85 protein-coding genes and 4 pseudogenes (2 of these 89 only partly in view) are annotated in these 115,343 nt (G+C 72.5%); 41 read left to right on the forward strand and 48 right to left on the reverse strand.

The window, feature by feature from the left end:
- Nucleotides 1–842 carry the 3' portion of an SGNH/GDSL hydrolase family protein gene (locus OHB41_RS34985; protein ID WP_266702697.1) on the forward strand. The gene continues 403 nt to the left of window position 1, outside the view, so the window shows 842 of its 1,245 coding nt (coding positions 404–1,245); its start codon lies off the left edge, out of view; it ends in the stop codon at nt 840–842.
- 153 nt (nt 843–995) lie between these two features.
- Here OHB41_RS34985 and OHB41_RS34990 read toward each other — a convergent pair whose 3' ends face one another.
- Nucleotides 996–1,478, reverse strand: coding sequence for a DUF456 domain-containing protein (locus OHB41_RS34990; RefSeq protein ID WP_266702699.1), 483 nt, complete (start codon nt 1,476–1,478; stop codon nt 996–998).
- Nucleotides 1,479–1,514: 36 nt separating this feature from the next.
- Nucleotides 1,515–2,495 (reverse strand): helix-turn-helix transcriptional regulator, encoded by a 981-nt coding sequence (locus tag OHB41_RS34995; RefSeq protein WP_266702701.1) that lies wholly within the window; start codon nt 2,493–2,495, stop codon nt 1,515–1,517.
- A gap of 1,037 nt (nt 2,496–3,532) precedes the next feature.
- Here OHB41_RS34995 and OHB41_RS35000 point away from each other — a divergent pair.
- From OHB41_RS35000 to OHB41_RS35015, 4 genes are all read left to right on the forward strand, one after another.
- The gene (locus OHB41_RS35000; RefSeq protein WP_266702703.1) at nt 3,533–3,772 is read left to right on the forward strand and encodes a hypothetical protein; all 240 of its coding nucleotides are present in this window, start codon (nt 3,533–3,535) and stop codon (nt 3,770–3,772) included.
- 43 nt (nt 3,773–3,815) lie between these two features.
- Complete coding sequence (locus tag OHB41_RS35005) at nt 3,816–5,579, forward strand: protein phosphatase 2C domain-containing protein (RefSeq protein WP_526024997.1); 1,764 nt, start codon at nt 3,816–3,818, stop codon at nt 5,577–5,579.
- A gap of 75 nt (nt 5,580–5,654) precedes the next feature.
- Nucleotides 5,655–7,397 (forward strand): pyruvate dehydrogenase, encoded by a 1,743-nt coding sequence (locus tag OHB41_RS35010; protein ID WP_266702707.1) that lies wholly within the window; start codon nt 5,655–5,657, stop codon nt 7,395–7,397.
- 821 nt (nt 7,398–8,218) lie between these two features.
- Nucleotides 8,219–8,641 carry an ATP-binding protein gene (locus OHB41_RS35015; protein WP_266706368.1) on the forward strand — a complete coding sequence of 141 codons (423 nt, stop codon included), beginning with the start codon at nt 8,219–8,221 and terminating at the stop codon, nt 8,639–8,641.
- A 155-nt stretch (nt 8,642–8,796) separates the two neighbouring features.
- Here the strand turns inward: OHB41_RS35015 and OHB41_RS35020 are convergent, their stop codons facing one another.
- Together OHB41_RS35020 and OHB41_RS35025 are read right to left on the reverse strand one after the other, a co-directional pair.
- Nucleotides 8,797–9,843 (reverse strand): DUF2637 domain-containing protein, encoded by a 1,047-nt coding sequence (locus OHB41_RS35020; RefSeq protein ID WP_266702709.1) that lies wholly within the window; start codon nt 9,841–9,843, stop codon nt 8,797–8,799.
- 301 nt (nt 9,844–10,144) lie between these two features.
- Nucleotides 10,145–11,023 (reverse strand): (2Fe-2S)-binding protein, encoded by an 879-nt coding sequence (locus OHB41_RS35025; protein WP_266702711.1) that lies wholly within the window; start codon nt 11,021–11,023, stop codon nt 10,145–10,147.
- Between the two features lie 156 nt (nt 11,024–11,179).
- Between OHB41_RS35025 and OHB41_RS35030 the strand changes: the two genes are divergently transcribed.
- Together OHB41_RS35030 and OHB41_RS35035 are read left to right on the forward strand one after the other, a co-directional pair.
- Nucleotides 11,180–12,061, forward strand: a complete 882-nt coding sequence (locus OHB41_RS35030; protein ID WP_266702713.1) for a GntR family transcriptional regulator — start codon at nt 11,180–11,182, stop codon at nt 12,059–12,061.
- 184 nt (nt 12,062–12,245) lie between these two features.
- Nucleotides 12,246–12,545 (forward strand): hypothetical protein, encoded by a 300-nt coding sequence (locus OHB41_RS35035; RefSeq protein ID WP_266702715.1) that lies wholly within the window; start codon nt 12,246–12,248, stop codon nt 12,543–12,545.
- Nucleotides 12,546–12,680: 135 nt separating this feature from the next.
- Here the strand turns inward: OHB41_RS35035 and OHB41_RS35040 are convergent, their stop codons facing one another.
- Nucleotides 12,681–13,454 (reverse strand): hypothetical protein, encoded by a 774-nt coding sequence (locus tag OHB41_RS35040; RefSeq protein WP_266702717.1) that lies wholly within the window; start codon nt 13,452–13,454, stop codon nt 12,681–12,683.
- A gap of 149 nt (nt 13,455–13,603) precedes the next feature.
- Nucleotides 13,604–15,277, reverse strand: coding sequence for a helix-turn-helix domain-containing protein (locus OHB41_RS35045; protein ID WP_266702719.1), 1,674 nt, complete (start codon nt 15,275–15,277; stop codon nt 13,604–13,606).
- 333 nt (nt 15,278–15,610) lie between these two features.
- Between OHB41_RS35045 and OHB41_RS35050 the strand changes: the two genes are divergently transcribed.
- The 5 genes from OHB41_RS35050 to OHB41_RS35070 all read left to right on the forward strand — a co-directional run bounded on the left by OHB41_RS35050 (nt 15,611) and on the right by OHB41_RS35070 (nt 22,442).
- Nucleotides 15,611–16,498 carry an FAD binding domain-containing protein gene (locus OHB41_RS35050; protein WP_266702721.1) on the forward strand — a complete coding sequence of 296 codons (888 nt, stop codon included), beginning with the start codon at nt 15,611–15,613 and terminating at the stop codon, nt 16,496–16,498.
- Nucleotides 16,498–17,070 (forward strand): (2Fe-2S)-binding protein, encoded by a 573-nt coding sequence (locus OHB41_RS35055; RefSeq protein WP_266702723.1) that lies wholly within the window; start codon nt 16,498–16,500, stop codon nt 17,068–17,070. Before OHB41_RS35050 ends, OHB41_RS35055 begins: the two co-directional genes overlap by 1 nt.
- A 2-nt stretch (nt 17,071–17,072) precedes the next feature.
- On the forward strand, nt 17,073–19,454 hold the full coding sequence (locus OHB41_RS35060; RefSeq protein ID WP_266702725.1) for a xanthine dehydrogenase family protein molybdopterin-binding subunit: 2,382 nt from the start codon (nt 17,073–17,075) through the stop codon (nt 19,452–19,454).
- Between the two features lie 166 nt (nt 19,455–19,620).
- Complete coding sequence (locus tag OHB41_RS35065) at nt 19,621–21,078, forward strand: NCS2 family permease (RefSeq protein WP_266702727.1); 1,458 nt, start codon at nt 19,621–19,623, stop codon at nt 21,076–21,078.
- Between the two features lie 212 nt (nt 21,079–21,290).
- On the forward strand, nt 21,291–22,442 hold the full coding sequence (locus OHB41_RS35070; RefSeq protein WP_266702729.1) for an XdhC family protein: 1,152 nt from the start codon (nt 21,291–21,293) through the stop codon (nt 22,440–22,442).
- Nucleotides 22,443–22,463: 21 nt separating this feature from the next.
- On the opposite strand, the gene OHB41_RS35075 is transcribed toward OHB41_RS35070, so the two are convergent.
- Complete coding sequence (locus OHB41_RS35075) at nt 22,464–22,937, reverse strand: SRPBCC family protein (protein ID WP_266702731.1); 474 nt, start codon at nt 22,935–22,937, stop codon at nt 22,464–22,466.
- 124 nt (nt 22,938–23,061) lie between these two features.
- Here OHB41_RS35075 and OHB41_RS35080 point away from each other — a divergent pair, with 124 nt between their 5' ends.
- Nucleotides 23,062–24,069: a DUF2278 family protein gene (locus tag OHB41_RS35080; RefSeq protein WP_266702733.1), complete on the forward strand. Its 1,008-nt coding sequence runs from the start codon at nt 23,062–23,064 to the stop codon at nt 24,067–24,069.
- Between the two features lie 45 nt (nt 24,070–24,114).
- On the opposite strand, the gene OHB41_RS35085 is transcribed toward OHB41_RS35080, so the two are convergent.
- The 12 genes from OHB41_RS35085 to OHB41_RS35140 all read right to left on the reverse strand — a co-directional run bounded on the left by OHB41_RS35085 (nt 24,115) and on the right by OHB41_RS35140 (nt 50,904).
- Nucleotides 24,115–24,909 (reverse strand): polysaccharide deacetylase family protein, encoded by a 795-nt coding sequence (locus OHB41_RS35085; protein WP_266702735.1) that lies wholly within the window; start codon nt 24,907–24,909, stop codon nt 24,115–24,117.
- Nucleotides 24,910–24,994: 85 nt separating this feature from the next.
- On the reverse strand, nt 24,995–26,800 hold the full coding sequence (locus OHB41_RS35090; RefSeq protein WP_266702743.1) for an ABC transporter ATP-binding protein: 1,806 nt from the start codon (nt 26,798–26,800) through the stop codon (nt 24,995–24,997).
- Nucleotides 26,797–28,110, reverse strand: a complete 1,314-nt coding sequence (locus OHB41_RS35095; RefSeq protein WP_266702745.1) for a glycosyltransferase — start codon at nt 28,108–28,110, stop codon at nt 26,797–26,799. Before OHB41_RS35095 ends, OHB41_RS35090 begins: the two co-directional genes overlap by 4 nt.
- Nucleotides 28,111–28,914: an alpha/beta fold hydrolase gene (locus OHB41_RS35100; protein WP_266702747.1), complete on the reverse strand. Its 804-nt coding sequence runs from the start codon at nt 28,912–28,914 to the stop codon at nt 28,111–28,113. It lies immediately after the preceding gene.
- Nucleotides 28,911–29,264: an acyl carrier protein gene (locus OHB41_RS35105; protein ID WP_266702749.1), complete on the reverse strand. Its 354-nt coding sequence runs from the start codon at nt 29,262–29,264 to the stop codon at nt 28,911–28,913. Before OHB41_RS35105 ends, OHB41_RS35100 begins: the two co-directional genes overlap by 4 nt.
- Entirely contained in the window at nt 29,254–33,888 is a 4,635-nt protein-coding gene (locus OHB41_RS35110) for a beta-ketoacyl synthase N-terminal-like domain-containing protein (RefSeq protein ID WP_526025075.1), read from the reverse strand. Before OHB41_RS35110 ends, OHB41_RS35105 begins: the two co-directional genes overlap by 11 nt.
- Before the next feature lie 44 nt (nt 33,889–33,932).
- Nucleotides 33,933–41,249: a type I polyketide synthase gene (locus OHB41_RS35115; RefSeq protein ID WP_266702753.1), complete on the reverse strand. Its 7,317-nt coding sequence runs from the start codon at nt 41,247–41,249 to the stop codon at nt 33,933–33,935.
- 1,598 nt (nt 41,250–42,847) lie between these two features.
- The gene (locus tag OHB41_RS35120) at nt 42,848–43,570 is read right to left on the reverse strand and encodes an alpha/beta fold hydrolase (protein ID WP_266702755.1); all 723 of its coding nucleotides are present in this window, start codon (nt 43,568–43,570) and stop codon (nt 42,848–42,850) included.
- Between the two features lie 16 nt (nt 43,571–43,586).
- Nucleotides 43,587–44,558 carry an alpha/beta hydrolase gene (locus OHB41_RS35125; RefSeq protein WP_266702757.1) on the reverse strand — a complete coding sequence of 324 codons (972 nt, stop codon included), beginning with the start codon at nt 44,556–44,558 and terminating at the stop codon, nt 43,587–43,589.
- Nucleotides 44,559–44,763: 205 nt separating this feature from the next.
- Entirely contained in the window at nt 44,764–45,681 is a 918-nt protein-coding gene (locus tag OHB41_RS35130) for an AraC family transcriptional regulator (protein WP_266702759.1), read from the reverse strand.
- 141 nt (nt 45,682–45,822) lie between these two features.
- Nucleotides 45,823–47,709: an AfsR/SARP family transcriptional regulator gene (locus OHB41_RS35135; RefSeq protein WP_266702761.1), complete on the reverse strand. Its 1,887-nt coding sequence runs from the start codon at nt 47,707–47,709 to the stop codon at nt 45,823–45,825.
- Nucleotides 47,710–48,015: 306 nt separating this feature from the next.
- A complete protein-coding gene (locus OHB41_RS35140; protein ID WP_266702764.1) occupies nt 48,016–50,904 on the reverse strand; it encodes an AfsR/SARP family transcriptional regulator in 2,889 nt (962 codons plus the stop codon).
- Nucleotides 50,905–51,283: 379 nt separating this feature from the next.
- Here OHB41_RS35140 and OHB41_RS35145 point away from each other — a divergent pair, with 379 nt between their 5' ends.
- Nucleotides 51,284–52,324 (forward strand): cation diffusion facilitator family transporter, encoded by a 1,041-nt coding sequence (locus tag OHB41_RS35145; protein ID WP_266702766.1) that lies wholly within the window; start codon nt 51,284–51,286, stop codon nt 52,322–52,324.
- A gap of 312 nt (nt 52,325–52,636) precedes the next feature.
- Here the strand turns inward: OHB41_RS35145 and OHB41_RS35150 are convergent.
- Nucleotides 52,637–53,764: pseudogene (locus tag OHB41_RS35150) on the reverse strand (cation diffusion facilitator family transporter); the annotation flags it as partial.
- A 92-nt stretch (nt 53,765–53,856) separates the two neighbouring features.
- Here OHB41_RS35150 and OHB41_RS35155 point away from each other — a divergent pair.
- From OHB41_RS35155 to OHB41_RS35165, 3 genes are all read left to right on the forward strand, one after another.
- Nucleotides 53,857–54,216, forward strand: a complete 360-nt coding sequence (locus OHB41_RS35155; protein ID WP_266702768.1) for an ArsR/SmtB family transcription factor — start codon at nt 53,857–53,859, stop codon at nt 54,214–54,216.
- Nucleotides 54,217–54,369: 153 nt separating this feature from the next.
- Complete coding sequence (locus OHB41_RS35160) at nt 54,370–55,233, forward strand: alpha/beta hydrolase (RefSeq protein ID WP_266702770.1); 864 nt, start codon at nt 54,370–54,372, stop codon at nt 55,231–55,233.
- 253 nt (nt 55,234–55,486) lie between these two features.
- Nucleotides 55,487–56,206 carry a CDP-alcohol phosphatidyltransferase family protein gene (locus tag OHB41_RS35165; protein ID WP_266702772.1) on the forward strand — a complete coding sequence of 240 codons (720 nt, stop codon included), beginning with the start codon at nt 55,487–55,489 and terminating at the stop codon, nt 56,204–56,206.
- Here OHB41_RS35165 and OHB41_RS35170 read toward each other — a convergent pair.
- A complete protein-coding gene (locus tag OHB41_RS35170; RefSeq protein WP_266702774.1) occupies nt 56,166–56,645 on the reverse strand; it encodes an FAD synthase family protein in 480 nt (159 codons plus the stop codon). The genes OHB41_RS35165 and OHB41_RS35170 overlap by 41 nt on opposite strands.
- A 365-nt stretch (nt 56,646–57,010) precedes the next feature.
- On the opposite strand from OHB41_RS35170, the gene OHB41_RS35175 reads away from it, so the two are divergent.
- The 3 genes from OHB41_RS35175 to OHB41_RS35185 are packed head-to-tail and all read left to right on the forward strand — an operon-like array spanning nt 57,011 to nt 61,208.
- Nucleotides 57,011–58,216, forward strand: a complete 1,206-nt coding sequence (locus OHB41_RS35175; RefSeq protein WP_266706370.1) for a glycosyltransferase — start codon at nt 57,011–57,013, stop codon at nt 58,214–58,216.
- On the forward strand, nt 58,213–59,907 hold the full coding sequence (locus OHB41_RS35180) for a lipopolysaccharide biosynthesis protein (RefSeq protein ID WP_266702776.1): 1,695 nt from the start codon (nt 58,213–58,215) through the stop codon (nt 59,905–59,907). The genes OHB41_RS35175 and OHB41_RS35180 overlap by 4 nt, the downstream gene beginning before the upstream one ends.
- A complete protein-coding gene (locus OHB41_RS35185) occupies nt 59,904–61,208 on the forward strand; it encodes an MATE family efflux transporter (protein WP_266702778.1) in 1,305 nt (434 codons plus the stop codon). The genes OHB41_RS35180 and OHB41_RS35185 overlap by 4 nt, the downstream gene beginning before the upstream one ends.
- 25 nt (nt 61,209–61,233) lie before the next feature.
- Here OHB41_RS35185 and OHB41_RS35190 read toward each other — a convergent pair whose 3' ends face one another.
- Entirely contained in the window at nt 61,234–62,742 is a 1,509-nt protein-coding gene (locus OHB41_RS35190; RefSeq protein WP_266702780.1) for a hypothetical protein, read from the reverse strand.
- Between the two features lie 123 nt (nt 62,743–62,865).
- On the opposite strand from OHB41_RS35190, the gene OHB41_RS35195 reads away from it, so the two are divergent.
- Both OHB41_RS35195 and OHB41_RS35200 read left to right on the forward strand, forming a co-directional pair.
- Complete coding sequence (locus tag OHB41_RS35195; protein ID WP_266702782.1) at nt 62,866–63,405, forward strand: WcaF family extracellular polysaccharide biosynthesis acetyltransferase; 540 nt, start codon at nt 62,866–62,868, stop codon at nt 63,403–63,405.
- The gene (locus OHB41_RS35200; protein WP_266702784.1) at nt 63,402–64,529 is read left to right on the forward strand and encodes a glycosyltransferase; all 1,128 of its coding nucleotides are present in this window, start codon (nt 63,402–63,404) and stop codon (nt 64,527–64,529) included. The genes OHB41_RS35195 and OHB41_RS35200 overlap by 4 nt, the downstream gene beginning before the upstream one ends.
- Here the strand turns inward: OHB41_RS35200 and OHB41_RS35205 are convergent.
- The 3 genes from OHB41_RS35205 to gmd all read right to left on the reverse strand — a co-directional run bounded on the left by OHB41_RS35205 (nt 64,508) and on the right by gmd (nt 69,289).
- Complete coding sequence (locus OHB41_RS35205) at nt 64,508–65,197, reverse strand: hypothetical protein (protein WP_266702786.1); 690 nt, start codon at nt 65,195–65,197, stop codon at nt 64,508–64,510. The genes OHB41_RS35200 and OHB41_RS35205 overlap by 22 nt on opposite strands.
- A gap of 120 nt (nt 65,198–65,317) precedes the next feature.
- Nucleotides 65,318–68,041, reverse strand: a complete 2,724-nt coding sequence (locus OHB41_RS35210; protein WP_266702788.1) for a LamG-like jellyroll fold domain-containing protein — start codon at nt 68,039–68,041, stop codon at nt 65,318–65,320.
- A 234-nt stretch (nt 68,042–68,275) separates the two neighbouring features.
- On the reverse strand, nt 68,276–69,289 hold the full coding sequence (gene gmd / locus OHB41_RS35215) for a GDP-mannose 4,6-dehydratase (protein WP_266702790.1): 1,014 nt from the start codon (nt 69,287–69,289) through the stop codon (nt 68,276–68,278).
- 152 nt (nt 69,290–69,441) lie between these two features.
- Here gmd and OHB41_RS35220 point away from each other — a divergent pair, with 152 nt between their 5' ends.
- Nucleotides 69,442–70,386: a GDP-L-fucose synthase family protein gene (locus tag OHB41_RS35220; protein WP_266702792.1), complete on the forward strand. Its 945-nt coding sequence runs from the start codon at nt 69,442–69,444 to the stop codon at nt 70,384–70,386.
- Between the two features lie 71 nt (nt 70,387–70,457).
- On the opposite strand, the gene OHB41_RS35225 is transcribed toward OHB41_RS35220, so the two are convergent.
- Nucleotides 70,458–71,861: an exopolysaccharide biosynthesis polyprenyl glycosylphosphotransferase gene (locus tag OHB41_RS35225; protein ID WP_266702794.1), complete on the reverse strand. Its 1,404-nt coding sequence runs from the start codon at nt 71,859–71,861 to the stop codon at nt 70,458–70,460.
- 294 nt (nt 71,862–72,155) lie between these two features.
- Here OHB41_RS35225 and OHB41_RS35230 point away from each other — a divergent pair, with 294 nt between their 5' ends.
- The gene (locus OHB41_RS35230; RefSeq protein ID WP_266702797.1) at nt 72,156–73,385 is read left to right on the forward strand and encodes an LCP family protein; all 1,230 of its coding nucleotides are present in this window, start codon (nt 72,156–72,158) and stop codon (nt 73,383–73,385) included.
- 113 nt (nt 73,386–73,498) lie between these two features.
- On the forward strand, nt 73,499–75,010 hold the full coding sequence (locus OHB41_RS35235; RefSeq protein ID WP_266702799.1) for a glycoside hydrolase family 71 protein: 1,512 nt from the start codon (nt 73,499–73,501) through the stop codon (nt 75,008–75,010).
- 293 nt (nt 75,011–75,303) lie between these two features.
- On the opposite strand, the gene OHB41_RS35240 is transcribed toward OHB41_RS35235, so the two are convergent.
- A complete protein-coding gene (locus OHB41_RS35240) occupies nt 75,304–76,464 on the reverse strand; it encodes a magnesium and cobalt transport protein CorA (RefSeq protein WP_266702801.1) in 1,161 nt (386 codons plus the stop codon).
- 157 nt (nt 76,465–76,621) lie between these two features.
- Between OHB41_RS35240 and OHB41_RS35245 the strand changes: the two genes are divergently transcribed.
- Nucleotides 76,622–77,911, forward strand: a complete 1,290-nt coding sequence (locus OHB41_RS35245; RefSeq protein WP_266702803.1) for a winged helix DNA-binding domain-containing protein — start codon at nt 76,622–76,624, stop codon at nt 77,909–77,911.
- Between the two features lie 148 nt (nt 77,912–78,059).
- Here the strand turns inward: OHB41_RS35245 and OHB41_RS35250 are convergent, their stop codons facing one another.
- The 3 genes from OHB41_RS35250 to OHB41_RS35260 form a co-directional block, all read right to left on the reverse strand.
- Nucleotides 78,060–78,848: a S1 family peptidase gene (locus OHB41_RS35250; protein WP_266702805.1), complete on the reverse strand. Its 789-nt coding sequence runs from the start codon at nt 78,846–78,848 to the stop codon at nt 78,060–78,062.
- 362 nt (nt 78,849–79,210) lie between these two features.
- Nucleotides 79,211–82,075, reverse strand: a complete 2,865-nt coding sequence (locus OHB41_RS35255; RefSeq protein ID WP_526024998.1) for a helix-turn-helix transcriptional regulator — start codon at nt 82,073–82,075, stop codon at nt 79,211–79,213.
- 197 nt (nt 82,076–82,272) lie between these two features.
- Complete coding sequence (locus OHB41_RS35260) at nt 82,273–83,112, reverse strand: helix-turn-helix transcriptional regulator (protein WP_266702807.1); 840 nt, start codon at nt 83,110–83,112, stop codon at nt 82,273–82,275.
- A gap of 101 nt (nt 83,113–83,213) precedes the next feature.
- On the opposite strand from OHB41_RS35260, the gene OHB41_RS35265 reads away from it, so the two are divergent.
- The gene (locus OHB41_RS35265; RefSeq protein ID WP_266702809.1) at nt 83,214–84,893 is read left to right on the forward strand and encodes an AMP-binding protein; all 1,680 of its coding nucleotides are present in this window, start codon (nt 83,214–83,216) and stop codon (nt 84,891–84,893) included.
- Nucleotides 84,890–86,503, forward strand: coding sequence for an AMP-binding protein (locus OHB41_RS35270; RefSeq protein ID WP_266702811.1), 1,614 nt, complete (start codon nt 84,890–84,892; stop codon nt 86,501–86,503). Before OHB41_RS35265 ends, OHB41_RS35270 begins: the two co-directional genes overlap by 4 nt.
- Nucleotides 86,504–86,537: 34 nt before the next feature.
- On the opposite strand, the gene OHB41_RS35275 is transcribed toward OHB41_RS35270, so the two are convergent.
- The gene (locus tag OHB41_RS35275; RefSeq protein ID WP_526025076.1) at nt 86,538–87,371 is read right to left on the reverse strand and encodes a hypothetical protein; all 834 of its coding nucleotides are present in this window, start codon (nt 87,369–87,371) and stop codon (nt 86,538–86,540) included.
- Nucleotides 87,372–87,877: 506 nt separating this feature from the next.
- Here OHB41_RS35275 and gcl point away from each other — a divergent pair.
- Nucleotides 87,878–89,662, forward strand: coding sequence for a glyoxylate carboligase (gene gcl / locus OHB41_RS35280; protein WP_266702813.1), 1,785 nt, complete (start codon nt 87,878–87,880; stop codon nt 89,660–89,662).
- 284 nt (nt 89,663–89,946) lie between these two features.
- Here gcl and OHB41_RS35285 read toward each other — a convergent pair whose 3' ends face one another.
- Together OHB41_RS35285 and OHB41_RS35290 are read right to left on the reverse strand one after the other, a co-directional pair.
- The gene (locus tag OHB41_RS35285) at nt 89,947–90,615 is read right to left on the reverse strand and encodes a TIGR04222 domain-containing membrane protein (protein ID WP_266702815.1); all 669 of its coding nucleotides are present in this window, start codon (nt 90,613–90,615) and stop codon (nt 89,947–89,949) included.
- A 161-nt stretch (nt 90,616–90,776) separates the two neighbouring features.
- Entirely contained in the window at nt 90,777–91,001 is a 225-nt protein-coding gene (locus OHB41_RS35290) for a hypothetical protein (RefSeq protein ID WP_266702817.1), read from the reverse strand.
- Nucleotides 91,002–92,198: 1,197 nt separating this feature from the next.
- Between OHB41_RS35290 and OHB41_RS35295 the strand changes: the two genes are divergently transcribed.
- On the forward strand, nt 92,199–92,396 hold the full coding sequence (locus OHB41_RS35295) for a hypothetical protein (RefSeq protein ID WP_266702819.1): 198 nt from the start codon (nt 92,199–92,201) through the stop codon (nt 92,394–92,396).
- A 295-nt stretch (nt 92,397–92,691) separates the two neighbouring features.
- Here the strand turns inward: OHB41_RS35295 and OHB41_RS35300 are convergent, their stop codons facing one another.
- The 4 genes from OHB41_RS35300 to OHB41_RS35315 all read right to left on the reverse strand — a co-directional run bounded on the left by OHB41_RS35300 (nt 92,692) and on the right by OHB41_RS35315 (nt 96,641).
- Entirely contained in the window at nt 92,692–92,868 is a 177-nt protein-coding gene (locus OHB41_RS35300) for a hypothetical protein (protein WP_266702821.1), read from the reverse strand.
- Between the two features lie 342 nt (nt 92,869–93,210).
- The gene (locus OHB41_RS35305) at nt 93,211–94,668 is read right to left on the reverse strand and encodes a catalase (RefSeq protein WP_266702823.1); all 1,458 of its coding nucleotides are present in this window, start codon (nt 94,666–94,668) and stop codon (nt 93,211–93,213) included.
- 186 nt (nt 94,669–94,854) lie between these two features.
- Nucleotides 94,855–95,745, reverse strand: a complete 891-nt coding sequence (locus tag OHB41_RS35310) for a 2-hydroxy-3-oxopropionate reductase (RefSeq protein WP_266702825.1) — start codon at nt 95,743–95,745, stop codon at nt 94,855–94,857.
- Between the two features lie 38 nt (nt 95,746–95,783).
- Complete coding sequence (locus OHB41_RS35315; protein ID WP_266702827.1) at nt 95,784–96,641, reverse strand: TIM barrel protein; 858 nt, start codon at nt 96,639–96,641, stop codon at nt 95,784–95,786.
- 168 nt (nt 96,642–96,809) lie between these two features.
- Here OHB41_RS35315 and OHB41_RS35320 point away from each other — a divergent pair, with 168 nt between their 5' ends.
- From OHB41_RS35320 to OHB41_RS35350, 7 genes are all read left to right on the forward strand, one after another.
- Entirely contained in the window at nt 96,810–97,061 is a 252-nt protein-coding gene (locus tag OHB41_RS35320) for a YkoF family thiamine-binding protein (RefSeq protein WP_266702829.1), read from the forward strand.
- Nucleotides 97,058–97,426, forward strand: coding sequence for a helix-turn-helix domain-containing protein (locus OHB41_RS35325; RefSeq protein ID WP_266702831.1), 369 nt, complete (start codon nt 97,058–97,060; stop codon nt 97,424–97,426). The genes OHB41_RS35320 and OHB41_RS35325 overlap by 4 nt, the downstream gene beginning before the upstream one ends.
- 264 nt (nt 97,427–97,690) lie before the next feature.
- The gene (gene uraD, locus OHB41_RS35330; protein ID WP_266702834.1) at nt 97,691–98,206 is read left to right on the forward strand and encodes a 2-oxo-4-hydroxy-4-carboxy-5-ureidoimidazoline decarboxylase; all 516 of its coding nucleotides are present in this window, start codon (nt 97,691–97,693) and stop codon (nt 98,204–98,206) included.
- A complete protein-coding gene (gene uraH / locus OHB41_RS35335; protein ID WP_266702837.1) occupies nt 98,203–98,601 on the forward strand; it encodes a hydroxyisourate hydrolase in 399 nt (132 codons plus the stop codon). Before uraD ends, uraH begins: the two co-directional genes overlap by 4 nt.
- Before the next feature lie 7 nt (nt 98,602–98,608).
- Nucleotides 98,609–99,556: a factor-independent urate hydroxylase gene (pucL, locus tag OHB41_RS35340; protein WP_266702839.1), complete on the forward strand. Its 948-nt coding sequence runs from the start codon at nt 98,609–98,611 to the stop codon at nt 99,554–99,556.
- Between the two features lie 126 nt (nt 99,557–99,682).
- Nucleotides 99,683–101,062, forward strand: a complete 1,380-nt coding sequence (locus OHB41_RS35345; protein ID WP_266702841.1) for an 8-oxoguanine deaminase — start codon at nt 99,683–99,685, stop codon at nt 101,060–101,062.
- 356 nt (nt 101,063–101,418) lie between these two features.
- Nucleotides 101,419–102,750 (forward strand): nucleobase:cation symporter-2 family protein, encoded by a 1,332-nt coding sequence (locus tag OHB41_RS35350; RefSeq protein WP_266706376.1) that lies wholly within the window; start codon nt 101,419–101,421, stop codon nt 102,748–102,750.
- 100 nt (nt 102,751–102,850) lie between these two features.
- Here OHB41_RS35350 and OHB41_RS35355 read toward each other — a convergent pair whose 3' ends face one another.
- Together OHB41_RS35355 and OHB41_RS35360 are read right to left on the reverse strand one after the other, a co-directional pair.
- The gene (locus OHB41_RS35355) at nt 102,851–103,669 is read right to left on the reverse strand and encodes a chitosanase (RefSeq protein ID WP_266702843.1); all 819 of its coding nucleotides are present in this window, start codon (nt 103,667–103,669) and stop codon (nt 102,851–102,853) included.
- A 217-nt stretch (nt 103,670–103,886) separates the two neighbouring features.
- Nucleotides 103,887–104,866 (reverse strand): annotated as a pseudogene (locus OHB41_RS35360) (MFS transporter); the annotation flags it as partial.
- On the opposite strand from OHB41_RS35360, the pseudogene OHB41_RS35365 reads away from it, so the two are divergent.
- A pseudogene (locus OHB41_RS35365) lies at nt 104,867–105,052 on the forward strand (winged helix-turn-helix transcriptional regulator); the annotation flags it as partial.
- Between the two features lie 18 nt (nt 105,053–105,070).
- Here the strand turns inward: OHB41_RS35365 and OHB41_RS35370 are convergent.
- The 5 genes from OHB41_RS35370 to OHB41_RS35390 all read right to left on the reverse strand — a co-directional run bounded on the left by OHB41_RS35370 (nt 105,071) and on the right by OHB41_RS35390 (nt 108,059).
- Nucleotides 105,071–105,493, reverse strand: a complete 423-nt coding sequence (locus OHB41_RS35370) for an acyl-CoA thioesterase (protein WP_266702845.1) — start codon at nt 105,491–105,493, stop codon at nt 105,071–105,073.
- 69 nt (nt 105,494–105,562) lie between these two features.
- Nucleotides 105,563–106,216, reverse strand: a complete 654-nt coding sequence (locus OHB41_RS35375; RefSeq protein WP_266702847.1) for a hypothetical protein — start codon at nt 106,214–106,216, stop codon at nt 105,563–105,565.
- Nucleotides 106,217–106,263: 47 nt separating this feature from the next.
- Entirely contained in the window at nt 106,264–106,863 is a 600-nt protein-coding gene (locus OHB41_RS35380; protein WP_266702849.1) for a histidine phosphatase family protein, read from the reverse strand.
- A gap of 150 nt (nt 106,864–107,013) precedes the next feature.
- On the reverse strand, nt 107,014–107,214 hold the full coding sequence (locus OHB41_RS35385) for a DUF397 domain-containing protein (RefSeq protein WP_266702851.1): 201 nt from the start codon (nt 107,212–107,214) through the stop codon (nt 107,014–107,016).
- On the reverse strand, nt 107,211–108,059 hold the full coding sequence (locus tag OHB41_RS35390) for a helix-turn-helix domain-containing protein (RefSeq protein WP_266702853.1): 849 nt from the start codon (nt 108,057–108,059) through the stop codon (nt 107,211–107,213). Before OHB41_RS35390 ends, OHB41_RS35385 begins: the two co-directional genes overlap by 4 nt.
- 115 nt (nt 108,060–108,174) lie before the next feature.
- On the opposite strand from OHB41_RS35390, the pseudogene OHB41_RS35395 reads away from it, so the two are divergent.
- Nucleotides 108,175–108,610, forward strand: a pseudogene (locus tag OHB41_RS35395) (ATP-binding protein).
- Nucleotides 108,611–108,633: 23 nt separating this feature from the next.
- Here OHB41_RS35395 and OHB41_RS35400 read toward each other — a convergent pair.
- The gene (locus tag OHB41_RS35400; RefSeq protein ID WP_266702855.1) at nt 108,634–109,842 is read right to left on the reverse strand and encodes a pyridoxal phosphate-dependent aminotransferase; all 1,209 of its coding nucleotides are present in this window, start codon (nt 109,840–109,842) and stop codon (nt 108,634–108,636) included.
- 85 nt (nt 109,843–109,927) lie between these two features.
- Between OHB41_RS35400 and OHB41_RS35405 the strand changes: the two genes are divergently transcribed.
- Nucleotides 109,928–110,560, forward strand: coding sequence for a winged helix-turn-helix transcriptional regulator (locus OHB41_RS35405; protein ID WP_266702857.1), 633 nt, complete (start codon nt 109,928–109,930; stop codon nt 110,558–110,560).
- A gap of 502 nt (nt 110,561–111,062) precedes the next feature.
- Here the strand turns inward: OHB41_RS35405 and OHB41_RS35410 are convergent.
- Genes OHB41_RS35410 through OHB41_RS35420 form a run of 3 tightly spaced genes read right to left on the reverse strand, consistent with a single transcriptional unit; the run spans nt 111,063 to nt 114,690 of the window.
- On the reverse strand, nt 111,063–111,878 hold the full coding sequence (locus OHB41_RS35410) for a hypothetical protein (RefSeq protein ID WP_266702859.1): 816 nt from the start codon (nt 111,876–111,878) through the stop codon (nt 111,063–111,065).
- Nucleotides 111,878–113,143 (reverse strand): VWA domain-containing protein, encoded by a 1,266-nt coding sequence (locus OHB41_RS35415; RefSeq protein ID WP_266702861.1) that lies wholly within the window; start codon nt 113,141–113,143, stop codon nt 111,878–111,880. The genes OHB41_RS35410 and OHB41_RS35415 overlap by 1 nt, the downstream gene beginning before the upstream one ends.
- 44 nt (nt 113,144–113,187) lie before the next feature.
- A complete protein-coding gene (locus tag OHB41_RS35420) occupies nt 113,188–114,690 on the reverse strand; it encodes an IucA/IucC family protein (RefSeq protein ID WP_266702863.1) in 1,503 nt (500 codons plus the stop codon).
- A gap of 84 nt (nt 114,691–114,774) precedes the next feature.
- On the opposite strand from OHB41_RS35420, the gene OHB41_RS35425 reads away from it, so the two are divergent.
- On the forward strand, nt 114,775–115,343 hold the 5' end (the start) of the coding sequence (locus OHB41_RS35425) for an IucA/IucC family protein (protein ID WP_526024999.1). 1,096 nt of this gene lie beyond the right edge of the window; the window shows 569 of its 1,665 coding nt (coding positions 1–569); its start codon is at nt 114,775–114,777; its stop codon lies off the right edge, out of view.

Raw genomic sequence — 115,343 nt, forward strand, 5'->3', positions numbered from 1 at the left:
TGCTCGGCGACCCCGTCCGCCTGCGGATCCCCGCCGACGCCAACCTCCTGATCTCCGTCCACACCCCGGCCGACTCCGGCCCGGCGACGTACCACCGCTCGGCTCACCAGACCAACTTCCTGGCCCCTGACGGTGATCGGACCGCGGACGAGCGCGGTACCCGGTACACGGTCGGCCTCGGCAACTGGTTCTACGTGACCGGCGTCGACGTCCTGGGCGCCGGCGCCGTGGGCAGCGTGGTCGCGCTCGGGGACTCCATCACCGACGGGAACGGTTCGACCCCCGACACCAACCGCCGCTGGCCCGACCGGCTCGCCGCCCGGCTGCGCGACCTCCCGCCGTACCGCCGGCTCGGTGTCCTCAACGCGGGGATCTCCGGGAACCGGCTGCTGCTCGCGGGCAGCGGTCCCAGTGCTCTGGACCGGCTCGACGCCGACGTGCTCTCCCGCGCCGGGGTGCGGGCGGTGATCGTGATGGAGGGCATCAACGACATCAAGGGCACGCCCGAACAGCGGGACCCCCTCGCCCTGGAAGACGCGTACCGCCGGATCGTGGCGCGTGCCCACGCCCTCGGGATCCGGGTCGTCGGCGCCACGATCACGCCGTACGGCGGCCATCCGGCGTGGACCGAGCCGCGCGAGGCCGTCCGGCAGGAGGTCAACGCCTTCCTCCGCGCGGGCGGCCTCTTCGACGCGGTGGCGGACTTCGACGCCGCCGTCCGCGACCCGGCCGACCCGTACCGCATCCGCCCCGCCTACGATCCCGGCGACCACCTCCACTTCAACGACGCGGGCATGCGGGCGATGGCCGACACGGTGGATCTGGGAACGCTTGTTCCCTAGGGGAGGTTCAGGGAGCTTCAGAGAGGCCCAGGGGGGACAGGAGGTCCAGGGGGGAGACAGGAGGCCCAGGCGGCTCCAGGGGCCCAGGCGGCCGGGGAGGACCGGGCAGATCCAGGGAGCCCGGGCAGGCCGGGGAGGAGGCCCGGGGGTGCGTCAGCCCCAGACCACCGCGCCCAGCCACGCGCCCGCGATCAGCAGACAGGCGAACAGCTCCGTCAGGATGCTCCAGCCGCCGGACCGCATCAGGGTCCGCACCGTCGACCAGGCCCGCTCGTGCCCGCCCACGGCCAGCCGCTCATGGAGATAGATCCCGCCGAGGAAACCCGGCACCGCGCCGATCACCGGCAGCAGACAGAAGCCGAGCAGCGCCCCGGTCCCCGCGTACAGCCCCGTACGCGGGGTGGCGCCGCCCTCGCGGAGCCGCCGGGGAGGCAGCGCCCAGCGGATCGCCTGGGCCAGCAGCAGGACCAGGGTCGCGCCCACGAGCACGGCCCAGGCCAGCGCCTGCGGGGCGCCCAGCGCCCACCACAGGACCGCGGCCCAGACGAGCCACGACCCCGGCACGCCGGGCACCAGCACTCCGCACACGCCGAGCGCGATCACCACGCCGACCAGGAGGAGTTCCCACGCTCCCATCTGTCAAGGGTGCCGGAGCGGACGGGAGGGCGCAGGTCAGTCCCGGGCCACCCAGCCCTTCTCGTAGGCGTGCCAGCCCAGCTGCAGCCGGGTCGTCACGTCCGTCAGCTCCATCAGCCGCTTCACCCGGCGCTGCACGGTCCGCAGGCCCAGGTCGAGCTGCTTGGCCACGCTCGCGTCGGTCAGCCCGGCCAGCAGCAGCGAGAGGATCTCCAGATCGGTGCCGTCCGGGCCGTCCGGCCCCTGTTCCACGAAGCCCCGGCTGCCCAGCCGCAGCGGCAGCGCGTCCCGCCACACCGACTCGAACAGGCCCGACAGCAGCTCCAGCAGCCCGCTGGCGTGCACGACCAGCGCGGCGGGCTGGGCGGTGTGGGAGGTGAGCGGCACCATGGCGAGCGTCCGGTCGGCGATCACGAGTTTGGTCGGCACCTCGTCCACCACCCGCACCTGCTCCTCGCGGCTCAGCGCGGCGGACAGCTCGGTGACGCCGGTGGGCTGGTCGAGTACGGCGCGTTCGAGGACCACGCGGTACCGGACGCCGCGCCCTGCCGCCTGCTCCTCCGCGTCGTTGTCCATCCCGGAGACCGCTATCGGGGTCCCCGTGACCAGTGCGCACACCTCCTCGCTCGCGCCGAGCTGGAGCTGCAGGAACCGCTGGGTGACCGCCGCCGCGCCGATCACCACCTCGACCAGGTCGTGCACGGCGGGTTCGGTGGCCTGGGCGCGGTACTCCTCGGCGAGCAGCGCGGCCGCCAGCTCCGCCTTGTCCAGCTCGTGGCGCTGCTGGGTGAGCAGCGCGCCGAGGGCGACCCCCGGGGGCGCCGCGACCCAGCGGCCCGGCCGCGCCGACGACTGGGCCGCGAGACCGTGCCGTTCGAGCCGGCGCAGGGCGCGTTCGGTGTCGTACTCGCCGAGCGTGAGCCGGCGTGCGAGATCGGGCACGTCGGCGGCGCCCACGGACACCAGTGCCCGGTACGCCGACTCGTGCGTCTCGTCCAGACCTATCGCTCCCAGCATGCGGCGATGCCCTCCCCAGGTTTCGTTCCGGCCGGGCCGTGGCGGAAACCGGCCACGGCGCAAACCCGCCTCGGCACATCATCGCCGCAGCACCCGCAACTCTGCCAAGCTCACGGCACCGGGGCACCGGTCACCGCCGGTGCAGGCCCGCCGGGCATCCTGGGGAAATTTCGGGGAAGTCCCGGGGACGTCCCAGGGAAGCGGGTCGCGCTCAGGGGTGAATCGGCCGACGTGGACGGCGCGTCGGCGGCCCGGACCGTGGCGCGGGCCCGCGCGGCGCGCGAGGTGCGCGCGTGCGCGAGGCCCGGTCACCGAGGCGCCGCCGGGCGGTTCTCCCGTGGGGGGTGGGATCGTCCGGCGGCTTCTCCCGAACCTCCTTTGTCCGCGGCGTTGTTCGACATGTCGGAGGCCGGGCGTTCAGCGGACCGGTCCGGGTGGCCGGATTTCCGGATGCCCCGTTTTCAACCGGCTCCCGCGGTGACAATTAGGGGCATGAGCCAGCAGGGGGAGAGCCACACCGGTCACGAGGACGATTGGTGGGGGCAGTTGTACGACGACTCCACCCAGGACACCGGGCCGGCCGCCGCGCCCGATTCCCTCGACGACCGGTTCGCGTCGGCCGCGGGGACGGTCGGGGCGGACACGGCCGGGGCGGAACCGGCCGGGGCGGAACCGGCCGGGCCGGGGTCCGCCGGCCGGTCGCAGGCGCCGGAGCGCGACGCCCCGGCGCCACCGGGGGAGCCTCCCGCGCCGCCGGAGCAGCGCGTCGGCGGCCCGGGGCCGTGGCACGGCGCCTCCCGCCGCGGCATGGCCCCCGAGCCGCTCCCGACCCCGCCGCGCCGGGACGACCCCGTCCGCCGGCGGGCCCCCTGGGAGCCGCCGCCGGCCGATCCGCCGACACCTTTCGCACCGCCCGCGCCCGCCGGGCCATGGACGCCCGCGAACTCGTCCGCGCCCGCTGATCCGCCGAGGCCGGCCGCTCCGCCGACCTCTGCCGGGCTGTCCGCGCCCGCTGCCCCGCCTGTGTCCCCCGGGCCGTGGGCACCCGCCGATTCGCCGGCCCCCGCCGGTCCACCGGCACCGCCCCCTCCACCGACCCCCACCGCTCCACCGACCCCCACCGCCCCGCCGTCGCCCACCGCCCCGCCGTCGCCCACCGCCCCGCCGTCGCCCACCGCCCCGCCGGCGTCTGCCGGCCCGTGGGCAGGTGCCGGTTCGCCTGCGGCCACCGGTTCGCCTGCGGCCACCGGGTCATCTGCGTCCGCCGGGTCCGCTGATCCGGCCGCGGCCGCTGGTCCGTCCGGGCCCGCCGGTCCGCCGGTGCAGGCCGGTCCGCCGAGGCCCGCTGATCGGCCTGCGTCCGCTGGGCCGTGGGCGGGGGCCGAATCGTCGGCGCCCGCCGGTCCCTCGGCCTCCGCCGGCCCGTCCGCGCCCGCTGATCCGCCGGTGCAGGCCGGTCCGCCGAGGCCCGCTGATCGACCTGCGTCCGCTGGGCCGTGGGCGGGGGCCGAATCGTCGGCGCCCGCCGGTCCCTCGGCCTCCGCCGGCCCGTCCGCGCCCGCTGATCCGCCGGTGCAGGCCGGTCCGCCGAGGCCCGCTGATCGGCCGACGTCCGCCGGGCCGTGGGCAGGGGCCGAATCGTCGGCCCCCGCCGGTTCCACGGCTCCCGCCGGTCCGTTCGCGCCGAACGATCCACCGGTGCCGGACGATCCGCCGGTGCCCGCCGATCCACCGAGGCCCGCCGCCGCACCGACCCCCGCCGGTCCGTCCGTGCCCGCGGCCTACCCGCCCGGGCCGACGCCTCCGGGGTACCGCGCCGAGGTTCCGCGGAGCTCCGTGGCCCCGCCCGCACCCCCGCCCCCCACGGCGTCGCCCGCGTCGGCCGTCCCGGCCGGTGCTCCGCCGCGGCCCCCCGGGGCCCCGCTGGACAGCCCTGCCGCGCTCCCGCCACCCAAGGTCGCCCCGGCTTCCCCGGCCACCCCGGGCGCCGCACGGCCCGACACGTGGGCCCCGCACGCCCCGGCCCCTGGGACCCCGGACGCCGCTCCGCCGCCCACCCGCCCCGACCTGTCCGTCCTCGCGCCGTACGAACCCCTGCCCGCGGCTCCCCAGGAGCGGCCCTCCGTGGCCCACGTGGGCTCGGGCCCGCCCACCTACGACGCCGAACCCACCGCGCTTCCGCCCGCCGACCCGGACGGCCTCGACGACCTGGTCTCCGACACCGTGCTGGACGGGGCGCGCTACGGGACCAGCACCCTGCGGGCGGTCTCCGTGCGCGGGGACTCCGCGCGCTACCGGGGTGAGCCGCGCCGCGACGCCCTGTTGACCGCCCGCTTCGGGACGGCCGAGGAGGCGCTGGTGCTGGTGGCGATGGCGACCGGTGCCCGTGCCACCCCCGGCGCGCACCGGGCGGCCGCCGAGGCCTGCCGGTGGATCGGGCGGGCCGTCGGCCGCAGTCACGCACGGCTGGCCGAGGACATCCGAGCCGCCCGGCGCGGCGACCTGAAGTCGGGACTGCACCGGCTCACCGACCGCAGCCTCGGCAAGCTGCGCGCGAGCGCGGCCGAGCAGGGCGTCGAGCCCGAGGACTACACCGCGAGCCTGCGCTGCCTGCTGCTCACCGCGGATCCCGAGTGCCGTACACGTGTCTTCTTCGGCGTCGGTGACGGCGGTCTGTTCCGGCTGCGGGACGGCGAGTGGCAGGACATCGAGCCACGGACCGGCGACACCACCGGAGAGCCGGTGGTCGGCTTCGGATCGCTGCCCCACGAGACCCCCGAGGGCGACCGGCTCACCATGGACCTGGGCATCGCGACGCCCCCGAGCCCGTACGAGCCCGCCCCCGCACCGCCGCGTGCCCCCTTCCGCTTCCGTGCCTCCATCGCCCGGCCGGGTGACACGCTCCTGCTGTGCACGGGCGGCCTCGCCGATCCCCTGCGCGGCGAACCGGGGCTCTGCGAGCACCTGACGACCCGCTGGTCCACGGGCGGCCCGCCGGGGCTGGCCGCGTTCCTCGCCGACACCCAGGTGAGGGTCAAGGGCTACGCGGACGACCGGACCGCGGCGGCCGTTTGGGAGGCGTAACCGCGTTCCCTGTGAATTCATGGACCCCAGAGGACGGACTCAAGGGTTCCAGGACCACTAAGGGGTGCGTGCAGCATGGCCAAGCAGAACGTCGCCGAACAGTTCGTCGACATCCTCGCCCGCGCGGGGGTCAAGCGCCTGTACGGCGTCGTCGGTGACAGCCTCAACCCCGTCGTGGACGCGATCCGGCGCAATTCCGCGATCGACTGGATCCACGTCCGGCACGAGGAGACCGCCGCCTTCGCCGCGGGCGCGGAGGCCCAGATCACGGGCAGGCTCACCGCCTGCGCGGGCTCCTGCGGCCCGGGCAACCTCCATCTCATCAACGGTCTGTACGACGCCCACCGCTCCATGGCTCCGGTGCTCGCCCTCGCCTCGCAGATCCCCTCCAGCGAGATCGGCCTCGGCTACTTCCAGGAGACCCACCCCGACCGGCTCTTCAGCGAGTGCAGCCACTACAGCGAGCTGATCTCCAACCCGAAGCAGATGCCCAGGCTGCTGCAGACCGCCATCCAGCACGCGATCGGCCAGTCGGGCGTCAGCGTCGTCTCCCTTCCCGGTGACATCGCCGCCGCGCCCGCCCCGGACAAGACCGTCGAGACCGCCCTCGTCACCTCCCGGCCGAGCGTCCGCCCCGGCGACGCCGAGATCGACAAGCTCGTCGCGCTCATCGACGCGGCCGACCGGGTCACCCTCTTCTGCGGCAGCGGAACGGCGGGGGCGCACGCCGAGGTCATGGAGTTCGCGGAGAAGATCAAGTCACCGGTGGGACACGCGCTGCGCGGCAAGGAGTGGATTCAGTACGACAACCCGTTCGACGTCGGCATGAGCGGTCTGCTCGGCTACGGCGCGGCCTACGAGGCCACGCACGAGTGCGACCTGCTCATCCTCCTCGGCACCGACTTCCCCTACAACGCCTTCCTCCCCGACGACGTGAAGATCGCTCAGGTCGACGTCCGCCCCGAACACCTCGGCCGGCGCTCGAAGCTGGACCTGGCGGTCTGGGGCGACGTCAAGGAGACCCTGCGCTGTCTCACCCCGCGGGTGCGGTCCAAGGGGGACCGCCGTTTCCTGGACAAGATGCTGAAGAAGCACGCGGACGCGCTCGAGGGTGTGGTGAAGGCGTACACCCGGAAGGTCGAGAAGCACGTGCCGATCCACCCCGAGTACGTGGCCTCGGTGGTGGACGAACTCGCCGACGAGGACGCGGTGTTCACCGTCGACACCGGGATGTGCAACGTGTGGGCGGCACGCTACATCTCGCCCAACGGCCGCCGCCGCATCATCGGTTCGTTCTCGCACGGCTCGATGGCCAACGCGCTGCCGATGGCGATCGGCGCCCAGTTCAGCGACCTCGGACGCCAGGTCGTGTCGATGTCCGGCGACGGCGGCTTCTCCATGCTGATGGGCGACTTCCTCACCCTCGTCCAGTACGACCTGCCCGTGAAGGTGGTCCTCTTCAACAACTCCTCCCTCGGCATGGTCGAGTTGGAGATGCTGGTCGCCGGGCTTCCGTCGTACGGGACCACCAACAAGAACCCCGACTTCGCGGCCGTGGCCCGGGCCTGCGGCGCCTACGGGATCCGCGTGGAGAAGCCCCGGCAACTGGCCGGCGCCCTGAAGGAGGCCTTCAAGCACAAGGGCCCCGCCCTCGTCGACATCGTCACGGACCCCAACGCCCTGTCCATCCCGCCGAAGATCAGCGCGGACATGGTGACCGGGTTCGCACTGTCGGCGTCGAAGATCGTCCTCGACGGCGGAGTCGGCCGCATGCTCCAGATGGCCCGCTCGAACATCAGGAACGTGCCGAGGCCCTAGCCCTACCGACCACGAGCGCTGTCGACACCCGGTGCTGTCGCGGCCGGACCGGGTGCCCCCGTCGAGTACGGCCGGACACGCAGCCGAGAGTCGGTAGATGGACCGAGCGCCCGCGCGCGGTACGCCGTTCCGCACAGGAGGCTCCGGGTGGTGTGCCATCGTCGGACGCGCCGCCGTCGCGAGCCGCCCGCGCTCCGGCTCACCTCCCCCACGCGCTCCACGGGGGTGGCGCGCGGCGGGGGTGCGCGGCGGTGGGGGAGAGCGGAAACCGGGGTGCCCGGGGCCTGTTCCTGAACGGGCAGCACGTTCCCTAACGAGGGACAGGGCGGCGCACCCGAGCGGGCGGGCCGTCCGTCCCGTGGCGGATTCCCGCCCGCCCACCAGGGCTTTCGCGCCGGATCAGGCACGACCGCGACGACCGCGGCGGGCTCGTACGCGGCCCGGAGCGCGCGCTTCACCGGTCATCGGAGCCGGGAGCGGCCGCCGTCCGTACGGCACCGACGGCGTCCGGTCCGGGTCCCGCGCCGGCCGGCCGGATCGCCCTGGCGGGTGTGCGCCTCACGCGGGCGGCCGCCGGTCCCCGGAGCGTGGGCGGACGCCTTCCGGGGGCACCGGGCCTGTCACGCCGCCGCGCCTTCGCTCCCGCATGGCGGAGGGTTGACGAATCGACATGACTGCCGTCTCGCGTAGGAGGGCATGGATTCCCGTGAACATGTTCGATCACGAGGGGAATCGGCATCGGCATGCAGGCGGGGGTCATGAGAAGGCAGGTTCGAGGGCGCGGTCCCGTGGCGATCGGGGCCTCCACGGCAAAGGCGATGATGGAGGAGACGTCCGGGAGTGCGGCGGATCAACCCACCACCGCGCAGCTCAGGCGCAGGCTGGCAAGGGCGGACCTGCGGGCGGTGCCCGAGGCCCGCAGAGCGCTGAGGGAACTCTTACGGCACTGGGGGAGGCCGGGAAAGTCCGAGGTGGCCGAGCTGTTGACCAGCGAGCTCGTCACCAACGCCCTCATCCACACCGATCACGACGCGATCCTGACGGCCACCGTCCGGCCCTCCGGACTCCGTGTGGAGGTGCGGGACTTCGTGGGACGCAGGCCGAGGCCGCGGGTACCGGACGCCGACGACGGTACGCACGGCAGAGGACTCGTCCTCGTCCAGTCCCTCGCGGACGCGTGGGGTGTTCGGGCCCACGGCGTCGGCAAGTCGGTCTGGTTCGAACTGGACGGCGGCGCGGTGTAGTCACCGCGCCGCCGTAATTCCTGTCCGGACGGAATTCCCGTCCGGGCGTCACCGTGGTCCGGGCAGAACTCCCGTCCGGGCGTCATTCATGTCCGGGTCCGGCCGGATTCCGGCCGGACCAGCCGGACTTCACTCCCGTCCCGTCCGACGGGACGTCAGCCGAACTGCTGCTCCAGGTCCTTGAGCTTGCGCTCCAGGGAGTCGAGCCGCGGCAGGGCCATGGTGTCGTCCTCCGCGGTGAGATCGACGGTAATCGGGTCAGCGCTCTTGCGGACCGGCTGAAGGGAGGGCCGCGAACGTGCGGGCAGGGGCTCCGGCCCCGATAGAGCAGGCTCCGTAGAGGCCTGAGCGGGAGCACGCTCCACGGTCGTCTCGAGCTGTGCCCGTGCGCTCGCGCGGCCCGGCAGGCCCCGGTGACCGCGGCTGAGCGCCTTCAGGTGCGCGCGCTCGACCCGCTCCTCGTTGCGGCGGCGCAGACGCGTCTGCTCCTTCTGACGCTTGTCCTCGCGGACCTCGTCCACGGCCTCGTCCAGCGTGCGGACGTTCTCCAGGAGCATCAGCGACCAGGCGCTGTACGTCTCACGGGGAGCGCGCAGCCAGCGGACTATCCGGATCTGCGGCAGCGGGCGCGGGACCAGGCCCTGCTCGCGCAGCGCGGCACGGCGGGTCTGCTTCAGCGCCCGGTCGAACAGCACGGCGGCCGACAGGGACATGCCCGCGAAGAACTGGGGAGCGCCCGAGTGGTCCACGCCCCGCGGCGCGTGCACCCAGTTGAACCAGGCCGCGGCACCGGCGAAGGTCCACACGAGTATGCGCGAGCCGAGCGCCGCGTCGCCGTGGCTGGCCTCGCGCACGGCGAGTACGGAACAGAACATGGCCGCGCCGTCCAGGCCGAACGGGACGAGGTACTCCCAGCCGTCGGTCAGACCGAGGTTCTGCTGGCCGAAGCCGACCAGGCCGTGGAAGGACAGCGCGGCGGCAACCGCGGCACAGCAGAACAGCAGCACGTAGGAAGCCGTGCCGTAGACGGCCTCCTTGCGCCGGCGGCGCTCCTCGCTGCGCTCCCACGATTCGTCGTTACTGCTGCCCGCGCCGTCCCCGGACCGCTTGCCGCGCGCGAGCACCGCCACCGCCGCCAGCAGTCCCAGGAGCAAAACGGCGCCCGGAAGCAGCCAATTCAGCGATATGTCGGTCAGTCTCATCTGGGGTCCCTTGCATTGGGATAGGGCGTAACGCCCGCCATATTGGCCCAAGCCCGTCGCCCCTCAAGGGATTTCGCGGCAAGAGGCCGCCAAGGGAGTGCCAAGGGATGCGCAGGGCGACATTCTGCTCGAACTGCCGCGCGAGGGACGGGAGCTGAGTGCGAATGAGATTACCCGTACGGATGGTTCAACGGAAAGTTCCTGCGCCAAGTGAGGAAGTTGTGAAGCACCTGTAACCCGAGGGGTGTCCCAGTCGCAGTTGATCTTAGAGCACCCGGAACCCCCCTTGCCGCGGGGGGCCTCAACCGGTGGGGCCGGCCGTCGACTTGGCGACCCGCTCGGCGTCGCAGACGCGTGGGCAGGTGGGGCAGGCGTCGTCGGGGCGCAGTGTGTAGAAGAGACAGCAGCTCGCGCGGTCGCGGGTGGTCAGGGTTCGGCCGTCCGGGCCGGTCAGGTCGCGGAACGCTGCGGACCCGACGTAGGGCCGCGTCGCCCCCGGCAGCAGTAGCTCCAGTTCGCGCAGCGCGCGCTCCTCCTCGCCGAGGAGGCCGGCGACGTACCAGAGGCTCTCGACGATCTCGTCGGTGGCCATGCCCCACAGGGCGCGGCCACGGCGTCGCATGCGGGGCCCGAAGCCGCTTAGGACCGGCTCCAGGTGCTCGGCCACCGCGGCCCGCACCTCGGCCCGCAGGGCCTCCTCGTCCGGTACGACGCGGGCGCCGGCCAGGGTGGCCGCCGGGTCGTCCGGCAGACAGGCGAACTCGCCGGTCCGCACGGCCATCCGGCCGAGGGTGCGCTGGAATGTGACGTGCTCCACAGGAAAGCGGGGCACGCGGCGCTCCAGGAACCACGGGACGGTGATCAGGAGACAGGCCGGCCAGGCGTACCGGTGCAGCCCGAACGTGGCGACGACGTCCGGGCGTGCCTGCTGTCCGTAGTCCCGGGTGATCTGCGCCTCGTCCCAGGCGAGGAAGGTGTCGAGCTCCGGGCCGCCCGCCGCGAGCCGGGCCGCGCCGACCCAGCCGATACCCTGGGGGGCCGCCTCGCCCGGGTGCAGCTCCGTGACGCTCAGCCCGGGAAAGGCCTTGGCCAGCCGGGTGTAGGCAGTCGTGACGGCCGAGGGTGCCGGGAGGGCGCCGGGGCGGGCCGGGACGCCTGCGGTCAGGGCAGGAGCGGACATCCGGTGACCACCGCTTCACGATCGTTGACAGGTAAGCCTTACCTTACCCGTAATGCCGGATGTTTGAACTGGGGCCGTGTGCGCCTATGGTGCTTGACGGACGGGTGACAACCGCCGCATTGACCCCCAAGTACCACCAAGCCCGGAGGAGGCCCCGTGGAGCAGGCCGGTTCGCTGGGCACGCACGGCTCCACCGGGCACGGCGCCCCGGACATGCGCACGGCGGCGGTCCGGGTGCCCGCCCAGTCCCGGGTGCCGGAACGGCCCCGGGAGGGGGAGCGGCGCCGGGAGCGGGACGTCGCCGTGGACGCGTCCACGGTCGGTGCCGCGGCCCGCGGTGAGCACACGCACAGTGAGGTGCCCCTCCCGTGTCCTCCCGTGGAGAACCCGCCGCCTCGCGCGGAGGCCGCGCGTCCGGTGGTCCAGCGCGCCTCGGTCCGCGGGCAGATCCTCGCCGCCCTGCGCACCGCTCTCGTCGAGGGAGAGCTCGCCCCCGGCGAGGTGTACTCGGCGCCCGTGCTCGGCGAACGGTTCGGGGTGTCCGCCACGCCGGTACGGGAGGCGATGCAGCAGCTGGCCCTGGAGGGCGCCGTCGAGGTCGTGCCGAACAGGGGTTTCCGGGTCGTCCGGCGCGGGACGCGCGAGCTGGCCGAACTCGCCGAGATCCGCGCGCTCATCGAGATCCCGGTGATGCTGCGCCTCGCGCGCACGGTGGCCGCCGCGCGCTGGGCCGAGCTGCGCCCGCTCGCCGAGGCCTCGGTGCGGGCCGCGTCCACCGGCTGCCGCGCCACCTACGCCGAGTGCGACCGGGCCTTCCACCGTGCCGTCCTCGCCCTCGCGGGCAACGACCAGCTCGTACAGATCGCCGAGGACCTGCACCGCCGCGCCCAGTGGCCGCTGGTCGGCGGCCCCGTCTCCCGCGGCCGTGCCGACCTGGTGGCCGACGCCGCCGAGCACACCGCCCTCCTCGAGGCCCTGATCGTCCAGGACCTGCCGGTCGTGCAGTCCCTCGTACGGGAGCACTTCGCGGGCGCCTGAGGGCTGTGTGCGCCGACTTGGAAGGCCGGTGGCCCGGGTCGGCCGGTATGTGGCGTTCCCGCCCTGGAGGTAACGGCTTCGTACGGGGCCGGCCGCGGGACCGGGTCGACGGGAACCCGGGCGGCCGGGTCCGCGTGCCCACCGGTACACGGCGCGAGCCGACCGAAACCGGGGGGAGACACCGATGCCCGACCCGTCCTGGCAGGCGATGCAACTGGCCCAGCGGGCCCAGCAGATCCATCGGAACCACGTACGGCACCACCGCGACCTGCACCACATGGCGCACGCCCGCCACACGGGCGCGCCGCATCCGCACCGCCCCGTGTCCCGCGGCTCCGTCCGGGGCCGCGGTCTGGTCGGTTTCCTGCTCCTGCTCCTGCTCGTGGCCGTGGCCGCGGTCGTCCACGTGGCCCACGACCCCGAACTCCGCACCACCGTCGAGACGTTCGCCCGCGACCTGCTGTCGAAGGCGCAGAGCGGCTAGCGGGAGCGCCGGCGTCGATCGACGGCGTGCGACGCATCCGACGGCATCCGGAAACCGGCAACCGGCAACCGGAAACCGGCAACCGGCAACCGGTGGACGCGGGGAGCGGCCGTGGCCCCGCGTCCGCGGGCCGTCTCAGGCGGTGGCGGCGGGCGGGGACAACTGCCGGGCCAGCCAGGTCGGTACACCCCCGAGGAGCCGGAACAGCCGTCCCGCCTCCGCCCGCAGCCGGGAGGCCTCCGGCTCGGTCTCGGCGTCGGCGAGGGACGCCAGCGCCGGCGCCGTGCCCACCAGATAGCCCAACTCCTCGCGAATCCGGAGGGATTCCCCGAACCCGTGCCGGGCCTCCGCCAACTCGCCGTCCCGCAGGGCGAGTCCGGCCAGGTGCCGCCAGGTGAAGGACAGCAGCAGCGGGTCGCCCTGGGCGGACGCGCCCGCGTGGGCCCGGCGGTAGGCGGCACGGGCGGCCTGCGGGGACTGCGCGAGGTTCTCGGCGAGCAGCCCGCGCCGGAAGTCCAGTAGCGCGCGCCCCGGCGCCCCGGGTGCGATCAGGGCGGCGGCCCGGCCGAGTGCGGCCCGCGCCTCGTCCGCGCGGTCACGTACCCCGAGCAGGGTGGCCGCGTAGGCGAGTTGTCCGCGCTCACAGGCCGCGGCGCCCCGCTCGTCGTCGCTGCGGGCCACCGCCTCCGCCGTGCGGAGCGCGTCCTCGGCCTCCGCCCAGCCCTGCTCGGTGTACAGACACCGCTCGACGAGGAGCGATGCTCTCTGCAGCGACGCCTGTGCCGTCCGGGGCTGGATCAGCGCGGCCGCGTCGGCCCAGCAGGCGCGCGAGCGCAGCCGCCATACCGCGGTCTGGAGTGGATCGTCCCCTGCGTTCGTTCCGGAACCAGACATGGCGGTATGCGCCACGTTGCCCTCCCCGAGCACGCCATTGAGCTGTTGAGTGGTGGCATCTCAGCACGGATCAAGGCACCCGGCCAAGGGGCTGGGTGAAGGATTTCACAAAGTCGTGCGACAGGGGCGCCACTTGGCGACACGCCCCTCACCGCCCCGTGACCTCAACTCATGCGCAGGGCCAGGAAGAAGTCGAGCTTGTCCTCCAGGCGGGAAAGGTCCCGGCTCGTCAACTGCTCGATACGCCCCACCCGGTAGCGCAGTGTGTTGACGTGCAGGTGGAGACGGGCGGCGCAGCGCGTCCAGGAGCCGTCGCAGTCGAGGAAGGCCTCCAGGGTGGGGATCAGTTCGGCGCGGTGGCGGCGGTCGTAGTCGCGCAGCGGGTCCAGCAGCCGCGCGGTGAAGGCCCGGCGCACGTCGTCCGGCACGAAGGGCAGCAGCAGGACGTGGGAGGCCAGTTCCTGGTGTCCGGCCGCGCAGACCCGGCCGGGGCGTGCGGCGGCGACGCGGCGCGCGTGCCGGGCCTCCTCCAGGGCGCCGCGCAGTCCCTCGGCCGAGTGCACCGCCGCGCTGACGCCGAGGGTGAGCCGTCCGTCGTCGTTCAGGCCCGCCGTCAGCGGATCGCGGACGGCGGCCAGGAGCGCGTCCGCGATCAGCCCGGTCTCCGAGCCGTCGTGCTCCGAGGAGACCGCCGGAAGGGGGACGAGCGCGATCGCCTCGCCGTCCGTGTGGGCGACGGCGATGCGGTCCGCGTGCTCGGGGCCGGCCGTCAGCGGGTCGACGAGCATCTCCTCCAGGAGCGACTGCGCGACCGGCCCGCCGTCCATCTCGCCGCCGTCCCACTCGACGCGGGCCACCACCACCTGCCAGTGCGGGGCCGCCCCGAGTCCGGGCAGCAGCACCGGGGCGGCGACCCGCAGCCGGGCCGCGATCTCGGCGGGCGCGGCCCCCGACTGCACCAGTTCGAGGACCTCCTGCGCGAGGCGCCGCCGCACCGTGCGTGCCGCGTCCCGGCGGTCCCGTTCGACGGCGATCAGCTGGGTGACGCCCTGGAGCAGGTCGAGCCGTTCCGCGGGCCAGTCCCCGGCGTCCGCCTCGACCACGAGCAGCCAGTCGGAGAGCACCGTCTCGCGCACGTCGCGCCCCGCGCCCGTGGAACGCCCGGACGACCGGACCGCGAAGAGGGAGTACGCCGTCGTGTCCACCACGACCCGGTGCGGCCCGCGCCGTCCGGTGCGCACGGCCGCGAGGTGCTCGGCGGCCAGCCGGGCGCACACGTCGGCGGGCAGCGCGGCCCCCGCGAGCTTCGAGCCCGCGACGGGGCGCCCGGTGGGCGAGAGCACCCAGGCCCGCAGGTCCAGGTCGGAGCCGAGCAGGTCGAGGACCACGTCCGGGCCGCCGCCCGCCGGCCCGGACGTCATCATCCGCCGGTGCCGGTCCACCACGGCCGCCAGGTCCCCGGCGCGCTCGCCCGAGACCTGCCGTACGACGTGTTCGGTGATCGTCGCGAAGGCCACCGACTCGTTCACGGCGAACAGGGGCATCCGGTGCCGGGCGCAGGCCAGGACCAGGTCCTCGGGGACGTCACCGAGTTCCGCCTCGCCCGCGGCGAGGGCCGCGACCCCGGCGCCCGCGAGGATGCGTACGAAGGGCTCGGAGTCCGCGGCGCCGTGCCGCCAGGCGAGACCGGTGAGGACCAGTTCGCCGCCGGAGAGATAGCGGCTGGGGTCCGTGAGGTCGGTGGTCATCACACCGCGTACGGTGCGGTCGAGCTCGCCCTCGCCGCCGAGCAGCCGCAGGCCCAGCGCGTCGGTGTCCAGCAGTGCGCGCAGCCGCATTCTCGTCGCCGCCGTTCTTGTCTCGAAAACTACGATGGATCTGAAGGTGGGCCCCGGACGGACGCGCCCGTGAGCCGTATTCCCAGGTCCCGGCATGTTCTGGGTGTTTCACTGGGAAACCGGAGAGGTTACTGACCCCTCCCGTTCATATGAATCTACAAGATGAGTGCCCTGGCCAGCCAACTCCTTCATGGTTTCGGTGACTGACCCCGGTGGAGGACAGCGCTGTGTACTGGCCTCGATCCGCGTGAACAACTCATGAACGAGCCGGGGCCGCCGCACACGATCTGGCTTGATCGATACGACCTTCGACGAAGAAGAAGAGAGCCACTCATGGACTTCCTTCGCCCCGCCGGCTGGGAGGAGGCGCTCGCCGCGAAGGCCGAGCACCCCACCGCTGTGCCGATTGCGGGAGGCACCGATGTGATGGTCGAGATCAACTTCGACCACCGCCGGCCCGAGTACCTCCTCGACCTGAACCGCATCGGTGAGCTGAGCGAATGGGAGGTCGGTGAGGAGAGCGTGCGCCTGGGCGCCTCCGTCCCGTACACCCAGATCATGGAGAACCTGCGCGGCGAGCTGCCCGGCCTGGCCCTGGCCTCCCACACCGTGGCCTCCCCGCAGATCCGCAACCGCGGCGGCGTCGGCGGAAACCTCGGCACCGCGTCCCCGGCCGGTGACGCCCACCCGGCCCTGCTCGCCGCGGGCGCCGAGGTCGAGGCCGAGTCGGTACGCGGCACCCGGATGATCCCGATCGACGCGTTCTACACCGGGGTGAAGCGCAACGCGCTCGCCCCCGACGAGCTGATCAGGGCCGTCCACGTCAAGAAGGCCGACGGCCCGCAGCAGTACTCCAAGGTCGGCACCCGCAACGCGATGGTGATCGCGGTGTGCGCCTTCGGTCTGGCCCTGCACCCCGCGACCCGCACGGTGCGCACCGGCATCGGCTCCGCCGCGCCGACCCCGGTCCGCGCCAAGACCGCCGAGGAGTTCCTGAACGCGGCGCTCGACGAGGGCGGCTTCTGGGACAACGGCAGGATCATCACCCCGTCGGTCGCCAAGCAGTTCGCGGACCTGTGCTCCGCCGCCTGCAACCCGATCGACGACGTCCGGGGCACGGCGAGCTACCGCCGCCACGCGGTCGGCGTGATGGCCCGCCGCACCCTGACCTGGACCTGGGAGTCGTACCGCGGCACCGCCGCCACGGAGGGAGTCGCGTAATGCGCGTCAATTTCACGGTCAACGGCCGTCCGCAGGAAGCCGACGACGTGTGGGAGGGCGAGTCCCTGCTGTACGTACTGCGGGAGCGACTGGGCCTGCCCGGCTCCAAGAACGCCTGCGAGCAGGGCGAGTGCGGTTCCTGCACCGTCCGCCTGGACGGCGTGCCGGTGTGTTCGTGCCTGGTGGCGGCCGGTCAGGCCGAGGGCCGCGAGGTCGTCACCGTCGAGGGGCTCGCGCAGTACGCCCAGCAGCGTTCCTGCGGGACGGGCTCGTGCGGGACGTCGCTGGACGAGGCCAGGCGCTGGGGCGCCAAGGGTCATGACTCGCAGACCGGCGAGGGCACCGAACTCTCCCCGATCCAGCAGGCGTTCATCGACGCCGGCGCCGTCCAGTGCGGGTTCTGCACCCCGGGCCTGCTGGTCGCCGCCGACGAGATGCTGGAGCACAACCCGACTCCGACCGACGCGGACATCCGCGAGGCGCTCTCCGGCAACCTCTGCCGCTGCACCGGTTACGAGAAGATCATGGACGCGGTCCGCCTCGCGGCCGCCCGGCAGTCCGAGGCGGTCTGACCATGGGAACCACCGGCACACCCACCAAGATCACCCAGGGCACCGAGTCCAAAGGCGGCATCGGCGAGTCCACGCTCCGCCCGGACGGCATCCTCAAGGTCACCGGCGAGTTCGCGTACTCGTCCGACATGTGGCACGAGGACATGCTGTGGGGCCAGATCCTGCGCTCCCCGGTCGCCCACGCCGAGATCGTGTCGATCGACACCTCCGAGGCCCTCGCGCAGCCCGGCGTCTACGCGGTCCTGACGTACGACGACCTGCCCACCGAGGTGAAGACGTACGGCCTGGAGATCCAGGACACCCCGGTCCTCGCGCACGGCAAGGTCCGCCACCACGGCGAGCCGGTCGCGATCGTCGCCGCCGACCACCCGGAGACCGCGCGCCGCGCCGCCGCCAAGATCAAGGTGGAGTACAGGGAGCTGCCGGTCATCACGGACGAGGCGTCCGCGACCGCGCCCGGCGCGATCCTCGTCCACGAGAGCCGCGACGACCACCACATCGGGCACGTCCCGCACCCGAACATCGTGCACCGGCAGCCGATCGTCCGAGGCGACGCCGAAGCGGCCGCGAAGAAGGCCGACTTCGTCGTCAGGGGCGAGTACACCTTCGGCATGCAGGACCAGGCCTTCCTCGGCCCCGAGTCCGGCCTCGCGGTACCCGCCGAGGACGGCGGCGTCGAGCTGTACATCGCCACCCAGTGGCTGCACTCGGACCTCAAGCAGATCGCCCCCGTCCTCGGCCTGCCCGAGGACAAGGTCCGGATGACGCTCTCCGGCGTCGGCGGCGCCTTCGGCGGCCGCGAGGACCTGTCCATGCAGATCCACGCCTGCCTGCTGGCCCTGCGCACCGGCAAGCCCGTGAAGATCGTCTACAACCGCTTCGAGTCCTTCTTCGGACACGTCCACCGCCACCCCGCGAAGCTGTACTACGAGCACGGGGCGACCAAGGACGGCAAGCTCACGCACATGAAGGCCCGTATCGTGCTGGACGGCGGCGCGTACGCGTCCGCCTCCCCGGCGGTCGTCGGCAACGCCTCCTCACTGGGCGTCGGCCCGTACGTCGTCGAGGACGTCGACATCGAGGCCATCGCGCTCTACACCAACAACCCGCCCTGCGGAGCGATGCGCGGCTTCGGCGCGGTCCAGGCGTGCTTCGCGTACGAGGCCCAGATGGACAAGCTCGCGGACGCGGTCGGCATGGACCGGGTCGCCTTCCGGCAGCTCAACGCGATGGAGCAGGGCACCCTGCTGCCGACCGGACAGCCCGTCGACTCGCCGGCCCCGGTCGCCGAACTGCTGCGCCGCGTCAAGGCGATGCCGCTGCCGCCGGAGCGCCAGTGGGAGAGCTCCGAGGGGGCCGACGTTCGGCAGTTGCCGGGTGGCCTGTCCAACACCACGCACGGCGAGGGTGTCGTGCGCGGTGTCGGCTACGCCGTCGGCATCAAGAACGTCGGCTTCTCCGAGGGCTTCGACGACTACTCGACCGCCAGGGTCCGCATGGAGGTGGTGGGCGGCGAGCCGGTCGCGACCGTGCACACCGCGATGGCGGAGGTCGGCCAGGGCGGCGTCACCGTCCACGCGCAGATCGCCCGCACCGAGCTCGGCGTCGCGCAGGTGACCATCCACCCCGCCGACACCCAGGTGGGCAGCGCCGGTTCGACGTCCGCGTCGCGTCAGACGTACGTCACCGGCGGCGCCGTCAGGAACTCCTGCGAGCTGGTGCGCGAGAAGGTCCTGGAGAGGGGCCGCCGCAAGTTCGGCACGTACCACCCGGCGTGGGCGACGGCGGAACTGCTGCTGGAGGGCGGCAAGGTCGTCACCGACGCGGGCGAGGTGCTCGCCGATCTGGCGGACGTGCTGGAGGACGAGGCCGTCGAGATCGAGGCCGAGTGGCGGCACCGTCCGACGGAACCCTTCGACCTGCGCACCGGACAGGGCTTCGGCCATGTCCAGTACTCGTTCGCCGCGCACCGCGCCGTCGTCGAGGTCGACACCGAACTCGGCCTGGTCAAGGTCATCGAACTGGCCTGCGCCCAGGACGTCGGCAAGGCGCTCAACCCGCTGTCGGTGGTCGGCCAGATCCAGGGCGGCACCACCCAGGGCCTCGGCATCGCGGTCATGGAGGAGATCATCGTCGACCCCGTCACCGCGAAGGTGCGCAACCCCTCCTTCACGGACTACCTGATCCCCACGATCCTCGACACGCCGACCATCCCGGTCGACGTGCTCGAACTCGCCGACGACCACGCCCCGTACGGGCTCCGTGGCGTCGGCGAGGCCCCCACCCTGTCGTCGACCCCGGCCGTCCTCGCGGCGATCCGGAACGCGACGGGGCTGGAGCTCAACCGGACGCCGGTACGGCCCGAGCATCTCACCGGCAAGTAACCCCCAGGGGCCGGGCGGGACTTGCTCCCCCTGTAACCCCTTCGTTCGTCTCGGGCCGTCCCCCGGGTCGTGCACCTTCCCAAATCCCGCAGCCGCAACGGCGGTTGACCTCTGCTGCCACCGGCGGCCGACGCGGGTGCCCCTGTGAACCTTGGGAGTTGGCACCATGACCCACCAGTCAGTGGAGCCCAGGACCGTCGCCGACGACGCGGGTGCGGGTACCCGCGTCCCGGCCGGACGGTCCTGGCTGGACCGCTACTTTCACATCAGCCGGCGGGGATCGACCGTCGCGCGCGAGGTGCGCGGCGGCGTCACCACCTTCATGGCGATGGCGTACATCCTCCTCCTCAACCCCCTGATCCTGTCCGGCAAGGACGCGGCGGGGAACACGCTCGGCCAGCAGGCACTGATCACCGCGACCGCGTTCGCCGCGGCCTTCAGCACCCTCCTGATGGGCTTCGTCGGCAAGGTGCCGCTCGCCCTCGCCGCCGGACTCTCCGTCTCCGGAGTGCTCTCCTCCCAGGTCGCCCCGCAGATGACCTGGCCGCAGGCCATGGGTATGTGCGTGATGTACGGCGCGGTCATCATGCTGCTCGTCGTCACCGGCCTGCGCGAGATGATCATGAACGCGATACCGCTCGCGCTGAAGCACGCGATCACCATGGGCATCGGCCTGTTCGTCGCGCTGATCGGCTTCTACAAGGCCGGCTTCGTGCACCAGGGCAAGGCCACCCCGGTCACCCTCGGTGCGACCGGGGAACTCGCAGGCTGGCCGGTGCTGCTCTTCGCGGCGACCCTGCTCGCCATCTTCATGCTCCAGGCGCGCGGCGTCCCCGGTGCCATCCTCATCGGCATCGTCGGCGGCACCGTACTGGCCGTGGTCCTCGACACCCTCGGCGTCATCGCTCCCGGGCAGTGGGCGAGCGGCGCCCCCGAACTGCACGGCAGCGCCGTCTCGATGCCGGACTTCTCGCTCTTCGGCAAGGTCGAGTTCGGCGGCTGGGGCGACGTGGGCGCGATGACGGTCGGCATGATCGTCTTCACTCTCGTCCTCGCCGGGTTCTTCGACGCCATGGCCACCATCATCGGGGTCGGCACGGAGGCCGGACTGGCCGACGCGAAGGGCCGGATGCCGGGCCTGTCCAAGGCGCTGTTCATCGACGGCGCGGGCGGAGCGGTCGGCGGCGTCGCCGGCGCCTCCGGCCAGACGGTGTTCGTCGAGTCCGCGACGGGGGTCGGCGAGGGCGCGCGCACCGGCCTCTCCTCCGTCGTCACCGGCCTGTTCTTCGCCGCCTGCCTCTTCTTCACCCCGCTGACGGCGATCGTCCCCGGCGAGGTCGCGGCGGCGGCGCTGGTCGTCATCGGCGCCATGATGATGATGAACGCCCGGCACGTCGACTGGGCCGACCGCGCCACGGCGATCCCGGTCTTCCTCACCGTCGTGATCATGCCGTTCACGTACTCCATCACCGCGGGCGTCGCGGCCGGAGTCCTCTCGTACGTCGCCATCAAGATCGCCCAGGGCAAGGCCCGGGAGATCGGGGCATTCATGTGGGGCCTGACGGTGATCTTCCTCGTCTTCTACGCCCTCCACCCCATCGAGAGCTGGATGGGCGTCCACTAGGTCGTGTTGCGAAAGTCCCGCCTGCCTCGCGGCGTCTGGCACGCCCTCTCGCCGCACCGGGCGAAAACCCGGGTACGTCCAGTACGCGGGCTTCCGCCCGGCACGCCGAGAGCACGCACCAGACGCCGCGAGGCCCGCCCTCCGGGCGGACGACGGGACTTTCGCAACACGCCCTAGCCCTCCCCGCAACCGCTGCCGAAGGAGACCGAGACATGCTGGACATCGCCGAGGAGCTGCACCGGTGGGTCGGGCAGGGACGCGACTTCGCCGTCGCCACCGTGGTGGCCGTCGGCGGCAGCGCACCCCGCCGGCCCGGCGCCGCGCTCGCCGTCGACACCGACGGCACGGCGGTCGGGTCGGTGTCCGGCGGCTGCGTGGAGGGCGCGGTCTACGAACTGTGCCGGCAGGCGCTCGAGGACGGCGAGACCGTCCTGGAGCGCTTCGGCTACAGCGACGAGGACGCCTTCGCCGTCGGTCTGACGTGCGGCGGCGTGATCGACATCCTCGTCACCCCGGTACGGGCGGGCGGCCGGGCCCGGGAGGTGGTGACAGCCGCCCTGGACGCCGCCGTGAAGGGAGAGGCCGCGGCCCTCGCGCGGATCGTGAGCGGCCCCGCGGAACTGCTGGGGCGCGCGCTGCTCGTCCGCCCCGACGGCTCGTACGAGGGCGGCCTCGGCGCCCACCCGGAACTCGACCGGACCGTGGTCGGCGAGGCGGGCGCCCTCCTGGACGCGGGCCGCACCGGGACCCTGGAGATCGGTGAGCAGGGCTCTCGTTGCGGAGCACCGCTCACGGTTCTGGTGGAGTCCTCGGTGCCGCCGCCCCGGATGATCGTCTTCGGCGCGATCGACTTCGCGTCGGCGCTGGTCCGCATCGGCAAGTTCCTCGGCTACCACGTGACGGTCTGCGACGCCCGCCCGGTCTTCGCGACCGCCGGCCGCTTCCCGGACGCCGACGAGATCGTCGTGGAGTGGCCCCACCGATACCTGGAGCGCGCCCAGGTCGACGCACGGACCGTCCTGTGCGTCCTCACCCACGACGCCAAGTTCGACGTGCCCCTGCTCCTGCTCGCGCTGCGCCTGCCGGTCGCGTACGTCGGCGCGATGGGATCCCGGCGGACGCACCTGGACCGCAACGAGCGGCTGCGCGAGGTCGGCGTCACGGAGCTGGAGCTCGCCCGCCTCCGGTCGCCCATCGGCCTCGACCTGGGCGCCCGCACCCCCGAGGAGACGGCTCTGTCCATCGCCTCGGAGATCGTGGCCGGCAGGCGCGGCGGCAGCGGCGTCTCCCTCACCGGGGCGCACACGCCGATCCACCACGACGCGACGCCCGTTCCGGGCCGCCGGGTCGGGTCGGTCGCCTGACGGGGCCGGTGACCCGGGCGGTCACGGCGAGGGCGGCTCCGGGGGCCGGCGCGGGACGGGCTCGCGCAGCAGCCCGTCCACCGCCCGCCCGAACATCCACCGACCCGCCCATGCCAGCGGGCGGTCGCAGATCCCGGGCAGCCCCCGCACGCGCAGATCCTCCCGCCACAGCACCCGTGAACCCCCGCCGGCCGCCGGACGCACCTCGATCTCGGCCCACCCCGTGACGAACGTGCCGTGCTTGACCAGCCGGCACCGCCCCGCGTCAAGTCCCCGGGGCGGCTGCCACGTCACCACCTCCATCGGGTCGTCGAACGCCACCGGCCCCACCCCCGACCGGGCGACGAACACCGTGCCCTCGCGCGTCGGCGGCGGGGTGACCACGCCGACCCGGGTCAGCGGCACGACCTCCGCGTGGCGGGGCCACTCGGTGAGGCGGCGCCAGGTCTCGGCGGGGGGAGCCGGGGACACGCGTTCCAGCAGGAAGAGGACCACGGGGCGATCGTAGGCGGCCGCACGCCGGGCGCATTCCCGCGCAGCAGGACGAAAGCGGACGCCGTGGTCCTACCATTCCCTCACGCACGGCCAACCGCAGTGTCTCCAGGGGGAGTTGACCGACATGCCAGTGAAGGCCTACGGCGTACTGATCACCCGGGCGGTCGACGCCCGGCGCGAGGGCTCCACCGACACCCCGCACTACCAGGTCCACCTGACGGACGACCGGGGAACGCACTACCGGGCAGCGGTCAACGTGCGGTCCCAGGAGGAGCCCTCCGAGCTGCTGTACCTGGTCGCCGACGACCTCCGGCATCCGGTCACGGGGGGCCTGGAGGGCCTGGCGTCCGGCTGGAACAGCCTGCCGCCGGGGCCGGGCGGCCCGAACCTGGACTTCGTGCGCGGCAACCTCTTCGACCCGGCGGCGATGCGTTCGCTGCCCCCGGACGCGCAGGGCCCCGACAACGACCTGGCCGACCTGCTCGACCACTACGTCCGGCGCGCGGTGGCCGATCCGGGGGCCCGGATGTACGTGTTCGGCGAGCGCTTCGGGCCCGAGCCCGCCGTCCGCGACAAGGTGTTCGGCTTCCTGCCCGGAAACGGCGTCCACGACATCCATATGAACCAGGGCAACAGCGCGCGCTTCCAGGGCGACGACGGCGTCCGGCAGGACGGCGGGCTGCTCCTCCACTTCCCGGCACAGTCCCGGTGGGTCGGTATCTTCCTCGCCTTCCAGAGCCAGTCCTGGCACACCGACGACATCACCGGGCACACCCTCCCCGTGGACGGCTCCCGTCCCGATCCGGACGCCGGGCCGGTGCGCATCCTGGCGGCCCTGGTCGACCCGAGGGGGCCGGCCCCCGAGTCCGAGACGGTCACACTTCTCAACGCCTCGCCCGATCCGCTCGACCTCACCGGCTGGCGCCTGACCGACCGGCTCGGCCACGGCTGCGCGGTGCCGTCCGGCCCGCTGGCCCCCGGCGCGTGTCTGGTGGTTCCGCTCACGGACGGCGTCCAGCTGGGCAACCAGGGCGGCGTGATCACCCTGCTCGACGCGCACGGCCTCAAGGTCCACGGTGTCTCGTACACGGCCCGGCAGGCCGGGCGCGAGGGGTGGACCGTCGTCTTCTGACGGCCCCTCCCGTCCCGTTCCGTACGGCCCCGAACCGTAGCTCCGTCAGGGTCGGTAGACCGTGCCGGGCTTCGGCTTCCCGGGCGCCAGCAGCTGGGGCACGGTCACGAACACGTACCCCCGCTCCTTGAGCGCGTCGATGATCCCGGGCACCGCGGGCACGGTGCCCGGGTAGAGGTCGTGCAGCAGGATGATGCCGTCCCGGGTCGACTGCTTGAGGACACGCTGCTGTATCACCTTGGGGTCGAACGTCTTGTAGTCCTTGGCGGTCACGCTCCACAGCACCTCCGAGAGACCCATCTCCCGGCAGATCTTCTGCACGGTGTCGTCGGTCCGTCCCTGCGGCGGCCGCATGAGCGTGGGCCGGCGCCCGGTGAGCTTCTCTATCGCGTCGTTGGGCCGTCGCAGCTCCGCGCGTATCTCGTCGGGTTTGATCCGCGTAAGGATCTTGTGGTCCCAGGTGTGGCTGGCGACCTCGTGCCCCTCGGCGGCCATCCGCCGGACCAGCTCCGGATACTTCTCGATGTGCCGTTTGCCGAGCAGGAAGAAGGTGGCCGGGACCTTCTTCTCCTTGAGGATGTCCAGCAGCCGGGCCGAGTGCTCGCTCGGCCCGGCGTCGAAGGTCAGCGCGATGCACTTGGCCTCACGGCAGTCCACGGTCCCGAACCGGCCGGCCGCCTTGCCGTCGGACACGGTCTGCGCGCGGGCGGCCGCCGGTGCGGTGGCGCGGACGGTGGTGCACCCCGCCAGCGGCACGGCGAGCGCGGCGGCCGTCACGAGGGCGGCCGCGGAACGGAACCCGAGGCCCGATCTCTTCGTCTTCCTGGTCAGAAAAGGCATGCCGTGACTGTACATATGGTGTATACGCGTGATGCATAGAGGGTGGGGGTGCTCATCACGGGGCACTCGCCGCCGGTATGCCGGCCTACGTACCGGCTGACGCCGCGCCGACCGGACCGGCCGGCGGGCGCGCCGGGGGCTCGGCCGCCAGCAGCTGCGTGGCTGCCAGTTCGCGGTAGAGCGCGTCGTCGTCGAGCAGGGAGTCGTGGCTGCCCACGGCGCGGACCTCGCCGTGTTCCAGGACCACGATCTGGTCGGCGTCGGTGACCGTGGAGAGCCGGTGGGCGATCAGCAGCACCGTGCACCGGCCCGCCGCGCGCGCCACGAGCTCGCCCAGGGCCTGTTCGTTGCGGGCGTCGAGCTGGGCCGTCGCCTCGTCGAGCAGCAGCACCTGAGGGCGCCGCAGCAGGGCACGGGCGATGGCGAGGCGCTGGCGCTCACCGCCCGACAGGGTCACGCCGCGCGGGCCTACGGGCGTCTCCACCCCCTGCGGCAGGCGCGCGACCAGAGCGTCCAGACGGGTCAGGGCCAGCACCTCCGCCAGCTGCCGCGGGGTCGCCGAGGGTGCCGCGTACACCAGGTTCTCGCGGAGCGTGCCGGCCATCACGGGGGAGTCCTGCTCGACGTACGCGATCCGGCGCCGCACCTCGGCGCGCGGCAGCGTGGAGATGTCCTCGCCGCCGATCCTGATGGTGCCCGCGGTCGGTTCGTAGAACCGCTGGAGGAGCGAGAAGAGAGTGGTCTTGCCGGCCCCCGAGAGACCGACGAGCGCGGTCCGGGTGCCGCCGGCGACGGTGAAGCCGACACCGCGCAGGGCGGGCGCCCGGCCCGGGTAGGCGAACTCGACCCCGCTCAGCTCGACGGCGGGCGCGACGGCGTGCTCCGGGCCGGAGGCGGGCGGCGCCTCGATGTCGTCCTCGGCCGGCAGCCCGTACGCCTCCTGGATCCTGCCCACCGCGCCCAGTCCCTGCTGGAGTTGGGCGGCCCCGCCGACCAGTTGCGAGACCGGGCTCGCCAGGAAGAACACGTACAGGAGGAAGGCGATCAGTTCGGAGACCGACATCGAGCCGTTCGCGACGAAGGTGCCGCCCACGCCCAGGACGACCAGGAACGCGGTCTGGATGGCGGCGCCGCCCACCATGGCGACGAGGGCGCCGTAGCGGGCGCCGGCCAGCCCTGCCGCGTACGCCTCCTCGACCGCGTCCTCGGCGGCGCGCGTCTCGCGGCCCTCGGCGCCGTTCGCCTTGACCGTGCGGGCCGCGCCGAGAGTGCGGTCGAGGACGGCGCCGACCGCGCCGACGGACGCCTGGGAGCGGGCCACGGCGGCCCTGATCCGGGGCAGTACGCCGGTGATCACGACCGCGACCAGGGTCAGTACCAGCAGGGTCACGCCGAGCAGGCGCACGTCGAGCGTCGCCATCATGAACAGCGCACCGGCGAAGGTCAGTACGCCGTTGACCGTCATGATCAGGCCCTCGGTGGCGGCACTCTTGAGCAGGGTGCTGTCGGAGGTGACGCGGGCGATGAGGTCGCCCGGGGCCCGCCGGTCCAGCTCGGAGACCCGCAGCCGGATCAGCCGGTGCACGAGACCGCGCCGCACCTGCCGTACCACCCGCTCCGAAGTGCGTTGCTGGAGCCAGGCGTTGAGGCCGGTGAGCAGGGCGCCCGCGACCAGCAGCGCGGCGAGCAGCGCGACCGGCGCGGCGACGCTGCCGCCGTCGTCCAGCCGGTCCAGGATCGCCTGCGCGAACTTCGGCTGCGCCAGCCCCGACACCCCGGCCAGCAGCGTGAGGAACAGGGAGAACAGCAGCACCCGCCAGTGCGGTCTCGCGTAGCCGACGAGGGTGGACAGCGAGCCCGGGGGAGTGGCGGGCAGGTTCTCGACGGTCACGGGACGCGCACCTCGCCGTCGGTGCTTCGGGTGTTTCCGGTGGACTCGCTGGACCCGGCGGACTCGGTGGTTCCGGGCGGTCCGTCAGGTCTGATGATCCCCGTGATCCCGGTGGCCCCCGTGGCCCTCGTAGCTCGGGTGGCCCCGGCCGCCACTGCCTCGAGGCGGTCCGCGGCGGACGCGCTGCCGCCCGCCGCCCGGAACGACTCCCCGACGGCCGCGGCCGCTTTGCGGTGGCCCCCCGCCGGATCGAGCACGGCGTCGACGGCGGCGCCGATCCTCGCCGCGTCGGCGCGCCCGAACCGCAGCCGCACCCCGGCGCCCGCGTCCACGACCTGGCCGGCCACGATCGGCTGGTCGTCCCGGATCGGCGCCACGACCAGCGGGACACTGTGCCACAGCGCCTCGCACACGGTGTTGTGCCCGGCGTGACAGACGACCGCGTCGACCCGTTCCAGCAGGGCGAGTTGAGGAACGTGCGGGCGTACGAGGAGGTGGTCGGGGAGCCGGCCCCCGACGAGCCCGCCGGGATCGACGAGGACGGCCCGCACCCGGTCGCCCATGGCGCCCAGCGCCTCGGCGGCCGCGTTCAGGAAGCGGGCGCCGGCGTCGTTGTTGGCGGTGCCGAGACTGACCAGGACGGTGGGCGGGCCCGAGCCGTCCAGCCACTCCCAGGGGAAGTCGTCGTCGCCGCCGGCCGGACGGGCGGCGACGGAAGGGCCCACCAGCCAGACCCGGTCGGGGAGTTCGACCGGACCGAGCAGCGCGCGGGTGGTGTACGCGAGCACGCCGTGCGGCGAGAACCTCGGATCCGCCCCGCCCGCCGCGCCGCCGACCCTGCCGCGCAGCCCCGCGAGCAACTCGTCGAGCCAGGCGGCCACCTTGGGCATGGCGGCCAGCGGGTCGACCAGTTCGGCGGAGGTGGTGGCCGACGTCACCCAGGTCCGCCCGAGCGACTCGGCGACCAGCGCGCCCGCCACCGCCTGCTGGTCGCAGACGACGACGTCCGGGTCGTACGTCCGGATCGCCGTACGCACCCCGGGGGCCATGGCCTCGGCCAGCGGGACGAGGAAGCTCTCCCAGAGGAAGCGGAAGGCGGCCGGTCCCTTCAGGTCGGCGGGCCGGGGCGGCAGGTCGCCGGGGAGCGCGCACGGGTGGACGACGGCGTCGGCGCCCGCGAGGCTCCGGACCAGCTCCGGACGGCCCGCCCAGGCGATGTCGTGGCCGCGGGCCGCGAGCGCGGCCGCGGTGCCCACGGCCGGGTTCACGTGCCCGACCAGCGGCGGCACCACGAACAGGAACCTGCCCATCTAGCGGGCCTCCCGCAGCGTGTGCGCCTCCTGGCGCAGCAGCCAGTCACGGACGAGGACGTACGTCTCCTCGGTGGCCTCCACCAGCACCGAGTGGCCGCGGCCGGGCAGGACGACCGTACGGCAGTCGGCGAGCGAGGCCTCCAGCATCCCGGTCTGCGCACTGAGCCTGGACGCACCGCCGAAGACGGCGAGGACCGGACAGCGGATCGCGGACAGGTTCTCGTCGAGGAGCCCGCTGAGCGGGATCTCCCGGGCGAGCGCCGTCTCGTCGAGCACCTTGCCCGCGGCCCGGAACGGCCGGGCGTTGCGCTCGCCCGGGTTCTCCCGCAGCCACTCGGTGACCTCCTGGACGACCTGGCCGCCCTGTTCCCCGACGAGACCCTCGTACATGTTCTCCGCCCAGGCGCGGGCCGGTGGTTCGGCCTCGATCGCGACGACTCCGGCGACCCGGCCGGGGTGCGCGGCGGCCATGGCGTAGGCGACCGCGCCGCCGAAGGAGTTGCCGACCAGCCGCACCGGGCCCTCGACCGCCAGCGTGTCGAGCAGTTCGTCGAGGTCGCGGACGAAGTCCTCCATCCGGTAGCCGGTCGGCGGCCGGGACGTCCTGCCGTGCCCGCGCAGGTCGTACATGACGACGTCCATGCCCTCCTCGGCGAGCCGCGGCGCGAGGCTGAAGTAGTAGCTGGCCAGGCTGTCGATGAGCAGGCCGTGGATGAGCACCACGACCGGACGCGGGACGTCGGGGTCGTGCCCCAGCCGCTGGACGTGGACGTCGATGCCGTTCACCCGGAGCGTGGTCACGGTCGGCGCACCTCCGCGACGGCGAGCGTGTCCACCACATGGCCGACGAGATCGCCGACGGTCAGCTCGATGATCTCCTCCAGCCCGCGGTCGGCGATGAACGCGGCGAAGTTGACGCGCTCGCCGTAGAACTCGCGCAGCTGGGCGGAGAGGGTGACGAGGTCGATGCTCTCCAGCTCCAGGTCGTCGTGGAAGGACGTCTCCATGGTGATCTCGAAGTCGTCGAGCCCGTACTCCTCCAGCACGACGCGCAGGATGGCCGAGATGTCCGCGAGGACGGTCGCCGCGTCCGGCGCCGGACTCCGTGCCGGCCGCGTGTCCGGGCGGGAGCCTTCGAGTTCAGTGGTCATCTTCGCTCTCCTGATCGTTGACGGCCGTCCAGGCCACGACGTACTCCGTGCCGGGCCCTGTGGACGGCTGGGGGGCGGTCAGCGCGCAGTGCCGCACGCGGTGGTCCTCGCCCGCGGTGCGGACGGTCAGGCGGGTGTCGTCCGCCGCGGTGACCTCGAACCGTTTGGGCTCGCCGCCCAGTCCGGTGCCGCGTGCCTTCGCGACGGCCTCCTTGGCGGCCCAGAAGCGGGTGAACCAGAGCCGCTCGGCACCGGCTTCGGCGCCGGGCTCGTGCCTGGTCCCGGACTTCTGGACGAGTGCCCCGAGCAGTTCGCGCTCGCGGGTGGTGAGGGCGACGGCGAGGGTGGCGTCGGGACGGTCGGTGACTTCCTCGATGTCGATCCCGCAGGGCCCGTCGGTCCTGGCCATCGCCACGGCGGTCGTCCCCCGGTGCGCGATCGAGACGTGCAGCGCGGGCAGTGCTCTGCCGTAGCCGCCGGTCACGTGGGGCCGGCCGGTCGGCTCGTTGCCCACCCGAATCTCGGCGGGGTAGACGGGGCCGGTGCCACGGCCCCACAGCAGGTGGCGCACCGCGTCCTTGACGGCGATCCGGCCGAGCAGCCACTGCCGCCGGCCACGAGGTGCGTGCGCCGCGTACTGCTCGCGCTCCTCGCCCGCCAGGATGTTCCGCATGATCAGCTCGCGGGTGGCCAGATCGGGCCACTCCTCGTGGAGCAGGGCCCAGCCGCCGGGCCGCATCCGCGACAGCGTGTTCCGCTCGGGCTCCCGGTCGACCGCGCGGATCCACGGGTTGCTGTCGAACCGGCGGTCCTGCCAGCCGCTGAACTCGGCCCACACCCTGCCCCGGTGGACCAGTTGCATGTCGGCTTCGAGGGCGCTGTCGGTGACGGACGTGATCCGGATCAGACACTCCAGCCGCTCGCCCGGCGCGGGATGCGGGCCGTGGAAGCGGATCTCCCTCATCCCCACCGGGAACACCGTGGTGCGCACCGGCAGCCGGGACATGATCCAGAAGCCGAGGAGCTGTCCCACGTTGTCCAGCAGGGCACCGGGCGCCGGCGGTGTGACGAGCACTCCGCGTACGTGCCGGTCGCCGACCGCGGTCAGTTCGCTCAGGCCCTGGAAGAGGGGACCGTGGAACATCCAGCGGCGCGTGTAGAGCTCGGCGGCGGTGAGTTCGGGCCGCTCCTCCTCGGCCGCCGGAAAGGTCCAGGGCCGCACGGGCGCGAACCGCCTGTATTCCGGGGAGAGTTCGACGCCGGCCTGGGCGTAGGTGCCGAGCGAGGCGGCCACCCGGTCCGGGCCCTCGGGCACGATCCGTACGGGGATGTCGACGGCCGGGATCGCCGTGACCCACTGGTGCAGCCGTACGTCGTGGACGGCGACGGCGCGGCGGCCCGGGGCGGCCCGTTCGGCGTGCTCCATCAGATGGGCGATCACGGTGGTGCCGGGGACCACCGGCCATCTGTCGGCCGGGTCGGCCTGTGCGGGCTGTCTGAAGAAGCAGTGGTCGAGGAGGTACGGCATGGTGTCGACGGAGACGCGCAGGGTCGCTTCGAGCGGCCGGGGCCCCGGGGGCGGGGTGGTCGTACGAGGGACGGGTGCGCCGGTGTCCCGGGCGGCCGGCGGGGACCCGCGGCGTGCCGTGCGGCCCGCCGTCACCACGTCCGAGGCGAACGCCGTCGTGTCCCGCAGCAGCGCGGACAACTCGGCGCCGAGCAGACCCTGTTCGTCCAGGACGCCCAGTTCCCCGGGCACCGCGGCCGGGATGCGGTGCCGGGTCAGCGCGGCGGCCACCTGGTCACGGGTCGCCGGGTCCAGGGAGACGTTCGCACCGCCGAGGTCCAGCCGGACCGGACGGGCCGCCCGGCGAACGGAGCGGGCCGTTGCGGGGGCGGTCCCTGGCGGGCCGCCGAGCAGCGGGGCGAGGTCCGGCGACGCACCTTCCGCCCACAACGCGCTCGCCACCCGGTGCAGTTGGGGAAGACCCGAGCGGTGCGGGGAGTGCGCGGTGACCACCAGGTGGTCACGGCCGTGCAGGGTGTCTCCGATGAGGGAGCCGAGCTGTCCGGCGCCGAGCTGGACGAAGGCGCGGAAGCCCGCCGCGTACATCGTGTCCACCAACGGCCGGAAGCGGACCGGTTCCAGCAGATGGCGGACGAACAGCTCGCGTACCGCGTCCGGTTCGTCCGGGTACGGGGCGACGGTCGTCGCCGACCACAGCGGCAGCGCGGCCGGGCGCAGGGTGTAGGCCTCGGACGCCTTCCTGATCGGGTCGAGGTAGGGCTCCAGCATCGGGGTGTGGAAACCGGAACGGAACGGCAGGATCTGCGAGACCAACGCCCGGGAGCGGAACACGCCGACGAGTGCGGCGACGGCGGGCTCCGGGCCGCAGATCATCGATTGGTTGGGGGCGTTGTCGTGCGAGAGGACCACGTCCGTACGGCCGGCCAGCTCCGCCAGCACCTGGCCGGCGGGGGCGCCGATCGCGGCGAACGCCAGCCCGGGCACGCGCAGCGCGTCCGGGTCGAAGTCGGCGAGGAAGGCGTCGACCTCGTCGGGCGGATGGATCCCGGCGACGGCCATCGCGGTCCACTCGCCCAGGCTGTGCCCGGCGAGGGCGTCCGGTACCACGCCGAGCCGGCGCAGCGCCGCGTCCAGGAGCCGCCCGAGCTCGAAGACACCGGTGCCCTGCCGGCCCACGTGCCCCACGGTGGCGTCGGTCACGGCCGTGGACCAGGGCAGCCCGAAGTGGGCGGCGATGTCGCCGGAGTTGGGCGCGAACTCGGCCTCCAGGCCGGGGAAGACGAACGCGAGCCGGCCGCCGCCCGGGCCCAGCAGCGGCCGTGGCACGAACCACACGTCGTTGCGTCCGCGCCACCCCTTGCCCTTGGCGACCGCCTTGCGGGCCAGGGCCAGTCGTTTCGCGGTGGGCCCGACCACGGCGAGCCGTACCGGATCGGCGGCGGGCGCGGTGGTCCGTTCGTCGAGACCCGTGGCGAGCAGCGCCGAGTCGGAACGGTCGAGCAGCGCGGCCATCGCGGCGGGTGTCGGCGCGGTCAGCCGCAGCACCCGCTCCGGCTCGCGCACCTCGTACGCCGTGGCCGCTTTTCGGACCGCCGCCTGTTCGAGCACCACGTGCGCGTTGATGCCGCCGAAGCCGAAGGCGTTGACGGCGGCCCGGCGCACCGGCTGCCGGTCGTCGGTGTGCCAGGGGCGGGCGGCGCCGATGGGGGCGAACCGGGTGCGGGCCAGGGCCGGATGCGGTTCGTCGCAGTGCAGGGTCGGCGGCAGCACTCCGTGGTGGACGGCGAGTGCGGCCTTGATCAGCCCGGCGATCCCCGCGGCGGGCATGGTGTGCCCGATCATCGACTTCACCGACCCGATGACGGCGCGCGGGCCGCTGGGCGGACCGTGGGGCGTACCGCCGGCCGGGCCATCGTGCGTACCGCCGGGGGACCCCGTGGGAGGTGGCCCCTCGGCGGCCGGTCCGGGACCGGGCCCCCTACCGGCTGCTCCCGGGCCGCCCCGCTCGCCCGGTGGCGGTCCGAACACCTCCGCGAGGGTGGTGAGTTCGGCCCCGTCGCCGGCCGGGGTGGCGGTGCCGTGCGCCTCCAGGAGCCCGATCGAGCCGGGTGCCGCCGGGTCGAGCCCGGCGGCCTCCCAGGCCTGGCGGACCGCGCGGACCTGGCCGCCCGAGTCGGGCGCCATCAGACTGGTGGTCCGTCCGTCGGAGGCCACACCGGTGCCGGTGATCACCGCGTAGACCCGGTCGCCGTCACGCTCGGCGTCGGCGAGCCGCTTGAGGACGACCACCCCGGTGCCCTCTCCGATCAGCACCCCGTCCGCGTCCTTGTGGAAGGGCCGGATGCGCTCGCTCGGGGAGAGCGCGCCGAGCTGGCTGAACACGCTCCAGAAGGTGATGTCGTGGCAGTGGTGCACCCCGCCGGCCAGCATCACGTCGCAGCGCCCGCTGCCGAGTTCGCGCACCGCGTGGTCGACGGCGATGAGCGAGGAGGCGCAGGCCGCGTCCACGGTGTAGGCGGGGCCGCGCAGGTCGAGCCGGCCCGCCAGCCTGGACGCGGCGAGGTTGGGCACAAGACCGATCGACGACTCCGGTGCCTCCGGACCGAGCCGGTCGGTGAACGCCTGCCGCACCGACTCCAGTTGGGCGGCGTCGAGATCGGGCAGCAGCTCGCCGAGGGTCCGTACCAGCTGGCTCGCGGTCCGTACCCGCTGGTCGAGCCGGACCAGGCCGGGGGTGAGGTAGCCGCCGCGGCCGAGCACCACGCCGACCCGGTGCCGGTCGGCGGGCAGCCGGTCCGCGCCGCCCGCGTCGGCGAGCGCCTGCGCGGCCACCCGCAGCGCGATGAGCTGGTCGGGCTCGGTGGCGGGCACCGCGGCCGGCATGATCCCGAACTCGGTGACGTCCAGCTCGGCCAGTTCGTCCACGAAGCCGCCGCGCCGGCAGTAGACCCGGTCCGCGCGGGGCTCCGCGCCGGGCGCGTAGTAGTCGTCGGCGTCCCAGCGGCTCTGCGGCACGTCGGTGATCGCGTCGACGCCGGAGACCAGGTTGCGCCAGTACGCGGCGAGGTCCGGGGCGCCGGGGAAGAGCACCGCCATGCCGACGATGGCGACGGGTTCGGCGCGCGTGTTCGGCACGCCGGTCACCAGCCCGAGGCGGTGTAGACGACGGCGGTGTCGGCCGCGGGCCCCCACGCCAGCTCGCGCAGCAGGCTGCCCGTGCCCTCCTCGGGGTCGATGAGCCGGATCCCCCGCCCCGCGTAGTGCCGCATCAGCTCGGGTGTCACCATTCCGTGGTTGCCGTCGCCGGTCGGCGCCCAGGGGCCCCAGTGGACGGTCAGTCCCCGGCGGTCCGTGCCGGACGCGGCCCAGCGGGCGCCGAGGGACTCCAGGGCGTCGTTGGCGGCGGCGTAGTCGCTCTGGCCGCGGTTGCCGAGGGTCGCCGCGATACTGCCGAACAGCACGGCGAACCGTGGACCGTCGGGCAACTCGCGGACCGCGTCGAGCAGTTCGCGCGCGCCGTCCACCTTCGTACGGAACACCCGGTCGTAGGACGCCGGGCTCTTCTCCGCGATCAGCTTGTCCTCGATCACGCCGGCCGCGTACACGACACCGTCCAGGCGGCCGTGCTCGGCGTGGATCTCCTTCACCGCCCGGCGCACGGCGTCGCCGTCCAGCGCGTCCACGGCGCGGTAGCGGACCTCGGAACCGAGCGCGGCGAGCCTGCGCAGGGTGGAGCGCACCTCGCGTTCCGCCTGGATCCGGCCGATCGCCCGCTCGATCTCGGCGGGGACGCGCAGACCGCCCGCGATGAGCGCCGACCGCAGTTCGTCCGTGCCGTGCGCGGCGGCGACGGCGGGGTCGTCCTCGCCCTCGGTCAGGGCGGTGCGGCCGAACAGCTCGATCCGGCAGCGGCTCGCGGCGGCCAGGGTCGTGGCGAACCGGGCGGTGATGCCCCGGGCGCCGCCCACCAGCAGGACGACCGACGTGGTGTCGAGGCCGAGCGCGGCGGCCTCGGCCGCACCGTCCCCGGCCGGGCCCGCGCCCGTGGACCCGAGCAGGCCGAGGCCCTCCTCGGTCATGCGCAGTCCGCGCCGGGCTCCGGGCGAGCGCAGCACGACCGGTTCGCGGTCGGGGGCGGTGAGTTCGGCGACGAGATCGGCGGCGAGGTCCTCGGGCGCGGTACCGGGGGTGTGCTCGACGACCCGGGCCACGGTCTCGGGGTACTCGCGCGCGAGGGAGCGGAAGAAGCCGCGCAGCCCCGCCGCGGCACCCGCGGCCAGGATCCAGCGCGGGTTGCCGGCCAGCACCTGCCGGTACACCGGGTAGGCGTCCGGCAGGACGGGTGGGGAGTCCGGGTCGACGAGGTGGACGAGACCGTCGAACTCCGCCCCGGCGGGCGGCTCGTCGGCGGTCACCGCGTGGGCGCCGTGCGCGGTCAGCCGGGCGGTCAGCGCCTCGGCGACCGGTCCGCTGCCGAGCAGCAGGAACCTGCGCCCCGCCAACCGGTCGTCGGTGGACGCGGATTGGGCGGGGCCGAGGTCGAACTCCCGCATCACGAAACGCCGGGGCGCCACGACGACGGGTTCGGCGGAGACCGGGCCGCCCTCCGCGAGGCCGGGTCCGGCCGCCTCGTCCCGGACGCCCGCGACCAGCGCGGCGATGCTCGCGGCCGTACGGGCCTTCGCCAGCTCTTCGATGTCGGTGCCGGTGTCGCCGGTGGTGGTGAGTCCGAGGCGGCCGGCGAGTTCTCCGGCGATCTCGGCTCTCTTGATGGAGTCGACGCTGAGGTCGGCTTCGAGGTCGAGGTCGGGCTCGATCATGTCGACGGGGTAGCCGGTGCGCTCACCGATCACTTCGAGTACGAGGGCGAGGACGGTCTCGGCGGTCGGGGCCGTGTCCGCCCCGGCGCCGGCGGGAGCCTGGGCCGGGGCGGGCCCCCGAGCCCCGCGCTTCCCGGTCACCCGTTCCACCAGGGCGGTGATGGCAGCCGCGGTACGGGCCTTCGCCAGCTCTTCGATGTCGGTGCCGGTGTCGCCGGTGGTGGTGAGTCCGAGGCGGCCGGCGAGTTCTCCGGCGATCTCGGCTCTCTTGATGGAGTCGACGCTGAGGTCGGCTTCGAGGTCGAGGTCGGGCTCGATCATGTCGACCGGGTAGCCGGTCCGCTCACCGATCACCTCCAGCACGACGGACAGCACCGAGCCGTCCGCCGCCTCGACGGCCTCGGCCGGCGCGGGGACGGCGGCGGGCAGCGCGGTCACCGTGACGGGAGCGTCGGCGTACGTGACCGGGGTGGCGGCGGTGGGGTACGCGACCGGGACGGGGGCGGCGGGTCTCACCCCCGGGTCAGCGCCCAGATACCCCAGCATCACGTCCCGTTGCGCCGCGATCATCTCCCGGCTGGTCCGCAGGAACTCGCTGATCAGGGCCTCGGAGCCGGTCACGGCCGCCGTTCCGTGCGAGGTGCCGCTGCTGGTCATGAGGGCCTCCGGGACGCGCTCGGCGGGGTGGAGTGCGGCGGCGGGGATCACACCGTCCGCGGTGCGGAGCAGGTGGCCGTCCACGGTCCAGGCGGCGCGTCTTCGACGCGTGGCGCGGGCGGCGTCGAGCGCGTCCCGGTCCTGGAAGAGCCACCCGGTCCTGACGTCCACCCCGGCGACGGCCAGCCGGGCGAGCGCGGTGAGGAACCCGGTGAGCCCGGTGCGGCGGCCGTCCTCCAGGGCGACCGTGCGGTGCGGCCGGTCGCCGAGCACCGCGCCCACCAGCCGGGTCAGTACCGAACCGGGGCCGGCCTCGACGAAGACCCGGGCCCCGGCCCGGTACATCGCCTCGATCTGGTCGGCGAACCGGACCGGCGCGCCGATCTGGGCGGCAAGTTCGGCACGGATCGCCCCGGGCGTCCGCGGGTAGCGGTCGGCCGTACGATTCGACCAGACCGGGAAGTCGGGCGCGCCCAGGGGGACTTCGGCGAGCGCCTCGGCGAACCGTTCGCCGGCGGCCGCGACCAGCGGGCTGTGGAACGCGCAGGCCACCGGGATGCGCTGGGCACTCAGTCCCCGGGCGCGCAGCCGCTCCACGGCGCTGAGCACGTCCTCGGTGGGTCCCGAGATAACCGTCTGGCGGGGCGAGTTGCGGTTCGCCGTCACCACTGATCCGTCGAGGCCCGCCTGCGCCAGGGCGGTCGCGACCTCCGGTTCGGGCGCGGTGACGGCGGCCATGGTGCCCGGGTCGCCGCCGCCGGTGGCGCCGAGGATGGCGGCGGCCCGGTCGTGGCTGGCCCGCAACAGGGCCCCGGGCGCCAGGACACCCGCCGCGGCCAGTGCGGCCAGCTCACCGTAACTGTGTCCCGCGGCCATCGCCGGGCGTATCCCGGCCCTGCTCAGGAGCTGGAAGGCGGCGAGTGAGGTCAGACCGAGCGCGGGCTGCGCGAGTGTGGTGTCGGTGATCCGCTCCCGCTGTTCCTTGCGGCTCGACTCGTCGAAGGGGGCGGGCGGGAAGAGCACGCGGGCCGTCGCCTCGTCGAGCCGCAGATGACGCTGCAGCTCGGGAAAGGCCACGAACAGCTCCGCGAACATTCCGGGCCGCTGGCTGCCCTGCCCGGGGAAGAGCATCGCGACGCCCGCGTCACCCGGTACGGGGCCGGCCGCGTCACCGGCCGGACCGGACCGGTCCGCGGCGGCCCCCGGGGCGTCGGCGGCGCCCGGGGCGTCGGCGGAGTCCGGGGCGGAGGCGGACAGGCCGGCGTCTGGGGCGGAGGCGGACAGGCCGGCGTCTGGGGCGGAGGCGGACAGGCCGGCGTCTGGGGCGGAGGCGGACAGACCGTCGTCCGGGGACGCGGTGAACGGACTGTCGTCCGGTGTCGCGGTGAACAGGCCCTCCTCCGGGGCGTGTTCGCCCGTCACCGCCCGCCCCAGCAGGTCTCTCAGCTCGCCGGTGGAGGCGGCGACCAGCGCGATGCGTACGGGGAGGCCACGGGGAGCGGCTGCCTCGGCCCGCCGGGACGCGGCGAGGGCGAAGTCCCGCAGCCGCCACGGCTCGTACGGGCCGGGATCCGCCTCGACGAGGGCGAGCAGCTCGGCGGCGGCACGTTCGGCGGCCGCCCGGTCCGCGCCACGGAAGGTGAACAGCTCGGCGGGCCACTGCTGGGCGGCGGTGACCGGCGGCGGCCCGTCCTCGTGGGCCCGCAGCACGACGTGGAAGTTGGTGCCGCCGAAGCCGAAGGCGCTGACACCGGCGACGCGTTGCGCGGGGGCGGCGGCCCAGGGCCGGGCCTCGGTGTGGAAGGCGAACGGGCTGCTGCCCGCGTCCCAGGCCGGGTTCGGTTCGGTGAGGTGCAGGGTCGGCGGTCGTACGCCGGTGTGCAGGGCCAGCGAGGTCTTGATGAGTCCGGCCAGCCCGGCGGCGCACTTGGTGTGACCGATCTGCGACTTCACCGACCCCAGCGCACAACTCCCCGGCTCGGCACCGGCCTCCTCGAACACCCGGGTGAGCGCACCGAGTTCGGTGCGGTCGCCGACGACGGTTCCGGTGCCGTGCGCCTCGACGAGCCCTACCTCGGCGGGCGAGACACCCGCGTTGCGGTACGCCCGGGTCAGCGCGTTGTACTGGCCCTCGGGCCGAGGAGCGGTCAGCCCCAGCGCCCGTCCGTCACTCGCGCTGCCGACGCCCTTGATGACCGCGTACACCCGGTCCCCGTCGCGCTCGGCGTCGGTGAGCCGTTTGAGGACGACGCACCCGACGCCCTCGCCGAGCGCGATGCCGTCGGCGGCGCTGTCGAAGGGCGCGGAGCGGCCCGAGGGCGACAGGGCGTGGGCGGAGGCGAAGAGCAGGAAGTCGTTGATGCCGTTGTGCAGATCCGCGCCCCCGCACAGCACCAGGTCGCTCGTCCCGGCGGTCAGTTCCTTGCACGCGACGTCGACCGCGGTGAGCGAGGAGGCGCAAGCGGCGTCCACGGTGTAGTTGGCGCCACCGAGGTCGAGACGGTTGGCGATCCGGCCCGCGATGACGTTGGCGAGGATGCCGGGGAAGGAGTCCTCGGTCAGGCGCGGCAACTGCGCGTCCAGGGCGGGCGGCACGGCACCGAGATAAGAGGGCAGCACGGACCGGAGGGTCATGGCGTTCGACAGGTCGCTGCCCGCCTCCGCGCCGAACACGACCGAGGCGCGGGCCCGGTCGAAGGGCCGGCTCCCGTAACCGGCGTCCTCCAGGGCGCGGCGCGCGGCCTCCAGGGCCAGCAGCTGCACGGGTTCGATGGCGGGCAGCGAGGCCGGTGGTATTCCGTACCGCAGTGGCTCGAAGGGTATTTCGGGGAGGAACCCGCCCCATCGGGACGGGGTCCTCTCGCCGGTTCCGGAGCCGTCGGCTGAGTGGTAGAGGCCGGTGTCCCAGCGGGTCGCGGGCACCTCGGTGACGGCGTCCGCGCCCGCCAGCACATTGGCCCAGAAGGTGGCGAGGTCGGGGGCGCCGGGGAACATGCAGGCCATGCCGACGACGGCGACGTCCAGCGGTTCGGGGGAGGGGGCGGTGGCCGGTTCGCCGAGACCGAGGGCGGCCAGCCGGTCGGCCAGGAAGGCGACGGCCCCGGTGGTGACCGAGGCGTGCAGGGCGGCGACGGTGGTGACGGCCGAGCGCAGCACGGCCACCTCACCGGCCATGAACATGCCCTCGGCGAGCTGTCTCTCCTCACCCACCTCGCGCAGTTCGCCCCCGGCCCGCTCGATCCCCTTGCTGGCCAGTCGCAGCCGGCCCACGTTGAGCCGCTCCAACTGCTCCCAGGCCTCGCGACCGGGCACGTCACGGGCGGCCAGGTCCTCCTTGACGGCGGCGAACTCGTCGGTGAACGGGCTGCGGACGCAGCGGGTGGCGTGCCCCGGGGCGGTCTCCAGCAGGTCCGTGCGCTCGGCGGCGACCACCTGGCGCTGGAACAGCGGCAGCACGGCGCCCGCGCTGACCGCCTCCTCGGTGAACAGGTACGCCGTGCCCATCAGCACGCCGACGGCGGCACCTCGGGCGCTCAGCGGCGCGGCGAGGGCGGTGACCATCGCGGTGGACCGTTCGTCGTGCACCCCGCCCGCGAACAGCAGCTGCAGTTCGGCCGCCGTGCCGTTCCTCGCGCCCGCCAGGAAGTCGTCGAGTACGCCGAGCTGCGCCTCCCACAGCGGGAAGCTGTTGCGCGGTCCGACGTGTCCGCCGCACTCGGCGCCCTCGAAGACGAACTTGCGCGCGCCCGCCTCCAGGAACTGTTTCAGCAGGCCCGGGGACGGCACGTGCAAGAAGGTGGAGATGCCCGCCTCCTCCAGCGCGGCGGCCTGTGCGGGACGGCCGCCCGCGATGATCGCGTGGGAGGGACGGATCTCCTGTACGACGGCGAGTTGGGCGGCCTTGATCTCCTCGTCCGCGAAGCCCAGGACACCGACGCCCCAAGGCGCGTCCCCCAGCGTGTCCCTGGTCCGCTCCAGGACCGCGCGGGTCTGCTCGGCGCCGGAGAGCGCGAGCGCGACGAAGGGGAGCGCGCCGTGTCCGCTCACCTCGGCGGCGAACGCGGCCTGGTCGCTCACCCGGGTCATCGGCCCCTGCGCGACCGGGAGTTCGGTTCCGAGGGCACGGCTGCCCGCACTGGCGGTGCCGAGCGCGGGACCGGCGCCCTTCAGCGCGTCGAGGACGGCGTCCCGCACGCCTCGCACGGCCGCGCGGACGGTGCCCCAGCGCTCCTGGAAGCGGGCCGCGAGGAAACCGTCCTGACCGATCTCGGAGGCCGGGGCGCCCTCCGGGGCTCCCCGGCGGCGTACGACGCGGCGGCCCGCCTCCAGGGTGGTCTCGGAGCCGTCGAGCCCGGCCAGCAGGGCCCGGGTCCCGGCGGGCAGCCCTGCCTCGGCCTCGTCGAGCAGGGCGAGCTGGGTGTCCAGGACGACCCCGGCGCCGCCGCCCGCCACGACGGCCGCCGCGGTGTACGGTCCGGCGCCGCCGCAGGCCCAGACCGGCAGGTCGAACGTCTCGTCGCCGAGCAGCTGTTGCACCAGGACGAAGGTGCTCAGCTCACCCACCGGGCCGCCTGCCTCGTGGCCCCGGGCGATCAGCCCGTGAGCGCCGGCCGCGGCGGCCCGTAACGCCTGCTCGTGGCCGGTCACCTCGACGAGCACGCGACGGCCCGGGAAGTCCGCGGGGGTGCAGGAGGCCTCGTCGGTCAGCAGGACGGTGTGCACAACGGCGGGGAGTGCCCGCGCGGGAAAGGCAGCGTTGTCGCGGAGCCGTACGCCGAAACCGGCGGGCGACCATTCCCCGGCGAGCGCGAGTTCCTCGGCTGCCCGGCGCCCACCCGAGGTGAGGTCCAGCACGCCCAGACCACCGGCGCGCACGGCGGCGGCGGTGACCCGTGCGGACGGGACGGCGAACGGGTTCACGGCGATGACGATGTCGTCGACAGCAAGCAGGCCGGAAGTTTCGATATTCGGCACAGGCACGCGAACGCTCCAATGTCACACGGGAGTGAGGAATGGTGGGGGAGAGCGGAGAGCGCTTGCGCTTCACAACAAGCCGCGGCCGATGCGAAGCACGCTCATGCTTATTGCGCATCCTGGTGAAAGTCAAACTCTCAAGGAGGCAGGTCTTACCGGACGTAACACTGCTGACACGGCGGCTTCGGATTCCCGCGTGGTCGGGCAACAGAGGCTTTGTTCCTGGGCAGTTGAGCGGCTGGTCGACCGCTGTTCGGGTGCTGGTCGCCCACCGGGGCGGCCTGCGGAAATGGCTCCTGACGAAAAGTCAAAGCGGGGCGTGCGAGGGCTCGCGCGGAAACGTATTGTTTCCCTCGATGTAAATTGAATCCTTCAACAGTTCCGGCTCGCATAATCGGAATTCACGCCGGTCAAAAGGGTGGGATTCGCCACTTGGGTGTGAATAGCCGCGATTGGTACTCGCCAGTAGGTTGGCTCGTAAGGCACCGTCCACGGCCATTTGGATCATGTTCTTTCGGCAGCCCGGCGCGGCAGTGCGGGCGACCGGCCCCCGGCTGGATCCGACGGCCGCCGGGGGAGCGGCGGCCAGGGGGACGCGTGGGGCGTTCGTCGCCGGGTGCGCCACCGGCTGCCCGTGCCGTCCGGCGGGCGGACCGGCGGGGACGCACGCGTCCGCCGTGCTCGGCGCCCGTCGGACCAGCGCACCCTTGCCGGCGAGGGGCGTTCCCGCCCGGATCTCGTCGAGCGGGGTGATGCGGACGGCCCGGGGCGGAAGGAGCCGGCCCTGACCGCCGGTCCCCAGGGCGACTTCCGCTCAGGTCCGCCGGGAACCAGGCCTGTGCGGGCTCCGCGGCCCGCTCGAAGAACGGCGCGAACTCGTTGCCGTCGAGCGTGCGCGGGATGGGGTTTCCGGTCATCGGTGGGAGCGGCCGACGCCGGCACGGCGCTGTCGACGTACTCCGAGGACGCCCAGGTGCACGGCACCGTGGAAGCGGCGGCGTCCCTGCGGCCCTTCGCTGCCGTGTCGACGTACTGGGCGGCAGGGCGGCAGGGCGGCAGGACGGCAGGACGGCGGGGGCAGTACGGCGGGGGGCAGGGCGGCACACGGGGGTGCTGCGTGAGACCGGCTACGTGCCCGGTACACCACCGAACTCGCCTCAGCCACCGAGACGTTGCCGATCGGTGGCGACGCGGACGTGCGGCGCGTCGTGCATGTCGCGGACGAGGACACACACAGGCCGCGCCCCCGCGAGGCCGGGCGCGGATCGTTCCCGTCGCGCCTGCGCGGGACGCGCGGGGAACCCGGCGCCGGCTGATCACGGTCCGGGGTGTCACGTTCGCGCTCGCCGTGCCGGGGCTCGTCGTGTTCGGCGGGGCCGATCTGCGCCGTGGCCTGAAGCCGTTCGACGTCATGGCCGGTACGGCACCTCGGTGGAGCGCGTCGACGACGGGGCCGCCTCGCGCGCCGCACGCGAAAGGCGGCCACGCCGAAAGGCCGGCGTGGCCGCTGCCCGCGTGCGGTCGGGCCGCGTGGGCGTCCTCCGGGGGTGTCCGCCCACGCGGCTGTCCGCGCCGACCGCCGTCCGCGCGGTCGCGCCGTCCGGTCAGCCGGTCGCGCGGATCGCGTCCAGGATCAGGTCGGCGACGGCCTTCGGCTGCGACACCGCGACGGCGTGGGAGGCGCCCTCGACCTCGACGACGGTCGCTCCCGCGCGCTGGGCGCCGAAACGCTCCACCTCGGGGTTGATCGCCCGGTCCGCGCCGGCCACCAGGGCCCAGGAGGGCTTGGTCCGCCACGCGGCGGCGCCGGCCGGTTCGGTGAACGAGGCCGCGGCGAGCGGACGCTGCGCCACCGCCAGCACCTTGGTCACGTCCTCGGGGACGTCCGCGGCGAAGACGGACGGGAACGCCTCGGGGACGATGGAGACCTCGACGGCGGGCTCGGCGCCCTCGACGGGGTACGTCGTCTGCCGCAGGCTGCTGCCCAGCGGCGAGTCGGGGAAGCGCCCCTGCAACTCGCCGAGGCTCTCGCCCTCCTCCAGCACGTACGCGGCGACGTAGACCAGGCCCACCACGTTCTCGGCGGTGCCGGCGACGGTGATGACCGCCCCGCCGTAGGAGTGGCCGACGAGCAGGACGGGACCGTCTATCTGCGCCGCCACCGAGGCGACGTACGCGGCGTCGGTGGCGAGACCGCGCAGCGGGTTGGGCGGAGCCACCACGGGGACGCCGTGGCTCTGCAGCTCCGCGACGACCCCGGACCAGCCGGCGGCGTCGGCGAACGCGCCGTGGACGAGGAGAGCGGTGGGAGTGGAGGTGGGGGACATGAGTCGGTTCCTCTCGTCAGCCGGCGTGCAGGGCGGCACGCAGGGTGCCGGTGGCCAGGGCGATGGCGGCTTCGGCGGCGTGTGTTCCGCGCAGGGCGTTGAGCATCACGAAGTCGTGGATGATGCCCTGGTAGCGGACGGCGGTGACGGGGACGCCGGCTTCGCGGAGCTTGTTGGCGTACGCCTCGCCCTCGTCGCGCAGGACGTCGGCCTCGCCGGTGATGACGAGGGCCGGGGGCAGGCCGGTCAGTTGTTCGGTGGTGGCGCGCAGCGGGGACGCGGTGATCTGGGCGCGCTCGCTCTCGTCGGTCGTGTACTGGTCCCAGAACCACTGCATGCCGTCACGGCGCAGGAAGTAGCCGGTGGCGAACTGGTGGTAGGAGCCGGTGTCGAAGTTCGCGTCGGTGACCGGGTAGAACAGCACCTGCTGGACGAGCGGGACGTCGCCGCGCTCCTTGGCCATCAGGGTGAGCGCCGCGGTCATGTTCCCGCCCACCGAGTCACCGGCCACCGCGATACGCGACGCGTCCAGACCCTTCGTCGCGCCCTGTTCGACGACCCATCGGGCCACCGTGTAGTTCTGCTCGATGGCCACGGGATAGCGGGCCTCGGGCGAGAGGTCGTACTCGGGGAAGACGACGGCCGCCCCGGCGCCCACGGCCAGCTCACGGACCAGGCGGTCATGGGTGTGGGCGTTGCCGAACACCCAGCCCGCGCCATGGATGTAGAGGATGACCGGCAGGGTGCCCGTGGTGTCGGCGGGCTTGACGATCCGGGCACGGACGCTGCCCGTCGGACCGCCCGACACGGTGATCCACTCCTCGTCGACCTCGGGCGCCGCCATCTCGCCGGACTGCACCTCGTCGACGGCCTTGCGACCCTCCGCCGGGGCGAGGTCGAACAGGTACGGCGGATTGGCGGTGGCTTCCGCGAAGGCGGCTGCCGCCGTTTCCAGCACCGGCCTTACGGGCTCTACGGTGTCGGACATGCAAATCTCCTGAAGTGTTGTTCTCCGGCACGCCGGACCCTCCGGCGAAACGACACCGCGTCACGGGGCGATGCCCCCGGCGTCGTCCTCACGCTAGGGACGTGACGCGGGCGTGCATGGTCCGGCAGCGCACGGCTGTTGTTCCCACAGCGCACGGAACGGGATCCGGGACCGGCCGGAGAGAACCCCCGCCCCGCCTCGGGCCTCATCCACGGCCCGGTCGCGCACCCCGGCCGGAGCTCTCCCGCCATTCGCTCGGCGACATCCCGTACGCGGCCCGGAAGACGCGGCTGAAGTGCGTGGCGCTCGTGAACCCCCAGCGGTTGGCCACCGCGCCGATGGTCCGCTCGCCCCGGCCCCGCAGCATCAGGTCGCGCCGGCATTCCTCCAGCCTGCGCCGCTGGACCCACCGGCCGACGGTGGTGCCCTCGTCCTGGAAGAGCCGGTGCAGATAGCGGGCCGAGATGTGGTGGGCTCCGGCGATCGCGTCGGGGGACAGGTCACCGTCGGCCAGATGCAGGTCGATGAACCTCAGGATCCCGGCCATCAGCGGGGACCGGCCGTCGGGTGCGCCGTTCGCGTTCCTGCCCAACTGCTCGGCGGCCAGGGTCGACAGCACGTTCACGGCGTTCCAGGCCAGCAGTTCGCCGACCGGGGACCGGGACGAGGAGGCGGTGTCCGCGAGGTCGGACAGAAACGGGGACAGCAGGCCGCCGAGCCGGGAGTCGCGGGCGACCGCGGTGCACGCGATCCGGCGCACGTCGAACGCGTCGAGCCCGAGGGACTCGCACGGGACCAGGAACACCTTCGTCCGGAAGCGTCCGGGGATGTCGAGCGCCGGCGGCCGGCGCGCGTCGTAGAAACAGACGTCCCCCGGTTCGAGGTGAAGTTCCGCGGGCTCCCGCGGGCCGCTGGTGACGCGACCGCCCCGCAGACCGACGAAGAGGTACTCGCCGTCGTCCCGGGCGACCAGCCGGTGGTGTCGCCGGGCCGGCGAGGGGCGGCCCTCGTGGGGCAGTTCCGCGGGCACCGTGTCCGCGATGACGATGTCGAGGCCCATGGGCATCCGACACGTGCCCGTCTCACCGTGGTCGGCCCTGATGGTGTCGATACCGGACGTCATCCGCTGTCGCCTCCGTGCCCTGCTCAACCGTTGCGAGGAGCGGCGACGCACTGCCGGACGCCGATCCTCCCCGGTCACGGTCGCGCCGTGCGGGCCGCGGTCCTGTCGTCCACTCCGTCTGGAGCGTAGGTCGGCGGGAGTTCAAAAAGAGTGACACGGCAGTGACAGGGGCTCCGTCCTGGCGAGTTCGGCGGCGAACGCGCGCACCAGTTCGTGCACGCCGTAGCGGCCCGGGGCGTGCTCGCGGATGAGATGGGCGTCGGCGAGTCCGCCGAGGCCCCGCAGGGCCGCGCGGGCCGGCAGACCCGCGAGTTCGGCCATCGTCGTCGCGCAGATGCCGGGGCCGGGGTGCAGGGCCAGGAGCCGGAACAGCCGGGCACCCTCGGGCGGCAGCAGGCTGTAGGAGGAGGCGAACGCGGCCCGGACGTCGGCGACCCCGCCGACCCCCGTGAAGGCGTCGAGACTGCCGCGCGCGGCCCGGAGTTCGGCGGCGAGGGCGGCCAGCGGGAAGTCCCGGCGGCTGACGGCCCGCGCGGCGACGATGGCCAGCGCCAGTGGCAGCCGGCCGCAGCAGGTGACGATCTCCTCGGCCGCCGCGGGCTCGGCGGCCAGCCGCTCCGGCCCGACACGCAGGGCCAGCGAGGCACGGGCGTCCGCGGCCGACGGCAGGTCCAGGGGGAGCGGACGGGCACCGGAGGCGACCAGGCCGGGCAGCGCGTTGCGGCTGGTGACCAGCGCCAGACAGCCCGGCGAGGCGGGCAGCAGCGGACGCACCCGCTCGGCGTCGTCCGCGTCGTCGAGCAGCACGAGGACCCGGCGGCCCGCCAGCAGCCCGCGGTACAGGACGACGAGTTGATCCAGGTCGCCCGGCAGCCGCCGCGGAGACGCGCCGAGCGCCACGGTCAGTCCGCGCAGCACCTGCGCGGGGTCCTGCGGCGGCCGGCCGGGATCACAGCCGCGCAGTTCGGCGTGGAGCTGCCCGTCCGGGAAACGATGCGCCGCCCGATGGGCCCAGCGGACCGCCAGCGCGGTCTTCCCGATCCCCGGCATGCCGCTGACCAGGACCGTCGTGGGCGCTCCGGAGGAGAGCGCGGGCTCGGCGAGAGCGGTGAGGGCGGCGAGTTCGTCCCCGCGGCCCGCGAAGACCGTCAGGTCGGGCGGCAACTGGGCGGGTCGGGCGAGCGGCCGCACCGGACCGGCGGGGACCGCGAGCCGCTCCCGGCCGGGCGGGGGCACGGGGGCCCGCAGGTCCTGCCGGAGCACCCGGGTGTGGGCGGCGTTCAGCTCCGCGCCCGGCGCCACCGACAGCTCCGCGGCCAGCCGGCGCCGGACGTCGTCGTACGCCACGAGGGCCTCGGCCTGCAGTCCGCAGGCGGCCAGCACCATGACGAGCCGGGCGTGCAGGGCCTCGTTCAGGGGATCGAGTCCGACGGCCCGGCGGAGGCTGGGCAGGATCCGTTGCGCCCCGCCGCTCAGCAGGGCCGCGTCGGCCGCCATCCGCGTCGTCCGCACCAGTTCGCGTTCGACGGCGCCGAACACGGCGTGCTCCCGCACCGATGCCGGGATCCCCATGGCGACCGGGCCGCGCCATTCGCCCAGGGCTCCCGCGAAGTGCCGTACCGCCTCCTCGGGTCTGCCGGTGGCGGCGGCCCGCTCACCCTGCCGGGTGAGTTCGCGGAAGCGCAGCAGATCGATCTCGTCCGTCTCCGCGTCCAGGAGGTAGGCGCCGGTGCGCCGGAGCAGACGGCGGCCGGGTGCCCGGGGCGGCAACCCTGGTTCCAGAAGCCGGCGCAGTGACCCCACATAGCGGCGCACCACATTGGTGGCACTGGCCGGCGCATGGCCCGCCCACAGTACGTCGACGATCTCGGCCACCTGCACCGGCCGTCCCGCTCGCGCCATGAGCAGGCCCAGGAGGGCACGCTGCTGGGGGAACCCGAGATCGAGTTCCGTCCCGGCCCCCCGGACCCGCAGCGGGCCCAGCAGTTCGAAGCGCATCACGTCGCCGTCCGTCCCGTCACCGTGCACGTCTCCCCTGTATCCCCCGTCTCCCCGGCGTCGGCGAGGTGCTCCCCGTACCTCGTCGGGCGGACATCGTGTGACAGGCCACGTGCTCGCACGGGGTCTTCGTCGTCGTAACAACGGATCGGCCGGATCGGCCGGATCGGCGGATCGTCCCGATCACGGATCGGCCGAGCTCCCCGGCGAGTTCGCGCATCGGCGACCGCGGCGCGTCACCGGCGACGCGAGCGCGTGAAAGGCGTCCGGTCGACGGGGAGTTCGTTCGCCCGGGAGATCCCCTTCCGCAGACCGTGAATCCGCGGGGGCAGGTCTTCAGCACGGCGCGAGGCCGGGCTGCTCGTCCCGTTCGCGCAGCCGGTCCCGTACCTGGCCGGCGTCGGGGTGGCCGAGCGCGGCGAGGATGGTGAGGGCCTCGCGCCAGCAGGTCCGGGCGGCCCCGTGGTCGCCCATCGCGAGATGGGTGTCGCCGAGCCGGGTGAGGGTCTCGGCCTGCGGATACGGCACTTCCAGCTGCCGGTAGAGGGAGAGGGCGTTGCGGAAGCCGAGCAGGGCGTGCGGATGGCGGCCGAGGTGCTGGTAGGCGTAGGCGACGCTGTCCCAGGTGGCGGCCTGGCCGTAGCGGTCGCCCAGGTCCTGCAGCATGGGCAGGGCCTCGAAGCAGTGGCTCAGCGCCTGGCGGTGGTCGCCGAGCAGGGCGTGGTACCAGCCGACCGAGTTGAGGACACTGGCCTGCGCGGCCACCGCACCGGCGACGCGGACGAGATCCAGGGCCAGTTGGTTGTGGCGCAGGGCACCGGGCAGGTCACCGTTCTGCTCGCACACCCAGCCCAGACTGCGGTGGGTGCCGGCCCGGCCGGTGTCGTCGCCCAGGCCGGTGAAGAGTTCCAGCGCGCGTTCGAGGCGGCGGCGCGACCGGTCGTGGTGGCCCAGCCGGCCCTCCACCCGGGCCAGCGCGCGCAGCCCGTGGGCCTCCATCGCCGGATCGGCCGACCGTCGCGCGGCGTCGAGGGCGGTGCGCGCGGCGCCGGCCCAGTCATGCCAGGTCCCGCGCCGGTCGAAGAAGGGTTCCATGGACCAGGTGAGCAGGCAGGCGAGCCGGTCGTGGTCCGAGCCCGCCGCCGCCCCGATGACCGCGAGCAGCCCCGCGTACTCGGCCGTGAGCCAGGCCAGCGCCCGTCCGTCGTCGGCCGGTGACTCGGGGACGCTGCCGGGTACGGGGGGATCGAGCGGCATCGAGTCGGTGTGCGGTGCGATGCGGCGAGCGGCGGCGCGGGCGGTGTGCAGACAGTGGTCGAACAGCCGGCGGACGGCGGCTCGGCGTTCCGCCTCGGAGTGCTGGGCGTGGACGAGCTGGGCGGCGTGGGCGCGCAGCAGATCGTGGAAGGCGTAGCGGCCGGGGGCGTGTTCGTCGATCAGATGGACGCCGGTCAGCTGGGCCAGCAGCCGGCGGGTCTCGCGCACCGGACGTCCGGCGAGGGCGGCGGCCGCCGGTACGGAGCTGTCCGGGCCGGGGTGCAGCGCGAGCAGCCGGAAGAGCCGCGCGGCCTCGGGGGAGACGGCTCCGAGTGACCAGGAGAACACGGCGTCGATGTCCGCGGGGGCGCCGGAGCGGCCGAAGGCGTCGAGACTGCCGTGGGCCTCGCGCAGTTCGGCGGCGACGGACGAGAGCGGGACGTGCGGTTGGGTGGCCGCCCGTGCGGCGACGCAGGCCAGGGCGAGCGGCAGCCCGCCGCACCGCTCGACGATCTCGGACACGGCCCGGGGTTCCGCCTCGGTCCGCGCGGCCCCCAGCCTGCTGACGAGGAACGCCCGCGACTGGCCGGCGTCGAACGGGCGCAGGGTCAGCGAGTGGGCTCCGTGCGCCGCCACGAGGCCGGAGAGTTGGTTGCGGCTGGTGACGATGGTGAGACACCCCGGACCGCCGGGCAGCAGCGGCCGTATCTGGTCGGTGTCGCGCGCGTTGTCCAGCAGGACCAGGAACCGGCGTCCGGACAGCAGACTGCGGTAGAGAGCGGCCTGGGCGTCCACCCCGTGCGGAACGCGTTCGGGCGGCACCCCCAGCGCGTCCAGGAATCCGCGCACGGCCTCGCCGGGGCTCATCACCGCTCCCGACGGGTCGAACCCCCGCAGGTTCACATGGAGTTGCCCGTCGGGGTACCGGTGGGCGACCTGATGGGCCCAGTGCACCGCCAGGGTGGTCTTCCCGATCCCGGCCATGCCGCCGATGGCGCTGATCACCACCGTTCCGTCAGGTCCCGCGTCACGCGTCAACAAGGCCAGCCCGTCCGCGAGTTCGGTTTGCCGTCCGGTGAACGTCGCCAGGTAGTCCGGGAGTTGCGCGGGCGCGACGACAGTCGGTGTCCGCGGACCGGAGGTGGCCGCGGCGTGTTCGCCGGGTGTCCGGGGCGACGCGTCGGCCTCCGCGGACGCGGCGGAGGTGCGCAGCAGCGCCGTGCGGTGCGCCTCGTGCAGTTCGGGGCCGGCGTCGATGCCCAGTTCGTCGCCGAGCCGGGCGCAGGCCGACCGGTAGGTGCCGAGCGCCTCGGAGCGACGGCTGTCGGCGGCCAGCGCGAGGATCAGCCTGGCCAACAGAGGTTCGTCCAGCGGGTGTTCGGCGGCGGCCTTCTGGAGCTGGGGCAGCACCGTGGCCGGGACGTCGGCGCGCAGGGCCGCGTCGGCCGCCTCGCGCACCGCCGCCACGTACTCACGGCCCAGCGCGGTGAACGCGGCGTGGGCGCGCACCTCGGCGGGGATCCCGGCGGCGACCGGTCCCCGCCGGAGGGACAGGGCCTCGCCGAACAGTCGCGCGCCGCGTGCGGGGTCCTCCTCGGCGACGGCCCGCCGGGCCTCGTCGCACAGCTCGCGGAAGCGCAGCAGGTCCAGGGAGCCGCTGTCGGTCAGCAGCCGGTACCCGCCCGCGTCCCGGACGAGCCAGTGGCCCGCCGTGCGCGCGGGCAGACCGGGCTCCAGCAGGCGGCGCAGCGCACCGACGAGGCGGCGCACCACGTTGACCGCGCTGTGCGGCGGTCGGTGGTCCCACAGGGCGTCCACGATCTCGTTCAGGCCGACCGGCTGATCGGCGCGCGCCAGCAGCAGGGCCAGCAGCGCCCTTTCCTTGGGACGCCCGAGGTCCAGCTCGGTCTCCCCCCGCCAGGCGCGGACCGGGCCGAGCACCATGAACCGCACCGGCTCCAGAGCCAACGGGACCCCCTCCTGATATGCCACCCCAGACATTTACTCTACGTCACGGACCTTGTTACCCCGCGTTACAGGCAGCCCTCCCGGGCCCGTGCCCCCACCGGTGCCCCACCCGCGTGCCCGGCCCTGACCGAGCCCCTGTCCCAGCGCCTGGCCCAGCCTGTTTTTCGCCCCTGTCCCAGCCCCTGCCCCTGCCTCTGTCCCCGGCCCGCGCGGCCAGCGGGCCCGGCCGGGGCCGAGTGCCGGCCGGCGGATGTGTCGCCGCAGGTCAAAGGAGTGCTGCCGAAGATGACAACGGTGACCGGTGCAGCCTTTGCCGAATGCCCGGCCGTGCGTTTCACTTCGATCGAGGCACTCTACGCACAGGGGGAACACGGACAGCATGAGCGATCACGGTCATGACCACGGATCCGAGCACGCGCAGCGGCACGAGCACGGCCCGGGGAGTCATGGCGGCCACTCGCACGGTGTGTCGGCGGGCGCCGACGGCCGCTGGCTGGCGATCGCGCTCGGCCTCATCACCGCGTTCATGGCGGTCGAGGTCGTCGTCGGTGTCCTCGCCGGTTCACTGGCCCTCATCTCCGACGCCGCGCACATGCTCACCGACGCCGCGTCCATCGTGCTCTCCCTGATCGCCATGCGGCTCGCCGCGCGTCCAGCCCGTGGCGGCTTCACGTACGGCCTCAAGCGGGCGGAGATCCTCTCGGCCCAGGCGAACGGCCTGACGCTGCTGCTGCTCGGGGCCTGGCTGGCGTACGAGTCCGTGCGCCGGCTCATCGACCCGCCCGCGGTCGAGGGCGGGCTGATGCTCATCACGGCCCTCGTCGGCATCGCCGTGAACGTGGCCGCCACCTGGTGCATCTCCCGGGCCAACCGCTCCTCGCTCAACGTCGAGGGCGCCTACCAGCACATCCTCAACGACCTGTTCGCCTTCGTCGGCACCGCGGTCGCCGCGCTGGTGATCGTCCTGACCGGCTTCAGCCGTGCCGACCCGATCGCCACGCTGATGGTGGTGGCCCTGATGGCGAAGGCGGGGTACGGGCTTCTGCGTGATTCCGGCCGCATCTTCCTGGAGGCCGCGCCCACGGACGTCGACCCGGACGAGCTCGGCGACCGGCTCGTCGCGCTGGCGGCCGTCGTCGAGGTGCACGACCTGCACGTCTGGCAGATCACCTCCGGCCAGGCGGCCCTGTCCGCGCACGTTCTGGTCGAGCCCGCCGGCGACTGCCACGCCGTCCGCCGGGACCTCGAGGAACTGCTGCGCCAGGACTACGGCATCACGCACACCACGCTCCAGGTCGACCACGCCTCGGAGCAGGTGTTTCAGGTGGCGCTCCCCGGGGACCGCAAGCTCCTCGACGACCCGGGGCACTGCGAGGACGCGCACGGGCCGGTCCACCGGGACGAGCCGCACGAACACTGAGCGGCGGGCAGGGCGGGCAAGACGGCTACGACAGGCAGGGCGGCTACGGCGGACATGGCGGCCGGTTCCGGCCGAGGTGTGATCGGCCTGCGCCTGGCCGACTCATGTGTGGTCGGCCCTCATGTGTGGTCGGCCTGTGTGTTGGCCTCGAATGCGGTCGCCCCGTGTGCGCTGGTTCCACGTCGGGTGGGACGGTGCGCCGTGGGCGGGCGCCGGACCATCCGACGCGTGACCCCCCGACGGGTGATGCGCGGACGTGTGATCCCCGGACGTGTGATGCCTCGACGTGTGATCCGCCGACGTGTGATGCCTCGACGTGTGATGCGCCAACACCAGGTGCGGATCGGCCTCGCCGGGGGAGGTTGCCGGATCGGCGTGCACCAGGGCGGCGTCGAGCTTGGGCACCGTGTGCAGCAGGGCGTGCTCGCACGCGACCGCGACCGCGTGTGCCGCGCGTACGGACAGCTCCCCGTCGACGACGACGGCGACCTCGGCGCGCAGCCGGTGGCCGATCCAGCGCAACCGCAGTTCGCTCACCGCGCGTACACCGTCGACCGTCAGCAGCGCCGTCTCCGCGGAGTCGACGAGGGCCGGGTCGACGGCGTCCATGACCCGCCGGAAGACCTCGCGGGCGGCGTCCCGCAGCACGAGCAGGATGGCCGCCGTGATCAGCAGTCCGACGATCGGGTCCGCCGCCCGCCAGCCGAGCGCCGCGCCACCGGCCCCGAACAGGACGGCGAGCGAGGTGAACCCGTCCGTACGGGCGTGGAGACCGTCGGCGACCAGGGCTGCGGAGCCGATCTCCCGGCCGACGCGGATGCGGTAGCGGGCCACCCACTCGTTGCCGACGAACCCGGCGACGGCCGCGGCGGCCACCACCGGGACGTGCTGGATGTCGCGGGGGTCGAGGAGCCGCTCCACGGCGGCCCAGGCGGCGAAGACCGCGGACGCCGTGATCGTCAGCAGGATGGCGATGCCGGCCAGGTCCTCGGCGCGTCCGTAGCCGTAGGTGAAGCGACGGTTGGCGGCGCGGCGGCCCAGGACGAAGGCGATACCGAGGGGAACGGCGGTGAGCGCGTCCGCTGCGTTGTGCACGGTGTCGCCCAGCAGCGCGACCGACCCGGAGACCATGACGATCACCGCCTGGACGAGCGCCGTCGCGCCGAGCACGGCCAGCGAGACCCACAGGGCCCGCATGCCCCGGGCGGAGGACTCCAGTGCGGCGTCCACCTTGTCGGCCGCCTCGTGCGAGTGCGGCGTCAGCAGATGCCGCAGCCGGTGATCGAGCCGCTGCCGTCGGCGGGCCTTCGGCCCTGGAACGCCGGGAGCGTGCCCGTGCCCGTGCTCTTGCCCGTGGCTGTGTTCCTGCCCGTGCTCGTGCTCGAGCCCGTCCTCGTGGCTGTGCGGGTGTGCGTGACCGTGCGCGTGGTGGTGGCTCACGTGGGTCCCCTTTCCGGGCCGTCCGGTACGCGGGCGGGAAGGCGGCGCGGCAGCGGTGGACACGTGGGTGCCCACCGCTCCATTATGTGCATATGAGCGCACGCATGCATCTGTCACCTGCCACCGATGCGCACCCGCGCACACCCGGCGAGGAGCAGTTCGCCCTCGCCGCCGAACTGCTCGCCCTCCTCGGTGACCGCACCCGCCTGGTGCTGCTGCACGCACTGGCCGAGGGCGAGGCCGACGTCACCACGCTCACGGAGACCTGCGGGGCCGCCCGTCCCGCCGTGAGCCAGCACCTGGCCCGGCTCCGTCTGGCGGGACTCGTGACCACCCGCAAGGAGGGCCGCCGGGTCGTCTACGCCCTGCGCGACGGCCACCTGCGCCGGGTGGTGGACGAGGCCCTCAACCTGGCCGACCCCAGGATCAGCGACCGTCCCGCGCACGACTGACACGACGGACACGACCGACAGGGCTGGCAGGGCCGTCAGGGCCGACAGGGCTGAGGTGTCCGAAGCGACGTTCGCGCGTGCCGCCTCCACGGTGACCCGGTAGGTTGCCGCCACATGTTGAACCCACCGACGCCCGCGCGAAGGGAAAGGGAGATGTCCGAGGCCATGGGCACCGAGGTGACGGAGAGCGAGCTGGAACTGGCCGGCGGGCGCAGACTGCACGTCTACGACACCGGCGCCGCCGGATCCGATCGCCTCGTCGTTTTCTGGCACCACGGCACGCCCAACATCGGAGCGCCGCCCGAGCCCCTCTTCGCCGCCGCCGAGCGACTGGGCCTCCGGTGGGTGTCGTACGACCGCCCCGGCTACGGCGGTTCGACCCCGCTGCCGGGCCGGAACGCGGCGTCGGCGGCCGCCGACGTCACCCGGATCGCGGACGCGCTGGACATCGACCGTTTCGCGCTCATGGGCCACTCGGGCGGCGGAACGCACGCGCTGGCGTGCGCGGCCCTGCTGCCGGAACGGGTGCTCGGCACGGTGAGCGTGGCGGGGCCGGCCCCCTTCGGCGCCGAGGGGCTCGACTGGTTCGCGGGCATGAACGAGTCCGGTCGGGCGTCGCTGACCGCGGCCGTCGCGGGTCGCGAGGCGAAGGCGCGCCACGAGGCGCGAGCGTCGTACGACCCGGACATGTTCACCGCGGCCGACCACGCCGCCCTCGCCGGTGAGTGGTCCTGGTTCCACGATGTCGTCGGTCCCGCCGTCGAAGCGGGCCCGGGCGGCCTGATCGACGACGACCTGGCCTACGTCGGCGCGTGGGGATGCGATCCACGGTCGATCACGGGCCCGGTGCTCCTCCTCCACGGCGGCGAGGACAGGGTCGTCCCCTCGTCCCACAGCCGGTGGCTCGCGAGCCGGTGCCCCCGCTCGGAACTGGGTCTCCACCCGGCGGACGGTCATCTCTCCGTCCTGCGCCATGCCGTCGCCGCGCTGGAATGGCTCGCCCGTCTCCGTCGCTGAACCGGGCTCGCCGCCCCGGGAAGGGTGCGGCCGGGCCAGGACGTGTCACCGGCTCCGCGGCCGGGGTGACGGTCGCGTCGCCGCCGGGCGCACGGACGGGGACGCGGGCGCGTCCGCCGCGGCACGGCCCCATCCTCGTGGCGACACCCCCGGCTTGCGGTGAGTTCTCCGATCGTTCGTCATCGCGCGCCATCACCTGTGATGATGTGGATCACGGGAACGACCGGTGAGGTCATGAGGTCCGGGGGGATCGATGAGCAGTACGGCGTCGGCGCTGATACGGCTGAAGTCCGCGCAGAAGAGCGCGAAGGGGGTATCCCTGTATTCGCGGTTCGTGAACCGGCCCGCGGGCCGGTATCTCGCCGCCGGGGCGTACCGGTTGGGACTGACGCCCAATCACGTCACGTTGATCAGTGCGGCGTTCAGCTTCGCGGCGGTCGCGGTGGCGGCGCTCGCCGTGCCCACCTGGACCGCCGGTCTCGTGGTGTGGCTCGGGCTCGCCGTGGGCTTCGCCTTCGACTCCGCGGACGGGCAGCTCGCCCGGTTGCGCGGCGGCGGCAGCGCGGCGGGCGAATGGCTCGACCACGTGGTCGACTGCGCCAAGATCACCGCTCTGCACACCGCCGTGCTGCTCACCTTCTACCGGCACCCCGGTCACTTCGGGACCGAGGCCGACGGCTGGCTGCTGGTGCCGCTCGGCTTCCAACTCGTCGCCGTCGTGACGTTCTTCGGCGGGCTGCTGACCGAGCAGCTCAAGCCCAAGGCGGCCCCGGGCGACGGGGGCCCGCCCTCCGCGGCACGCGCGGTGGCTCTGCTCCCGGTCGACCACGGGGTGTTCTGCCTGGTCTTCCTGCTGCTCGGCGGCGGCAGCGACTTCCGGTGGGCCTACACCGTCCTCGCCGTCGCCGCCGCGCTCTTCCTCGTCGCCTTCCTCACCAAGTGGTTCCGGGAGCTGTCCGCAGTTCGTCGTTGAACCGCGTCCCGTCCAGGGCGTCGATGGCGCGTCGCAGCTGGGTGCTCGACGTGTGCACGGTGTACGGGAAGTAGACGACGTCCACCCCCACGGCGGCGAAGTCCCGCTCCAGCCGCTCCCCCTTCGGCGTGTCCCTCCAGTCGTCGCCCTTGAACAGGACGTCGAAGCGGACCTGCTTCCACGTCTCCAGCTTGTTCGGCACGGTCTCCACGAACGCGGCGTCCACGTACTTGATGCTCCGGACGATCTCCAGCCGCTCCACCAGCGGGATCATCGGCAGCCTCCCCTTGGCGTTCTCGGCCATCTCGTCCGAGACCACGCCGGCCACCAGGTAGTCGCACTGGGCACGTGCGTGCCGCAGGATGTTCAAGTGCCCGATGTGGAAAAGATCGTAGGCGCCCGGCGCGTAGCCCACGCGGTACGGCTTGCTCGATGGCACAGATGCCCCCCTCGATCGATACTGTCCCCCAATGCGCACCCCTTTGCGCGGGATGCACGGACTTTGACGATAGCGTTCATGCTAGGTGCAGGAAGGGTGAACAATTAGGGTGCGTCCTGGTTCACTTCTGATGAGTGTGTGAAACCCGGGGCCCGTTGGGCGCGGACACACAGGGGAGGCCGCGCAGTCGGCCGGGGGAAAGGTTTCGTCGCGTGACAGAGACCCACGACGGGCGCAGCCGTCGGGACGGGCGCGGGACCGCTCACGCAGCGGCCTCGATACCGGAGCAGCGCACCAGCGAGCCGGACGGCCTCGCGCTGACCGGCAAGGAGAGCGAACTCGCCTCCTCCAGACGCCGGCTGCTCCTGGTGTCCACCAACTACGCGCCCGAGCACACCGGTATCGGACCGTACGCGACCGGCATCGCCGAGCACTGGGCGAGCCGCGGGCACGACACCCACGTTCTCGCGGGTCTGCCGCACTACCCCTCCTGGCGCCTCGACCCCGCCTACCGCCGGGTGTGGCGGGCCACCGAACAGCGTGCCGGAGTCACCGTGCACCGTCGCCGGCACAGCGTCCCACCGCGGCAGAGCGCCCTGCGCAGAGCCCTGTTCGAGAGCTCGATCCTCGCGCACGGGTTCTTCGCTCCACCCCGCACCGGCCGCCTCGACGCCGTGCTCGCCCAACTGCCCAGCCTTGCCGGGGGAGTGCTCGGCGCGCGGATCGCCGCCCGGTACCACGCGCCCTACGTGCCGGTCGTGCAGGACCTCATGGGTGCCGCCGCCGCACAGTCCGGCATCCAGGGCGGCGGCCGCGCCGCCGAGCTGGCCGAGCGTGCGGAGTCGTGGGTACTGCGGCGTGCCACCCTCGTCGGCGTCATACACGAGACGTTCGTCGAGCGGGTGCGGGCCATGGGAGTCGATCCCGGACGTATCCGCCTGGTGCCCAACTGGTCGCACATACAGGCCCCTTCGGCACCACGCGCCCGCACCCGTGAGCGCCTCGGCTGGCGGCCGGAGCAGACCGTGGTGCTGCACTCCGGCAACATGGGCCTCAAGCAGGGGCTGGACGTACTGGTGGAGGCGGCCCGCCGGGACCCCGCCACCCGGATCGTGCTGATGGGCGACGGCAACCAGCGCGAGCACCTCGCGCGCGGCGCCGGGGAGCTGCCCAATCTGGAGTTCCTGCCTTCCGTGGCCGACGCGGACTTCCCGGACGTGCTGGCCGCGGCCGACGTGCTGGCCGTCACCCAGCGGGCCTCCGTGCTCGACATGAGCGTCCCCTCCAAGCTCACCTCGTACTTCGCGGCCGGCCGCCCGGTGGTCGCTTCTGTCGCGGCCGAAGGCGGCACGGCCCGCGAAGTGCTGCGCTCGGGTGCCGGAATGCTCGTGGAACCGGAGAATCCCGATCAGTTCCTGACAGCAGTGCGTAGACTCGCCGAAGATCCGGCGATGGCGGACGAGTTGGGCGCGGCGGGACCGCGTCATGTGGCTGCTCATCTGTCACGGGAGGCGGGTCTCGCGCGGATCGACGCGCTGATCGACGAAGCTTTGGGGGGACTCGGCAGGTGAGCGACACACACGTTCCCGTACGGGGGGAGGACGAGCCGGAGCAGTTGCGCGAGCAGTTCCGTCAACTCCTGCGTTATCGCTGGCTGATCAGCGGTGGCGTCGGTGTCGGACTGCTGGCCGGCGCCTGGCTCGGCATCACCGGGGCCGACAGCTACGCCGCCACCACCGACATCGTGTTGCGCGCCCCCACCAGCGATCCCTTCGCACCGACCCTGTCCAGCGACAAGGCGATCAACATGGGGTCCGAGCGGCAGACGGCGCTCAGCCGCAAGGTCGCCGAAGGCGCCGCGAAGCGGCTCGGGATCGGCGCGGCCGAGGTCGACCGGCTCCAGCACGGACTCCAGGTCACCAACCCGCCACAGACCCTCGTGCTGCACTTCACCTACACCGCCTCCGACCCGAAGGAGGCGGCGCGCCGCGCCAACGCCCTCACGCAGTCCTACATCGACCTGCGCAAGGAGCAGTGGGAGGCCGTCCGCGGGTCGATGCTCAAGAGCCTGCAGGAGCAGCTCAATCCCGTCGCCAAGCAGAACGACGAACTCGCCAAGCAGATCAAGGCACTGCCCGACGGCTCCGCCGCGGACTCCGCCTACGCGGTGCAGGCCAACCTGCTCAACCGCATCACCGACCTGCGGGGCAAGATCACCAGCCTGAAGGCGCTCGACATGACGCCCGGCAACGTGATCCGCAACGCCGCTGTCCCCCCCTCGTCCGACGGGCCGGGCCTGCCGCTCTCGCTCGGTCTGGGAGGCCTCGCCGGCGTCGGCCTCGGCCTGCTCGGTGCCTGGGTGCGCCTGGTCTTCGATCCCGCGCCGCGCTCGGCGGGCGACGTGGCCCGTGCGGTGCGCGGCCCCGTCCTCGGCGCGCTGCCGCGCGGTTCGGCGGGGACCCTGGTGGTCGGCCACACCGACTCCCGGGCGGCCGAGGAGTACCGCTCGATCGCCTTCCGGCTGGCCTACGACGAGAGGTTCGCCGACCGGCGCCGCCTGCTCGTCGTCGCCCCGCGTGGCTCCATGGAGTCGAGTGTCGCCGTCGCGGTCAACCTCGCCGCGTCCTTCGCGGAGACCGGCAAGAACGTGCTGCTGGTGGAGGCCGATCTGCGCACCCCGTCCCTCTCCGAACGGCTCGACGTGTCCGCCGCCTTCCGGCCCCATTGGAGCCGCACCAGCGAGCACGCCGAGGGAGAGTGGCCCGCTCGCGGCCAACTCGTCGTCGACGCGGGCGAGTCGGGGTCCTTCGGCCTCGTCGCCGGCGAGCGCGTGCGCAACGTCCCGCGCGCACTGACCTCCGCGCGGACCAGCCGGTTGATCGCCGAGGCCGACGATCCCGATGCCACGGTCGTGGTCGTCGCCCCGCCCGTCCTCGCCTACGCCGACGCCCTCGCCCTGGTCGACCGTGTCGACGGAGCGCTCATCGTCTGCGACCCGCGCACCGTGCACCGCGCCGACCTCGTCCGCATCCGCGAGCTGATCGTCGGCGCGGGCGGCACCGTACTGGGCGCGGTGACACACACCGAGTCGAAGCGGGGCGACGCGGGGGCCCCCGCCCGCCGCGGCAACGGCCGCCGTCCGGACCGGAGCCCGGCGGCCAGGACGGCTCCGCCCACCCCCCGGCCGGAGCCGGAGCGGCACCTCGACGGAGACGGCAGCGACACGGTCGCGCTGCGTACCCTCCGCTCGGGTGACCGGTGACCACGCCGGGACAACAGCCGCCGACGTCCGAACCGCCGCGCACACCGCGGCGTTCGACGGCCGCTGTCGCCTCCGTGCTCGACCAGGCGGCGTCCAGCCTCACCAACATCGCCGTGCTGGTCATCGCCGCCCGCGTCTCCACCGCGCACGGGTTCGCCACCTTCTCGATGGTCTACCTGACCTTCACGGTGCTGCTCGGTCTCAACATGGCGTACGTGGGCCAGGCCGTCGTCCTCACCCGGGGCGACACCGCTGCCGTCGGGGCCGCCTGCCGGTCCGCGACGGCGTTCACCGCGCTGGCCGCCACCGTCGGCGGCGTACTGCTCGCCGTCGCCGGCTCGGTCGCCGCCGCCGTCACCGGCGGCTGGGCCGGTCCGGGCGGAGCCTTTCTCGCCCTGGGACTCGTCCTGCCGCTGGTGCTGGTGCAGGACGAGCTGAGGTACGCGTTCTCCACCCTGCAACGCCCGGGCCTGGCGCTGGCCGCCGACAGCCTGCGCCTCGTGTGCGTGGTGCCCGCGCTGCTGTTCCAGCCCCGGCATGCCGCCCCGGGTCTGCTCGTGGCCGTCTGGGGACTGTCGGCCGTACCGGCGCTGCTGCTGGGCCTGCGCCTGCTGTGGCCCCACGTGCGCGGCGCGCGAGCCGACCTGCTCCCCTATGTACGCCGGGGCCACCTCGGACAGCGCTTCGTGGTGGAGTTCGCCGTGGGCAACGCCTCCAGCCAGATCGCCGTGCTGGGCCTCGGACTGTTCGCCGCCCCGCTGGCGGTCGGAGCACTGCGCGGGGCCACCACGCTCTTCGGCCCGCTCAACGTCCTGTTCAACTCGGTCAACGCGTTCGGTCCGCCGCTGCTGGGGCGTCTCGGAGGCCGCCGGGCAACGGCCCGCGCCGCCGCCGCGCTCGGCCTCGTGCTCTGCGTCGTCGGACTCGCCTGGGGGCTGGTGCTCTACGCGCTGCCCGACCACGTGGGACGCCAGCTCCTCGGCGCCACCTGGCCGTCGGCGGCCGCCCTGCTGCCCGCCTCGGGTGCCCAGTACGCGGTGATGGGCCTGGGCACCTGTGCCCTGGTGACCCTGCGGGTGCTCAGCCCTCGTGCCACCCTGTCGGTGCAGGTGGTGTTCTCGCTGCTCTCGGTCGTCCTCATGCTCGTCGGATACCTGCTGACCGGATCGGCACTGGGCGCTGCCTGGGGCCTGGCCGCGGGCTCCGCACTGAAGGCGGTGGCGGCCTGGACACGCGTCGCCCGCCTGCGCGTGGAGGAGCGGCCCACGGCCGCGCCCGTCCCGGCGGTCCCCGCCGGCTGACAGCCGGCGGGCCCGGCAGCCCCGTTCAGCGCAGTCCGGCCGCCCGGTCCTGCCGGAACGTGGTGATCAGCGCGATGCAGCAGGCCGCGATCGCCACGCGCCCCGACGCCTGCAGCAACGGCCCCCGCAGCAGGATGAAGGAGTACCCGGAGACCAGGGGCACGACCAGGGCGATCAGGCTGCCCGGTGGGGCCCGGCGCACCGCACGGCGCGCATAGCGGCGGTCGACCCGCGCCGCCGCGTACCCGAGGGCCGCGAACCCGGCCGTCATGCCGATCGGGCCGAAGTCGATCCACAGCTCGGCCCACACCGGAGACGAGAGGTTGGTGTTGGTCGCTCCCATCCACTGGCCGACGACCACGCCGGTGTCCATCGGCTTGCCCGGCCACACCGACCGGGGCACTGCGAACAGCACCGAACCCGCCAGCTGCCGGCCGTAGGTGTGACCGCGCCCCGACCGGACGTAGGTGATGGTGTTCGCGAACATGCCGACCTGGTCGTAGTCCTTGAGTGCCAGCGGCTCCAGGGGAGAAGTCGTCTGCACAGGGCGGTAATTGGCGTCGTCGTAGCGGAACCGGTCCGCGAACGGGAAGACGATCAGTGCCACCACCACACCCAGGCTCAGCGCGATCCTGTACATCGCCGCGCTCACCGGGAAGACGGTGAACAACAGCGAGAAGAAGACCGTGAGAAACCAGAAACGCGGATTGGAGATCGGGTTGTTGACCACCGTGTTCAGCGCGGCCAGCGCCAGCCACACCGTGATGACCACCACGGAGCGGCGGGCCCGCCGCGAGGTCACCAGCCACCGGGTGTACACCAGCCAGGCGATGAGGGCGGGCACGGTGCCGAAGCCGCGCACGATGGCCTGACCCGCCTGCGAGTCCGCCTGGGAGAGACCCGCCTCCTGGACGCTGCTGATGATCTCCTGGCGGCTCGTGAAGAACACCGCCGGGCCGCCCAGTTTGACGACAAGGAGCGCCGAGCCGACGAAGGCGACCACGGTCAGCAGGTACAGGCGGCGTCGGTGCACCAGCGCCGGGCGCAGCCCCTCGTCCCGCTTCCGTTCGGGCCGCTGGCGTGCGAGCAGTGATCCGATGTCGAAGGCGACACAGCCGATGAGGACGAGCGCGACGGCTTCGGTCAGATCGGTGCGCGCCCCCACCACCGGCGTCGGTGTGCGTCCGAGCACGGCCTGGGCGAGCGGCGCCACCCCCATCGCCATGTAGACGAACAGCCAGAACGAACCGGCGAGCAGCTTGCGGCGGCTGGTCAGGATCATCGCCGACAGCCGGATGCCCGAGTACATCGCCAGCGCCAACTGCAACCACAGCGCCGAGTCGTGCAGGCCGGTGCCCGGCTGGACCAGGACCAGCAGGGGCAGGAACACCGAGAATCCCAGGACGAGCGGGACCGACAGCGCGCGCGAGAGCAGCGTGCGCGGCGAGAAGGCCGGTAGCGCGGTCCGCTCCTGCCAACTCTGCGGCGGCGCCACGGGTTCCGCCGTCGCGCTCCGGTCCGTCTGCTGCGTCATGGCGCCCCCGCCCCCGAAAGAGATCCCCGGCGCAGTCTACTGAGGCTTGGCCTGCGGTGAACGCTCAGCTACTAGAGTGTGGCGAAGTAGCGTCCGTGAGGACGCTGTTGGGGGGATGGATCGATGCGTGATCTCCCGGCCTTCACACTGGCCGGATACGACAAGGGACGCGGAGTGGTCGTTCAGGCGCTCTGGTTCGCGGTGATGAACACGGTCTTCATGGCGTGGTTCACCCCGGCCCGCGTCAGGACCGCCCTGCTGCGGGCCTTCGGTGCCGAGATCGGTACGGGGGTGCTCGTCCGGCACCGGGTGCGGGTCCTGTGGCCGTGGAAACTGACGGTCGGAGACCACACCTGGATCGGCGAGGGGGCCTGGATCCTCAACCTGGAACCGGTCACCCTCGGCGCCCACGTGTGCGTGTCGCAGGACGCCCTTCTGTGCACCGGCAGCCATGACCACCGCGCCGCGGACTTCCGTTACCGCAACGCGCCGATCACCGTCGACGACGGCGCGTGGATCGCCACCCGCGCCACCGTCCTGGCCGGCGTGAAGGTCGGCCGCTGCGCCGTGGTCGGCGCGGGCGCGGTCCTCCACAAGGACCTGCCCGAACTGACGCTGCACACCGCCGACAACCGGCGCCGACCCGTCGAGGAGCCGGCGTGAGAGTGCTGCACGCGGTCACCCTGCACAGCACCACGCACGCCTTCGGCGGTCCCGTCCGGGTCGCCCTCAACCTCTGCGGAAGCCTGCGGGAACGGGGACACGACGTCCGCCTCACCGCTCTGGCCGACGGCTTTCGGCGCCCGCTTCCCGAGGAGGTCGAGGGGGTGCCCGCCCGCCTCCATCAGGCGCGCAGAGTCCTGCCGTTGGGCTTCAGCGGCCTGACCTCCCCGTCCCTGCTCGCCGGCGCCCACCGCCTCGTACGGCAGGCCGACGTCGTCCATGTGCATCTCGCGCGCGACCTGGTGACGCTGCCGGTGGCACTCGCCGCGCTGCGCGCCGGGCGGCCCCTGGTCCTCCAGACGCACGGCATGGTCGACCCGAGCGAGCGGCTGTCGGCCCGGCTCCTGGACGCGGTCGCGGTGCGCCGGGTGCTGCGCGGCGCCGCCGCTGTACTGCACCTCACCGCGCACGAACTCCGCGACCTGGACGCCGTGGTGGGCGGAGCGGGCCTCGACCGTGCCGTCCGCCTGGTCAACGGCGTACCCGCGCAGCCCGAGGGCCCCGCCCCCGAGGGACCGCCGCGCATCCTGTACGCGGCCCGGCTCCAGGCCCGCAAGCGCCCCGTGGACCTGGTGGACGCGGCGCCCGCGATCCTGGCCCGGTATCCGGAGGCGACCTTCGTCGTGGCAGGCCCGGACGAGGGCGAACTCGCCGCCGTGCGGCGCCGGATCGACGGACTGGGACTCGCGGCGAAGGTGAGCTGCCCGGGCCCGCTCGACGCGACGCGCATGACCGAGGAACTGCGCAAGGCGCACGTCTACGTGCTGCCCTCGGTGGACGAGCCGTTCCCGATGTCGGTCCTGGAAGCGATGGCGGTCGGCACCCCGGTCGTGGTCACCGACTCCAACGGCCTGGCCCGCGACGTGGACCGGGCCGCGGCCGGGCGCGTGGTGTCCGGCCCGGACGGGATCGCCCCGGCGGTGCTCGACCTGCTGGAGCCGTCCGTACGCCGGTCCGCGTCGGCGGCGGCCCGCAAGCTCACCGCCGAGACGTTCGCGATGGACGCGGTCGTGGGCACACTGCTCGACGTGTACGAGCGGGCCTACACCGGAAGCCAGGCGTAGCAGCCGGACGAGACGAAGGTACGGGTCCCGGCCGGGATCCTGGCGGTCACGTTCTTGTGGTCGCCCGGGCCGGGGCCGGACGCCAGCACCTTGTCGTCCGCGCCCAGCGCCTTCCACGTGCAGCCCTTGGCGGTGGTCAGCGACCGGTACGTGCCCGGCTCCGGCTTCTTGCGCGTGCCGTCGGGGAAACCGGTCGCGGCGGTGTCCAGCAGGGGTTTCTGCTTCGGGCACAGCTGGCCGATCGCGTCGTCGGCGGACGGGAGGTCCCCGGCGATGAGCGCGCCGATCGCCGCGTCCTTGTCGTGGGCGGCGGTGCGTTCGACGCGCTGGCAGGTCTCCTGGCCGACCTGGAGGACGGCGGCCGGGTCCATGTTCTGCGGCACGCGCCCGTGCAGGTACTTCTTCTGCTTGGCGGTGAAGGAACCGGTCGCCGGGGTGAGCTTCGCGTCGGGCAGGACCGGGCCCTTGGAGGGGGTCGCCGAGCCCTCGGGAGCGGGGCTGGCCTGGTCGTCGGGTACGGCGGCGGCCTGGTCGTCCGAGACGTGCTGCGGGGACTTCGGCTTCGCCTCCGGGCCGCTGTCCGAGCTGCAGCCGGAGAGCGCGAGGAGCGCGGTGAGGGCGCCGGCTGCGGCACCGCGCCGAAGAGAGCGAAGGGTACGAGTGTGCATGGTGGCTCCTGCGGCCCAGCGGGCCTGGGTATGGATGCGGGCCCGCACAGGGTGCGGGCCCGGGGGTGTGCGGGGCGCCGGGCCAGGACCCGGCGCCCCGCACAGGGGACGCCGTGAGGGTTACGGCGCCCCGAAGGTCAGCACCAACTGCGGGGTGTTCTCCGCGGTCGACGCCTCACCGGACCACAGCCACAGCGCGTCCGTCCCGGTGCTGGTGAGCGCCAGGTCGTAGCTGCCCCCGAGGGCCGGGGAGAGCGCGCCGGTGTCGAGCGCCGCCGAGTAGACCGTCGACAGGTCGGTGGCACCGCTGAGGGTGCCGACCACGGTCGAGGACAGGGCGGGCTTGGTGGCGTACGTGGTTCCCGCCTCCGTCCAGCTTCCGGTGACCGGCCGTACGGCGATGTCGTCCGTGCTGCCCGCGCTGCTCAGCGTGGTGGTCTTCACCGCGAGCCGCGCGCTCTTGAGCACGGTCCCGGCCGGCGCCGACGGCAGGCTGAAGCGCAGGTACGTCTCGTACGCCGCGCTGCCGCGTACCGCCAGCGAGGTGGAGGTGCCGTAGTTGGTGCTCGCTGCGCCCGCGTTGACGTACGTGTCGTCCACCGCGCGGACGGTCTGCACGCTGTCGGCCGGAGCCGAGGCCAGGGTGTAGTGGCTCTGCACCTGGGCCGCGCTCAGCACCGACGGATAGATCGCGGTCTCGTCGATCTGTCCGGCGAGGTAGTTGCTGGAGGGCTGGTTCGGCCAGCCGTTGAGGTTGTCGCCACCGACGTGCCAGTAGCCGCTGTAGCTCTGGCTGTTGGGCTCGGCGAGCGTGCCGATCTGGGTGCCGTCCACGTACAGCGCCATCCCGGAGGAGCCCTGGGTGGCGACGACGTGGTGCCAGGTGCCGTCGTTGTAGCCGGCGGACGAGGTGATGGTGCGGGCGCTGCCCGTCCACACGCCGAAGACCAGGCGGCCGTCGTTGCGCATGTAGACGTGCTTGTCGTAGTTGCCGCTGGCCTGCGTCGTGTTGCTGCCGAACCCGACGAGCTTTCCGCCACTGGTGGTGGTCGTCTTGAACCAGGTCTCGATCGAGTACTGACTCGGCACCGTGGTGCGCTTGTCGCTGTAGACGATCTGGTTGCTGCCGTTGAACCCGATGGCGGTCGACGGACCGGTCACGGCGGCCGGAGTCTGGCGCAGCGAGGGCCCGTTGAGGTGGATGCCGCTCTGGTCGCCCGGCGAGCTGTCGCCGACGAACGGGGTGGCGGACTCGTCATAGCGCCAGTAGAGACCGGCACCGTCGTCGAGCACCTTCGCCGCGTACTTCTGGGCGGAGGTGGGCACCGTCACCGTGGCCGTGGAGGACAGCGCGGAGGTGTTGCCCGCACCGTCGGTCGCGGTCACCCGGTAGCTGTACGTGGAACCGGCCGTGACGTTGGTGTCGGTGAACGACAGCTGCGGACGCGACCACTCCACGGAGTCGCCGTCGACGGTGTACACCGGCGTCGAACCGCCGTTGCGGTAGACCTTGTACGTCAGCCTGGTGTCGTCCGTGTCGAGGCTGGCGCGCCAGCGGACGTGGGCCTCGGTCGGCTTGACGGACTCGGCGCCGACCGACGGCACGGTCGGCGCGCCGACGTCCGGGGACGACGCGAAGTGCGTCAGGCCCTGGGCCGCCGATCCGTTGACGGTGGTGAACTCGCCGCCGACCCACATGTACTTGTTGTCGGAGGTCTCGGATACCGCCATGGCGCGCGGGCCGATGCCCTCGCCCAGACCGTCGTTGGTGTCCGGGAACCAGCCCAGCTTGTTGGTGCCGGTGGTCGGCTCCGCGAGCAGGTGGTGACGGCGTCCGTCGGGGTACTCCCCGACGCTGGAGCAGTCGTGCGCGTGCGAGGCGCTGTACACCACGTTCTGGTACGACTTGACGGCCTGGGTGGCGCCCAGGCAGGTGTCGCGCCAGCGCTGGTCCAGGGTCGACAGGTCGAGTGCGATACGGCCGTCGAAGACGCCGCCGCCGGTGCCCTCGTTGCCGGTGTAGAAGCCGGTGGCGTCGGTGTCGAGCGCCTTGACCACCGAGTTGTTCTCGATGAACCCCGGGTAGGTGCGGACGTTGCCGCCCGTGGTGGCGTCCACGACGGCCAGGGCGTGCGAGTTCGCGCCGTTGACGGTGAAGAAGTCACCGCCGAGGATCACGTTGCTGCCGTCCGGGGTGACCGCGACGGCCCGGCCGGGCTCGTCGACGTCGGCCTGGAACGGCTCGACCGCGCCGCTGGTGGCGTCGACCGCCGCGTACCGCGCGTGCGCGCTGCCCCCGACGGAGGTGAAGTCGCCGCCCAGGTACACGGTGTCGTTCGTGACAGCGAGCGCCCGCACCGTGGCGGAGACGCTGGGGTGGAAGTTCGCCTTGGGCGTGCAGGTGGCGATGTCGATGGCGGCGAGGCTGCTGACCTGCGTGCCGTTGACCGCGCCGAAGTAACCGCCCGCGTAGAGCGTGTTCTTGTCCGGCGAGACGGCGAGCGCCCGCACGGTCGCGGTGCCGCTTCCGATGGTGAAGGACAGGTTGCAGGACGTGGGATTGCCGGTCGCCGCGTTCAACGCGACGAAGTTCACCGCGTTCTGCGCGGTGCCGCTTCCCCCCTCGGGCGGGCGCACCTGGGAGAAGGTGCCGCCCGCGAAGACCGTGCCGCCCGCTTCCGCGAGCGCCCACACGATGCCGTTGGTCTGCCAGGTCGGCAGGTCGTCGGCGGTGAAGGCGACGGGCGCCGTCAGCGCGGCCGCCGGTTGCGGCAGGGCCACCAGGCCCAGGCCCGCCGCGGTGGACAGAACAAGGGCGGCGCTGAGCCCTCTGGATCTTTGCATGAACCCCCCGGCTTCCGGGCCCGTTGCGGACCCATTGCCTCGGCGTGCCCGTCCGTGATTCCCCTGATCCGCACGGGCCGCGTGAACTGTTTGCTCGCGAACCATACGAGTACATGACACGTCATGGAACGCACTTGACTCATCTAGTGGGAAATTTCGATGTGTTCACGGCTATCTCACGACGCTCCGCGTCCACATCCGTCTCCGCGGGCGTCGCTCCGCGGCCGACCGGCGTCAGCGGTCGATGCGCACGACGGCACCGGCGAGTTGCTTCTCCACCTGCCGCACATCGGCGTCGACCATGATCCGCGCCAGCTCCTCGACCAGGACCGTGGGCCGCCAGCCCAGCGTCTCGCGTGCCTTGGACGCGTCACCGATCAGTGCGTCGACCTCGCTGGGGCGCTCGTACTTGGGGTCGTAGCGCACGTGCTCGTTCCAGTCGAGGTCGGCGTGGGCGAACGCGGTCTCCAGGAACTGCCGCACACTGGCCGGGACTCCGGTGGCGACCACGTAGTCCGTCGGCTCGTCGTGCTGGAGCATCCGCCACATGGCCTCGACGTACTCGGGCGCGTACCCCCAGTCGCGGACCGCGTCGAGATTGCCCAGGTAGAGACGGTCCTGAAGGCCGGCTTTGATCCGGGCGACGGCGCGGGTGATCTTACGGGTCACGAAGGTCTCGCCCCGGCGCGGCGACTCGTGGTTGAACAGGATGCCGTTGACCGCGAACATGCCGTACGCCTCGCGGTAGTTGACGGTCGTCCAGTACGCGAAGACCTTCGCGGCGCCGTACGGGCTGCGCGGGTGGAAGGGAGTGTCCTCGGTCTGCGGGGGCGGTGTGGAACCGAACATCTCCGAGGACGAGGCCTGGTAGATACGGGTCTCGACCCCGCTCGCCCGGATGGCCTCCAGCAACCGCAGCGTACTCAGTCCGGTCACGTCGCCGGTGTAGAGCGGCGCGTCGAAGGAGACCCGCACATGGGACTGGGCGCCCAGGTTGTACACCTCGTCCGGCTGTATCTCGCGCAGCAGGTTCACCAGCGCCACCCCGTCCGCGAGGTCGGCGTGGTGCAGCACGAAGCGGCGCTCCGCCTCCTGGGGGCCCTGGTAGATGTGGTCGATCCGCTCGGTGTTGAAGCTGGACGACCGCCGCACCAGGCCGTGCACCCGGTATCCCTTCGACAACAGAAGCTCCGCCAGGTACGAGCCGTCCTGTCCGGTCACGCCGGTGATCAGCGCGGTCTTGGTCATGCGGGGTTCCCCTCCCTGCCGGACCCGCCGAGGGGACGGATCCGGTCCGTACGCCCGCGAAGCACGGGTCGTATGTCATGAATTGTTGTAAATATCACCCGAGTTGGCGATACGGGCGTACTGATCGCGCGGTCCCTGGCATGATCCGGCTCATGACCGCATCGCTCCTGCCCGAACGCGCCCGTGTCTTCGTCGCCGGCCACCGTGGCCTGGTGGGCTCCGCCGTGGCCCGCCGGCTCGCCGCCGAAGGACACGAGGTGCTCACCCGTACCCGCGCCGAACTGGACCTGCGCGACGCCGCGCGCACCGCGCTCGAACTCGCCGCCCTGCGCCCCGACGCGGTGGTGCTCGCCGCCGCGAAGGTCGGCGGCATCATGGCCAACAGCACCCAGCCGGTGCAGTTCCTGGAGGAGAACCTCCAGATCCAGCTCAGCGTGATAGCCGGGGCCCACGCCGCCGGCGTGGGCCGCCTGCTCTTCCTCGGGTCGTCCTGCATCTACCCCAAGCACGCCCCCCAGCCGATCAGCGAGGACGCGCTGCTCACCGGTCCTCTGGAGCCCACCAACGAGGCGTACGCACTCGCCAAGATCGCGGGCATCGTCCAGGTGCAGTCCTACCGGCGCCAGTACGGCGCGTCGTACATCAGCGCCATGCCGACCAATCTCTACGGGCCCGGTGACAACTTCGACCTGGAGACGTCGCACGTCCTGCCCGCGCTCATCCGCCGCTTCCACGAGGCCGCGGCCGAGGGCCGCGAGGAGATCGTCCTGTGGGGCAGTGGCACCCCGCGCCGGGAGTTCCTGCACGTGGACGACCTCGCCGCGGCCTGCGCGGTGCTGCTGCGCTCCTACGACGGTGACGAGCCGGTCAACGTCGGTTGCGGCAACGACCTCACCATCAGCGAACTGGCCGCGACGGTCGCCGAGGTCACCGGCTTCACCGGCCGGATCGCGTGGGACACGAACCGGCCCGACGGCACCCCGCGCAAGCTGCTCGACATCTCGCGGATCGCGGAACTCGGCTGGAAGCCGGCGATCCCGTTGCGCGACGGCATCGCCGCCACCTACGCCCACTGGCGCGACGGCGTCGACGGCTGACGGACCCGGCTGCTTCACGGGCCCCGGCGCGCGGCGCGCGCCGGGGCACTCTGCGGTCACGGGCGGCGCTCTCAGTAGGCCCCGCGGCCGTCGACGACGGCGCGGAACGTGCGGGCCATGACGTCCACATCACTGGTGAACGACCAGTTGTCGACGTAGCTGAGATCCAGCTGAATCGTTTCGTCCCAGGAGAGGTCCGAGCGTCCGCTGATCTGCCACAGACCGGTCATGCCCGGCCGTACGGACAGCCGGCGCCACTCGACGGGCGTGTAGCGCGCCACCTCCTCGGCGAGCGGCGGACGGGGACCCACCAGGGACATGTCACCCTTGAGGACGTTGACCAGCTGGGGCAGTTCGTCCAGCGAGGTGCGGCGCAGCAGTTGCCCGACCCGGGTGACCCGGGGGTCGCGGCGCATCTTGAACATGTGCCCGTCGCTCTCGTTGTCCGCGGCCAGGTCCGCCTTCTGGCGGTCGGCGCCGACCCGCATGGTGCGGAACTTCCACATCACGAAGGGGCGCCCCGCCATGCCGACGCGCTCATGGAGGTAGAGCACCGGCCCCGACGAGGACAGTTTCACCGCGGTCGCGACCACCAGCAGCACCGGCGCCAGCGCGAGCAGGCCCAGCAGGGCGACGCCGCGGTCGAGAATCCCCTTGAGCAGCGGCTGCATGCCCTCCCGTACCGGCGGGGCCACTCGCAGCAGTGACATCCCGCCGGCGGATCCGGTCTCCAGGCGCTTGACGGACACCTCCACCAGACCGGGCGCGATGAAGAGTTCGATGCCGGCGTCGTGCAGGCCCCAGGAGAGACGGCGCAGCCGCTCCCCGGAGGTCGCGGCGCCGGGGACGACCAGCACCAGATCGGCGCCGAGCCGGTGCACCGCGCTGATGACCAGGTTGGCGTCCTCTCCGGGAGCCTCCGGCGGGGTGGCGGCGAGCCGCTCCCCGGTCCTGATCCCCGAGGCGAACGGGCCCGGGCCCACGGGGACGGCGCCCACCGCCACGTACGGATGATCGGTGCGCGCGGCGAGATGCGCGGTGACCCCGTCCGCGGCGGCGGCCTCGCCCACCACCAGGACCTTGATCACGGCCTGCGCCCTGCGGCGCACCGCCGCGAGATGACGGTGCACCGCCTTGCGGCACAGCAGTGTCAGCACCAGAGCCGGCAGCAGCGCCGCCAGACACAGCGGCGCGCGCAGCCGGACACCCGCCGCCGCGTGCCCCACCGCGAGCACACCCAGCAGGATGAACCAGTCGTGGAGCACCGGCAGCGTGCCCCGGCTCTCGCCGATGGACCGGGCCGCGTAGCGCGAGCGGAACAACTGGACACCCGCCCACGCGAGCCCGGCGACGATGCCGGTCGGCACCGCCCACGGCTGGTGCGCGGTGAAGAACGTCAACGCGACCGGCACGCCGGCGCCGACGAGGTCGGTGATCAGCGATGCGGGTAGATACCAACGGGACTTGCGTCCCATCCAAAGCGAGGAGCGCGCCCGCGAGCGCGCCCTGCGTGATCTGTCGGAATCAGTGGCCTGAACATCCCACATGTACCCCCCCAGGCACATTCAGCAGCACGAGTTACCGAACGTCGCGAACACCTATTCGTCGAACATGCGGCACGATGGTGAACAGTACGGCAAACTTGTGTACGCATGTGAGCGTTTGCCTGAACGTCATGGAGAAGTGCCGAGGCGTATGAAATCCCGCGCAGGCCCCGCCGGTTGATCTCGCGGGTGCCCGTCTGACGAAAAGTTGTACGAACATCGAACGTGCTGGCTACAGTGTGCGCCCGGTACGGAAGGGGCCGTACCGGGCTGATGTGGGGGTGCGTGGTGGGGGACAAGAACACGACCGAGGCCGACGTGGCGGGCCGGGACGAAGTCGCGGACCGGGAGGAAGAGGCGAGCGGATCCGGCTCGCTGATACCCGGCCCGGTGAACGTCCGGGAACCGGCGAACGACCCTTCGGACAAGGAGGTTGACGCCCCCGCAGGCCCGGGTGCGCCGCCGCGTCGGCGCAGAAGCCGCGCACGTCGAGTCCTCCTCGGGGCGCTCGTACTCTTCGCCGTGGGCCTGCTCATGGTGGGCGGAGTCGCCTGGTGGGCCGTCAAGCACTACACCGGGAACGTCGACCGCATCTCCGGAGTCTTCCCGACGCAGGTCCCCGCCGCGGCGCAGCCGGCACCCTCCGAGGGTGGTCAGACCTTCCTCCTCGTCGGCGTCGACAGCCGCTCCGAGCTGCCCACCACGGGCCGGGACGCCAAGGCCCCCGAGTGGAAGTACGGGGCCCAGCGCAGTGACACGATGATGCTGGTCCACCTCCCGGCCGACCACTCCGGCGCGTACGTCGTCTCGCTGCCCCGTGACGCGTGGGTGGACATCCCCGGACACGGCAAGGCCAAGCTCAACGCGGCCTTCTCCTGGGGCGGACCTCCGCTGCTCATCGACACCGTGCAGCGGCTGACCAAGGTGCGCGTCGACCATCTCGCCGTCATCGACTGGGACGGCTTCAAGAACCTCACCGACTCCCTGGGCGGAGTGGACCTCGTCGTGGACGGCGCCGGCCGCCACATGAACGGCACCCAGGCCCTCACCTACGTGCGTGAGCGCCACCACCTCGCCCGCGGCGACTTCGACCGGACTCACCGTCAGCAGTACTTCCTGCGAACGGTGTTGGCCAAGGTCATGCGCCCCTCGACCTTCACCAACCCCGTCAAGGCCGGCAAGGTGCTGGACGACCTCACCGCCGCCGTGAGCGTCGACGACCGGCTCGGCGACGGCGACCTGCGCGACCTGCTGTGGGACAACAGGAACGTGCGCCCCGGGAACATGGTGTTCATGAACGCTCCCGCCAAGGGGACCGACATGATCTCCGGCCAGTCCGTGGTCCTCCTGGACGCGGGGGCCGGCGCCGACCTGTGGCGGTCCATGCGCAAGGACACCGTCGACGACTACCTTCAGTCGCACGACGTCGACCGGCTCGGTGCCACGACATCCTGACACGACGGCGACGATCACCCAAGGTTCCCGTCCGATGACATCTGGTCACCCAGCGGGCCGCCCGTACAGTACAGTTCGCCCCGGTGGCCCATCGGCGTCCGCGGAGGACACCCATGACGGAACAGCCCGCTCGTCCAGCGCGCCGGCACCGTAAGACGTCAGGCCGACGACGGCGCACCGCACTCGGTGCCGTTCTCGGCCTGCTCCTGATCGGGCTGATCGCCGGCACCGGGCTGGCCCGCGACCGGGAGGACCCCGCGCCCCGCGCCGAGCGGACGAACACCGCGGCGCTCCCCTTCGACCTGCCGGCCGCCGGTACGCTGCGCGCCGGCCCGCACAAGGTCTTCGCGCACTACTTCCCGCCGTATCCGCTCTCTCTCGACAACCAGCCCGCCGATCGCGACTACTACACCCGCAACTACCTCACGCCACAGGGCGAACAGGGCAAGCACGCGGCGTACGGCGGACTGCTGCGCGACCGGCCCCTGCCCGTGACACCGTCCGGCGGGGACTGGCAACTCGCCAATCTGGAACGAGAGGTGAGGACGGCCCGTGACGCCGGGCTCGACGGATTCACCGTCGACATCCTCTCCCTGACCGGCGCCAACCGTCAGCGCGTCGACCTGCTGCTGCGCGCGGCGCGGCACGTCGATCCCGGCTTCCGGATCGTGCTGATGCCGGACATGACCTCCCTGCGCACCGACCCGCGCACTCTCGCCGACCAGTTGGCCCGGCTGGCGGCGTCCCCGTCCGCCTACCGGCTGGCCGACGGGCGCCTCGTGGTCTCCCCGTTCAAGGCCGAGGCCCAGGACCCCGCCTGGTGGGGCCAGGTCACCGCCCGGCTGCGCGACCACGGCGTCGGCACCGCGCTCGTACCGGTCTTCCTGGACTTCCGTGCCAACGCCGAGAGGTTCGCTCCGATCAGCTACGCCTTCTCGTCCTGGGGCAACCGCAGCTACACCCGCCAGGACAACGTGCCCGGCGACATCAAGCTCGCGCATGCGCTGGGGAAGAAGTGGATGCAGGCCGTGTCCGTGCAGGACGCCCGGCCCAACCAGGGGATCTACGACGAGGCCGGCAACACCGCCACCCTGCGGTCGACCTGGAACCACGCGATCTCCGACGGTGCGGACTGGGTGCAGCTCACCACCTGGAACGACTACTCGGAGGGCAGCCAGTTCGCCCCCTCGCTGCACAACGGCCGCACCTACCTGGACATCTGCTCGTACTACCTCACCCGATTCAAGACGGGGGCCTGGCCGCAGATCGTCCGCGACACCGTGTACGTCACCTCCCGTGTCCAGTTCACACAGGACGGCACCGCCTCGCTCCAGCCCCGCCTGATGCGCCCGCGTCCGGGCACCGCTCCGCCCCGCGACCAGGTGGAACTGCTCACCTACCTGACGGCACCCGCCGAGGTGTCCGCGCGCGTGGGCACCGTGCCCCACGCCTACCGAGCTCCCGTCGGCGTGTCCGCCCAGGACCTGCCACTGAGCCCGGGCCGAACCGAGGTCGTGATCCGGCGCGCGGGCGACACCGCCGCGGCCGTCACGACCCGCTATCCGGCACGGCGAACGGCCACGGTGCAGGACCTTCAGTACTACGCGGTCTCCAGCGGCCGGTGAATCGGCGGGCGTAGGCGCCGGTGACCGGCTGTCCCGGCGATGTCGGGCCCTCCCGGGCCCTGCGGAACCGGGGCAGTGGCTGGCGGTCGGGGCGCTGGGACAGCGGGCGTGAGACCCGTCGGGAGCGGGACGCGGACCCCCCCGCTGCAGGGCCTGGTCCGCGTCGCCGCGGTACTGCGTGTGCAGCCGGCCGAGCTGCTTGGGCAACTCCTGCCGGAGGAGGCCGCAGGTCGGGCCCGGTACGCGGCCGACGTCGCCGCGGTGTGGTCCCGAACTTCTCTCGCGGCGACTTCTCAGAGCCAGTCCTTCCGCTTGAAGATGACGTACAGACTGGTGCAGACGATCGCCATCAGGATGATCGCGAAGGGGTACCCGAGCACCCAGTGCAACTCCGGCATGCTCCGGAAGTTCATCCCGTAGATCGTCCCGACCAGTGTCGGGGCGAACAGGATGGCCGCCCATGAGGAGATCTTCTTGATCTCCTCGTTCTGCTCGAAGCCCGCCTCGGCCAGGGCGCGCATCTCGGCGTTCTGCTGCTGGGTGACCAGGGTCGCGTTGACGGTGAGGATGTCGGCGAGGGCCTGGCGGAAGCCGTCGACGCGTTCGCTGGTGTGGGTGACGTGGTCGGCGACGTCGCGGAGGTAGCGCTGCAGTTCCTCGTCGGTGCCGTACTTGGCGAAGCCGGCCATCAGCGCGTGCAGCATGCCGACCAGGGGACGGGTGGCCCGCTGGAACTCGACCATCTCGCGGGAGAGTTCGTAGATGCGGCGGGAGACCGCGGGGTCGCCGCGGAACACCTCCGTCTCGATCTCGTCGATGTCGTTCTGGACACCGGAGACGACGGGCACGTACCCGTCGACGACGGAGTCGAGGATCGCGTAGAGGACGGCCTCCGGGCCGAGCTTCAGCAGCTCCGTGGTGTCCTCCATCCGCCGTCGCACCGCGGAGAGGTCCGGCGCCGCGCCGTGCCGGACCGTGATCAGGAAGTCGGGGCCCACGAACACGTGCAGCTCGCCGAAGTCGACCTCCTCCAGCGCGTCCAGATAGCGCGCGGCGCGCAGCACGACGAAGAGCGTTTCGCCGTAGCGCTCCAGCTTCGGCCGCTGGTGTGCCTCCATGGCGTCCTCGACGGCGAGCGGGTGCAGGTCGAACTCGGCGGCCAGGGAGAGGAGTTCGGCCTCCGTGGGCCGGGCCAGGCCGATCCACGCCATGCCGTCCGGCTGGTCGCGCAGTTCCCGGAAGGTGTCGGCGAGGGACGCGGGCGTCGAGACGCGTACGCCGTCGCGGTACAGGGCCGCCTGGACGACGCTGCCGGTGTCGGAGAGTTCCGTGGCCGGCGGGTCGGGGCGGGGCGCCGGGGGTGCGACGGGGGGCGCGGCCGGTGGGTTGAGGGCGCGCCGCCAGACGGACTTCTTGCCGTTCCTGGCGGCCGGGCGGGGGCGTCGCTCGGACATTGCGGCTGCCTCCCATGTCGGTCCGTACGTGTGTGTGATCACGGAGCAGGATATACGGGTCAAATGTCACGGGAAGGGGGCGGGCGTACCGACCGGGCACAGCTTCGCCGGGAATCGCGGACCGGAGCTGTCCGCAAGCCTCGTTAGCGTGCGGGGCATGACGAGGACGAACGGCACGACGGCGGACTCCCCGGAGGCACGCGGCGCAGAGGCGTACGGCGGCGGTACGCAGACGGACGCGCAGGCGAAGGCGTGGACGGACGCGCAGGCGAAGGCGCAGGTGGGCGCAGATACGAAGGCGTATACGAAGGCACACGCCAGGACACAGGCGAAGGCGCGCGCGGGCCAGGCTTCCCCCGCCGTGCCCGTGCTCGGCCCCCGTGCCCTCAACCGCGCGACGCTGGAGCGCCAGCACCTGCTGCGCCGGTCCGCCGCTCTCACCGCCACGGAGACCGTCGGCCACCTCGTCGGTCTTCAGGCGCAGAACGTGAGACCGCCGTACTACGCCCTCGCCGCCCGCCTCGAAGGGTTCCGGCCCGAGGATCTGTCGACGGCCATGGCGGACCGTGCCGTCGTCCGCATCGTCACCCTGCGCTCCACCATCCACACGCACACCGCCGACGACGCGCTCTCGCTGCGCCCGCTCGTGCAGGCCGCCCGGGACCGCGAACTCAAGGCCTTCCGCAAGGGGCTCGTGGGCGTCGACCTGGAGCGGCTCGCCGTGATCAGCCGAGAGCTGGTGGAGTCCGAGCCGCGGACCATGAAGCAGCTGAGGGAGGCGCTGCTCGCGCAGTGGCCGGACGCCGACCCGTTCGCGCTCTCGGTCGCCGCGCGCTGCCGGCTGCCGCTCGTCCAGGTCACCCCGCGCGGACTGTGGGGCCGCAGCGGTCAGGTCGCGCTGACCACGGCCGAGCACTGGCTCGGCCGCCCCGCCGAGCCCACGCCCGCTCCCGACGCGACCGTGCTGCGCTATCTGGCCGCCTTCGGGCCCGCCTCCGTCAAGGACATGCAGGCCTGGGCGGGGCTGACCCGGCTCCGGGAGGCGTTCGAGCGGCTGCGGCCACGGCTGGTCACGTTCCGCGACGAGAAGGGGGCCGAGCTCTTCGACCTTCCGGACGCGCCCCGCCCCGACGCGGACACTCCGGCCCCGCCGCGTCTCCTGCCCGAGTTCGACAACCTGCTCCTCGGGCACGCCGACCGCTCCCGGGTGGTGCCCGCCGGCCTCAAGGGGCGCACCTGGGCGGGCAACCAGGCGTACCGCACCCTGCTCGTCGACGGATTCCTGGCGGGGGTGTGGCGGCAGGACGGGAACGTCCTCACCGTCGAGCCCTTCGGCGGGCTCGCGAAGGGGCAGCGGGACGAGGTGGTGGGAGAGGCGGAGCGGATGCTCCGGGTGATGTCCGGCGACGGGTCGTACGACATCCGCTTCGGGACCGTCACCGGGTAGGACCGCCTCGGATGCGCCTGCCGCATCCGCCCGTACCCCTGTGTCGTGGCACGGGGGGCGTTGGAACAGGGGGCGTTGCGGGCCGCTCGTGGAGGCCCGCAACGCCCCCTGGTATGGCCCTGAGCGATGCTCAGGAAGTTTTCGGTGACTACGAGTTGATCTGCGTCTTCACCAGGTTCGAGAAGGTCGTCAGGCGGGTGTACACGCCGGGGTAGCCGGCCTCCGCGCAGCCGTTGCCCCAGGACGTGATGCCGGCCAGCACACCACCGATGAGCAGCGGGCCGCCGCTGTCGCCCTGGCAGGTGTCGGTGCCGCCGTTGGTGTAGCCGGCGCAGACCATGTCGGAGGCCACGTAGTCGGAGCCGTACGAAGTCCTGCAGCTGGAGTCCGAGACGGTCGGGACGGTCGCGGTGCGCAGCTGGTTGGAGGAGCCGCCGTTCTCCGAGGTGGTGCCCCAGCCGACGATGCGGGCGGTGGTGCCGGCGGCGTACACGCCGGTGTTCGTGGAGGCGACGTACGACGCCGGGGTGTACGACATCGACGTCGACAGGGTCAGCACGGCCACGTCGTCGCCGTTGGTGGCGTCCGTGTAGCCGGGGTTGATCCAGATCTTGCTGACCTTGCTGACGGTGCCGTTCGTACCGTTGAGGTACGTTCTGCCGCCGACGGCGCGGACACTGCTCGTCGTCTCGCCGACCATGCAGTGGGCAGCGGTGACGACCTTGTTGGCCGCGACCAGGGTGCCGCCGCAGAACTGGTTCTGCGAGGCGTCCGTGATCTGCATCATGAACGGGTACGCGGTCGTGGTGGTCGTGGTGCCGCCGACGATCGGCTGGGGGGCGGCGACGGCGCCCGGTGCGCACAGGAGGGCGGTCGCGGCGGCGGCGGCCGCCGTACAGAGAGCGGCTGTCTTCGTGGCGCGGTTGAGCCCGAACATGGATCTCCTCAGAAGTTGCCGGTGGGGGGACGCACGGGTGTGGGGGGTTCGACACGGCGTCCGTGGGCGGACGACGTGTGCCCGAGCGAGCGGCACGACGCTCACGCTAGAAGCGCGAGCGTTCCGCTTCCAAGAGGGGAACCCCCTACCGGAGTTGGGGGAGGGAAAACCCTTGGCGGCAGGGACCGGGGTTTAGCGTAAGGTCCGCCCCTCCTGACGGCCCGCACCGCCCTGCGCGGCGTCACCCACCCCCACCGGACGGCCCGACCGGCCCTGGTCCAGGGGTTGGTGACGGAAGGTCAGGGACGGCGTGCGACGCCCCGGGGCGACCCGACCGCCGAGGCGTGACCCCGTACCCGCCTTCACCCGTTCCGGCGCCGCGCCGCCAGCCGGACGATGTCCACCCGCGACCGGATCCCCAGTTTCCGGTACACCCGGGTGAGCGTGGCCTCCACCGTCTTGACGCTGATGAACAGGCGCGCGGCGATCTCGCGGTTCGTGGCGCCCTCCATGACGAGTGCGGCGACCTGACGCTCCGTCGCCGCGAGGCTGTCGAGCGCGGCGGGGGCCAGCGCGGCCGGCGTGGGCCCGGTCGCGGTCGCCGCCGTCGCGGTCGCCGTCTCCACCTGACGCAGCCAGGGCAGCGCACGGCAGCGGCGGAACAGGCGGGTCGCCTCGTCGTACGAGGTCGGGCCCGGCGTGGGGGTCACCCCTGCCCGCGCGAGGCCGAGAGCGTGCGGGAGGGTCCGCACACCGGCCAGGGCGTACGCGGCGCGGGCCTCCTCCAGCCCGTAGCCCAGCTTGCCGAGCCGGTCCTGCGCCGCGGTCAGCTGCCGTACGGCGGCAGCCTGTTCGCCGCGCGCCGCCCGGACCAGCGCCTCGGCCCGGTCGAGCACCGCGAGCACGCTCTCGCGGCCGAGCCGCAGGGCCCGCGCCCGCGTGGCGTCGATGACGTCCTGCGCCTCGACCGGCTCACCGATCCGCACCAGCGCCTCCGCGAGGTCGCCGTGCCAGCGGCCGCGGGCCGGGTCGGTGACCCCGAGCCGCTCCTCCAGCTCCCGTACCCGGCGCAGGGACCGGACCACCGCCACGAAGTCCCCGGCGACCAGCTGGGCGTGCCCGAGGGCGCCGAGGGCGCGCGAGAGATAGACCAGGTCGCCGTCCTCCTCGGCGCGGTCCACGGCCTCGCGAGCGAGCGCGAGCGCCCGGTCGACGTCACCGCCCGCGGCCTCCGCGAGCGAGGTGAGCATGGCGGTCGCCGCCTCGCCGATCCCCGTGTCACGGGCCAGCCGCAGGCTCTCGCGGGCCAGGTCCAGTGCCCGCCCGCAGTGCCCGGAACGCAGCTCGGTCTCCGCGAGCCCGCGCAGGAAGTGCAGCTCGCTCTCGACCATCCCGCGCCGCCGCACCTCGCGCAGCAGCGCGGTGATCGTGGTCCGCGCCTCGGCGAGCTGGTCGCCCATGATCAGCCAGCGGAAGCGGACGGCGCCGGCGCCGTTGTGGTCGCACGCCACCCGGGGGTCCTGCGGCTCGCGCAGCGCCCGCTGGATGGTCGCGGGTGCGGCCGGGTGCCCCATCAGGGTCTCCATCTGCGCCTGGAAACCGAGCGCGAGGAGTTCGGTGGGCCGGTCCCCGGCGCGGGCGGCGAGCTGCGCCGCGATGGCGGCCTCCTCACGGCCCTTGGTCATCTCACCCTCGACCAGCAGGGCCCGCCAGGCGAGCTGGTAGCGCACGAGCGCGAGCAGCCGCGGGTCGTCACCCGCGTCCGCGAGCGCCTGCGGGAAGACGGCGTCGACCTCGGCCATGGCCTGGCCCGCCGCGTCGATGACGACCATCCAGGCGCGTACGCGGTCGGCCGCCGCGGTGACCCGGCGCAGCGTGTCGCGGGCGATGTCCCGCGCGAGGTCCGACTCCCCGGCGGTCAGCGCGTCCTCGGCCGCCTGCAACCGCCGCTCGTCCGGGCCGGGCTCGGCGTCCACGGGGGTGTGCCGGGCGGCGAGCAGTCCGAGTCCGGCGGCGATAGACGGCGCGCCGCGATCCCGGGCCGCGGCCGCTGCCTCCCCGAGCCGCGCCGCGACCTGCGGATCGGTGCCGGTCGTGGCCAGGGCGAGGTGCCGGGCCCGCTCGATGGGGTCGGAGGCCGCCGTGGAGAGCGCGACGTGCGCGGCGCGGCGCTCGGCGGCGCTCGCCTCCGCGTACAGGGCGGCGGAGATGAGGGGGTGCGCGAAACGGATACCGGGTGTCTCGCGCTCGGTCGCGAGCAGTCCGAGGGAGGCCGCGTGCGCGGTCTCCGCCTCGGCGTCCTCACGCCCGGCCGCGTGCAGCAGCGCCAGCGTGGGGCGGGCGCCCGCACTCGCGACGAGCAGGGTGCGGCGGGCCTCGGCGGACAGCATCTCCAGACGGCTGAGGACGAGCGCGCGCAGCGAGGTCGGTACGGGCAGCGCTTCCCCGGGGCTCGGCCGGGTCGGGCTCTCGGCGAGCGCGCGGCCCAGTTCCAGGGCGAAGAGCGGGTTGCCGCCGCTGGTGCGGTGGATGTCCCGGACGGTGGACCGCGACAGCCCGGTGTGGCCGCGGTGGCCGAGGAGTTCGGCGGTCTGCGCCCGGGAGAGCGGGTTGAGCCGCACGGCCAGGGTGTTCGGCGGGGACGCGCGTAGATAGGGGTCGTGCTGTTGGTCCTGCGGATCCGTGTCGGTACGCACGGCGGACAGCATCCGTACGGGCATGTCGCCGAGCCGGCGGGCGGCGAAGCCGAGCAGCTCGGCGCTGGCCGGGTCCAGCCACTGCAGGTCGTCGGCGACGATCAGGACGGGGCCCCGCGCGGCCAGCGCCCGGAGCACGGAGAGGACCGCGAGCCGCAGGGCGAGCCCGTCCCGTTGCAGGGTCGACTCCCCGCGGCCGGTGAGGGCCGACTCCAGGGCGGTGCGCTGCGGTGCGGGCAGCCGGTCCGAGACCGTGTCCACCACCAGACCGAGCAGGTCGGTCAGCGCGAGGAAGGGCAGATGCGATTCGGACTCGGTCGCGGAGCAGCGCAACACGGTGTGCGCCGATTCGGCGCTTTCCGCGGCCAGCGCCCGCAGGACGGTCGACTTTCCTATTCCGGCGGGGCCGTGCACCAGCAGGCTGCCCCCGCCGGCGAGCTGGTCGCGTGCCGCAGCGAAGAGCTCCTCCCGGCCGATGACCAGGTCGGGGCGGGGTCTCGCAGGTTCCTTGAAGTCCCCTCGCACGCTCACCGCTCCCCTCGCATGTCGTGTCCGGGCCAATGTTAGGCAATAACTCTTTGAATTTCGGACTCTCGGGGTGGTGAGGGAAATAACAGGAGCTATGCATGGGGTATTTCAGGCCGTGTCCGATTGAATGGAAAGTCCCGGTCGGCCGCCGCCGGACGCCCGCCGTCCGCGTGGACCCGCCGCCCGGACAACGGCTCTTCCTACGGCAGCAGTCCGGCGCGGCGGGCCGCGATCACCGCCTCCCACCGCGTGTGGGCGCCGAGCTTGCGCATCGCCGACCGCAGATATCCCTTGACCGTCTCCGGACGCAGCCCCAGCCGCTGTGCCGCGCTTCCGTTGGTGGCCCCGGCCGCGACACAGGCCAGGACGTCCACCTCGCGCGGGGCGAGCCCGACGTGCGGGCCGCCGGGCTCGGGGGCCGCCGCCCCGGCCAGACGCCCGCACGCGTCGAGGAGTTCGGCCCGCAGCGCCGGGTCGCCGATACGCGGTGCCAGCGCCCGCAACGCCCCGTGCGCCTCCCGCACTCCCTCCCACGCGGCGCTTCCCGCCACCGGCTCGGGCTCCCGCGCGACGGCCAGCAGACCCCGCGCCTCGTCCCGTACGACCAGCGCCTGCTCCACGTCCCGGGCCGCCGCCACGGCCGCGCCGAGCGTGCGGTCACCCAGGGGCTGCGCCGTCCGCAGGGCGCCGTACAGCACGCCGCGCACCCGGCGGCGTACGACCACGGGCACCGCCAGCACCGAGCACAGCCCCTCGGTGGCGACCGCCATGTCGTACTCGTGGCTGATCTGCCGCGAGGCCGAGTAGTCCGTCACCGCGCAAGGCCGCGCGAGGGCCACCGCCTTGCCGCCCAGACCATTGCCCGAGGACACCGCGAGCGCGCTGAGCGCGGGCGTCGCCGTGCCGCTGAGTTCGCTGATGCGCACCTGCGCGCGCCCGGGCTCGACCAGGCCGCCGAACGCGACCGGCAGTCCCGTGGCGCGCCGCAGCCCTACCAGCGCGGCGCGCATCTCCACCGCGTCGGCCGCTTCTGCTGCCACCTGTTCGCCCCTTCGTCGCGGCGCACCCCCGTTCGGGGGTAGTGAGACCTCCCTAACGGAATACACGATGTTAGGCGGAGGTCCGGCAACGAGGAGGACACATGACGGTGACGACGGGCGCGACGGAGCGATTCCGCGCCGCGCGGGACTTCCTGCTGGAGCACCGGGAGGACTACGCGACGGCGTACCAGGGCTTCGAGTGGCCGCGCCCGGACACCTTCAACTGGGCACTCGACTGGTTCGACGTCATCGCGCGGGACAACGACCGCACCGCCCTGCACATCGTCGAGGAGGACGGCGGGCGCGCCGAGTTCTCCTTCGCCGCGCTGTCCGAGCGCTCCGACCGGCTGGCCAACTGGCTGCGCGCGCGGGGCGTCCGCGCCGAGGACCGGATCCTCGTCATGCTCGGCAACCAGGTCGAGCTGTGGGAGACGGCCCTCGCCGCGATGAAGCTGCGTGCCGTCGTCATCCCGGCGACCACCTTGCTCGGCCCGGCCGATCTGCGCGACCGCGTCGAGCGCGGCCGGGTCCGGCACGTGATCGTGCGCGCCGAGGACACCGCGAAGTTCGACGAGGTGCCCGGCCGGCACACCCGGATCACGGTCGGTGGCCCACGGCCCGGCTGGCACTCGTACGAGGAGGCGTACGCCGCCGACGCGTCGTTCGAGCCGGACGGTGTGACCCACTCGGACGACCCGCTGATGCTCTACTTCACCTCCGGCACCACCGCCCGCCCCAAACTCGTCGAGCACACGCACGCCTCCTACCCGATCGGCCATCTGTCGACGATGTACTGGATCGGGCTCAAACCCGGCGACGTGCACCTGAACATCTCCTCGCCGGGCTGGGCCAAGCACGCCTGGTCCAACCTCTTCGCGCCCTGGAACGCGGAGGCCACCGTCTTCATCCACAACTACACGCGCTTCGACGCGGGCCGGCTGCTCGCGGAGATGGACCGGGCCGGGGTCACCACCTTCTGCGCCCCGCCCACCGTGTGGCGCATGCTCATCCAGGCCGACCTGGCACAGCTGCCGACGCCGCCGCGTGAGGCCGTCGCCGCGGGCGAGCCGCTCAACCCTGAGGTCATCGAACAGGTGCGGCGCGCCTGGGGCGTCACCGTCCGGGACGGTTTCGGGCAGACCGAGACGGCCGTCCAGGTCTCCAACAGCCCCGGGCAGCAGCTCAAGACGGGCTCCATGGGGCGGCCCAGCCCCGGCTTCCGCGTCGAGCTCCTCGACCCGGTCTCCGGCGCGCCGGGCGCGGACGAGGGGGAGATCGCGCTCGACCTGTCGGGCAGGCCGGTGGGTCTGATGACCGGCTACCACGGCGACCCCGACCGCACCGCGGAGGCGATGGCGGGCGGCTACTACCGGACGGGCGACATCGGCGCACGCGACGCCGACGGCTACATCACGTACGTGGGCCGGGCCGATGACGTCTTCAAGGCCTCCGACTACAAGATCTCGCCCTTCGAGCTGGAGAGCGCGCTGCTGGAGCACGAGGCGGTGGCCGAGGCGGCCGTCGTCCCGGCCCCCGACGCACTGCGGCTCGCCGTCCCGAAGGCGTACGTCGTCCTCGCGGCGGGCCACGAACCAGGCCCCGACCTCGCCAAGGTGCTCTTCGAGCACTCGCGCACGGTCCTCGCGCCCTACAAGCGCATCCGGCGCCTGGAGTTCGGCGAGCTGCCCAAGACGGTGTCGGGCAAGATCCGCCGGATCGAGCTGCGCGAGGCCACGGCCACGGGCTCGGACGCCGAGTACCGCGAGGAGGACTTCCGGTGACAGAACTCGCCTACACGCACGGCACGAGCGGGACCGCCCTGCTGGGCGACACGATCGGGGCCAACCTGGACCGGACGGTGTCGGCCTGGCCGGACCGGGAGGCCCTCGTCGACGTGCCGTCCGGGCGGCGCTGGACGTACGCCGAATTCGCCGCCGACGTCGACCGGTTGGCGTCAGCGCTGCTCGCCTCCGGCATCGCCAAGGGCGACCGGGTCGGTATCTGGGCGGTCAACTGCCCGGAGTGGGTGCTCGTCCAGTACGCGACCGCCCGCATCGGCGCGGTGATGGTGAACATCAACCCCGCCTACCGCACCCACGAGGTCGAGTACGTTCTCCGGCAGGCCGGCATCTCGCTGCTCGTCGCCTCCCTCCGTCACAAGACCAGCGACTACCGGGGGATGGTCGAACAAGTACGGCGCAACTGCCCGCAGTTGCGGGAGACCGTCTACATCGGCGACCCGAGCTGGGACGCGCTGACCGGGCGCGGCACCGCCGCGTCGCGCGAGGAGCTCCGGACCCGCGGGAGCGAGCTGTCCTGCGACGACCCGATCAACATCCAGTACACCTCGGGGACCACGGGCTTCCCCAAGGGGGCCACGCTCTCCCATCACAACATCCTCAACAACGGCTATTTCGTCGGTGAGTCGATCGCCTACACCGAGCAGGACCGCATCTGCGTCCCGGTGCCCTTCTACCACTGCTTCGGCATGGTGATGGGAAACCTCGCGGCGACCTCGCACGGCGCGTGCATCGTCGTCCCGGCCCCGTCCTTCGACCCCGCGGCGACGCTGCGCGCCGTCCAGGACGAGCGCTGCACCTCGCTGTACGGCGTCCCGACCATGTTCATCGCGGAGCTGAACCTCCCCGACTTCGCGACGTACGACCTGTCCTCGCTCCGTACCGGGATCATGGCGGGCTCGCCGTGCCCGGTCGAGGTGATGAAACGGGTGGTCGCCGAGATGCACATGGCGGAGGTCTCCATCTGCTACGGCATGACCGAGACCTCGCCGGTCTCCCTGCAGACCCGCCGGGACGACGACCTGGAGCACCGCACCGGCACTGTCGGCCGGGTGCTTCCGCACCTGGAGGTCAAGGTCGTCGACCCGGTGGACGGCGTGACCCGGTCCCGCGGAACCTCGGGCGAGTTGTGCACCCGGGGCTACAGCGTGATGCTCGGTTACTGGAACGAGCCCGAGAAGACCGCCGAGGCCGTCGACCCCGGGCGCTGGATGCACACCGGGGACCTCGCCGTGATGCGTGAGGACGGGTACGTGGAGATCGTCGGCCGCATCAAGGACATGATCATCCGGGGTGGCGAGAACATCTATCCGCGGGAGATCGAGGAGTTCCTCTACGCCCATCCGAGGATCGCCGACGTCCAGGTGGTCGGAGTGCCCCACGAGCGGTACGGCGAGGAGGTGCTCGCCTGCGTCATCGCCCGCGACCCGGCCGACCCGCCGACGCTGGCGGAACTGCGCGCCTTCTGCGAGGGCCGGCTGGCCCACTACAAGATCCCCAGCCGCCTGCGGATCCTGGAGGCCTTCCCGATGACGGTGTCCGGCAAGGTACGGAAGATCGAACTGCGCGAGACGTACGCCGACCGGGACTGAGGGCTGTCCCACGACCCCGGTGGCCGTCCACCGGTCAGGCCCCCGTGGTGGTGAGGTCGTCCGCGGGGGCGTTGACCGGCTGGGGGGTGCCGGTGAGGTCGAGGACGAAGAGGGGGATCCCGAGCAGGTCGGCACGGGAGCGCGCGTCGTCCGTGTAGCCGGCGAGCGAGAAGTAGACGCACCGCGTGGACTCGCTCATCGCCGTCAGCCACAGGCACTCCACGTCGCGCAGCGAGGCGGGGCGGACCGTCGGGTCCACCTGGGCCATGACGCCCCGGCCAGCGAGCCCGATTCCCGACGGCGGTCGCTGATCAGCCCCGCGGATGTCGCGGTAGCCGAGCCATCGCAGATACAGCGCGGCGGCCGTCACGGCGTCCCGCGCGGTGCGGATGGTGACCGGCTGGAACGCCGGACGGGGTGTCGGGGCGGCGTCGGGAAGCCGGGAGCGGCCGGGGGCGGCGGGCGCTCCTCCGTCCGGGGGCGGGTCGCCCGCGTGACGGCCGCCGTCCGCAGCGGGGCCACCGGCCGAGGGGGCGTCGACGGACCGCGCCGGCCCGGCGCCCGCGCCGGGTGCCGACGACACCTCGGCGGCCCGCGGGGTCGTTGTCCCGGCTCCCTGTGAGGCAGGCGCATCGCTGGTGTGCGGGGCGTGGGCCCCGGTCGTGTGCGGTGAGCGCGCGGGGGTCCCGTCCCGGTCGGGGTCCGGCTCGGCGGCGGTGTCCGGCGCGATCTCGGCGCGCGGCGGTCGCCGCAGCCCTCCTGGCCGTACCCCTCGTACCGGAATCCGCAGCACGGTCCCGCACGCGCAGCCCAGTTCCGGATGGGGCCACTCGTCCTCGCGGCCGCAGGCGTCGCAGGGCACCGTCACCCAGTCGTCGTCCCAGACGCGGTGCGTCACGGGTACGGGATCCGCGAGGCGGTCGAGCGGGGGAGTGACGGGGGCGCCGCAGACGCACGGGTACGACGACGCGGCGAAGAGGTGCTCGCGGCGGCAGGCCGGACACCGCACCGGCACGCTCTCGGCCATGGCCCACTCCAGGACGTCACGTCGGGACAGCGCGTCCATCGTCCTCCAAGGAGGGGGCCGCCGGCAGCGAAACGACCCGACAGCCTCGAGGCCTTCCGCCCGGCCTCCTCCCGGCCTTCCTCCGGGGGCCTGTCCCAGGGGATCGCGCCGGGCGCCCGCCCTTGACGCCTTCTGGCACGCCACCTACATTGTTTCCAGATAGTAGAAGTTAGTTTCCGTAATGCGGAATGCGGTGATGGCGGCACGCGGAACGGAACGCGAAGTCATCCACGGACCACCTACGGAATCACCAGCTCTCCGCGGGGCGCGACGGAGCGCGAATCCGACAGCCGAAGCAGGAGTACTCCATGGCTCGTATGACCGCTGCCCGCGCGGCAGTCGAGATCCTCAAGCGCGAGGGCGTCAGCAACGCGTTCGGCGTCCCGGGTGCGGCGATCAACCCCTTCTACGCGGCCCTGCAAACCGCCGGAGGGATCAGCCACACCCTCGCCCGGCACGTCGAGGGCGCCTCACACATGGCGGAGGGCTACACCCGGACCCACCCGGGCAACATCGGCGTCTGCATCGGCACGTCCGGACCGGCCGGCACCGACATGATCACCGGGTTGTACTCCGCCATCGGCGACTCGATCCCGATCCTGTGCATCACGGGCCAGGCCCCGACCGCCGTGATCCACAAAGAGGACTTCCAGGCCGTCGACATCGCCTCGATCGCCAAGCCCGTCACCAAGATGGCCGTCACCGTCCTGGAGGCCGCGCAGGTCCCCGGCGTCTTCCAGCAGGCGTTCCACCTGATGCGCTCGGGCCGCCCTGGCCCGGTCCTCATCGACCTGCCCGTCGACGTCCAGCAGACGGAGATCGAGTTCGACCCCGAGACGTACGAGCCGCTGCGCGCGTACCGGCCCACCGCCACCCGCGCCCAGATCGAGAAGGCACTCACCCTCCTCAACGGGTCCGAGCGCCCGCTGATCGTCGCCGGTGGCGGTGTCATCAACGCCGACGCCTCGGAACTCCTCGTGGAGTTCGCCGAGTTGACCGGTGTTCCGGTCGTCCCGACCCTCATGGGCTGGGGCGTCCTGCCCGACGACCACGAGCTGAACGCCGGCATGGTGGGTCTGCAGACCTCGCACCGCTACGGCAACGCGACCTTCCTGGAGTCCGACTTCGTCCTCGGCATCGGCAACCGGTGGGCCAACCGCCACACCGGCAGACTGGACGTCTACACGGCGGGGCGCACGTTCGTCCATGTCGACATCGAGCCCACCCAGATCGGCAAGATCTTCGCCCCGGACTACGGGATCGCCTCCGACGCGAAGGCCGCGCTGGAGCTGTTCGTCGAGGTGGCGCGGGAGTCGAAGGCCGCGGGGAGGCTCCCCGACCGGTCCGGGTGGGCCGCCGCCGCGCAGGAGCGCCGGGCCACCCTCCAGCGCCGTACGCACTTCGACAACATCCCCATCAAGCCGCAGCGCGTCTACGAGGAGATGAACAAGGCCTTCGGACCGGAGACCCGGTACGTCTCCACCATCGGCCTCTCGCAGATCGCCGGCGCCCAGATGCTGCACGTCTACCGGCCCCGCCACTGGATCAACTGCGGCCAGGCGGGCCCGCTCGGCTGGACCGTGCCGGCCGCGCTCGGCGTCGCCACGGCCGACCCGGAGGCCTCCGTGGTCGCCCTCTCCGGCGACTACGACTTCCAGTTCATGATCGAGGAACTGGCTGTCGGCGCCCAGCACCGGATTCCGTACGTCCATGTCCTGGTGAACAACTCCTACCTGGGTCTCATCCGGCAGGCACAGCGGGCGTTCGACATCGACTTCCAGGTCAAGCTGGAGTTCGAGAACATCAACTCGCCCGAACTCGGCGTGTACGGCGTCGACCACGTCAAGGTCGTCGAGGGACTCGGCTGCAAGGCGATCCGGGTCACCGACCCGGCCGACCTGGGCGCCGCCTTCGAGCAGGCCAAGAAGCTCGCCGCGGAGTTCCGGGTGCCCGTGGTCGTCGAGGCGATCCTGGAGCGGGTCACGAACATCTCCATGTCGACGACGAACGACATCGGCAACGTCGTCGAGTTCGAGGAGATCGCGACCGAACCGGCCCACGCGCCGACGTCGATCAGGACGCTGAAGGTCTGACACCGGCGCGTCACCCGACGCCGCGCGGACCGTACGGCCCCGCCTCCGTGTCCGGAGGCGGGGCCGTCGCCGTCGTCACCTCCGACGGATGAACCCGGCTTCGTACTCGGGACGTTCGTACGGCTCCTCGGCGGCACAGGGGTGCGCGACGCACCCGACGCGTTTTCATGAACAGCTGCGGCAGGGGGAGTTGCGCCACACGCACTGGGTGCCGCGCTCCCGGTCCTGTCCCTGTCTCCATCCCTGGCCCGATCGGCCCGGCCCGGTCAGCCCGGTCAGCTCGATCAGCCCGGTCCCGAGTCCGAGCCGCCGCCGTCGGTGTAGTTCCCGCCGCACCCGCCGCCCCAGGAATGCGGCAGGAGCCCCTTGTCGGCCGTGCCGCCGCGCCCCACCAGGCCCGCGGCCACGGCGAAGCGCGGCTCCAGGACGGTGAGGGCCCCGGCGCCGTGGAGCGCGACCGCGAGGAGCACGTCGTGCGTCGACAGGCCCTCCCTGCCGGTGGGCACCGGCCGTTCGGCCCGTGCCCGTCCGAGGTGACGCCGGGCGCCGAGCGTGGGGCCGGGAGGGAAGGTCCGGAACGTTCCGGCCTCGGTCAGCTCGGACCGCAGCCGTGCGAGTGCCTGTCGTACGCTCGTGCGCCGCAACAACTCGCCCATGCCCGCGGGGCGGTAGAGGGAGCCGTGCACCGCCCGCTCCAGCGGGTGCACCGCCCGTTCCAGCGGGTGGTCCGCGAGGGCGATCGCCCGTGACGTCCGCATCGTGCCGGGCCGGCCGGCCTCGACAGCGCCCCGCAGACGCAGGGCGAGCACGGCGACCGTCACGGCGGCGCGGGGCCCGCCACGCACCAGGGCGACGGCATACGGATCCGGTTCCTCCGACATGCCGTCGCCCATGACCGCCCCCCGTGTCACTCCGGTCATGAGGCCCGCCGCCCCCGTGTCGGCGGGCCTCATGTGCCGAGAATGTGCCCTCGTGCGGGGTGGCGTGAAGCCTCCGGAGCGTTGTTCAGAGCTTGATTTGAGGGTTCCGTAGGCGATGTACGCCCGGTGGCGTACACCGGGTGCGCGCGGGGCCGGTCGTCACGGGGGCGGGTGCCGACGGCCCCGGCCAGGCGTCACTGGGACGGGTGCTCCGACAGCCCCGGCCAGTCGTCCGGGCCGCCGCCCTGCCAGTCGATGATGTCGCTCTCCTCGACCTCGATCTCGTCGAGGTCCGCCAGCCGCAGGATCTCGACGACGTCGTCGAGGTGATAGGCGATACCGAGCGTCTCGTCCCCGACGGTGACCCGCCGTGACCCGTCCAGCCCTGGGGCGTGCACAACAATACTGGGATAGTCCATGCCCTCAGGCTGCTGCCGGCGGGGCGGATGCGCACGCCGACGCACCCAGGAGCGCCGGATACGGACGACGGTCCGGTATCCGGCGCTCCTGGCCCGGTGCGTACGAGGTGGTGGCCGTCCGACGGCGCGGTCGCGCCGCCGGACGGGGCCAGAGCGTGTCTCTTCGATCGGTTGGTCAGCTCTTGTCTCCGCAAACGCCAAGGGGGTTCGTGAAGGCAAGCCCGTAGACGGTTCCGGCCCCGTAGGCGGCGATCACTGCTGCGCTGCGGATCACGGCCCAGCTGCATACCTCTCCGGGGTCGGGCAGGAATCGCAAGCGCTGCGGCGTTCCGACGGCACGCGTCGAGGGCGGGAACAGGCCCTCATCCGGGTCCTTTCCAGGCCGCCGCGGGACCAGCCCCGCACGCGCGGGGCTGGTCCCGCGGCGTGCCCGCGCACGTCCGCCGAGCTGAGCTGCTCCCCGCATGCAGAGGAAGCGGTAAGCGGTGGCGACGACTGCCCCGATGAACTTTGGAGCTGCACGTCAATATGACGGGACTGGAACGATTCGGGAACTTCACGGACGCTGCCGAGCGCGGCCTGCCGGCTGGTGAAGCCGACCATTCCACAGACTACGAGATGTCCTTGATCGCGAGATCCGTCGCCAACGGTCGGATCTGTCAAAGTTGGGGAAGCTTGAGCCCGTAGACGGGGGCAAATTCGGGTACTGCCACCACTGTTAAGGAATCTGATGAATATGGACGCCCACCGGAAAGACCTGTACCCGGACGTGACTGCTTCGGGTGGCCTTGGGCCAGCCATGCGAGAGGCGGCACAGCTGCGCGGGTGCGACACCGGGCTGGGACCGTGGGCCGTCGACGTCGTCAGCATCCAAACGGCGCGGGGATTCCTGTCGGTCGATCCTGCGACCGAGGAACGCCTTTTCCGGTTGAGTGTCGGCATTCCTGGGTTCGACTGGGAGATCGGCTCCACGGGGGATCTCGGATCGCTTGTGGAAGCGGTCGCCGCATGGCGGGAAGGCATACCGCTCGACGAGCTGCAGGAGAGATTCGAGTTCATGGAGCTCGACGAATTCGTCCGGGCGCTCGAACGCGGAGAGCCACCTCTTCGCAGTGGGCTGAACTCCTGTCGTCCGACTTCAACCGGCGCCAATGGAAACTCCTGCGCCGCCTCCGTGCGGATGAGGGTCTGCGGGACATGTTCCCGACCATCTCGCACGGTGCCGTGCGCCTGCGCGTGGATGCGATGGACGGAAGGAGCCGTCAGGTTCTGGTGGACGAGGTGAACGGGGAAGTCTATGAGGTCATGCGCGTAGAGGTGCCAGGAGCCAGCTGGGTCGAGGTGCCGGCCGGTGATCTGATCGCCTACCTGCGAGCTGCCTTGAACGAAGAGTGATCTCGACAGATCGACGAGGTCGGACCCTTCAAACGGGCAGGCGGTTCTCCCGCACCCGGCTTTCCAACATCGTTCACCGCCGTGCATGCGCCGTTGCCCCGCGTACGTTTCCGGGATATTCGACTTTGAGCGGTGCGGGTCGGCTCATACACTGACCAGTCGTCACGGTCTGTGCCCAGTGGGTTGGTTGGACCCTGGATGCAGGACGCCCGTGGTCCTGACGATCACCCCATTGGGACTCCCGTTCGACGCGCATCCCTCAAGATCGGAACGACAGCAGCTACATAAGAGTGGCTCAGCTCCAGCTCGGTGTGGTCCTGGGCCACTGGCCGTATGGCACCGGTCGGCCGGTGTAGGCGTCCAGAAGAATGCGGTTGCCGACCGGCCGGTCCAGCTTCACCGTCGCTTCGTCACCGCGCATTTCGCCGGTGCACTTGCCGTCCTCCGCCCCGATGGCGGATGCGGACAGCACCTAATGGACCTGCCATCTCAACCAGCCCGCGAAGCGGCGCGAGCACGTCGGTGGGTACTTGCGCCGCTGACGGCAGCCCGCTTGAGTGGCCGCCCTCCGGGCGACGACGGAAAGTGTCAGACAGGCCCTACGGCCCCAACGTGACCCAGGGCCGTGGAAGGTGGGCGGGGACCGCGGCGGATGCGACGGGACCGGGGCTTCCTTCCCTCAGGTCGAGAAGGGGCTCCGGAACCTTGACCACCGCACTGGCTCGCAAGCCGCCGCGGTCCCGGTCCTGCCCGGACAGCGCTGGACCACCCCTCATCCGGGTCCGACGCCGCCTCGGGCGGCTGGAGTAGAGGCTCAGTCCTCGCGCAGGGCGCGGACCGCCTCCGCCACGCGGTCGCCGTACGACGGGTCGGCCGCGTGGAAGTGGGCGAGGTTCTTCTCGACGACGTCGTCGCGGGAGACCTGCGCGAGGCCGCCGGCGATGTTCGCCACGAGACGGGACTGCTCGTCCCGCGACATCAGCCGGTACAGCTCACCCGCCTGGAAGAAATGGTCGTCCTTGGTGTGGAGCGGGGCCTCGTGCGTGCCCGTGTGGCCGTGCACGGCGAGCGGGGCCGACAGCGGGCGGCCGGTCTCGGCCGGGCCGTCGTAGGAGTTGGGTTCGTAGTTCTTCGCCGCGCGGCCCTGGTCGTTGGAGGCCATCAGGCCGTCGCGGCCGTAGTTCTGGGCGGCCGTCGCCTTCGGGGCGTTCACCGCGAGCAGCGTGTGGTTCACGCCCAGCCGGTAGCGGTGGGCGTCCGCGTACGCGAACAGGCGGCCCTGGAGCATCTTGTCGGGAGAGGGGCCGATGCCCGGAACGAAGTTGTTCGGGGAGAAGGCGGCCTGTTCGACCTCGGCGAAGACGTTGTCGGGGTTGCGGTCCAGGACGAGTCGTCCCACGCGCCGCAGCGGATAGTCCCCGTGCGGCCACACCTTGGTGAGGTCGAAGGGGTTGAAGCGGTAGTCGGCCGCCTCGGCCGCGGGCATGATCTGCACGTACAGCGTCCAGGACGGGTGCACGCCCCGCTCGATCGCCTGAAGCAGGTCCGTCTGGTGGGAGTTGGGGTCCGTGCCCGCGATCTCCCGCGCCTGCTCGCTCGACAGCGAGCGCACGCCCTGGTTCGTCTTGAAGTGGTACTTGACGAAGAAGGCCTCGCCCTCGGCGTTCGTCCACTGGTAGGTGTGCGAGCCGTAGCCGTTCATGTGGCGGTACGAGGCCGGGATGCCGCGGTCGCCCATCAGCCAGGTCACCTGGTGCGTCGCCTCGGGGGAGTGCGCCCAGAAGTCCCAGACGTTGTCCGGCTCCTGCTTGCCCGTGAACGGGTCGCGCTTCTGGGAGTGGATGAAGTCGGGGAACTTGACCGGGTCCTTGACGAAGAAGACGGGCGTGTTGTTCCCGACCAGGTCGTAGTTGCCTTCCTCCGTGTAGAACTTCACCGCGAAACCGCGGGGGTCACGGACCGCGTCCGCGCCGCCGAGGTTGTCGGCCACGGTCGAGAAGCGCAGGAACACCTCGGTGCGCTTGCCGACCGTGCCGAGGAAGTCGGCGTACGTGAAGCCCGTGACGTCGTCGGTCACCTCGAAGTGGCCGTACGCGCCCGAGCCGCGGGCGTGCACCACACGCTCCGGGATGCGCTCGCGGTTGAACCGGGCGAGCTTCTCCAGCAGGTGCTGGTCCTGGAGGAGCAGCGGGCCGCCGACGCCTGCGGTGGCGGAGTTCTGGTTGTCGGCGACCGGGGCGCCGGACTCGGTCGTCAGCACGCGCTTCGACATCGTGGACCTTCCGTACGAGAGGGCAGCGGGGCCAGCGGAAACGTACTTCCGCTATGTGGACCGACCGCTTCGTGGAGCCTAGGTTTGGGGTCTGTGGACGTCAACAGTTTGTTGAAGTCGATTCCGGACGGTGCCACCGCCTGGGCGCGACAGGACAGGTGTCGGCGGCGGCACCGCCCGGAAGTCTCAGAGCTGCGCGCCGGAGAGCCGCTCGACGGCCCGCAGCAGGGCGGAGTGGTCCAGGCCGCCGTCCCCCTGCGCGCGCAGTGAGGCCACCAGTTGGGCGACCACGGCGCCGACCGGCAGTGCGGCGCCCACGGTGCGGGCGGCGTCCGTGACGATGCCCATGTCCTTGTGGTGCAGGTCGATGCGGAAGCCCGGCTTGAAGTCGCGGCTGAGGAAGTTGTCCTTCTTGCGCGTCAGTACGGTCGAGCCGGCCAGGCCGCCGTTCAGCACGTCGAGCGCCGCCCGCAGGTCCACGCCCGACTTCTCCAGGAACACCACGGCCTCGGCGCACGCCTGGATGTTCACGGCGACGATCAGCTGGTTGGCGGCCTTCACGGTCTGACCCGAGCCGTGCGGACCGCACAGCACGATGGTCCGGCCGAGCGCCTCGAAGATCGGTTCGGCCGCGTCGAAGTCGGCCTGTTCCCCGCCGACCATGATGGACAGCACGGCCTCGACGGCACCGGCCTCACCGCCGGACACCGGGGCGTCCAGGACCCGGACGCCCTTGGCCGCGGCGGCCTTCGCGAGGTCCACGGAGGTCTGCGGGGTGATCGACGACATGTCGACGAGCAGCGCTCCGGACCGCGCGTTCTCCAGGATGCCGTCGGGCCCGTACGCGATGGCCTCGACCTGCGGGGAGGCGGGCACCATCGTGATCACCACGTCGGCGTCGCGCACCGCCTCGGCGATCGACCCCGCCGCCGTGCCGCCGGCCGCGGTGAGCCGCTCCAGCTTGTCCTGCTCCAGGGTGAACCCGGTGACGTCGTACCCGGCCTTGATCAGGTTCTCCGACATGGGGGAGCCCATGATGCCGAGCCCGATCCACGCGACCTTGGGGAGTTTGCTCATGAGGGTGCCTTTCTGACTTGTCGTCGTGGGGTGCCGGGTCAGCGGGCGGCTCGGGCTTCGGCGGGCAGCCAGTCGAAGGCCTCGGCGCTCGGGCGGTCGCCCGGCTTGTACTCCAGGCCGACCCAGCCCTGGTAACCGGCCTTGCGCAGCTGCCCGAGCAGGTCCTCCAGCGGGAGCGTGCCGGTGCCCGGCGCGCCGCGGCCGGGGTTGTCGGCGATCTGCACATGGCCGGTCTTCCCGGTGTACGCGGAGATCGCCTGCGGCAGGTCCTCGCCGTTCATGGACAGGTGGTAAAGGTCCATGAGGAACCTGGCGTTGCCGAGGCCGGTCGCCTCGTTGACCCGGTCGACGACGGCGACGCCGGCCGCGGAACTCACCAGTGGATAGTCCGGTGACTCGGGCCGGTTGAGCGTCTCGATCAGCAGGATCGCGCCGATCCGGTCGGCCGCCCGTGCCGCGAGGACCAGGTTCTCCAGCGCGAGCGCGTCCTGCTCGGCCGGGTCCACGCCCTCGACGCGATTGCCGTACAGGGCGTTGAGGGCCCCGCAGCCCAGCGACCGCGCGAAGTCCGCCGCGACGTCGATGTTGGCGCGGAACCTCTCCGACTCCTCGCCGGGGATCGACAGCGCGCCCCGGTCGGGACCGGGCAGTCGTCCGGCGTAGAAGTTGAGACCCGTCAGCTGGACGCCCGCGTCCTCGATCGCCCGCTTCAGGGCGTCGAGTTCGGCGGGTGCGGGGGTGGGGGTGTCGACCCAGGGCCACCACAGTTCGACCGCGGTGAAGCCGGCCGCCGCGGCGGCCGCGGGGCGCTCCAGGAGCGGGAGTTCCGTGAAGAGGATCGACAGGTTGACGTTGAAGCGCTGCTCTGCGGCTGTGCTCGATGCAAAACCGGTCATGGACTCGGCGCCCCCTTCCGTATCGACAGTCCGGCCGGTGTTCGCTCCGGCTCACTCAATTCCGCATAGTGGAAGTTCGTTTCTGCTTAATGGAAGATTGCCGCCGGGTCGCGGGGCTTGTCAAGAGGGGGCTGCCGGAAAATCGACGCCGAGCAGTAGGTTGAGCGGGTGCGATTGAGAGTGGAGTTCACGACCGAGCCCTTCGACCTCGACGAGGCACCCCCGCACGCGCTGGTCGCCCGCGAGGTCGTCGAGGCGGCCGCGCTGGACGCCGTGGACGTCGGCCCGTTCGGCAACACCGCGGAGGGCGGCGCCGACGCCGTGCTCGACGCGGTCGACGCGCTGCTGCGCAAGGCCCTGGCCGCGGGCGCCACGCGGGTCTCGCTGCAGGTGAACGTGGTCGGGGAGGGCGATAAGTGACCGGTACCGGGGACGATCCCTTCGTCGCGGCGGTCAAGCCGCTGGTCGACGCCATGGGGGGCGAGATGCTGGCGCCCGGCCAGGCCGGACCCGACGACGTCGTGCTGTCCTGGGAGGGCGCGGACGTGGTCGCCGTACGCCTGCCGCAACTCGCCGACTCGCTCGATCACATCCTGGCCGCCCTGGAGCGCAAGCAGGGCAAGCCCCTGGCCGACCTCGACCGCAAGGCCAAGCAGGAGGTCGTACGGGTGCTGGAGGCGCGCGGGGCGTTCTCCGTGCGGCATGGCGTGGAGACCGTGGCGAGCGCGCTCGGGGTGAGCCGCTTCACCGTCTACAACTACCTGAACCGCGAGAAGCAGGTCTGAGGGAGACCCGGAGGGTCCGACGGGGGCTTCGAGGGGGGTGGGGGGTTCCGAAGAGGGATGCGCCCCGGCCGGCGAAGACGCGCAGGTCCGGGGTCTGCCGGACCCCCCTCCTCCGGCCGGCGGGCCCCCCGTGGGACCGCCGCCGTCCGGATCACCCGGACGGCGGTTTTTGTTACCCGGATTTTTCAACAAAGTGTTGACGTGATGTTTTCGAGGGCGTTAGCTGTCCGCAGCCCGTCCAGCACAAGGCCACGGAGGCATCCCGTGACGTCGAGTACGACACCTGGCGCTCTCGCCCGGTTCAACGCCCTGGAGGAGCGGGCGGCCCGCGCCGCACTCCTCGAGGTGTGCGCCTCGGCGGCCTGGGTGCGCGGCCTGCTCGCCCGGCGCCCGTACGCCACTCCCGACGCCCTGTTCGCCGCGAGCGACGCCGCCATGGCCGAGCTGTCCGCGGCGGACCTGGCGGACGCGATGGCCGGGCACCCGCCGATCGGGCGGCCGAAACCCGGCGACCCGACCTCCTCCCGGGAACAGCGCGGCATGGCAGGCGCCTCCGAGGAACTCAGGGCGGAGATGCTCGAACTGAACCTGGCCTACCAGGAGAAGTTCGGCCATGTCTTCCTCATCTGCGCCACCGGCCGGACCGGCGAGCAGATGCGCGACGCGGTCGAGGAACGCCTCGGCAACACACCCGGGCAGGAGTACGAGATCGTCCGCGTCGAACTGACGGCGATCAACCGCATCCGCCTCGCCCGACTCCTGGAGGAAGAAGAGGCATGAGCACCGACACCACGGCTTCCGTGTCCACGCACATCCTGGACACCAGCGCCGGCCGCCCCGCCGGGGACGTCGCCGTGCGGCTGGCGGCCCGCGACGGCCGCGACGCGGACTGGCGCCCGCTCGGCGGCTCCGCGACCGACGCGGACGGCCGGTGCAAGGACCTGCCGGCGCTGCCGGAGGGGACGACCCACGTACGGCTCGACTTCGAGGTCGAGGCGTACTTCGAGAAGAAGCAAGCCGATGCGCAGCAGGACGCCCCCGCGAACCGGGACAGCGGTACGAGCGGAGTGTTCTTCCCCGAGGTGGCGATCACCTTCGCGGTGACGCCGGGCGAGCACTACCACGTACCGCTGCTGCTCAACCCGTTCGGCTACTCCGTTTACCGAGGGAGCTAGCAGACAGATGACGGACAACTCCCGACCCGCGCGCCCCGTGGTCCTGGGACAGAACCAGTACGGCAAGGCCGAGAACCGGGTCGTCAGGATCACGCGCGACGGCGACACCCATCACATCAAGGACCTCAACGTGTCCGTGGCGCTGAGCGGCGACATGGAAGAGGTCCACTACTCCGGCTCGAACGCCAACGTCCTGCCGACGGACACCACCAAGAACACGGTGTACGCCTTCGCCAAGGAGCACGGCATCGAGTCCGCCGAGCAGTTCGGCATCCACCTCGCCCGGCACTTCGTGACCAGCCAGGAGCCGATCAGGACGGCGCGCATCAGGATCGAGGAGTACGCCTGGGAGCGCATCGAGACCTCGGACGCCAACTCCAGGTTCATCGGCGCCGACGAGGTCAAGCACTCCTTCGTGCGCAAGGGCCAGGAGACCCGGGTCACCCAGATCACCTTCGACGGCACGACCTGGGAGGTCGTCTCCGGCCTGAAGGACCTCGTCGTGATGAACTCGACGAACTCCGAGTTCTGGGGCTTCGTCAAGGACAAGTACACGACGCTGCCCGAGGCGTACGACCGCATCCTGGCGACCGAGGTCTCCGGCCGCTGGCGCTTCAACTGGACCGGCGACGAGCAGAAGATGCCCAACTGGGAGAAGTCCTACGACCAGGTCAGGAAGCACATGCTCCAGGCCTTCGCGGAGACGTACTCGCTGTCGCTGCAGCAGACCCTGTACCAGATGGGTGCGCGCATCATCAACAACCGCGGCGAGATCGACGAGGTCCGCTTCTCCCTCCCGAACAAGCATCACTTCCTGGTGGACCTTCAGCCGTTCGGGCTGGAGAACGACAACGAGGTCTACTACGCGGCCGACCGCCCCTACGGGCTGATCGAGGCCACCGTCCTGCGTGACGGCTGCGAGCCGCGCATCCCCGTGGACCTCACCAACCTCTGACCTCCGCCGGTGCCCCCGGCGGCCGGGGGCACCTCCCTCCATCGGCACCCGTGGCGTCAACGGCCGCGGCACTCAAAGCTCCTGGGGTCCTGCCGTGCCCTCTCCACAGAGCGAAAAGGACGCATCATGGCAGCAGCCCAGCGCATCGTCATCGAGAACTGTTCGATCGCGACCGTCGACGCCGCCGACACCGAGTACGCCACCGGGCACATCGTCGTCGCCGGCAACCGCATCGAGTCCCTCGGCGCGGGCAGCGCCCCCGAGGGGCTGGAGAACGTGGTCCGCCGCATCGACGGCACCGGCCACCTGGCCACACCCGGCCTGGTCAACACCCACCACCACTTCTACCAGTGGATCACCCGCGGGCTGGCCACCGACCACAACCTCTTCAACTGGCTCGTCGCGCTGTACCCGACGTGGGCGCGCATCGACGAGCAGATGGTGTACGCCGCCGCACAGGGTTCCCTCGCGATGATGGCCCGCGGCGGTGTCACCACCGCCATGGATCACCACTACGTCTTCCCGAAGGGCTCCGGGGACCTGTCCGGCGCCATCATCCGGGCCGCCCGTGAGACGGGTGTCCGCTTCACCCTGGCCCGCGGCTCCATGGACCGCAGCGAGAAGGACGGCGGCCTGCCGCCGGACTTCGCCGTCGAGACCCTCGAAGGCGCCCTCGCCGCCACCGAGGCGACCGTCGACGAGCACCACGACGCCTCCTTCGGCGCCATGACGCAGATCGCCGTCGCCCCCTGCTCACCCTTCTCCGTCTCCACCGAACTCCTCACGCAGGGCGCGGAACTGGCCCGGCGCAAGGGCGTACGGCTGCACACGCACGGCTCGGAGACCGTCGAGGAGGAGCAGTTCTGCAAGGAACTGTTCGGGATGGGCCCGACCGACTACTTCGAGTCCACCGGCTGGCTGGGCGAGGACGTGTGGATGGCCCACTGCGTCCACATGAACGACTCCGACATCGCCGCCTTCGCCCGGACGAGGACGGGTGTCGCCCACTGCCCCTCCTCCAACGCCCGCCTGGCGGCCGGAATCGCGCGCGTCCCCGACATGCTCGCGGCCGGCGTCCCGGTCGGCCTCGGCGTCGACGGCACCGCCTCCAACGAGTCCGGCGAACTCCACACCGAGCTGCGCAACGCCCTCCTCGTCAACCGTCTCGGCGCCCACCGGGAAGCCGCCCTGAACGCCCGGCAGGCGCTGCGTCTCGGCACCTTCGGCGGCGCCCAGGTCCTCGGCAGGGCGGCGGAGATCGGCTCCCTGGAGCCGGGCAAGCTCGCCGACCTCGTGCTGTGGAGGCTGGACACCCTGGCGCACGCCTCGATCGCCGACCCGGTGACCGCGCTGGTCTTCGGCGCGGCGGCCCCGGTCACCCTCTCCCTCGTCAACGGCCTCCCGGTGGTCGAGAACAGCCGGCTGCTGCACGTGGACGAGGACGCCGTCGCCCGCTCCACGCGGGCGGAGGCACAGCGCCTCGCGCGGATCACCGCGCAGGCCTGAGCAGTCCGAAGATCTCCGGCCGAGGGGGACGGCCCTCGGCCGGAGGCCATGGACCCGAGCGGGGTCCATGGCGGCCGTCTCCGGTGGGCGCGCATGGACGTGCGCGCCCACCGGAACGGTCTCCGTCACCCGGACGCCCTGCCCCCTGACGGTCTCCGCCGTCCGGACGGGCTTCCTCGTGACGGCCATCGTCCCGGTCCCGCACGACCGCGCATCACCTCCCTGATACCCGCGTCAGAGCCGACGCGTAACCGACCGGAGGAGCCGCCGTGGCCGCCCCATCGACGTCCAGCAACGAGGCAATACCGCACAACGAGTCGAAGCACCCGGTCGACGAGAAACTCCCGCCGCTGAGAATGGCCGCCAGCGGCCTCCAGCACGTCGCCGCCATGTACGCGGGAGTCGTCGCCCCACCTCTGATCGTCGGAGCCGCCGGGGGCCTCTCCGGCAGCGAACTGACCTTCCTCACCGGCGCGTGTCTCTTCACCGCGGGCCTCGCCACCTTCCTCCAGACCCTCGGTTTCTGGAAGATCGGCGCCCGGCTGCCGTTCGTCAACGGGGTCACCTTCGCCGGCGTCGCCCCCATGACCGCGATCGTCGCCTCGACCAAGGACAAGGGCGACGCGCTGCCGGTCATCTTCGGCGCGGTCGTCGTCGCGGGCGTCCTCGGCTTCGTCGCCGCCCCCTTCTTCAGCAAGGCCGTCCGCTTCTTCCCGCCCGTCGTCACCGGGTCCGTCATCACTCTCATCGGCGTCTCCCTGCTGCCGGTCGCCTTCGGCTGGGCGCAGGGCCCCGACCCGGCGGCGCACGACTACGGTTCGCCGACCTTTCTGGGCCTCGCCGCCGCGACGCTCGTGATCGTGCTGCTGCTGCGCCGCTTCACCCGCGGCTTCGTCAAGCAGATCGCCGTGCTGCTCGGCCTGGTCGCCGGCACACTCGCCGCGATCCCCCTCGGCATCACGGACTTCGCTCCGGTCGCCGACGCGGACGTGGTGGGCTTCCCGACCCCGTTCCACTTCGGCGCCCCGCAGTTCCAGCTCGCCGCGATCCTCTCGATGTGCGTGGTCATGGTGGTCTCGATGACCGAATCGACCGCGGACATGCTGGCGTTGGGCGAGATCGTGGAGCGGCCGGCCGACGAGCGGACCATCGCGGCGGGACTGCGGGCCGACACGCTCGGCTCCGCGCTCAGCCCGCTATTCAACGGCTTCATGTGCAGCGCCTTCGCGCAGAACATCGGCCTCGTCGCGATGACCCGCATCCGCAGCCGGTACGTGGTCGCCACGGGCGGCGGCTTCCTGGTCCTGATGGGCCTGTGCCCGATGGCGGCCTCACTGATCGCGGTCGTACCGCGTCCGGTGCTCGGCGGCGCGGGCGTGGTCCTGTTCGGTTCGGTCGCCGCCAGCGGCATCCAGACCCTCGTGAGGGCGGGCCTGGACAAGGACAACAACGTCCTGATCGTCGCCGTGTCGCTGGCCGTCGGCATCATCCCGATCACCGCGCCGGACTTCTACCACGCCTTCCCGCAGACGGCGCGGATCATCCTGGACTCGGGGATCTCGACGGGGTGCCTGACCGCCGTTCTCCTCAACCTCGTCTTCAACCACTGGGGCCGGCGGCGGGACGCGGGCGAGGTCACCCACCCCATGGAAGCCGGCGAGGACCTGAAGGCCTTCCCGGTCTACTGACCCCGGGGACGTCACCCCGGGGCACGGAGACATCCCGGCGACGCGCGCGGGGCGCGGCACATCATGAGTGCCGCGCCCAACGCCGTCGTGCCGGGGACCGTCAGCCGATGTGGTAACTGTCCCCGTACACCTTCCAGTCCAGCGGGGTGTTCAGGTTGAGGTTCCGGTTCTTGACGAACACCCGCTGCTCGGTGTCGACCCGGCTGGTGTCGGAGTGCGCCTCCTCCTGCTTCATCGCCCAGACCCGGGCGTCGAGGAAGGCGTTCAGATAGGTCACCTCGTCGCCCCCCTGGGCCGGGGGCTTCGCCTTGGCCAGCGCCCGCCTGCGGATGCTGCTGAAGCTGGTGCTGTCCGTGCCGTCGCCGTGCATGACGATGGCGTCGTAGTAGGTGAACTGGCCGAGCACACCGATGCCGTCGGTCTTGCCCTGCTGGACGGCCGGGTTGAAGTAGACCCGGTCGCGCTCGTCGTTCTGGGCCTGCTGGAACGCCGTGTCCTGGGCGGCCTTGCGCCAGTCGGCGGGGAAGCCGGGGTCCAGGCCCTGGTGCGAGTCGCTGCCGTCCACGTCGCGCAGCGCGGGCAGGTACTTGGCGAGGACGTTGCCGGGCTTGCGCTGGGTGTACAGCTCGACGAGGTCGAGCATGTCACCGGTGCCCGAACAGAAGCCGATGATCCCGGCCGTGTAGCCGCGGCCGTCGCCGATGTCCTCGATGTACTTGTACTGGGCCTTCCAGTCCAGCGAGGAGTTCTCCGCGCTGGAGACCAGCTTCATGGCGATCTCCTTCTTCGCCGGATCGTCCAGGCCGACGGCCGCGGCACCGCTCGCGGACTGCGCCGCGAGGACCGGACCCGCCACCAGTGAGGCTCCTATCAGAGCGAGCAGGGTGCGTCGTGAGGTGTGGATGTGGGGGGTGTGCACGGTACCTCCGATGAGGGGAGTGAGGCGTCCACTTACTGTTAGGAAGGTTTCCTACCAGAGATTGGACGTGGCGGATACCCGTCAGGAGGAGATGAGTTGGCGATGCTTCTCGGCCAACAGGCCCTAAAGGCAGGCACTTTGGGCATTCAGCGGAAGGTCGCGAGGGGGAGTGGGTGCCATGGGCGGGGCGGGCATCCGTCACGGGTGTGAAGGAGGCGCGTGCCGGACGCAGGGCGGTGGCCGCCAGGAGCAGGGCCGCCGCCGCGAACGCCGTGGCCACCGTGAACGCCAGCCGGTAGCCGTCCGCAGTCGCCGTGACGAACGGCTCGCCTCCGCCGGTCAGGCGCTCCGTGCGGCTCGCCGCCAGCGTGGTGAGGGCTGCGAGGCCCAGGGAACCCCCACCACCTGCGTGGTGTTGAACAGGCCGGAGGCCAGTCCCGCGTCCTCCTCGCGGGCGCCCGCCATCGCGAGTCCCGTCACCGCGGGCATCGCGGCCGCGAACCCGGCGGCGAGCAGCAGCATCGCGGGCAGCACGTCGGCGGCGTACGTGCCATGGACCGGGGCCCGGCTGAGCAGGGCCATGCCCGTCGTGACGAGGGCGAGCCCGAGAAGCAGGACCCGGTACGGGCCGAAGCGGGCGATCGTCCGCGCGGACAGGCCCAGCATCAGCGCCCCGATCGCGACCGGTGCCGGCAGGAATGCGGTACCGGTCAGCAACGCGTCGTATCCCAGCACTCGCTGGAGGTAGAGGGCGCCGATGTACTGGAAGCCGTACATGCCCGCGATCATCAGGATCTGGACCGCGTTCGCGCCCGACAGCAGACGCGAGCGGAGCAGCCGCAGGCGCAGCAGTGGACGGGCGGCCCGTGTCTGGCGGACGAGGAACCCGGCGTGGAGCGCGACGGCGAGCCCGGCCAGCGCGAGTGTGCCGCCCGCACTCCGGTCACCGGTGCCGACGATCGTGTACACCGTCAGCATCAGCGCGGCCGTGATCAGTGCCGCCCCGGGCCAGTCGGCACCCCTGCCCAGCCCGACTCCTCTCTCCGGCGCGAGGATCCGCACCGCGGCCACCCAGGCGGCCACCCCGATCGGCAGATTGACCAGAAAGATCCAGTGCCAGCCGACCGCCTGCGTCAGCGCCCCGCCGAGAAACGTCCCGAGTGCCCCGCCCGCGGCGCCGACCGCGCTGAACGCCGACTCGTCACGCGTACCGTCCACCCGACGGTTCCGCCCAAGGTCGAGTACGAACTGACGCCGGTGGCCCGGGAGTTGCACGTGACCCTGCTGTCCCTGACGGACTGGGCCGAGCGGCACCGCGTCACGATCGCCGAGTCCCGCGCGGCCTACGACGCCCAGCACCGGCCGGAGCTGCTGGACGCGTAGACCGCGGCGCGGCTCGGCTCAGAGGCCGAAGACCCCCGGATCGGTCGCCAGTGCACGGAAGTACTCGCGCGGGTCGGCGACGAGCCTGCGCTCCCTGAGGTCCAACAGCCCGCCGACCGCGACGAACTCGGCGGACACCGTGCCGTCGGTCCGCCGAATCTGCTGCTCCACCCGGTAGGTCTTGCCCGCGCCCCAGGTGAAGGCGCACGTCACCTCGGTCTCGTCACCGGCGCGCAGCTCTCGCAAGTACCGGATGGTCGTCTCCAGGACCACCGGTCCCACCCCCTTGGCCATCAGGGCCGCCTGGTTGATCCCGGCCTTGTCGAGTAAGCACCAGCGGGCGTGTTCGGCGTACTGCAGATAGACGCTCTGATTCAGATGGCCCAGGACGTCGGTCTCGTACCCGCGGACGGTCACCGGGACGGAGAACGGTTCAGCCATGGCGTTCCTTTCTTCGATCGTATGTACGACGGTCGGAACGGACGTCACCCTACTGAGCGACCGGCGGGCTCAGACACGCCGGGGAGACGCCAGTACGTAGCGCACACCCGTACGCGGCTCCGTGTGCTCGCCGGTCTGCCAGCCCGCTTTCTCCAGCGTGGCGGCGCAGGCCCGCAGCGCCTCGGGATCGGGTTCGCGGACGGCGACGGCCTCCGGCTGCGGTGTCGCCCGCACCCGGTATCCGCTGTCCCCGGGGCCCGCACCCGCCGGGTGGTGCCCGGCGGCCTCCAGGGCCAGCGCGGCGGCCTGCACCAGATGCGTACGCTCCCACCCGCACGGCCGGTCCACGGCGCCGTCCGGACGGGTCATCCGGCGCAGCTCCAGAAGCCCCTGCCAGGCGCTGCGCACCTCACGCGGACGGGAGGGCCCGCCCACCGGGGCGTCCTCGCCGCCGATCCGCGCGGCGAACACCCCCGCGTCGACGGCCGGGGGAGCGGGGGTCCCCGGGACGGCTTCGGGGGTTTCCGAGAGCGTCTCAGGGGTCTCCCGCACGCGATGCCCGGCGGGCGTCAGGAAGTGGTCGTGCGGCGGACGCGGGTGCCGGAAGGCGAGACCGCGCTTCACCAGCGCGGCGAGCTGGCCCTCCGTGCCCTTCAGTCGGCCGGTCACGGGCTCGGCGGCGTCGATCACCCGCCGCTGCGCGGCAGTCGGCGGTCGTGTCATGGCGCACCCCTTCCCCTGGGCCCGGCCGGCGGTGACCCACTCGAAGACTACGAGGCGGGTCTGACATTCCAGCCGGCCACCACATGCCGGCGGTGCTCGGTGCTCAGCCGGCTCACGGTCCCGGTGGCGAGCTGGAACAGGGCGGCGGCCTCGATGGGCAGCCCCAGCCGCCGCACCGTCAGCACCCGCAGGAAGTGCCCGTGGGAGAAGACGGCGACATCGCCCTCCGCCTCGGCGAGAGCCGCGTCGATCTTGGCCAGCATCCGTTCCGCGCGCGCTTCGACCTGCTCGGGGCTCTCCCCCGGATGCTCCGGCGGTCCGGGCGCGACACCGTCGTCGAAGAGGAACCAGTCGGGCCGGGTCCGGTGGATCTCCACCGTCGTGACCCCTTCGTATCCGCCGTAGTCCCACTCGCAGAGGTCCGCGTCGACCCGCACCCCCTCGACCCCGGCCAGCCGCGCCGTCTCCCGCGCGCGCTGCATCGGGCTGACGAACGCCGTGGAGATGTGGTGCGAGGCGATCATCGGGGCCAGTCGGCGCGCCTGCTCGCGGCCGTTCTCGGTCAAGGGGATGTCGGTCGATCCGGTGTGCCGCCCGGACAAGGACCACTCGGTCTCGCCGTGCCGCACGAGAAGGAGGTCGCCCATGCTTGTGGTTCCTCTGCTCGCCGAAGGTTCACGCGGGCCGAACGGTCCGACGCGGCGGGGCTGCGCCCGGCGGGCCGGGACCACGGCTCCGTCACAGGCTACGAGCCCCGATCTCCGACTCCGCGGACGCGCGCGGGTGGGGCGTGGCCGTCAGGAGGGTGAGGAGGCCGCCGCGAAGGTGACGAAGGCGGTCCAGTGGTCCGGGGTGAAGTCGAGGCGGGGGCCCTGTTTGTTCTTCGAGTCGCGTATGTGCACAGCGCCGGGCGTGGTCGCGACCTCGACGCAGGCCGGACCGTCGTCGGTGCTGTGGCTGCTCTTGAACCATTCCAGGTCGGAACTGTTTATGGTCATGTCTCCCTCAGCGCTTTCTCGATGAAGGTCAGAGACTCCCCGGGCGCGAGAGCCTGGGCTCGGATGATCCCATAGCGGAGTTCCAGGATCTGGATCTCCTTGGGGTCCGAGATCAGCCGGCTGATGAGCTGAACCTCGTTGTGCCCCACGGTGGCGCCTTCTTTGAGCCGCAAAAGATGGAAGGGACCGCCGAGGCCGGCGTTGTCCTCACGATCCAGTGGCATCACCTGGATCTCCACGTTCCGCAGTTGCCCTACTTCCAACAGTCGTTCGAGTTGTCGGCGCAGTACCAGTCTGCCTCCGATCGGTCGGAGCAGGGTCGCCTCATCCTGGACGAAGCTGAACGCCGGGAGGGTGCGCTCGCGATCGATGATCGTCTGGCGTGCCAGGCGGGCGGCAACGCGATGCTCCAACTCCTCCTCGGAGAACGCGGGACGCCGTGAGCCGAACACGGTGCGCATGTACTCCTCGGTCTGCAACAGCCCGTTGACGACCGAGTTGTCGTAGGCGCAGATCTCTACCGACTCACCCTCCAGCTTCGCCAGATCCCGTACCTTCTTCGGGTACCGGGCCTCCTCCACGTCCTTCGCCAGCCCGGCGATCATTCCGGCCGCCCCGAGCGCCTGATCCGCCGCTTCGAGGAACTGCCTTCTCGGCGCCCGTCGTCCGCGCTCGACGGACGACACCTGTTCCTCGCTGTACCCGATCGCGGTGCCCAGTTCGGACTGCTTGAGCGCCGCCCGTTCGCGCCACATCTTGATGACCTTGCCCACCGTGCGCAGCACGGCCGCAGAGTCGTCGTCGTTGCCGTCGGCCGGCCGCGGCTCGTTGGCCGTGACGTCCATGTCCCCCACCTCCACGCGGCGCGGGCCGGACAGCGCCGGACCGCGACCGGACAGTGACCCCGCGTACCGCCGATGTCGCTGTTGAGCGTAGTGACGATCGACCACGCTGAGTGACATGAACGTGGATATTGCCGCCCCCGCCCGCGACTTCACCCTCCAGCTGTCGGCCACCCGCAGAGGCGCCCGGCTGGCCCGCCTCCTCGCGTCCGACCAACTGCACAGGTGGGGCTGGCCCTACGGCTGCGAGGGGAACCGCACCGCCGCGCTGCTGGTGGCGGAACTGGCGTCGAACGCGGCGCTGCACGGCCGGGAGAGGGGACGGGACTGCCGGCTCGCCCTCACCGCCCGAGCCGACGCGACGCTCCGTATCGAGGTGACGGACCCGCGCCCGGACCGCCGTCCGCCCGAGCCGGGTTCCCTCCGGCAGGCCCCGCCCGAGGCCGAGTCGGGCCGGGGGCTCCTTCTGGTCGAGGCGCTGGCCGCGCACCGGGGGGACGACGTGCGGTGACCCGTATACCAAGACGGTGTGGTGCGAGGTCGGTCTGGGGTGAACGCGGGCGTCGGGCGTCCGCCGCTACTGCCGGTACCCGCTCAGGAACCGGCCGATCCGGCTGATCGCCGCGTCCAGGTCGTCGGCGTGCGGGAGGGTGAGGATGCGGAAGTGGTCGGGCCGGGGCCAGTTGAAACCGGTGCCCTGGACGACCTGGATCTTCTCGCGGAGCAGCAGGTCCAGGACGAACCGCTCGTCGTCGTGGATCCGGTGCACCTCGGGGTCGATGCGCGGGAAGGCGTACAGCGCGCCCTTCGGCTTGACGCAGGAGACGCCCGGGATCTCGTTGAGCTTCTCCCAGGCCCGGTCGCGCTGTTCGCGCAGCCGGCCGCCCGGCGCCGTCAGTTCGTGGATGGACTGGCGGCCGCCGAGCGCGGCCTGGATGGCGTACTGGGCGGGCGCGTTGGCGCACAGGCGCATGGAGGCGAGCATCGTCAGCCCCTCCAGGTAGTTGCGGGCGTGCTGCTTGGGGCCTGTCACCACCAGCCAGCCCGAGCGGAAGCCCGCCACCCGGTACGTCTTCGACAGACCGCAGAAGGTCAGGACCACCAGGTCGGGGGCGAGCGCGGCGGCCGAGTGGTGGACCGCGTCGTCGTAGAGGATCTGGTCGTAGATCTCGTCCGCGAAGACCATCAGTCCGTGCCGGCGCGCGAGGTCGAGGATGCCCTCGATGATCTCCTTGGGATAGACGGCGCCGGTGGGGTTGTTCGGGTTGATGATGACGACGGCGCGTGTCCGGTCGGTGATCTTCGACGCCATGTCGGCGAGGTCCGGGTACCAGTCCGACTGTTCGTCGCAGAGGTAGTGCACGGCCTTGCCGCCCGCGAGCGTGGTGACGGCCGTCCAGAGCGGGAAGTCGGGTGCGGGGATGAGGACTTCGTCGCCGTCCTCAACCAGGGCCTGGACGGCCATCGAGACGAGTTCGGAGACGCCGTTGCCGAGGAAGACGTCGTCCACGCCCACCTCCAGACCACGGTCCTGGTAGCGCTGGGCGACGGCCCGGCGGGCGGAGAGGACACCGCGCGAATCGGTGTACCCGTGTGCCTGGGGGAGCATCCGGATCATGTCCTGGAGGATCTCCTCCGGTGCCTCGAAACCGAAGAGCGCGGGGTTGCCGGTGTTGAGGCGCAGCACGCTGTGGCCGGCCGCCTCCAGTGCGTCGGCGTGCTCGATCACCGGGCCGCGGATCTCGTAACAGACCTCGCTGAGTTTGCTGGACTGCCGGAACTCCATGCGCTGCGCCCTCCGGTTCGTGGTGTTGCTTGGTTTTACCAAGTAGGTGCTTGGAAAGTCCAACAACGTGTCTAGACTGCGTCGCATGTCACCTCGCCGAAGCTACGACCAGTACTGTTCCGCGGCCCGCGCGCTCGACGCCGTCGGTGACCGCTGGACCCTCCTGATCGTCCGCGAGCTGCTCGGCGGCCCGCGCCGCTACACCGACCTGCACGCGGATCTGCCCGGCGTGAGCACGGACGTCCTCGCCTCCCGGCTCCGGGACATGGAGCGCGACGGGCTGACCACCCGGCGCAGGCTGCCGCCGCCCGGCGCCGCCTACGTCTACGAACTCACCGACCGTGGGCGCGAGTTGCTCCCGGTGCTGCAGGCGCTCGGTGAATGGGGCGCGCCCGCCCTCGGCGAGCGCCGGGCCACCGACGCCGTACGGGCGCACTGGTTCGCGCTGCCGCTGCTGCGGGGCCTGGCGGAGGAGGGCGAGGGACTGGTCGAAGTCCGGCTGGACGAGGGTGAGTTCCATGTACGACTGGGGGTCCAGGACGGCCCGGTGTACGGGGACGGGCCCGCCCCGCAGGAGCCGGACGTCCGGCTGTCGCTGGACACCGTGACCTGTACGGCGGTGAGCCGCGGGACCTCGACCGTCCTGGAGGCGGTGCGTGAGGGCCGTATCGGGGTCACGGGGGAGGGCACCCTCGCCAAGGTGCTGCGCGGAGAGTGACACCGGTACGCCGCCCGCGCGTCCGGTGGCCGACGCGTACTCCCTGGCGGTGCCGTGCCGCCCGCGCCAGACACTTCCAGGGCGTTCGAAAACATTGCGGGCGGCGGGGCGGCGACCGCAGGGTGGCAACCCCGGGTGGTTCGACCGCCGTTACGACGACGGCGGGCCGCACGAGCGTGGGAGCGTCCCGCACGCCACCTGCCCGCACGGGGGACGGGCTGAACGGGGGACGGGGGCCCGCCGTGCTGTGGGGGGAGCGCGGCGGGCCCTCGCCGTCGCAGGGGCGTCCACGCCGAACGTGCGGACGTCCACGCCCCGTACGGCACTAGGTCGTGTTGCGAAAGTCCCGCCTGCCTCGCGGCGCCTGGCACGCCCTGTCGCCGCACCGGGCGAAAACCCGGGTACGTCCAGTACGCGGGCTTCCGCCCGGCACGCCGAGAGCACGCACCGGACGCCGCGAGGCCCGCCCTCCGGGCGGACGACGGGACTTTCGCAACACGCCCTAGACGCCCGGGGGCACCCGGGAGGGCCGTCCCGACCCACGGGTCAGCGCGTAGCCGCCGATGCCCGCGAGCGCCGCGAGGATGCCGCCGATCGCGGTCCACACCCAGCGGTCGGACCACCAGCCGGAGGTCCAGCCGTCGTCGGGCTCGATCGACGACAGCGCGGTCTTCGACGAGCCGGAAGCGGAGTCGGACTCCTTGGCGCTCGTCGCGATCCCCGGCACCAGCGGCTTGCCCAGCGAACCGTCCACCGCCGCCGCGCCGCCGATGTCCTTGGAGTCGACCTTCACCTCCGCGCCGACCGGAAGGCCCAGTTCGGACGCCGGCAGCCCGGTGGCCGTCAGCCGGATGTAGTACGTGCCCGGCAGCGGGTCGTCGGCCCAGGTCTCCGACCACGCGCGCACGGTGCGCAGGGTGCAGGACAGCTCCACACCGGCCGCGTCCTGCGCCGCGGTCCGCGTCTGCGCCCCGTACTGGCACGCCTGACGCCGCCGCAGCCCGTCGTACACGTCGACCTGCCAGGTCTCGGCGGCCCCGCGCGTGGAGGCCTCCGGGAGCTTCACCGTGGCCTTCACGGTGGGCCGTTGACCGGCGTCCGCGGGGAAGGACCAGTACAGGTAGTCGCCCGCGGACCCGCTGGCGGTGGCCTGAGAGCCCTGCTCGATCTCGGTCGCCGTACGGAACGACGTACCTGCCCGGGTGGGCGCGCTGTCATCGCCCGACGGGCTCGGGGAGGGGGAGGAGTCGGCGACGGCGGGTGCCGCCGCGGCCCCGAGCAGCAGCAGAGCCGTACTCAACACATGTCCGAAACGCATCAGTTGGTCCTCCAGACCGCGATCCGCAGGCGCGAGATCCAGCCCCACAGCACACCCGCGAGGAAGCCGATGACCACGAGGGCGCCGAGCAGCCACCAGCCGCGCCCGAGGCCGAAGGAGGCCACGTCGCTCGCCTGGTCCGGGCCGTCGACGACGTCGACCGTCAGTTCCAGCGGCATGCCGGGCGTGGTCTTCACACCGCCGGTCGCCGAGAAGGAGTTGGACACCTGGAGGCACACGGTCTCGGCCGGGGCGGCATCGTCGTCGCTCTCCGCCTTCGGATAGCGCAGACCGGTCGAGATGACGTCGGTACGGCCGTTGCCGGCCGCCTCGCCCCGCACGATCTCCCGTCCGTGCACCGTGACGGCGCGCAGCAGCACCCCGTAGTCGGGGTTGACCGCGCGGTCGGCCGCGACGCTCACCGAGGCGCGCAGCTCCTTGCCCGGCTCGACGTCCACCCGGTACCAGCGGTGCTGCGCGAACTCCTCACGGTCGGTGTAGAGCCCGGACTTCAGCGCCGGGGCCTCGGCGCAGGCGTCGGCGCCCTCGACGGCGACCGGCGTCGCCACCGGATCGGCCGCCCGGTCCACCAACTGCCCGACCCGGTCGGTGAGTTCCTCCTTGTGCTGGACCGAGGTGTAGGTGCCCCCGGTCGCGTCCGCGATACAGCTGAGCTGGTCGCGGGTCTTGGCGTCGGGCACCAGCCCGAGGGTGTCGATGGTGAGACCGACCCCCTTGGCGGCGATCTCCCGGGCCACCTCGCAGGGGTCGAGCGGCTGGCAGGTGTCCTCGCCGTCGCTGATGAGGACGATGCGCCGGGTGCCGTCGCCGCCGTCGAGGTCGTCGGCGGCCTTGAGCAGCGCGGGGCCGATCGGTGTCCAGCCGGTGGGCGTCAGGGTCGCGACGGCGGTCTTCGCCTCCGTGCGGTCCAGCGTCCCCACCGGGTACAACTGGGCGGTGTCCTTGCAGCCCGTCTTGCGGTCGTTCCCGCGGTAGTTGGCGCCGAGGGTGCGTATGCCGAGCTGGACCTCCTCGGGTGTCGCGTCGAGCACCTCGTTGAACGCCTGCTTCGCGGCGGACATCCGTGATCCGCCGTCGATGTCGCGCGCCCGCATCGAACCGCTGACGTCCAGCACGAGTTCGACCTTGGGGGCGGCCTGCGCCGCCGTTTCGTCGGCGACCGCTCCGGCCGGGAAGGCGATCCCGGCCGTCAGGGCGGCGAGCAGGGCGCAGACTCCTGCCGCCAGCCGTTGTCTTGTGATCATCGCCGGATCCTATTGATCAAAGGTACCGGGCTTCAAAACGATCTTCAGGAAGGGCGGTCGGTGAGCGGGTTGGGAAGCTGTGCCCAGATGTCCCCGGGAGTCTCCGGGGAGAGCCTCATCAGGGTCAACGCCTTGGTCGGCAGGGGCTCGTCGAGCAGCGCCGCGAGGTCCGGGGTGCGGGGCAGGTCGTCCACCACGGTCCCCAGGTCTTCGCGCAGCACGGCCGAGGAGCCCGCCGTCGCGCCCAGCGCGCCGGCGACCAGGGAACCGAACAGCTTCCGGCGCAGGGTGGTCTCGTCGTCCGTGACGATCCGTCCGGACAACGCGGGGGCCGCGATGCCGTGCCGGGCGAGCCGGACCGGGCTGACGCGGATGTCCGCCAGGTCGCGGTAGACGAGCCGCAGCGGCTCATCGGAGGCGGACAGCACGACGAGGAGGTTCTGTCCGTGTGCCTCCAGGGCCACCCCCAGGTCGAGCAGCCGCAGCCCGACGGTGAGCGCGAGACGGGTGAACCGCGCCGTCCAGCCCGGGGACCGGGGGAGCCCGCTGGCCGCGAGGGCTGCCACCGGGACGACACGCTCGCCCGGGCGGGCATACAGGTCGGGGGACTCGCGCAGCACCGCCGCCAGAGCGGGGGAGTGGGCGGAGACGGCACCCAGGGTACGGGTCACGTGCAGCAGACCGTCCGTGCGCGCCGCGATCTCCGCCGCGAACGCCGAGACCGTCTCCGACGTCTCGATCGAGTAGACCGAGATGTCCCGGACGGAGGACGTCAGCCGGGCGCTCAGGGCCGTCTTGACGTGCGGGCCGTCCGGCAGCGCCAGCGTCCGCAGCGACATCAACGGATGTGCGGGGAAACCCTCCAGGTCACGCCGGTCGAGGACGTGTGCCGCCTGCCAGGGGTGCACCGGGATCAGCACACGGTCCTCGTCCCGTAGCCACTTGGGCCACTCGCCGCGCACGAGGCAGTCGTCCACGGCGACCAGCCCCAGCTCCACGACCGGCCGGTGCTCCGGCCCGTACGCGAGTTGCTCGGCCGCCGAGAACCCGGGACGGGAGCGGCAGTTGGGGTGGTAGGGATGCCCGTCGACCACCCGCTGCTCCCACTCCCAGCTCGCCGCGGGTTCGCGCCCGGCCGGGGCGGGCCGCGCCCGGGACAGGGCCAACGAGGCCGCGCTGTGGGCGAGTTCGGCCGCGAAGGCGGGGGCGTGCGGGACCGCCAGGGCCGTCATCAGCCGGTCCGGACGGTCGTACGACCGGTCGTCGAGCCGCAGCTCGGTGACGTACGCCGTGGTGGCGTACGGGTCCGCGTGCGGGCCGTGCAGCCGCCGCCCGTCGGCGAGGTGCAGCGTGAGACCCTCGCGCCCCCGCTCGCGGCGCGCGATCCACGGCATCGGCTCATGGGCCAGCGCCCGCCACAGCCGGGTCAGCACGGCGGCCCGGGCGCCTGGGAGGCCGGCCGCGTACGGCGCCGACAGGTCCGGGCGCACGGTCCTCAGCTCGTCGGCGAGCGCGGCTTCGGCCTCGGGCCTGGGGAGACGGTGCACGGTCGGGCTCCTTGGATACGGGGACTGCGTCGCGGTCGCCCGCGCCGACAGACATAATGATCACCAGTGCACCGTAGGGAACGAATGGATCGCGTGGATTCCATGCCGCCCAGACTGCCTCCGCCCGCCGGGAGCGACGGAGAAGGTGAAGACACCGCCGACGCGTACGCCGCGGCGCCGCTGCTCAATTGTCTGCTGCGGGAGGCGGCGGAGCCCGCCGGGGACCCCGGTGCGTTCCGGCTGCGGGCCAGTGGCCGGCTGCTGCGTGTGCGGGGCACACGACGGCCCCGCGCCCCCGAGGTGTACGCCGACGGCGCCTGGCAGCGGCTCGACCACACCGCGCTGGTCAAGCTCACGGCGGAGGAACTGCGCCTCCTCACGCACCTGTCCAACTCCGAGCTGCCCGCGGAGATGAACGACAGCCGTGACACGGTGGCCGCGCTGCTCGCCGCGCGCTCCGCCGCGACGCCGCCGGCCGACCCGTACACGCGCTCTGAGCAGTCCCTGATCACCGGGCATCCGTACCACCCGGCGCCCAAGGCGCGCGGCGGCGGCCCCGTCGCCGGCTGGCTGCCGTACGCGCCCGAGGCGTACGCCCGCTTCCCGCTGGAGCTGCTCGGCGTGCGCGAGGACGCGGTCGTCGAGGAGGGCGA

The sequence above is a fragment of the Streptomyces sp. NBC_01571 genome, from assembly GCF_026339875.1.
Taxonomy (GTDB): Bacteria; Actinomycetota; Actinomycetes; order Streptomycetales; family Streptomycetaceae; genus Streptomyces.

Excerpts from the sequence above, each read along its gene's own strand:
- OHB41_RS35190 (WP_266702780.1), bottom strand. The coding sequence starts at position 62,742 with ATGACGCAGCAGACGGACCGGAGCGCGACGGCGGAACCCGTGGCGCCG.
- OHB41_RS35295 (WP_266702819.1), top strand. The coding sequence starts at position 92,199 with ATGTTCCCGACCATCTCGCACGGTGCCGTGCGCCTGCGCGTGGATGCG.
- OHB41_RS35105 (WP_266702749.1), bottom strand. The coding sequence starts at position 29,264 with ATGACCACTGAACTCGAAGGCTCCCGCCCGGACACGCGGCCGGCACGG.
- OHB41_RS35205 (WP_266702786.1), bottom strand. The coding sequence starts at position 65,197 with ATGCACACTCGTACCCTTCGCTCTCTTCGGCGCGGTGCCGCAGCCGGC.
- OHB41_RS35400 (WP_266702855.1), bottom strand. The coding sequence starts at position 109,842 with ATGGAGTTCCGGCAGTCCAGCAAACTCAGCGAGGTCTGTTACGAGATC.
- OHB41_RS35120 (WP_266702755.1), bottom strand. The coding sequence starts at position 43,570 with ATGTCCCCCACCTCCACTCCCACCGCTCTCCTCGTCCACGGCGCGTTC.
- OHB41_RS35415 (WP_266702861.1), bottom strand. The coding sequence starts at position 113,143 with ATGATCACAAGACAACGGCTGGCGGCAGGAGTCTGCGCCCTGCTCGCC.
- OHB41_RS35350 (WP_266706376.1), top strand. The coding sequence starts at position 101,419 with ATGGCCGCCAGCGGCCTCCAGCACGTCGCCGCCATGTACGCGGGAGTC.
- OHB41_RS35085 (WP_266702735.1), bottom strand. The coding sequence starts at position 24,909 with ATGCCTTTTCTGACCAGGAAGACGAAGAGATCGGGCCTCGGGTTCCGT.
- OHB41_RS34995 (WP_266702701.1), bottom strand. The coding sequence starts at position 2,495 with ATGCTGGGAGCGATAGGTCTGGACGAGACGCACGAGTCGGCGTACCGG.
- OHB41_RS35370 (WP_266702845.1), bottom strand. The coding sequence starts at position 105,493 with ATGGCTGAACCGTTCTCCGTCCCGGTGACCGTCCGCGGGTACGAGACC.
- OHB41_RS35305 (WP_266702823.1), bottom strand. The coding sequence starts at position 94,668 with ATGTCGAAGCGCGTGCTGACGACCGAGTCCGGCGCCCCGGTCGCCGAC.
- OHB41_RS35265 (WP_266702809.1), top strand. The coding sequence starts at position 83,214 with ATGACGGTGACGACGGGCGCGACGGAGCGATTCCGCGCCGCGCGGGAC.
- OHB41_RS35165 (WP_266702772.1), top strand. The coding sequence starts at position 55,487 with ATGAGCAGTACGGCGTCGGCGCTGATACGGCTGAAGTCCGCGCAGAAG.
- OHB41_RS35015 (WP_266706368.1), top strand. The coding sequence starts at position 8,219 with ATGGAGGAGACGTCCGGGAGTGCGGCGGATCAACCCACCACCGCGCAG.
- OHB41_RS35240 (WP_266702801.1), bottom strand. The coding sequence starts at position 76,464 with ATGTCCGAGCGACGCCCCCGCCCGGCCGCCAGGAACGGCAAGAAGTCC.
- OHB41_RS35290 (WP_266702817.1), bottom strand. The coding sequence starts at position 91,001 with ATGGACTATCCCAGTATTGTTGTGCACGCCCCAGGGCTGGACGGGTCA.
- OHB41_RS35195 (WP_266702782.1), top strand. The coding sequence starts at position 62,866 with ATGCGTGATCTCCCGGCCTTCACACTGGCCGGATACGACAAGGGACGC.
- OHB41_RS35315 (WP_266702827.1), bottom strand. The coding sequence starts at position 96,641 with ATGACCGGTTTTGCATCGAGCACAGCCGCAGAGCAGCGCTTCAACGTC.
- OHB41_RS35405 (WP_266702857.1), top strand. The coding sequence starts at position 109,928 with ATGTCACCTCGCCGAAGCTACGACCAGTACTGTTCCGCGGCCCGCGCG.
- pucL (WP_266702839.1), top strand. The coding sequence starts at position 98,609 with ATGACGGACAACTCCCGACCCGCGCGCCCCGTGGTCCTGGGACAGAAC.
- OHB41_RS35245 (WP_266702803.1), top strand. The coding sequence starts at position 76,622 with ATGACGAGGACGAACGGCACGACGGCGGACTCCCCGGAGGCACGCGGC.
- OHB41_RS35235 (WP_266702799.1), top strand. The coding sequence starts at position 73,499 with ATGACGGAACAGCCCGCTCGTCCAGCGCGCCGGCACCGTAAGACGTCA.
- OHB41_RS35010 (WP_266702707.1), top strand. The coding sequence starts at position 5,655 with ATGGCCAAGCAGAACGTCGCCGAACAGTTCGTCGACATCCTCGCCCGC.
- OHB41_RS35145 (WP_266702766.1), top strand. The coding sequence starts at position 51,284 with ATGAGCGATCACGGTCATGACCACGGATCCGAGCACGCGCAGCGGCAC.
- OHB41_RS35160 (WP_266702770.1), top strand. The coding sequence starts at position 54,370 with ATGTCCGAGGCCATGGGCACCGAGGTGACGGAGAGCGAGCTGGAACTG.
- OHB41_RS35020 (WP_266702709.1), bottom strand. The coding sequence starts at position 9,843 with ATGAGACTGACCGACATATCGCTGAATTGGCTGCTTCCGGGCGCCGTT.
- OHB41_RS35375 (WP_266702847.1), bottom strand. The coding sequence starts at position 106,216 with ATGACACGACCGCCGACTGCCGCGCAGCGGCGGGTGATCGACGCCGCC.
- OHB41_RS35050 (WP_266702721.1), top strand. The coding sequence starts at position 15,611 with ATGGACTTCCTTCGCCCCGCCGGCTGGGAGGAGGCGCTCGCCGCGAAG.
- OHB41_RS35410 (WP_266702859.1), bottom strand. The coding sequence starts at position 111,878 with ATGCGTTTCGGACATGTGTTGAGTACGGCTCTGCTGCTGCTCGGGGCC.
- OHB41_RS35380 (WP_266702849.1), bottom strand. The coding sequence starts at position 106,863 with ATGGGCGACCTCCTTCTCGTGCGGCACGGCGAGACCGAGTGGTCCTTG.
- OHB41_RS35220 (WP_266702792.1), top strand. The coding sequence starts at position 69,442 with ATGACCGCATCGCTCCTGCCCGAACGCGCCCGTGTCTTCGTCGCCGGC.
- uraH (WP_266702837.1), top strand. The coding sequence starts at position 98,203 with ATGAGCACCGACACCACGGCTTCCGTGTCCACGCACATCCTGGACACC.
- OHB41_RS34990 (WP_266702699.1), bottom strand. The coding sequence starts at position 1,478 with ATGGGAGCGTGGGAACTCCTCCTGGTCGGCGTGGTGATCGCGCTCGGC.
- OHB41_RS35025 (WP_266702711.1), bottom strand. The coding sequence starts at position 11,023 with ATGTCCGCTCCTGCCCTGACCGCAGGCGTCCCGGCCCGCCCCGGCGCC.
- OHB41_RS35250 (WP_266702805.1), bottom strand. The coding sequence starts at position 78,848 with ATGTTCGGGCTCAACCGCGCCACGAAGACAGCCGCTCTCTGTACGGCG.
- OHB41_RS35045 (WP_266702719.1), bottom strand. The coding sequence starts at position 15,277 with ATGCGGCTGCGCGCACTGCTGGACACCGACGCGCTGGGCCTGCGGCTG.
- gcl (WP_266702813.1), top strand. The coding sequence starts at position 87,878 with ATGGCTCGTATGACCGCTGCCCGCGCGGCAGTCGAGATCCTCAAGCGC.
- OHB41_RS35285 (WP_266702815.1), bottom strand. The coding sequence starts at position 90,615 with ATGAGGCCCGCCGACACGGGGGCGGCGGGCCTCATGACCGGAGTGACA.
- gmd (WP_266702790.1), bottom strand. The coding sequence starts at position 69,289 with ATGACCAAGACCGCGCTGATCACCGGCGTGACCGGACAGGACGGCTCG.
- OHB41_RS35125 (WP_266702757.1), bottom strand. The coding sequence starts at position 44,558 with ATGTCCGACACCGTAGAGCCCGTAAGGCCGGTGCTGGAAACGGCGGCA.
- OHB41_RS35080 (WP_266702733.1), top strand. The coding sequence starts at position 23,062 with ATGCCAGTGAAGGCCTACGGCGTACTGATCACCCGGGCGGTCGACGCC.
- OHB41_RS35385 (WP_266702851.1), bottom strand. The coding sequence starts at position 107,214 with ATGACCATAAACAGTTCCGACCTGGAATGGTTCAAGAGCAGCCACAGC.
- OHB41_RS35065 (WP_266702727.1), top strand. The coding sequence starts at position 19,621 with ATGACCCACCAGTCAGTGGAGCCCAGGACCGTCGCCGACGACGCGGGT.
- OHB41_RS35070 (WP_266702729.1), top strand. The coding sequence starts at position 21,291 with ATGCTGGACATCGCCGAGGAGCTGCACCGGTGGGTCGGGCAGGGACGC.
- OHB41_RS35095 (WP_266702745.1), bottom strand. The coding sequence starts at position 28,110 with ATGGGCAGGTTCCTGTTCGTGGTGCCGCCGCTGGTCGGGCACGTGAAC.
- OHB41_RS35060 (WP_266702725.1), top strand. The coding sequence starts at position 17,073 with ATGGGAACCACCGGCACACCCACCAAGATCACCCAGGGCACCGAGTCC.
- OHB41_RS35130 (WP_266702759.1), bottom strand. The coding sequence starts at position 45,681 with ATGACGTCCGGTATCGACACCATCAGGGCCGACCACGGTGAGACGGGC.
- OHB41_RS35225 (WP_266702794.1), bottom strand. The coding sequence starts at position 71,861 with ATGGGACGCAAGTCCCGTTGGTATCTACCCGCATCGCTGATCACCGAC.
- OHB41_RS35345 (WP_266702841.1), top strand. The coding sequence starts at position 99,683 with ATGGCAGCAGCCCAGCGCATCGTCATCGAGAACTGTTCGATCGCGACC.
- OHB41_RS35055 (WP_266702723.1), top strand. The coding sequence starts at position 16,498 with ATGCGCGTCAATTTCACGGTCAACGGCCGTCCGCAGGAAGCCGACGAC.
- OHB41_RS35210 (WP_266702788.1), bottom strand. The coding sequence starts at position 68,041 with ATGCAAAGATCCAGAGGGCTCAGCGCCGCCCTTGTTCTGTCCACCGCG.
- OHB41_RS35310 (WP_266702825.1), bottom strand. The coding sequence starts at position 95,745 with ATGAGCAAACTCCCCAAGGTCGCGTGGATCGGGCTCGGCATCATGGGC.
- OHB41_RS35155 (WP_266702768.1), top strand. The coding sequence starts at position 53,857 with ATGAGCGCACGCATGCATCTGTCACCTGCCACCGATGCGCACCCGCGC.
- OHB41_RS35035 (WP_266702715.1), top strand. The coding sequence starts at position 12,246 with ATGCCCGACCCGTCCTGGCAGGCGATGCAACTGGCCCAGCGGGCCCAG.
- OHB41_RS35110 (WP_526025075.1), bottom strand. The coding sequence starts at position 33,888 with ATGGCGGTGCTCTTCCCCGGCGCCCCGGACCTCGCCGCGTACTGGCGC.
- OHB41_RS35390 (WP_266702853.1), bottom strand. The coding sequence starts at position 108,059 with ATGGACGTCACGGCCAACGAGCCGCGGCCGGCCGACGGCAACGACGAC.